The organism is Methylorubrum thiocyanatum (assembly GCA_014138645.1).
GTDB lineage: Bacteria > Pseudomonadota > Alphaproteobacteria > Rhizobiales > Beijerinckiaceae > Methylobacterium > Methylobacterium thiocyanatum.
The window spans coordinates 54,645-169,987 of the sequence record JACJIB010000003.1 but is presented as its reverse complement, the minus strand read 5'-3'; the positions used below and the strand labels follow the sequence as shown (position 1 = coordinate 169,987).

94 protein-coding genes, 1 tRNA gene and 1 pseudogene (1 of these 96 only partly in view) are annotated in these 115,343 nt (G+C 69.0%); 31 read left to right on the top strand and 65 right to left on the bottom strand.

The window, feature by feature from the left end; translation table 11 throughout:
- Nucleotides 1-32: 32 nt before the first annotated feature.
- Entirely contained in the window at nt 33-284 is a 252-nt protein-coding gene (locus HNR51_RS08255) for a hypothetical protein (protein WP_012454776.1), read from the bottom strand.
- An 88-nt stretch (nt 285-372) separates the two neighbouring features.
- On the opposite strand from HNR51_RS08255, the gene HNR51_RS08250 reads away from it, so the two are divergent.
- Nucleotides 373-1,044, top strand: a complete 672-nt coding sequence (locus HNR51_RS08250; RefSeq protein WP_182554634.1) for a polyamine aminopropyltransferase — start codon at nt 373-375, stop codon at nt 1,042-1,044.
- 84 nt (nt 1,045-1,128) lie between these two features.
- Here HNR51_RS08250 and HNR51_RS08245 read toward each other — a convergent pair whose 3' ends face one another.
- The 3 genes from HNR51_RS08245 to HNR51_RS08235 all read right to left on the bottom strand — a co-directional run bounded on the left by HNR51_RS08245 (nt 1,129) and on the right by HNR51_RS08235 (nt 5,662).
- Complete coding sequence (locus tag HNR51_RS08245) at nt 1,129-1,638, bottom strand: ferritin-like domain-containing protein (protein ID WP_182554633.1); 510 nt, start codon at nt 1,636-1,638, stop codon at nt 1,129-1,131.
- Between the two features lie 81 nt (nt 1,639-1,719).
- Nucleotides 1,720-2,577, bottom strand: a complete 858-nt coding sequence (locus HNR51_RS08240; protein ID WP_012454773.1) for a manganese catalase family protein — start codon at nt 2,575-2,577, stop codon at nt 1,720-1,722.
- A 232-nt stretch (nt 2,578-2,809) separates the two neighbouring features.
- Nucleotides 2,810-5,662, bottom strand: a complete 2,853-nt coding sequence (locus tag HNR51_RS08235) for an EAL domain-containing protein (protein WP_182554632.1) — start codon at nt 5,660-5,662, stop codon at nt 2,810-2,812.
- A 186-nt stretch (nt 5,663-5,848) separates the two neighbouring features.
- On the opposite strand from HNR51_RS08235, the gene HNR51_RS08230 reads away from it, so the two are divergent.
- Together HNR51_RS08230 and HNR51_RS08225 are read left to right on the top strand one after the other, a co-directional pair.
- The gene (locus HNR51_RS08230; RefSeq protein WP_182554631.1) at nt 5,849-6,226 is read left to right on the top strand and encodes a cupredoxin domain-containing protein; all 378 of its coding nucleotides are present in this window, start codon (nt 5,849-5,851) and stop codon (nt 6,224-6,226) included.
- A gap of 168 nt (nt 6,227-6,394) precedes the next feature.
- Nucleotides 6,395-7,453: a cytochrome-c peroxidase gene (locus HNR51_RS08225; protein WP_182554630.1), complete on the top strand. Its 1,059-nt coding sequence runs from the start codon at nt 6,395-6,397 to the stop codon at nt 7,451-7,453.
- A gap of 25 nt (nt 7,454-7,478) precedes the next feature.
- Here the strand turns inward: HNR51_RS08225 and HNR51_RS08220 are convergent, their stop codons facing one another.
- Together HNR51_RS08220 and HNR51_RS08215 are read right to left on the bottom strand one after the other, a co-directional pair.
- Nucleotides 7,479-9,008: a carbohydrate porin gene (locus tag HNR51_RS08220; protein WP_182554629.1), complete on the bottom strand. Its 1,530-nt coding sequence runs from the start codon at nt 9,006-9,008 to the stop codon at nt 7,479-7,481.
- A 166-nt stretch (nt 9,009-9,174) separates the two neighbouring features.
- Nucleotides 9,175-11,055 (bottom strand): sigma 54-interacting transcriptional regulator, encoded by a 1,881-nt coding sequence (locus HNR51_RS08215; protein WP_283215061.1) that lies wholly within the window; start codon nt 11,053-11,055, stop codon nt 9,175-9,177.
- A 300-nt stretch (nt 11,056-11,355) separates the two neighbouring features.
- Here HNR51_RS08215 and cynS point away from each other — a divergent pair, with 300 nt between their 5' ends.
- Nucleotides 11,356-11,844, top strand: coding sequence for a cyanase (cynS, locus tag HNR51_RS08210; protein ID WP_012454767.1), 489 nt, complete (start codon nt 11,356-11,358; stop codon nt 11,842-11,844).
- 98 nt (nt 11,845-11,942) lie between these two features.
- Here the strand turns inward: cynS and HNR51_RS08205 are convergent, their stop codons facing one another.
- The 16 genes and pseudogenes from HNR51_RS08205 to HNR51_RS08130 form a co-directional block, all read right to left on the bottom strand.
- The gene (locus tag HNR51_RS08205; protein ID WP_182554627.1) at nt 11,943-12,212 is read right to left on the bottom strand and encodes a hypothetical protein; all 270 of its coding nucleotides are present in this window, start codon (nt 12,210-12,212) and stop codon (nt 11,943-11,945) included.
- Between the two features lie 187 nt (nt 12,213-12,399).
- Complete coding sequence (locus tag HNR51_RS08200) at nt 12,400-12,660, bottom strand: hypothetical protein (protein ID WP_152277298.1); 261 nt, start codon at nt 12,658-12,660, stop codon at nt 12,400-12,402.
- Nucleotides 12,661-13,123: 463 nt separating this feature from the next.
- Nucleotides 13,124-17,449 carry a translocation/assembly module TamB domain-containing protein gene (locus tag HNR51_RS08195; protein ID WP_239681479.1) on the bottom strand — a complete coding sequence of 1,442 codons (4,326 nt, stop codon included), beginning with the start codon at nt 17,447-17,449 and terminating at the stop codon, nt 13,124-13,126.
- Between the two features lie 81 nt (nt 17,450-17,530).
- Nucleotides 17,531-19,516 carry an autotransporter assembly complex protein TamA gene (locus tag HNR51_RS08190; protein WP_182554625.1) on the bottom strand — a complete coding sequence of 662 codons (1,986 nt, stop codon included), beginning with the start codon at nt 19,514-19,516 and terminating at the stop codon, nt 17,531-17,533.
- A gap of 185 nt (nt 19,517-19,701) precedes the next feature.
- On the bottom strand, nt 19,702-20,403 hold the full coding sequence (locus HNR51_RS08185) for a sensor histidine kinase (RefSeq protein WP_182554624.1): 702 nt from the start codon (nt 20,401-20,403) through the stop codon (nt 19,702-19,704).
- Between the two features lie 52 nt (nt 20,404-20,455).
- The gene (locus HNR51_RS08180) at nt 20,456-21,190 is read right to left on the bottom strand and encodes a Crp/Fnr family transcriptional regulator (RefSeq protein ID WP_012454761.1); all 735 of its coding nucleotides are present in this window, start codon (nt 21,188-21,190) and stop codon (nt 20,456-20,458) included.
- Nucleotides 21,191-21,415: 225 nt separating this feature from the next.
- A tRNA-Tyr gene (locus HNR51_RS08175) sits at nt 21,416-21,499 on the bottom strand.
- Between the two features lie 89 nt (nt 21,500-21,588).
- Nucleotides 21,589-23,424: a single-stranded-DNA-specific exonuclease RecJ gene (recJ, locus tag HNR51_RS08170; protein WP_182554623.1), complete on the bottom strand. Its 1,836-nt coding sequence runs from the start codon at nt 23,422-23,424 to the stop codon at nt 21,589-21,591.
- A gap of 93 nt (nt 23,425-23,517) precedes the next feature.
- The gene (locus HNR51_RS08165) at nt 23,518-24,918 is read right to left on the bottom strand and encodes an NAD(P)(+) transhydrogenase (Re/Si-specific) subunit beta (protein WP_182554622.1); all 1,401 of its coding nucleotides are present in this window, start codon (nt 24,916-24,918) and stop codon (nt 23,518-23,520) included.
- Between the two features lie 4 nt (nt 24,919-24,922).
- On the bottom strand, nt 24,923-25,375 hold the full coding sequence (locus HNR51_RS08160) for a proton-translocating transhydrogenase family protein (RefSeq protein ID WP_012454758.1): 453 nt from the start codon (nt 25,373-25,375) through the stop codon (nt 24,923-24,925).
- Between the two features lie 21 nt (nt 25,376-25,396).
- Complete coding sequence (locus HNR51_RS08155; protein ID WP_012454757.1) at nt 25,397-26,536, bottom strand: Re/Si-specific NAD(P)(+) transhydrogenase subunit alpha; 1,140 nt, start codon at nt 26,534-26,536, stop codon at nt 25,397-25,399.
- A 111-nt stretch (nt 26,537-26,647) separates the two neighbouring features.
- Nucleotides 26,648-26,941: an aa3-type cytochrome c oxidase subunit IV gene (locus tag HNR51_RS08150; protein ID WP_141951697.1), complete on the bottom strand. Its 294-nt coding sequence runs from the start codon at nt 26,939-26,941 to the stop codon at nt 26,648-26,650.
- Nucleotides 26,942-27,053: 112 nt separating this feature from the next.
- Nucleotides 27,054-28,424, bottom strand: a pseudogene (locus tag HNR51_RS08145) (ABC1 kinase family protein).
- Nucleotides 28,425-28,516: 92 nt separating this feature from the next.
- Nucleotides 28,517-28,903: a type II toxin-antitoxin system death-on-curing family toxin gene (locus HNR51_RS08140; RefSeq protein WP_182554621.1), complete on the bottom strand. Its 387-nt coding sequence runs from the start codon at nt 28,901-28,903 to the stop codon at nt 28,517-28,519.
- Nucleotides 28,900-29,124, bottom strand: coding sequence for an AbrB/MazE/SpoVT family DNA-binding domain-containing protein (locus tag HNR51_RS08135; protein WP_141951694.1), 225 nt, complete (start codon nt 29,122-29,124; stop codon nt 28,900-28,902). The genes HNR51_RS08140 and HNR51_RS08135 overlap by 4 nt, the downstream gene beginning before the upstream one ends.
- A gap of 66 nt (nt 29,125-29,190) precedes the next feature.
- The gene (locus HNR51_RS08130) at nt 29,191-31,068 is read right to left on the bottom strand and encodes a M3 family oligoendopeptidase (protein WP_182554620.1); all 1,878 of its coding nucleotides are present in this window, start codon (nt 31,066-31,068) and stop codon (nt 29,191-29,193) included.
- A 316-nt stretch (nt 31,069-31,384) separates the two neighbouring features.
- Between HNR51_RS08130 and HNR51_RS08125 the strand changes: the two genes are divergently transcribed.
- The 4 genes from HNR51_RS08125 (at nt 31,385) to HNR51_RS08110 (ending at nt 37,577) form a co-directional block, all read left to right on the top strand.
- The gene (locus HNR51_RS08125; RefSeq protein ID WP_012454751.1) at nt 31,385-32,875 is read left to right on the top strand and encodes a sigma-54-dependent transcriptional regulator; all 1,491 of its coding nucleotides are present in this window, start codon (nt 31,385-31,387) and stop codon (nt 32,873-32,875) included.
- A 159-nt stretch (nt 32,876-33,034) separates the two neighbouring features.
- Nucleotides 33,035-35,011 carry a L,D-transpeptidase family protein gene (locus tag HNR51_RS08120; RefSeq protein WP_182554619.1) on the top strand — a complete coding sequence of 659 codons (1,977 nt, stop codon included), beginning with the start codon at nt 33,035-33,037 and terminating at the stop codon, nt 35,009-35,011.
- A 225-nt stretch (nt 35,012-35,236) separates the two neighbouring features.
- Nucleotides 35,237-36,745, top strand: coding sequence for a peptidoglycan L,D-endopeptidase MepK (mepK, locus tag HNR51_RS08115; RefSeq protein WP_182554618.1), 1,509 nt, complete (start codon nt 35,237-35,239; stop codon nt 36,743-36,745).
- A gap of 49 nt (nt 36,746-36,794) precedes the next feature.
- Complete coding sequence (locus HNR51_RS08110) at nt 36,795-37,577, top strand: glutathione S-transferase family protein (protein WP_182554617.1); 783 nt, start codon at nt 36,795-36,797, stop codon at nt 37,575-37,577.
- A 103-nt stretch (nt 37,578-37,680) separates the two neighbouring features.
- On the opposite strand, the gene HNR51_RS08105 is transcribed toward HNR51_RS08110, so the two are convergent.
- The 3 genes from HNR51_RS08105 to HNR51_RS08095 form a co-directional block, all read right to left on the bottom strand.
- Nucleotides 37,681-37,947, bottom strand: coding sequence for a DUF2312 domain-containing protein (locus HNR51_RS08105; RefSeq protein ID WP_003601858.1), 267 nt, complete (start codon nt 37,945-37,947; stop codon nt 37,681-37,683).
- A 105-nt stretch (nt 37,948-38,052) separates the two neighbouring features.
- Complete coding sequence (locus tag HNR51_RS08100) at nt 38,053-38,361, bottom strand: DUF1244 domain-containing protein (RefSeq protein WP_182554616.1); 309 nt, start codon at nt 38,359-38,361, stop codon at nt 38,053-38,055.
- A 55-nt stretch (nt 38,362-38,416) separates the two neighbouring features.
- Nucleotides 38,417-39,190 (bottom strand): N-formylglutamate amidohydrolase, encoded by a 774-nt coding sequence (locus HNR51_RS08095; RefSeq protein WP_182554615.1) that lies wholly within the window; start codon nt 39,188-39,190, stop codon nt 38,417-38,419.
- A gap of 194 nt (nt 39,191-39,384) precedes the next feature.
- Between HNR51_RS08095 and HNR51_RS08090 the strand changes: the two genes are divergently transcribed.
- Nucleotides 39,385-40,698 (top strand): glycerate kinase type-2 family protein, encoded by a 1,314-nt coding sequence (locus HNR51_RS08090; RefSeq protein ID WP_182554614.1) that lies wholly within the window; start codon nt 39,385-39,387, stop codon nt 40,696-40,698.
- Nucleotides 40,664-41,155 carry a DUF1036 domain-containing protein gene (locus tag HNR51_RS08085; RefSeq protein WP_239681480.1) on the top strand — a complete coding sequence of 164 codons (492 nt, stop codon included), beginning with the start codon at nt 40,664-40,666 and terminating at the stop codon, nt 41,153-41,155. Before HNR51_RS08090 ends, HNR51_RS08085 begins: the two co-directional genes overlap by 35 nt.
- A gap of 270 nt (nt 41,156-41,425) precedes the next feature.
- Here HNR51_RS08085 and HNR51_RS08080 read toward each other — a convergent pair whose 3' ends face one another.
- On the bottom strand, nt 41,426-42,283 hold the full coding sequence (locus HNR51_RS08080) for an outer membrane protein (RefSeq protein WP_012454743.1): 858 nt from the start codon (nt 42,281-42,283) through the stop codon (nt 41,426-41,428).
- 369 nt (nt 42,284-42,652) lie between these two features.
- Between HNR51_RS08080 and pyk the strand changes: the two genes are divergently transcribed.
- The gene (pyk, locus tag HNR51_RS08075; RefSeq protein ID WP_012454742.1) at nt 42,653-44,089 is read left to right on the top strand and encodes a pyruvate kinase; all 1,437 of its coding nucleotides are present in this window, start codon (nt 42,653-42,655) and stop codon (nt 44,087-44,089) included.
- A gap of 106 nt (nt 44,090-44,195) precedes the next feature.
- Here pyk and HNR51_RS08070 read toward each other — a convergent pair whose 3' ends face one another.
- The 17 genes from HNR51_RS08070 to HNR51_RS07990 all read right to left on the bottom strand — a co-directional run bounded on the left by HNR51_RS08070 (nt 44,196) and on the right by HNR51_RS07990 (nt 60,731).
- Nucleotides 44,196-45,191: an alpha/beta fold hydrolase gene (locus HNR51_RS08070; protein ID WP_182554613.1), complete on the bottom strand. Its 996-nt coding sequence runs from the start codon at nt 45,189-45,191 to the stop codon at nt 44,196-44,198.
- Nucleotides 45,192-45,201: 10 nt separating this feature from the next.
- Nucleotides 45,202-45,807: a tetratricopeptide repeat protein gene (locus HNR51_RS08065; protein WP_012454740.1), complete on the bottom strand. Its 606-nt coding sequence runs from the start codon at nt 45,805-45,807 to the stop codon at nt 45,202-45,204.
- Between the two features lie 76 nt (nt 45,808-45,883).
- Nucleotides 45,884-46,009 (bottom strand): type B 50S ribosomal protein L36, encoded by a 126-nt coding sequence (gene ykgO, locus HNR51_RS08060; protein ID WP_003601867.1) that lies wholly within the window; start codon nt 46,007-46,009, stop codon nt 45,884-45,886.
- 153 nt (nt 46,010-46,162) lie between these two features.
- Nucleotides 46,163-47,530 carry an HlyD family type I secretion periplasmic adaptor subunit gene (locus tag HNR51_RS08055; protein ID WP_012454739.1) on the bottom strand — a complete coding sequence of 456 codons (1,368 nt, stop codon included), beginning with the start codon at nt 47,528-47,530 and terminating at the stop codon, nt 46,163-46,165.
- A complete protein-coding gene (locus HNR51_RS08050) occupies nt 47,530-49,263 on the bottom strand; it encodes a type I secretion system permease/ATPase (RefSeq protein WP_182554612.1) in 1,734 nt (577 codons plus the stop codon). Before HNR51_RS08050 ends, HNR51_RS08055 begins: the two co-directional genes overlap by 1 nt.
- 422 nt (nt 49,264-49,685) lie before the next feature.
- Nucleotides 49,686-50,786 carry a photosynthetic reaction center cytochrome PufC gene (gene pufC, locus HNR51_RS08045; protein WP_152277277.1) on the bottom strand — a complete coding sequence of 367 codons (1,101 nt, stop codon included), beginning with the start codon at nt 50,784-50,786 and terminating at the stop codon, nt 49,686-49,688.
- Nucleotides 50,783-51,760, bottom strand: a complete 978-nt coding sequence (pufM, locus tag HNR51_RS08040; RefSeq protein WP_012454736.1) for a photosynthetic reaction center subunit M — start codon at nt 51,758-51,760, stop codon at nt 50,783-50,785. Before pufM ends, pufC begins: the two co-directional genes overlap by 4 nt.
- Before the next feature lie 139 nt (nt 51,761-51,899).
- Entirely contained in the window at nt 51,900-52,724 is an 825-nt protein-coding gene (gene pufL, locus HNR51_RS08035; protein ID WP_182554611.1) for a photosynthetic reaction center subunit L, read from the bottom strand.
- A 79-nt stretch (nt 52,725-52,803) separates the two neighbouring features.
- Nucleotides 52,804-52,992 carry a light-harvesting antenna LH1, alpha subunit gene (gene pufA, locus HNR51_RS08030; protein ID WP_012454734.1) on the bottom strand — a complete coding sequence of 63 codons (189 nt, stop codon included), beginning with the start codon at nt 52,990-52,992 and terminating at the stop codon, nt 52,804-52,806.
- An 11-nt stretch (nt 52,993-53,003) separates the two neighbouring features.
- Nucleotides 53,004-53,234 carry a light-harvesting antenna LH1, beta subunit gene (gene pufB, locus HNR51_RS08025; protein WP_012454733.1) on the bottom strand — a complete coding sequence of 77 codons (231 nt, stop codon included), beginning with the start codon at nt 53,232-53,234 and terminating at the stop codon, nt 53,004-53,006.
- Nucleotides 53,235-53,351: 117 nt separating this feature from the next.
- Complete coding sequence (locus tag HNR51_RS08020) at nt 53,352-53,585, bottom strand: hypothetical protein (RefSeq protein ID WP_182554610.1); 234 nt, start codon at nt 53,583-53,585, stop codon at nt 53,352-53,354.
- A 71-nt stretch (nt 53,586-53,656) separates the two neighbouring features.
- Nucleotides 53,657-55,123, bottom strand: coding sequence for a chlorophyllide a reductase subunit Z (gene bchZ, locus HNR51_RS08015; protein WP_182554609.1), 1,467 nt, complete (start codon nt 55,121-55,123; stop codon nt 53,657-53,659).
- Nucleotides 55,123-56,649 (bottom strand): chlorophyllide a reductase subunit Y, encoded by a 1,527-nt coding sequence (gene bchY, locus HNR51_RS08010; protein ID WP_182554608.1) that lies wholly within the window; start codon nt 56,647-56,649, stop codon nt 55,123-55,125. The genes bchZ and bchY overlap by 1 nt, the downstream gene beginning before the upstream one ends.
- A gap of 3 nt (nt 56,650-56,652) precedes the next feature.
- Nucleotides 56,653-57,657, bottom strand: a complete 1,005-nt coding sequence (locus HNR51_RS08005) for a chlorophyllide a reductase iron protein subunit X (protein WP_182554607.1) — start codon at nt 57,655-57,657, stop codon at nt 56,653-56,655.
- Complete coding sequence (gene bchC, locus HNR51_RS08000; RefSeq protein WP_182554606.1) at nt 57,654-58,592, bottom strand: chlorophyll synthesis pathway protein BchC; 939 nt, start codon at nt 58,590-58,592, stop codon at nt 57,654-57,656. Before bchC ends, HNR51_RS08005 begins: the two co-directional genes overlap by 4 nt.
- Nucleotides 58,593-58,696: 104 nt before the next feature.
- Nucleotides 58,697-59,842, bottom strand: coding sequence for a methyltransferase (locus tag HNR51_RS07995; RefSeq protein ID WP_182554980.1), 1,146 nt, complete (start codon nt 59,840-59,842; stop codon nt 58,697-58,699).
- Between the two features lie 22 nt (nt 59,843-59,864).
- Complete coding sequence (locus HNR51_RS07990; protein ID WP_182554605.1) at nt 59,865-60,731, bottom strand: polyprenyl synthetase family protein; 867 nt, start codon at nt 60,729-60,731, stop codon at nt 59,865-59,867.
- 106 nt (nt 60,732-60,837) lie between these two features.
- Here HNR51_RS07990 and crtD point away from each other — a divergent pair, with 106 nt between their 5' ends.
- Together crtD and HNR51_RS07980 are read left to right on the top strand one after the other, a co-directional pair.
- The gene (gene crtD / locus HNR51_RS07985; protein WP_182554604.1) at nt 60,838-62,376 is read left to right on the top strand and encodes a 1-hydroxycarotenoid 3,4-desaturase CrtD; all 1,539 of its coding nucleotides are present in this window, start codon (nt 60,838-60,840) and stop codon (nt 62,374-62,376) included.
- The gene (locus HNR51_RS07980) at nt 62,373-63,233 is read left to right on the top strand and encodes a carotenoid 1,2-hydratase (protein WP_182554603.1); all 861 of its coding nucleotides are present in this window, start codon (nt 62,373-62,375) and stop codon (nt 63,231-63,233) included. The genes crtD and HNR51_RS07980 overlap by 4 nt, the downstream gene beginning before the upstream one ends.
- 108 nt (nt 63,234-63,341) lie before the next feature.
- On the opposite strand, the gene HNR51_RS07975 is transcribed toward HNR51_RS07980, so the two are convergent.
- Together HNR51_RS07975 and ftsY are read right to left on the bottom strand one after the other, a co-directional pair.
- Entirely contained in the window at nt 63,342-63,962 is a 621-nt protein-coding gene (locus HNR51_RS07975) for a septation protein A (RefSeq protein ID WP_182554602.1), read from the bottom strand.
- A 39-nt stretch (nt 63,963-64,001) separates the two neighbouring features.
- Nucleotides 64,002-65,483, bottom strand: a complete 1,482-nt coding sequence (gene ftsY / locus HNR51_RS07970) for a signal recognition particle-docking protein FtsY (protein ID WP_182554601.1) — start codon at nt 65,481-65,483, stop codon at nt 64,002-64,004.
- 57 nt (nt 65,484-65,540) lie between these two features.
- On the opposite strand from ftsY, the gene HNR51_RS07965 reads away from it, so the two are divergent.
- Nucleotides 65,541-66,290, top strand: a complete 750-nt coding sequence (locus HNR51_RS07965) for an RluA family pseudouridine synthase (RefSeq protein ID WP_182554600.1) — start codon at nt 65,541-65,543, stop codon at nt 66,288-66,290.
- Between the two features lie 44 nt (nt 66,291-66,334).
- On the opposite strand, the gene mtaB is transcribed toward HNR51_RS07965, so the two are convergent.
- Both mtaB and dapF read right to left on the bottom strand, forming a co-directional pair.
- Entirely contained in the window at nt 66,335-67,567 is a 1,233-nt protein-coding gene (mtaB, locus tag HNR51_RS07960; protein WP_182554599.1) for a tRNA (N(6)-L-threonylcarbamoyladenosine(37)-C(2))-methylthiotransferase MtaB, read from the bottom strand.
- Entirely contained in the window at nt 67,564-68,454 is an 891-nt protein-coding gene (gene dapF, locus HNR51_RS07955) for a diaminopimelate epimerase (RefSeq protein WP_182554598.1), read from the bottom strand. Before dapF ends, mtaB begins: the two co-directional genes overlap by 4 nt.
- Nucleotides 68,455-68,628: 174 nt before the next feature.
- On the opposite strand from dapF, the gene HNR51_RS07950 reads away from it, so the two are divergent.
- Complete coding sequence (locus HNR51_RS07950) at nt 68,629-69,378, top strand: GyrI-like domain-containing protein (protein WP_182554597.1); 750 nt, start codon at nt 68,629-68,631, stop codon at nt 69,376-69,378.
- A 63-nt stretch (nt 69,379-69,441) separates the two neighbouring features.
- Complete coding sequence (locus HNR51_RS07945) at nt 69,442-70,215, top strand: endonuclease III domain-containing protein (protein ID WP_182554596.1); 774 nt, start codon at nt 69,442-69,444, stop codon at nt 70,213-70,215.
- Here the strand turns inward: HNR51_RS07945 and HNR51_RS26935 are convergent.
- The gene (locus tag HNR51_RS26935; protein WP_182554595.1) at nt 70,212-71,324 is read right to left on the bottom strand and encodes an SPL family radical SAM protein; all 1,113 of its coding nucleotides are present in this window, start codon (nt 71,322-71,324) and stop codon (nt 70,212-70,214) included. The genes HNR51_RS07945 and HNR51_RS26935 overlap by 4 nt on opposite strands.
- Nucleotides 71,325-71,429: 105 nt before the next feature.
- Here HNR51_RS26935 and HNR51_RS07935 point away from each other — a divergent pair, with 105 nt between their 5' ends.
- Complete coding sequence (locus tag HNR51_RS07935; RefSeq protein ID WP_012454715.1) at nt 71,430-71,702, top strand: hypothetical protein; 273 nt, start codon at nt 71,430-71,432, stop codon at nt 71,700-71,702.
- Nucleotides 71,703-71,755: 53 nt separating this feature from the next.
- Nucleotides 71,756-72,085 (top strand): YnfA family protein, encoded by a 330-nt coding sequence (locus HNR51_RS07930; RefSeq protein WP_182554594.1) that lies wholly within the window; start codon nt 71,756-71,758, stop codon nt 72,083-72,085.
- A gap of 16 nt (nt 72,086-72,101) precedes the next feature.
- On the opposite strand, the gene glgB is transcribed toward HNR51_RS07930, so the two are convergent.
- The 7 genes from glgB to HNR51_RS07895 form a co-directional block, all read right to left on the bottom strand.
- Nucleotides 72,102-74,459 carry a 1,4-alpha-glucan branching protein GlgB gene (gene glgB, locus HNR51_RS07925; protein WP_182554593.1) on the bottom strand — a complete coding sequence of 786 codons (2,358 nt, stop codon included), beginning with the start codon at nt 74,457-74,459 and terminating at the stop codon, nt 72,102-72,104.
- Nucleotides 74,460-74,528: 69 nt separating this feature from the next.
- Nucleotides 74,529-77,795, bottom strand: a complete 3,267-nt coding sequence (gene treS, locus HNR51_RS07920; RefSeq protein WP_012454712.1) for a maltose alpha-D-glucosyltransferase — start codon at nt 77,793-77,795, stop codon at nt 74,529-74,531.
- Nucleotides 77,796-77,965: 170 nt separating this feature from the next.
- Entirely contained in the window at nt 77,966-81,340 is a 3,375-nt protein-coding gene (locus HNR51_RS07915) for a maltotransferase domain-containing protein (protein ID WP_182554592.1), read from the bottom strand.
- Between the two features lie 139 nt (nt 81,341-81,479).
- A complete protein-coding gene (locus HNR51_RS07910; protein ID WP_182554591.1) occupies nt 81,480-86,420 on the bottom strand; it encodes a malto-oligosyltrehalose synthase in 4,941 nt (1,646 codons plus the stop codon).
- Nucleotides 86,421-86,428: 8 nt separating this feature from the next.
- Nucleotides 86,429-88,234, bottom strand: a complete 1,806-nt coding sequence (gene treZ / locus HNR51_RS07905; RefSeq protein ID WP_182554590.1) for a malto-oligosyltrehalose trehalohydrolase — start codon at nt 88,232-88,234, stop codon at nt 86,429-86,431.
- A gap of 255 nt (nt 88,235-88,489) precedes the next feature.
- Nucleotides 88,490-88,969 carry a DUF2852 domain-containing protein gene (locus HNR51_RS07900; RefSeq protein WP_041371442.1) on the bottom strand — a complete coding sequence of 160 codons (480 nt, stop codon included), beginning with the start codon at nt 88,967-88,969 and terminating at the stop codon, nt 88,490-88,492.
- A 75-nt stretch (nt 88,970-89,044) separates the two neighbouring features.
- Nucleotides 89,045-89,671: a TetR/AcrR family transcriptional regulator gene (locus tag HNR51_RS07895; protein WP_182554589.1), complete on the bottom strand. Its 627-nt coding sequence runs from the start codon at nt 89,669-89,671 to the stop codon at nt 89,045-89,047.
- Nucleotides 89,672-89,893: 222 nt separating this feature from the next.
- Between HNR51_RS07895 and zigA the strand changes: the two genes are divergently transcribed.
- From zigA to speG, 3 genes are all read left to right on the top strand, one after another.
- A complete protein-coding gene (zigA, locus tag HNR51_RS07890; RefSeq protein ID WP_182554588.1) occupies nt 89,894-91,114 on the top strand; it encodes a zinc metallochaperone GTPase ZigA in 1,221 nt (406 codons plus the stop codon).
- Nucleotides 91,115-91,119: 5 nt separating this feature from the next.
- Nucleotides 91,120-91,413: a hypothetical protein gene (locus tag HNR51_RS07885; RefSeq protein WP_182554587.1), complete on the top strand. Its 294-nt coding sequence runs from the start codon at nt 91,120-91,122 to the stop codon at nt 91,411-91,413.
- Nucleotides 91,414-91,496: 83 nt separating this feature from the next.
- Complete coding sequence (speG, locus tag HNR51_RS07880; protein ID WP_141951658.1) at nt 91,497-92,045, top strand: spermidine N1-acetyltransferase; 549 nt, start codon at nt 91,497-91,499, stop codon at nt 92,043-92,045.
- Nucleotides 92,046-92,110: 65 nt separating this feature from the next.
- Here the strand turns inward: speG and HNR51_RS07875 are convergent, their stop codons facing one another.
- Nucleotides 92,111-92,524: a hypothetical protein gene (locus HNR51_RS07875; protein WP_141951657.1), complete on the bottom strand. Its 414-nt coding sequence runs from the start codon at nt 92,522-92,524 to the stop codon at nt 92,111-92,113.
- 113 nt (nt 92,525-92,637) lie between these two features.
- Nucleotides 92,638-93,507 (bottom strand): hypothetical protein, encoded by an 870-nt coding sequence (locus HNR51_RS07870; RefSeq protein ID WP_182554586.1) that lies wholly within the window; start codon nt 93,505-93,507, stop codon nt 92,638-92,640.
- 369 nt (nt 93,508-93,876) lie between these two features.
- On the opposite strand from HNR51_RS07870, the gene HNR51_RS07865 reads away from it, so the two are divergent.
- From HNR51_RS07865 to HNR51_RS07855, 3 genes are all read left to right on the top strand, one after another.
- Nucleotides 93,877-94,911 carry an aspartate-semialdehyde dehydrogenase gene (locus HNR51_RS07865; protein WP_141951655.1) on the top strand — a complete coding sequence of 345 codons (1,035 nt, stop codon included), beginning with the start codon at nt 93,877-93,879 and terminating at the stop codon, nt 94,909-94,911.
- Between the two features lie 187 nt (nt 94,912-95,098).
- Nucleotides 95,099-95,572, top strand: coding sequence for a hypothetical protein (locus HNR51_RS07860; RefSeq protein ID WP_182554585.1), 474 nt, complete (start codon nt 95,099-95,101; stop codon nt 95,570-95,572).
- Between the two features lie 554 nt (nt 95,573-96,126).
- Nucleotides 96,127-96,822, top strand: coding sequence for a hypothetical protein (locus HNR51_RS07855; protein WP_182554584.1), 696 nt, complete (start codon nt 96,127-96,129; stop codon nt 96,820-96,822).
- 247 nt (nt 96,823-97,069) lie between these two features.
- Here the strand turns inward: HNR51_RS07855 and HNR51_RS07850 are convergent, their stop codons facing one another.
- Entirely contained in the window at nt 97,070-97,723 is a 654-nt protein-coding gene (locus HNR51_RS07850; RefSeq protein WP_182554583.1) for a CatB-related O-acetyltransferase, read from the bottom strand.
- A gap of 278 nt (nt 97,724-98,001) precedes the next feature.
- Between HNR51_RS07850 and rimP the strand changes: the two genes are divergently transcribed.
- From rimP to HNR51_RS07815, 7 genes are all read left to right on the top strand, one after another.
- On the top strand, nt 98,002-98,757 hold the full coding sequence (gene rimP, locus HNR51_RS07845; protein WP_182554582.1) for a ribosome maturation factor RimP: 756 nt from the start codon (nt 98,002-98,004) through the stop codon (nt 98,755-98,757).
- Nucleotides 98,758-98,831: 74 nt separating this feature from the next.
- Entirely contained in the window at nt 98,832-100,514 is a 1,683-nt protein-coding gene (nusA, locus tag HNR51_RS07840; protein WP_182554581.1) for a transcription termination factor NusA, read from the top strand.
- Nucleotides 100,515-100,543: 29 nt separating this feature from the next.
- Complete coding sequence (locus HNR51_RS07835) at nt 100,544-101,275, top strand: RNA-binding protein (protein ID WP_182554580.1); 732 nt, start codon at nt 100,544-100,546, stop codon at nt 101,273-101,275.
- Nucleotides 101,276-101,339: 64 nt separating this feature from the next.
- Entirely contained in the window at nt 101,340-104,312 is a 2,973-nt protein-coding gene (gene infB / locus HNR51_RS07830) for a translation initiation factor IF-2 (RefSeq protein ID WP_182554579.1), read from the top strand.
- Nucleotides 104,313-104,415: 103 nt separating this feature from the next.
- Nucleotides 104,416-104,853 (top strand): 30S ribosome-binding factor RbfA, encoded by a 438-nt coding sequence (gene rbfA / locus HNR51_RS07825; protein ID WP_012454695.1) that lies wholly within the window; start codon nt 104,416-104,418, stop codon nt 104,851-104,853.
- A gap of 108 nt (nt 104,854-104,961) precedes the next feature.
- Nucleotides 104,962-105,987: a tRNA pseudouridine(55) synthase TruB gene (truB, locus tag HNR51_RS07820; protein WP_182554578.1), complete on the top strand. Its 1,026-nt coding sequence runs from the start codon at nt 104,962-104,964 to the stop codon at nt 105,985-105,987.
- A gap of 159 nt (nt 105,988-106,146) precedes the next feature.
- A complete protein-coding gene (locus HNR51_RS07815) occupies nt 106,147-107,826 on the top strand; it encodes a methyl-accepting chemotaxis protein (protein ID WP_182554577.1) in 1,680 nt (559 codons plus the stop codon).
- 88 nt (nt 107,827-107,914) lie between these two features.
- On the opposite strand, the gene HNR51_RS07810 is transcribed toward HNR51_RS07815, so the two are convergent.
- The 7 genes from HNR51_RS07810 to HNR51_RS07780 form a co-directional block, all read right to left on the bottom strand.
- Entirely contained in the window at nt 107,915-109,087 is a 1,173-nt protein-coding gene (locus tag HNR51_RS07810) for a M20 aminoacylase family protein (protein ID WP_182554576.1), read from the bottom strand.
- Nucleotides 109,088-109,176: 89 nt separating this feature from the next.
- Nucleotides 109,177-109,593: a Cu(I)-responsive transcriptional regulator gene (gene cueR / locus HNR51_RS07805; RefSeq protein ID WP_012454691.1), complete on the bottom strand. Its 417-nt coding sequence runs from the start codon at nt 109,591-109,593 to the stop codon at nt 109,177-109,179.
- Nucleotides 109,590-112,082, bottom strand: coding sequence for a heavy metal translocating P-type ATPase (locus HNR51_RS07800; RefSeq protein WP_182554575.1), 2,493 nt, complete (start codon nt 112,080-112,082; stop codon nt 109,590-109,592). Before HNR51_RS07800 ends, cueR begins: the two co-directional genes overlap by 4 nt.
- A 57-nt stretch (nt 112,083-112,139) precedes the next feature.
- Nucleotides 112,140-112,472, bottom strand: a complete 333-nt coding sequence (locus HNR51_RS07795) for a four-helix bundle copper-binding protein (protein ID WP_182554574.1) — start codon at nt 112,470-112,472, stop codon at nt 112,140-112,142.
- Between the two features lie 105 nt (nt 112,473-112,577).
- A complete protein-coding gene (locus HNR51_RS07790; RefSeq protein ID WP_182554573.1) occupies nt 112,578-113,870 on the bottom strand; it encodes an ATP-binding protein in 1,293 nt (430 codons plus the stop codon).
- Nucleotides 113,871-113,893: 23 nt separating this feature from the next.
- Nucleotides 113,894-114,949, bottom strand: coding sequence for a lysylphosphatidylglycerol synthase domain-containing protein (locus HNR51_RS07785; protein ID WP_012454687.1), 1,056 nt, complete (start codon nt 114,947-114,949; stop codon nt 113,894-113,896).
- A 198-nt stretch (nt 114,950-115,147) separates the two neighbouring features.
- Nucleotides 115,148-115,343 carry the 3' portion of a uracil-DNA glycosylase gene (locus tag HNR51_RS07780; protein ID WP_182554572.1) on the bottom strand. The gene runs 431 nt beyond the window's last position, so only the last 196 of its 627 coding nucleotides appear in the window; its start codon lies beyond the right edge, outside the window — the gene reads right to left on this strand; the stop codon is at nt 115,148-115,150.

Genomic DNA, 115,343 nt, shown 5'->3' with positions numbered 1-115,343 from the left:
GGCTTCAAGTGCGCAGGGGACGGCCCTTGGCCTCAGGTGGCCGGCACCGGCTTCGGGATCGGCGAGCGGGTGAGTTGCTGGATCTCGCGCGGGGGCCGGCCGGCCTTCTGCGCGATTTCCGCCTCCTGCTCCGCGATCAGCTGGCGGGCGGGCTCGTCGCCGTCGAGCCCGCCGAGGATCTCCATCGGGACGCGCCGGTTCGAGGCGCGTGTGCCGTCCGCGTAGACGACATCGAAGAGGACGAAGCCGCGCTGCTGCGGCAGAGATTTGGTGCGCTTGGACATGCGCGCTGATAGGCGGCCTTCAGCAGAAAGAGCAATGGCGGCGGATGCAGACGGGGTCGCACCCGGCATCGGCCCGGGAAAGGCAGCGATGAACGACTGGGTGCATCTCGACACCGCCGAAGTGCCCGGCGGCGGCAAAAGCCTCGGCCTGATGCGGCGGGGCAGCGAGTTCTCGATCGTCGTCGGCAACATCGAGTTGATGAACAGCACGCGCGGCCATTCGGAGGAGGCGCTGGCCTCGCTGACCTGCGCCCGGCTGGCGGACCGCCCGGCGCCCCGCGTCCTGATCGGCGGCCTCGGCATGGGCTTCACCCTCCGCGCGGCGTTGCGCGAGCTCGGCCCGGAGGCTCGCATCGTCGTCGCCGAACTGGTGCCCGCCGTCGCTGCCTGGGCCCGCGGACCGCTTGCTCCGGTTTTCGGCGATTGCCTCAACGATCCGCGCGTCGATCTGCGCGAGACGGACGTGACCCGCCTGATCCAATCCGAACCCGCCGGGTGGGATGCCGTCCTGTTGGATGTGGATAACGGCCCGGAAGGTCTGATGCGGCGGGCCAACGACCGCCTCTACGACGTCTGGGGCCTGAAGCGGGCGCAATGGGCGCTCAAGCCCGGCGGGACGCTGGGGGTCTGGTCGGGGACGCCGGACCGCAAGTTCAAGGCGCGGCTTCAGCGCCTGGGCTTCGCCGTCGAGGAGGTTCGCCTGCCCGCGAGCGGCTCAAGCGGGCCGCGCCACGTGATCTGGCTCGCGGCTCAGCCCTGACGCTACATGCGGATCCGCGTTCGATCCGCGCGACATCCGGCGCTGCGTGTCGCGCCTTGCCGGATGCCGAGGGTCTGGGACGGCTCAGCGGTCCGCCTTTTCGCCGGCGACCGTGAGGTCGATGTAGCGCTTCGTCGTCGGGCCGATCAGTTCGCGCACCCGGCGCGCCATCGCCTCCTCCTCTTGGAGCGACTGACGGAACCCCGTCAGGCTGCCGCCCTGCCCTGCGGCCTCACCGATGCTGAGCAACGACTCGTAGGCCGCGATCTCGAAATTCTCGAAGGCGTGGTTGGCGTAGGTGTTCTTCAGGATCTCGTCCTGCGCCGGCGTGTGGCCCAGGGCCATCATGTTGCCGACGAAGCCGAGAATGCCCTCCTTGATCCTCGAGGGGCTGTCACCGAGCGACTGTAGCGCCTCTTCCAGCCGGGCGCGCTGGCCATGCGTCTCCTGGATATGGCGGCGCAAGGCCTCCTCCATCTCGGGGTAGCGGGTGAGCCGCTCCACCTGACGCTCCATGATCTGCAGGGCCTGCATCTCGAGGGCGTGGGTGTTCTTGAGGGCGGTGACGTAGATCTCGCGCGTGTCGAGCGCCATCGTCGGCTTCTCCTGTTCGAACGGTGTGGGGTCGATCGAGGTCGGCCGCCCGGATGCGTGTGGATCCGGGCGGCCGCGAAATCAGCCGATCTGCTGGGATTCGGCGCCGCTATCGGGACGGGCCGGGCCGAGCACCGGCTCCTGCCCCATGGGCTCGTTCTGGAAGACGTTGAAGTTGCCCTTGCCGTCGAGGGAGGGGCCGGCGGTCCAGCGGCCCTCGGGCGGCGGCGCGCCGTCGCGGTTCGTGGCGAAGAAGCTGTAGTTGAACTTCTGGTTCTCTTCCGATTGCGGGAAGCTGTTCGGAATCGGAAGCGCGCCCTCGACTCCGCCGAGTTCCTCGATCACCGCGAGCCATTGCTGCTGGTGCATCGTGTCGCGGGCGATGAGGAAGGACCACATGTCCTTCATGCCCGGATCGTTGGTGGCGTTCGACAGGCGCACCGCCAGCGTCCTGCCCGTCGCCTCGGCGGCGACGTTGCAATACATGTCCGCCGCGATGTTTCCGCTGGCGTAGATGTGGTTCATGTCGAAGGGAACGCCGTCGGAATTGCCGGGGAAAGCGGCCATGCCCGAGGAGAGCAGGTGCTTGTGCAGCATGCCCTCGGCGATGTGGCGCGGGTTCTCGCCGCCCATCACCGCGCCGACGATGGCATCGGCCGCGCCCGCTTCCTGAACCTTGGTGGGCGCGTTCTCCAAGTTCATCGCGACGGCGGTCGCGAGCATCTCAATATGGCCGAGCTCCTCCGTTGCCGTATGGAGCAGCATGTCGCGATACTTGGTGTTCGGCGCGCGATTACCCCAGGCCTGAAAGAAGTACTGCATACAGACCCGGATCTCGCCCTCGACGCCGCCGATCGCCTGCTGCAGCATCCGCGCGTAGATCGGATCCGGGCTGTCGACCCGCACCGCATATTGGAGACGCTTGTCGAAATAATACATAAGTTCACTTTCCGAACGATAAACCACACGGGCGGGCACGGCCAAGTCTTTCGACGCGGCTGTGCCTCGGCTCCTGTGTCGGGGAAATCGCCGGATGCGAGCTTTGTTCAGTAAAAACTAACGCCAATCTGGTGCGATCATATGTTGTGCTGATATAGCACAATGCATACTTTCGGAGGCGTCGATCAATATGCCTTGAGGATCCGAGCGGTGCCTTGCCCGCCGCCGCGCCTCAGGCCGCATTCCGTCCCAGCGTCGAGACCAGTTCGCGGATCGTCGCGGAGGGGACGGGACGGCTGAACAGGTAGCCCTGGCCTTCCTCACAGCCTTCGAGACGAAGCTGTTCGAGCTGTGCCTCGGTCTCGATGCCCTCCGCCGTGGTCGTGATGCCGAGACTGCGGCCGAGGCCGACCACCGAGCGCACGATCAGCCGTGCATTGCCGGTCTCGCCGAGGTTGCGCACGAAGGACTGGTCGATCTTGATCTTGTCGAAGGGGAAGCTCTGCAGGTAGCTCAGGGATGAGAAGCCGGTACCGAAATCGTCCATGGCCACCCGCACGCCAAGGCGCTTGAGGGTGTGGAGCGTCGCCAGCGTCGTCACGCTGTCGTTCAGCAGGACCGACTCGGTGATCTCCAGTTCGAGCCGGTGCGCCGGCAGCCCGCTCGCGGTAAGCGCCTCCATCACCGCCCGTACGACCGCCGCGTTCTTGAACTGAACCGCGGAGACGTTGACCGCCACGCCGATGCCGCCGGGCCATTTCGCGGCCTCGCTGCAGGCCTTGCGCAGGACCCATTCGCCGATCTCGCAGATGCTGCCGGTCTCCTCGGCCAGCGGGATGAACTCGGCGGGGGAGACGTAGCCGCGCTCGGGATGGCGCCAGCGCAGCAGCGCCTCGCAGGTGGCGATCCGCTGCCGGTCGAGCTTCACGATCGGCTGGAAGACCAACTCGAATTCGCCGTTGCCGACCGCCGTTCTCAGGTCGCTCTCCATCGCCCGGCGCTTGCGCAACTCCAGGTCCATCTCCTCCTCGAAGAACGACCAGCAGCCCCGGCCGGTCGCCTTGGCCCGGTAGAGGGCGAGGTCGGCGCTCTTGAGGAGCTTTTCCGGGCTCGTCCCGTGTTCCGGCGCGAGCGAGATGCCGATGCTGAGGCCGACGGTGACGGTATGGCCGTCGAGCAGGAACGGCTGTTGGAAGGCGGCGATCAGGCGCTTGGCCAGGGCGCTCGCGTCCCGGCGTGCATGCGTGCCGGCCTGGACGATGGCGAACTCGTCACCGCCCAGGCGCGCGACGAGATCCGTCTCCCGCAGGCAGCTCTGCAGCCGCTCCGCGACGCTGCGCAGCAGGCCGTCGCCGACCGGATGGCCGAGGGTATCGTTGACCTCCTTGAAGCGATCGAGATCGAGACAGAGGGTGGCGAAGCCGGCGCCGGACCCGTCCTCGAGACGGGCGGCCGCCTCTTCCAGGCGTTCGCCGAACACCATGCGGTTGGCCAGCCCCGTCAGCGCGTCCCGGCGCGCCATGGTGATGATCCGTGCCTCCGCCTCATAGCGCTGGGTCACGTCCTCGTAGGTGGCGATCCAGCCGCCCTCCGCGGTCGGCTGCTGCTTGAGCGAGACGATGCAGTCCTTCCGGATCGGGCAGCACAGCGATCCGCTCACGCCGCGGTGGAGCAGGGCCTGCTGCTCCATCAGGAGGCCGAACGCGCTTCCGTCATTGGACGTGGTTTCGACGAGGCGGGCCACCTCGCGGAGGCTCATCCCCGTCCGAAGTTCGCCGGCATCGAGACCGAGCATGTCGCAGAAGCGGCGGTTGTAGACGAGCAGGCCGCCCGCGGCATCGTAGAGGCACAGCCCCTGCAGCATGTTGCTGAGGGCCGCGTCGAGCTGGGAATTGCTGCGCTTGAGCTGCTCCTCCTGCTCCTTGAGCAGGGACACATCGCTGCAGACGGCGACAAAGCCGCCCTCCCGCGTCGGGCTGCGGCTGATGCGCAGCCAACGCCCGTCAGCGGACTGCGCCTCCGCCGTCAGGGTGCCGCTGCCAGGCATGGCCAGCAGGGTGTCGGCGACGGCCGATCCCCTCGCCTCCGACAGTGGACGGTGGCCGGTCTCGGCCGGATCGAACCCGAGCATGGCCGCGGCCCGCTCGTTGGCCAGAACGATACGCCCTTGCGGATCGACGACGACAATGCCCTCGATCGAGCCCTGAACCGAATCCGCGAGCAGGCTCTGGGCCGAGCGACGCTGCGCGACCTCCTCCTGCATCATCGCGGCGATGTTGTCGCGCATCACCGCCATCGCCCGCAGCAAGGCGCCGAACTCGTCAGCACCGCCTTCGGGCACCGTCACGCTCAACTCGCCCGCGGCGATTCGGCTCGCGACCGTCGACGCGTCGGCCACCGGGCGCATGATCTGCCGCAAGAGCAGGAGCGAGACGATTCCCGAGAGAATGATGGCGAGGGCCGTCGCGAAGACGCTGAACCGCACATCGCGGGCGACGACGGCCCGGGCGGTCTGGCGGTAGGCGAAGCCGTCACCGGCGGTGAAGTTGATGAGCAGGTCGATATGCTGCTCGGCCACCGCCGCATGGGCGTCGAGCGCCTGCCAGACATCCACCGTCTGCCGATCGGGACCGAACTCGCGCCGAGCGGCGAGCCAGTGGGTGACGGCGTCCTTGGCGGCAGCGGCCTCCCGCGTCGCACGCTCCGACTGAGCGCGGTCGGCGGCGATCTCCAGATCCTCCCCGAAGGATTGCGTCAGTTGCTCGATCCGCGTCTCGAGCGTGCGCCGCTCCTCGGCGTCACCCGCGAGGCGCGCGCGGGCGACGGTGGCCTGCAGCGCCGCGAGGTCGGAGGCGGCGGCGCGGGCATAATTGATCGACATCAGCGAGCGATCGTAGGTTTTGTCGACCAGCTCGCCGGTCGTCATGATGCCGAGGGCAGCATAGCCGCCGAGCCCCGCGGTGATCGCGCTCAGCATCAGGAAGGCGAGGAAGATGCGGCCGCGAATCGTGCGGGTGCCGCGCAGAACCGCATCAAGGGCCACGCGCCACCGCAAAATGCCTGCCGATCGGCGTGAAGGATTCATCGGGCACACGCTCGCTGGTCGCGGCCAGTCTGACGGTCAAATCGTTAAGGTAACGTGCCGCGCCGATGAATTCGGAAGCATACCCCATGAAACTGGCGATGACGTTAAGGCGAATGCAATCTCATCGATGTTTCCCTTCGCCGAGCGAGTGCGCGGAGGCGTCCTCGGGAGAACGAGGAGTAGGGCATGAGCGACGCCTGCCACCTGGGACGGACGGCCGGAGGGCGGCGGACGGGGGCTGTGTTGTTACTCAGCACCATCACCTTCGTCGCGTCCGGCGCAGCCCTCTCGCTGTCGGGTGATGCGGCCTCCCACCGGGTGACACAGAAGGGCCGGGCCTTCGCGCCGGGGGCGATCACGCTGCGGGCCGGCGAGTCCATCGCCATCGTCAACGACGACGGGGAACTCGTCCATCACGCCTATCTCGAGGGCCCCGACTTCAGTTTCGACACCGGCGAGCAACTGCCGGGAAGCAAGACGGTCGTCACCTTCCCGAAATCTGGACAATTCACGATCCTTTGCGGGATCCACCCCAAAATGAAGCTTGCCGTCTCGGTAAAGTAAAAAATCATTATACGCATCCGGGTTGGGAGATCTACGCTGACGCACTAAAATATCTGCGCCTGATGACCTTCGAAGACGATTCGATGAACGTCATTGCTGGGCCTCTTGCGTAAATTTTTAACTGAAATTTAAGCCAACGCCTCCAGGATCGATCCGGTCGAGGTTCGAATGGCTTGGAAATTCATGGGGGGCAAGGCCGCCCTCCTGACGATCCTACTGGGAGGCTTGGCGTTCGCCACGCACGGCGAACCCGATCGCTCGCTCGCTCTGGCCGAGTACCGCCGGCCGGCCGCGATCCCGTTCCCCGACGACAACCCCTATCGCGCCGCCAAGGCCGAACTCGGCCGCACCCTGTTCTTCGAACCCGCGCTCTCCCGCGACGGCGACCGGACCTGCGCCACCTGCCACATACCGGGGCAGGACTGGACCGATTCCCAGCCGCGCGCACCGCGGAGCGACGGCGGGTTCATGGATTTTCGCACGCCGACGCTGCTCAACGTCGCCTGGACGGAGGAGATCTACGGCTGGGACGGCAAGTTCCGCCGCCTGGAGACGGTGGCCCGCACGCCGCTGACCGCGCCCGGCAATATGAACATGCCGCCGGAGGAGATGGTCCGGCGCCTCGCCGCAGACCCGAACTACGTCAAGGCGTTCGCCGGGGCGTTCCCCGAGACGGCCGTGGGCGATGGCGGGGTGACCGCGGAGCGCATCGAACAGGCGCTCGCCACCTTTCAGCGATTGATCGTCTCCGGCCCGGCTCCGTTCGACCGCTGGGTCGAGGGCGATTCGACCGCCGTCGGTCCGGCGGCCAAGCGTGGCTTCGACGTGTTCACCGGCAAGGCGAACTGCGCCGCCTGCCATTCCGGCTGGAATTTCACCGACGGTTCCTTCCACGATATCGGCGTTGCCACCGAGGGCGCGATCGGCAGGGGCCGGTTCTTCCCGGGCTCGACGGCCCTGCGCCACGCCTTCAAGACGCCGACCCTGCGCAACGTCGCCCGGCGTCCCCCCTACATGCATGACGGCTCGATCACGAACCTGTCCGCCGTCATCGATCTGTACGACCGCGGCGGCATCGATCGGCCGAGCCGCTCCCGCGACATCCGGCCGCTCCACCTCACGGCGCGGGAGAAGGCCGACCTGATCGCCTTCTTGGAAACCCTCAACGACGCCGGGGCCGACGGACCGGCCTATCGGGTGATCGGGCCCGTCGCGCCGCGGCCATGAGGGGCGCCGCCCGCGGGACCGTCCCTCAGTAGTTGACCGTGGCGCGCAGGCCGAGGACCGTGGCGTTGCGGAGCCGGCGGCCGCGGTCGTCGGCCAGCCCGCCGCCGGGCCGCATGACGTATTGAAGGTCGGGTTGGACAGTGAGGCCGGGGACCACCTCCGCCTGATAGGTCGCCTCGAACACGGTCTCGCTGCTGCGCACCGGCCCCGGCCCGGTGCCGAAGAGCAGGGCGTCGCGGTCGAAGGCCCGGGCGGCCGGGCTGATGCGGGAATGGATCAGGCCGAGGCCCAGCGTGTCGTTGGGGCGGCCGGCGAAGAGGCCGCGATAGGCGATTCCGGCATCGACGTAGAGATCGACCAGGTTGCGGTTGCTCGGAACCGCCGAGATCCGCAGGAAGGCCGAGGCGCCCGCCTCGTCGCGGCCCGGCTCCCGGTAGACCGTCTGGTCGATCATCGCATAGAGGCCCGCATTGCCGCGGAAGCGCCGGGCAAGGCCGCTCGCCTCGGGATCGGCGAGCAGACGCCCGCCGACGGCGTCGAGGCGAGGGCTCTCGAACCGGCCGAAATGATGCCATCCGCCCAGGGTCGCGGTGCCGGGCAGCCGTTCCGTACCGGGCAGGCTGTGATAGGCATAGGCCACCTCCCCGATCAGCAGCGCCGAATCGTTGACGCGGAAATTCGTACCGGTGCGGTTGCGCCGCTGCGGGTCGGTCTCGTCGCCGGTGGGCGGCGTCCCCGCCGGGTCGCCGTTGAACAGGCCGCCTTGAAACGAGAGTTCGGCGGTCGGCTCGTATTTCAGACGGAGGGCGGGGGTGGCCAGCGGGTAGATCGGCCCGCCGCTTGGCAGCACCACGGCACCGATATTCGGCCAGCCGAAGCCGGCATTGAGGAACACCACCGCCGATTGTGCGATGGCGAACTCGGTATCCGCCGAGACCTGCCCGATCTTTACCGAGAAGCGATCGTCGAAGAAGCGCTGCTCAATCCAAAGCTCGAACAGCCGCGTGGAGGGCAACGCCTCGATGCCGCTCACCGTCGTCAGGTTGTTGACGAAGCGCCGCGACAGGCCGTGACCGTGAATCTGGAAGACGTCGGTGTGGAAGCGGGCGCCGCTCCAGCCGGCGAGCTTATCGAGGTCGATGTCGAGGGCGGCATCGAGGCGGCCGCCGAAGGTCGTGCCGCGCCGCAGCCCGCCGGACGTGTTGGCAAAGCCCTCGCCGATATAGGTGAGGACGTAGGTGATGCCCCGTGCCGCGAGCGCCGCGCGCAGGCCGAACGGATCGCCGTAGGGCCCGAGCGCCTCTTGGATCGAGCCCTCGTTCGTCACGGAGAGCTGATCCGACGTCCGCGATTGCGCGATCGCGGTCTGCGGGTCGCCGCCCGCGCCCGTCGGCAGAAAGGCCAGCGGCTGGGGCAAGGTCAAGGCTGGGGGCGATTGGGCCTCGGCCAAGCCGGACGCGGCGCAGAGCAGGGCGGAGAGGGCAAGGAGCCGGATGCCGCCTCCGAAGGGACGGGTCGCTCTCGCCCCGCGGCTGACTGTCGGTTCCGCTCTCAAGGCATCGTCCGGCTCGGCTCACCGCAGCTGTTCCGCGCGCGGCGTTCCGCCTCGAAGGCCGGCGGCAGGGTCGGGTTGTATCAGATGAACTCCAAGCAGATGCAAATGACAGGCTTGCGAAGAACGAGCCCTCGACGCCACCCTCCTCAGGGAGAAACGCGGGCCGTCAGGTCGGTCCGATCCCCAACACCTTCATGCGGGAGCGCAACGTTGTCGGCTTGAGGCCGAGCAACTCGGCCGCGCCACCGGCGCCGAACACCCGGCCGCCGCTGAGGTGCAGGGCCGCCTCGATCTCGCTGCGGGCACGGGCGCGGCGCTCCTCCTCCGTGAGCGGGCGGCCGAGATCCGCAGGCCGCTCCGGCGCCGGCTGCGGCAGACCGGACCCGCGGCTTTCCGGCAGATCGAAGCGCAAGCGCCCCCGCTCGGCGAGGATCGCGGCGCGCTCGATCACGTTCTCCAACTCGCGCACATTGCCCGGCCAGTCGTAGCGAGCGAGGCGGCGGGCATCGGCCTCGGTCAGGCGCAGGTCGCTCCGGTTCAGGCGACGCGCCGCCGCCCTCAGGAAGTGCTGAGCGATCAGCGGCACGTCCTCGCGGCGCTCGCGCAACGGCGCGGAGGCGACGGGGAAGACATTCAGGCGGAAATACAGATCCTCGCGAAACCGCCCGCGGCGCACCTCCTCCTTGAGGTCGCGGTTGGTCGCCGCGATCAGCCTGACATCGACGGCGCGGGTGCGCTCCTCGCCGACCCGCTCGAACTGACGCTCCTGCAACACGCGCAGGAGTTTGCCCTGGAGATCGAGCGGAATCTCGCCGACCTCGTCGAGGAACAGCGTGCCGCCGTCCGCGAGCTCGAAGCGACCGACCCGGTCGCGCAGTGCTCCGGTGAAGGCGCCCTTGGCATGTCCGAAGAACTCGCTCTCGAACAGGTCGCGGGGGATCGCCGCGCAGTTCACGCGGATCAGCGGCCGGTCGCGGCGGCGGCTCGCCTCATGGATCGCCCGGGCGATCAGTTCCTTGCCGGTCCCGGATTCTCCGGTGACGAGCACTGTGGCATCGGTCCCGGCCACCACGTCGATCTGGCGCAGCAAGGCCTCGATCGCGGGACTGCGGCCGATGATGCCCTGGTGATGGCTCTCGGAGCGGATTTCCTCCTTGAGGTAGGCGTTTTCCTGTTCCAGGCGCTCGCGCAGCGAATCCACCTCGGCGAGTGCCGAACGCAGCCGGTCCTCGGCCTCGCGGCGCTGGCTGACGTCGCGGAACACGATCACCGCGCCGAGCAACTGCCCGCCCTCGCGGATCGGCGTCGAGGTGTACTCGACGGGAAAGCAGCTACCGTCCTTCCGCCAGAACACCTCGCCATCGACCTGATGGACGGCGCCGTCGCGGAAGGCCGCATAGATCGGGCAATCGTGGTGGGGATAATGCGTCCCGCCCGCATGGGTGTGGTGGACGGTGGCGTGCATGTCCTTCCCAACGAGATCGGCAGAGCGCCAGCCCAGCATCCGCTCGGCGGCCGGGTTGACGAATGTCGTGACCCCTTCGGCGTTGACGCCGTAGATCCCCTCCCCCGCCGCCCGCAGGATCAGGCGGTTGCCGCGCTCGATGTCGCGGAAGATGCGTTCCATGCGCTGCCACTCGGGCAGGCCGGCACGCATATGCTCTTCGGCTTCCCGGTCGACGCGGCGGCGCTCGCGCTCGTCGAGGTCGTAGAGGGTGACGAGGAGGCGCGCGGGCTCACCCGCCAGCGTGCAGGCGGCATATTCGAGCCGCAGCGTCCGGCCCTCGCCGTGGCGAGGGGTGAGGGCGTGCGTCCACCACTGCCCCTTGGCGAGAACCGCCTGGGTGAACACCACGAGCGCGGGCCGCTGATCCGGATGCAAGGCGCTCACCGGCATGGCCCGCAGGGCAGCGCGGCTGTAGCCGAGCAGGCGGGCGGCGGCCGAATTGGCCTCATCGATGCGGTCGACCAGGGGCTCGAACACCAGCATCGCCTCGCGATTCTCGTCGAAGGCGGGACCGTAGACCGAGGACTCTTCCTGAGTGATGGCAAACACCACGAAATCTCGCAGTCGCTCTACGAGATCTCGTCATAAACGAAATTTCGTAGATAGGCTATTGACCGGCAAATCGTTGAAAAGTTTGACCAAATTTCTCAAGTGAGGGTTGGCACACCGCTTGCGGTCTCCATACGCAGAGGCGGATCCAGTTTTACGGCTCCGTCATCGGAGTGCCGTCCGGTCCGCGCGAGCGGGTCGCGACGGTCGGGCCGTTCGGAGGCTGCGCCCCCAGGCATCCGAACGGCCCACCCCGTTCACGGCCGGCCGATGGCCGGCAGGGAGACGAGCATGAAGCGCGAAGACCTCACCGAGAAGCTCCTCGACATCAAGCGCGAGAAGGGATGGACCTGGAAGTACATCCAGGATGAGATCGGCGGCATCTCGCCGATCCTCATCACCGCCGCTTGCATGGGCCAGATGAAGCTGCCGAAGGCGCAGGCCAAGAAGGCCGCCGAGCTGTTCGGTCTGAGCCAGGCCGAGGAGCGGATGCTGAACGAGGCGCCCTACCGCGGCTCGATTCCGCAGATGCCGCCGACCGACCCGCTGATCTACCGCTTCTACGAGCTGGTGATGGTCTACGGCACCACCTGGAAGGAGCTGATCCAGGAGGAGTTCGGCGACGGCATCATGTCGGCGATCGACTTCAACATGACGATGGAACGTGAGCCCAACAACAAGGGCGACCGGGTGAAGCTCGCCATGTCGGGCAAGTTCCTGCCCTACAAGTATTACGGCAACGAGGACGGCGTGCCGGAATACGGCTTCAAGGAGCCGTAGGCGTCGTCAGGCAGCGCGAAGCCCGGCGCCGTCAGGGCGCCGGGCCTGTTCGTTTCGATCGATCGGCCGCCGGTCGACAGCGTTCCCACCGGACCGGCTCAGCAGCCGACGCAGATGTCCTTCATGAGGAAGCTGTCCTTGACCGGCGGTTCGGGCTGCTGCCCGGCCTCGCCGGCTGCTGGCAAAGTCGAGCTTTGCGGACGCGGAATGACCCGGCCGGTCGGCGCGACATGCGGGGCTGTGATCGTCGTCTCCGGGCCGCCGCCCGTTCCGGTTCGCGCGGGATGATTCATCGCAACCGCGGTCGTGTGCGAGATCAGGTAGATCATTCCGACAAGCACGAGTTTCAAAGGCGTCGTTCCGGTCACGCTTCATCTCCCTTTCGATCGTGGATCCTTCTCGATTTTCGGTGATCCCTTTTCGCAGATTCATGCCTGATCTAACGATGCGGAGCCGCACTCGGCATTGTCCTCCGTCAGACAAGCATCGCAGGTGATTCCGCCGTTATGCGGGTCGCTTTACTCGACGTCCCGCTCACTATCGCATCGCGATGCTTCAGCGTGTTCCGGGAAGATAGCAGATCAGCGGGTTCGCTCGGCCGCCGCCGCTTTGATAGCTCTTTGCGTGGCCGATCGAACCGGTCATGTCCTGCGTCGGATTTCCGCCGGGACGCTTCACGACGATGTCGCAATGGACCCGATTGGGATCGGTAGGGCCCTGGAGATCCATCGTGCGCCGTGCCAGCGCCGACGCTGGCAAGACGATGAGGGCAGCGGCAACAAGAAGACCGAAGGCGCGGTTTAATCCACCAAACAACAAATTTCTCCTGTCTTGCGGAGCTCGGCCCAAACAAGAGGCACATTGCTTGAATATAAATCTGGTCCTGCAAGCCAAGTGCGCAAGAACACATCGTGACTAATGCAAATAAATTGCACAGAGCCCGCATTTTAATCAGGATTAAATCTTATACTTGAACGTAATGCGCTCGCAGCAGCGTCCCGACGGCCGACCGATATGGTCGCCGCAACTCGGCCGGGCTTCGGCCTCAGACGCGAGACGGGGGGCGGTTCGGATCACGTCCGGCGGCTTCCGGTCTGCGACGACGGTCCGCGCGTCGGCGCTGGTCAGGACAGGCAGGAGTGTGCGGACCGCGCTTCAATCCAGCGCGTCCGTGCCGTCAAAGAGACGCGATCCGCCATCTGCTTCCGGCGGACCGCTTCACCGTACCCAGTCTCTGGACGTTGCTAGGGCGCTGCCCGGCTCGGCGCCCGTCAGCGCCTTACCATTCCCACTCGGCACCGACGCCGACTGAGGTCCGTCCATCGCTGCCGGCCTCGCCGTTGAGCTTGATCCGGCGGGTCACGTCGTAGTTGATCGTCGCGGCGGTATCGGCGGGCTTGGCGCCGGCCTTCACGCCGACGCTGATGCGGTCGTTGATGTAGCGCGAGGCGCCGACCGCCGGCCCGCCGCTCGCGCCCGTCGAGACGTCGAGGCTGTCGAGGCCGAGGCCCTTTCGGGCGGCTTCGAACACGTCCGGTCCCCCGGCTCCGCCGGAGAGCTGGGCCACGGCCTGGGCGAGTTGCAACGCCTGGAACGGCGAGAGCCCGGCCGCCGCCTTCTTGAACAGGATGCGCGACAGAATCTCGTCCTGCGGCAGGCTCGGGTCCGAGGAGAGCGCGAAGACGGGCTGCGCCGCCGGGCCGGTGACCGCGATGCGGGCAGTGACGTCGGCGGCCTTGGTTTCGGCGGCGAAGTCCAGGTCGGGCTGGGCGAGATCGCCGGCGAAGAACACCCGGCCACGGGTGAAGTCGAGGCGCTGGCCGCCGAGGCTGAACACCCCGCGGCGGAGCGCGAAATCGCCGTTCGCCCGCGGATCGCGCGACGAGCCGGTCAGGTGCAGCTCGCCACCGAGCTCCGCATCGATGCCGCGCCCGCGCACGAAGATGCGGCTCGGCGCACTCACGATCAGGTCGAGGCTGGCGTCGAACGGCGGCGCCGCCTTCTGCCGCCGGCTTGCCGCCTCGATCTGCGCCTTGCGCTCGGCCCGCTTGGCGAGGCGCTCGCGCACCTGGGGCGTCACGTTGACCCGGCGGATGCCCGGAAGCGGCTGTACCGTCGCGGGCAGGCGGTCGGGAACCGAGACGTCGATGGAGACGACGTCGATCCGGCCCTTGATCGTCGGCTTGCGGGCGAGAGGCCCCGACAGGGCGAGGTTGAGGCTGGATACCGCCGTCATCAGCGGGCTCGATACCAGCTCGGCCCGGTCGGCCGTGATGCGCAGGGTGCCGGGAAAGCCCGAAGCCGGCTCGACGGCGACGCGCCCGTCGGCGGAGAGGCGTCCACCGTTGCGGGTCGCAGCCGTCAGCCGTTCGATGACGATGGTGTCGCCGCGGCCCGTCACGCGGCCCTGGATGTCGGTAAGACGGATGCCGTTGAGCGGATCGGTCAGGCTGCCGCCGGAGAGCGTCGCCGACCCCTCCACCTTCGGCACGGCGACCGTGCCGGTCACCCCGGCATCGAGAACGACGCGGCCGGCAACCCGCTGGCCTCCGGTGCTCAGCATGGAGTTGGCCAGAGCGACATCGAGGTTGCCGCGGGCGCGCAGGTTCAAGCCGCCACCGGCCTCGACGGGAACCGAACCGGTCACGGTCACGTCGGCGCCGCGGCCGGCGGAGACCCGACCGTCGATGCTCGCCTCGCCGTCGGCGAGCCGGCCGCTCGCCCGCGCGGTGATCGGCGGCAGGCCGGCCCGACGGGTCTCGGGGGTGACGAGGCCGGCGACGGAGAGGGCATAGCGGCCCTCCGGTCGCGCGGCGGTCCCGCGGAGGTCGGCCTCGCCTTCCAGCGTGCCCGACAGGGCGAGGCTGGGGCTGGCGATGCGTGCGAGCGACAGCGGCAGGGCGCGGATGCCGAGCTTGAGGTCGAGGTCGGACCCTGCCCTCCCCTGCACGCTGATCCGGCCCGAGCCGGCGGCAACGACGAGTCCCTCGATCAGGGCCGACCCGTCATCGAGCGTGATCGCGGCGGGTCCGGCGAGCGCCAGGCGGTCGCCGCCGCGCTGGGCCGTGAAGCGGGCGATCTCGATCCGGGTCCGCTCGGCCGGAATCAGCCGCGCCGCCCCATCGAGGGCAAAGCCGCGGGCCTGGGCGGTGAGCGTGATGTCGCTCGCCGCCGACGTGCCATTGGCGGTGAGACGGACCGTATCGACGCTTTGGCCAGCGGCGACGAGACGGTCGATGGCGGCATGGCCGTCGAGGACCGGATGCGCGCGCAGGTCGCGGCCGGTGAGGTCGGCATCGAGTTTTGCCAGGCCGAAGGCGCCGTAGCGCAGGCTCGTGCCCGTAGCGCGCAGGGTCGCATCCTGGCGCCCGCCCGCGCGGGACAGCGTGACCGCCGCGTCGAGGCTGCCGCCCAGGGGGGCGAGGGCGAGCGGCGACAGGTCGCTTAGATCGCCCGCGCGGATCGTCAGCGCGCCTTCCGTGAGGAGGCTGGCGGTATCGACGACGGCCCGTCCGTCGGCTGCGACGGAGCCGAGGGCGAAGGCGAGCCGGTCGAGCGCGTAGTCGGTCCGACCCGGCCGGGCGAGATGGGCTTCGGCCCGCAGCGGCTTGCCGGCGATGTCTCCGGTCAAGCGTACCGTACCGTCGAGGGCGTCGCGCAGGTCGTTCAGCACGGCGTCCAGGCGCAGATCGCGGATCGGACGTCCGTTGGCGCTGACATCGGGCGCACGAAGTGCGGCGGTGAGGGCGGGCTTCAGGAGCGAGCCCGTCAACCGCGCATCGGCGCTGGCCGGGCCGGCCAGCCGCTCGTCGAGGGCGGACAGGTTCTTGAGATCGACGCGGGCGGCGACGTCGGCCGTCTTGGCGTTGGCCAGTCCCTGGAGGGTGGCGACGAGCCCCGCGCCCTCGAAGCGCAGACGCTCGAAACCGTAGCCGTCATAGGTCTGCGATACACGCCCGGTCAGGTTCGGCGCGCGGCCGACGAGCCTGTCGGTCGCCGGCTCGCCGAGGACGAGGCCGCCGCCGCGCAGGTCGAGGTCGGCGGAAAGCGCCTTGCGCGCCGGGTCGCCGCTCAGCGTCGCCTTGGCATCGAGGCGTCCGGCCAGCGTCCGGCCCGCCATCCCCGAGAAGGCGCCGAGATCGGGAAGCATCGCCTCGACGGCCCCGGTCAGCGTATTCTGCCCGAGCCGTCCGGCATAGGCCGCGCGGGCGGTATCGGACTCGACGGTCAGGGTCTCTACGTCGAGGACGCCGTCCGCGCCGGCGGCGGCGCGCAGGACCAGCTTGGCGCGGCCGCCCACGGCGCGGCGCAGGGCAGGATCGGCGAGGCGCAGGCCGTCCATCGCCGCGTCGGCAGTGATGGCGAAGCGTTGCGTCTTCGGCGCGCCGCCTGTCCGGCCGGCATTCTGAGGCTCGACGCTCAACACCGCATCGACGCGCTCCAGCGACGACTCCTTGGTGCGCAGCCCAGCGGCCTTGAGGTTGCCCTTGACCCGCGGCGATGCGAGCGGTCCCTTCAGGCTACCGTCGAAGACCAGGGTTTCGAGTTCCGCCTCGGCCGCCTTAGTAACGCCGCCCTCGGTCGGGACGGCGCGTGCCGTAATCGTGAAATCCGCGACCCTGTCGGCGGTCAGGGTGCCGCCGATGCCGAGCCGCGCGGTGCGGGAGGCGAGGTCGAGCCGGTCGATGCGAAAGGCACCCGTATCGGAGAAGGCCATGCCGCCGTCGAGCTTGGTCTCGCCGGAAAAAATCGCCGCCGCCGGCCCCGGTACGAGGCCCTCGATCCGCGAGGCAAGATCGAGGCTCAGGCGCCGGTCCGTGCCGATGCGCGAGAGGCGCGCGCCGCCCTTGGCACCGATCTCCGGGCCGGCATCGAAATCGAGCCGGGCGTTGAAGGCATCGAGGGTGCCGCTGCCATCGAGATCGAAATTGATCGGCGGTGTGCCGGGGAGGTTTGCCGCCTTCGAGAGCAGGCCGCCCTGGGGCTCGACCAGGTTCGCCTTCACTTCCAGGCGCTCGCCCTTGGGCACGAACAGGAGCCGCGCGACGAAGCGCCCGGCCGCGTCGAGCCGGCGGAAATCCGCGTTGACGTCGAGCCCCTCGGACGGATTGCCGAGCTTAGCCTTGCCCTCGCCCGCGAGCCGCGCCGGCTGGCCCGCAACGCTCTCGCCGAGCACGAGTTCGGCCAGGGTGAATGCCTTGATCTCCACCTTCACGGGAAGGTCGGGCAGCAGGCTGCCGTCGGGCTCCGCCTCGGCCGGCGTCGGGCCGGGCACCGGCTTGCGCAGCACTTCGAGCCGGCCGATCTCAAGGCTGTCGACTTCGAGCCGGCCGGACAGCAGCGCGAGGCGGCGCCAGACGAGGCGGGCACGGTCGAGCTTCAGCCAGGGGCCGTCGGAATCGCTGATGACGACGCCGCGGATGGTGGCGTCCGAGGACAGGGCGCCGTCGACGGCGCCGATCGTGACCTGGGACGACGGCGTGGAGAGCGCCTTCGACAGGAGGCCGCCGAGCACCGTCTTCTCGCCTTCGGCGGCGCGGGTGTCGTCGGTCGGAAAGACGGCGGCAAACAGCAGCGCGACCGACAGGAACGCGGCTGCCAGCATCCATTGCCCACCCGCCCGGCGGCTTCCCTCAGCCGCGGTGCGGGACGGGTTCCAATGAGGCAGGCGACGCGGAAGAACCATTCAGAACGCCTGTCCGAGACTGATGTACAGGGCGACCGGCAGCTCGCGATTTCCCTTGATCCGATCGAGCGGGAAGGCGAGGTCGGCGCGGATCGGACCGATGCCGGTGTAGTAGCGCAGGCCGATGCCCGCCGCCTTGCGGATACGCTCATCGAAATCCGGCAGCGTCGAGGCGAAGGCCGTGCCCGCATCGAAGAACGGTACGATGCCGATCGTGTCGGTGACCTTGATGCGGGCCTCGATCGAGGCCTCCAGCAGGCTGCGACCGCCGATCGGCAGATTGAACGGTCCGCGCGGCCCGAGGGTGCGGAAGGCGAAGCCGCGGACCGAACCGCCGCCGCCCGCGAAGAAACGGAAATTGTCCGGGATCTCGTCGAGCCGCGCCCCCGAGACCGAACCGAAGCCGAGACGGCCGGCCAGCACGTATTTCCGCTCGTCGTCCAGAGCGTAGTAGGTCGAGCCCTGCGCCTTGGCGACGAAGATGCCGGGATCCGAGCCGAGGAAGCCGGGATAGGGTGCCGCCGAGGCGATGACGCGGAAGCCTTCGGTCGGATCGAGCAGGCTGTCCGTGGAATCGTAGGTGACGGAGAGCGGCACGCCGATCAGCCGGTAATCGACGGTGCCGATGGCGTCCTTCGAGCGGCCCACCTGCCCGTCCAGGCCGATCTGGGCCGAGAAGGTGTCGGAGAAGCGGTGGCGGACCGCCACCGAGGCGCCGGCCGCGTCCACGAAATAGCTCTGCTGCACCTCGCGGGTGACGAAGGCGTTGGCCAGGAGGTCGTTGCGGGTGCCGCCGAGCGCCGGCTTCACGAAGGTGGCGGAGAGGCGCCCGCCCAGCCCCGTGGTGTCGATGCCGGCGAGCTTGCGCTGGGTCGCGAACGGATCGTAGCCGAGGCCGAGATAGTAGATGTCCGCGTCGAGCCGCAGGGTCTCGCCGCCGCCCCACAGGTTGCGGTTGGCGTAGTAGGCGCGCACGCCCGGCCCATCGACGGTGGAGTAGCGCGCCGCCACACCGATCAGGTTGCGCTCGCGCTCGCTCACCTCGACGAAGATCGGCAGGTTGCCCTGCGCGTCGAGCGTCTCGCCCTCGCGCACGCGGACGGCGCCGAGGCCCTCGATCCGGGCGACCGAGCGGCGGATGTCGGCGACCGCCTTCGGCGAGTAGGGATCGCCCGGCTCGGAATAGATGAAGGAGCGGATCACCGCCGGATCGATCCCGTCCGTCGCCTTCACCGCCACCTCGCCGAGCCCGGCCATCGGTCCGGGATCGATGGTGAAGGTGACGTCCATGACATGGGCCGCATCGTCCACAACGGGGTCGCGCGTCACCACCTTGGCGAAGGGATGCCCGAGGGCGCGGAAGCGATCGACGATCTTCGCCTCGCGGGCGAGTACGGTGGCCGAGCGGGCCGGCACGTCGTCGCCGGTGCGGGTGAAGCGTTCGGGCAGCACCTCCTCCGAGAACGGCCGGCCGCGGGGATCGAGCACGCGCACGGTCCGCAGGGTATAGAGGGGGCCGAGATCGACCGCGATCTTCACCGGTACCAGCGCACGGGCCCGCGAACCCTCCGCGGCGCGGGCGGCGGCGACGAGCGAGGCCTCGCCCGTCACCGGCACGCCGTCGATCCGGATCGAGACCGTGCCCTGATAGTAGCCGTAGCCCGAGAGCACGTCGGTCAGGCGGCGGAGGTCGGCCTTGGCGCGGCGCACCAGCCCCTCGCCGTCCGGTGGCGCGTCCTGGCGCAGGCGGTAGAGCGTCGAGGTGTCCTGAAGCGCCCGCAGGACGTCGGAATCGTCGGTGCCGGTGATGCGCAGGCTGTAGGGCAGCGCCGAGGCGCTCGGAGCGGGCGGCTCCTCCTCGCTGTTGAAGAGCCCGAACAGGTCGAAGGCTTCCGCCGGCTGCGGCAGGACGAGCAGGGCCGCGACACTGAGAAGAACGCCACCCAAAGCCGGCGAACGCAGCAGGCAGTTCATCCGGACATGCATACGCGAGGCGGGTTCCCTGGCTCGTGACGGGCGATGCCTCCAGGAAAGCATCCAGATGTTAAGTACCCGTCGATGACCCCCGCGGCTACCCCGGCCACGCTTGGCACACCGCTCGATCGTGAAATGGTGACGGGACAACAGCCCGGTGTGCCCGATCCGCCGCGATGGGACGGGCGTCGTGCGGACTACTCCTCGTCCTCGACCAGCGTAAACTGGGACGTGAGCGGCAGGCTGATCGTGCAGCGCAGGCCGTGCGGCTCGAAGGCGAGCACCGTGTCCGCCTTCAGTTCGTAGCGAAGGCTGCGTTCGAGGACCTCCATGCCGAAGCCGCGATGCGGCGGCTCGGGTGCGAGGTCTTCGAGACCGCTCTCCGTCCAGATGAAGTTCAACCGCGGCGGCGATCCGGCCGCTTTCGGCGGCAAGACCGCCCATTCGATACGGATGCGGCCCTGCGGCACGGTCAGCGCCCCGTGCTCGACGGCGTTCACGGCCAGTTCGTGGATCGCCATCGCGAGCACCTCCGCCGCGCCGGGGCGTAGGTGCAGGCTCGGCCCCGAAATCGCGACCTGCTCGCCTTCCCGCGCGAGATGCACCAGCAACTCATCGGCGACGAGAGAATGCAGGCCGATCCCCTCGGGCACGCTGCGCATCAGCGCGTTGAGCACACGGGCGAGCGCATCGAGGCGTCCGTCGAGATGGGCGACGTAGGTCTCGAGCGAGTCACTCGTCTCCGCGGACCGGCGGATGATCGCCCGCAGCATCGAGAGCGTGTTGCGCACCTTGTGGCGCAGTTCGGCGGGCAGGCCGGTCTCGTCGAGGAAGCGGCGGAGGCGCCGGTTCTCGGCCTCGAGCTCCTCGATACGTGCGTCCCGCGGATCCTGGTTCATGGCTTAGCCGTTCGTTGACCTCAACAGGATTGAAACGGCTAGCGGCCGCTCATCAATCGGCGTCCGATACCGAGGGATCACGTTCGTAGTGGAGATAGGCCGGATCGAAGAGCGAGGCCGCCCGGAGTGCCGGGAAGTCTGGTATCGTCAACTGCCGGCCGCGCAGTCGGATCAATCCCTCGGCACGTAATTCTTTGAGCGTGCGGTTGATGTGGACGGTGGAGAGGCCCATCGCGTCGCCGAGGTCGGCCTGCGTGATCGGAAATTCGCAGCTCGTCTCGCTGGTCATGCCGACGGCGCGCAGCCGCAGGAACAGCTCGCAGAACAGATGCCCCAGGCGCTCCGTCGCCAGCCGCTGCCCGAGGCTGACGGTCCATTCGCGCTGGATCGCGGCCGTCATGAGCATTTCCCACCACAGCGCCTCGGCGAGGCGCGGGTATTCCTGGGCGACGTCCCGGATGGCGGTCTCGGGGATTTCGGCAAGAACCACCGGCGTCAGCGTGCCGAGCGAGTGGTCCATGTTCCGCAGCACGAAGACGTGCGGATCGCACAGATCGCCGGGGAGGAAGATCGAGATCACCTGCCGGCGACCGTCCTCCAGCTGCTTGTAGCGGCAGGCCCATCCCTCGAGGACGACGTTGACGTGACGCGGCCGTTCGCCATCGCGGATGACGTCCTCGCGCGCGCCGAGCCGTCGCGTCGGCTGAGCGATCCTCTCCAGCGCCTGCTTCTCCTCCGGAGACAGGCGGACGAAGTTTTCCAGCTTGCGGACGAGCGGGTTTGGCACTGGGTTTCCTTGGCCGAGTCGCCACAACCTAGCGCTCTCAAAACGGCACTGAACTAACCCAAGTTAAGTTTGAGCGCCAGGGCATCCGGCTGTGAACAGATTCCTGACCTCGCCGCTGGACGCGACGCAGACGAAGAAGGTTATGCTCTATGCCGAGGACCGACAACCGAGACTGTGGCAGGGTCGAGCCGCCTTGAGCGGCCACCTGTCGTCATCGGATGAGTTTGGTGGGGGAAGTAGGACTCGAACCTACGAAGCTTACGCAGCGGATTTACAGTCCGCCCCCTTTGCCGCTCGGGACATTCCCCCAAACCGGGTCACCGCGTTCTGTTCGCGGCGGGCGAGGCCCTTATGGTGAGGGTCTGATCGGGTGTCAACCGATCCGTTTCGTCCGATTTCTATCCACAGGGCGCCACGTCGCAGATTCGGATCTGGGCCCGCTCCGCGCCGCGCCAGCGGTCGCAGGAGAGCGTTCCGGCGACGTGGAAGCTGCGTCCGATCCCGCCGAGCAAGGCGACACCGAGCGGTCCCTGCGCGGCGCGGAAGGCGATGGCGCCGACGGCCTGACCGTCGCCGCTGACGAGGCGGGCACGGACATGGCCGTTGCCGACGACCCCCGCATCGACGATGCGGTGCCGGGGCAGCGCCATGACCGGCTCGGGCGCCCCCTGCCCGAAAGGACCCGCCCGCTGGATCAGGCGGACCAGCTCCGCGGTCGCGCCTCCGGCGCTCACCGTGCCGTCGATCAGCAGCGCCTCGGCCGCACGGGCTTGGCCTACCGCTTCGGTGAGGTCGCGGGCCAGGCTTTCGCCGAAGGCCGCGAGGCCGCCGGGTGGAAGCGTCACGCCCGCGGCCATCGCGTGCCCGCCGCCCTTGACCGCGAGGCCCGCCGCGACGGCATCGCGCACGGCCCCGCCGAGATCCGCTCCGACGACCGAGCGGCCGGAGCCGACGGCACTTCCGTCGGGTTTGACCGCGAAGGCGAAGGCCGGGCGACCGAACCGCTCCTTGAGCCGGGCGGCGATGAGGCCGACGATCCCGGGATGCCATTCGGGCGAAGCGGCGATGAGCACGGGGCGATCGGGGTCGCCCGCGAGGCGCGCATCCATGTCGGCCTCGGCCTCGGCGACGGCCTGCGCCTCGATCGCCTGACGCTCACGGTTGAGCCGGTCCAGTTCGTCGGCGATCCGCCGGGCTTCCATCGGGTCGGTGGTGGTGAGCAGGCGCGCGCCGAGCCCGGCATCGCCGATCCGCCCGCCGGCATTGATGCGCGGCCCCACGAGAAAGCCGAGATGCCACGCCTCCGGCGGCTCACTGAGCCCGGCGGCGTCGAGGAGAGCCGCGAGCCCCGGCCGCCCGCGCCCGCGCATCACCGCGAGACCCTGCATGACGAAGGCGCGGTTGAGGCCGACGAGCGGGACCACGTCGGCGACGGTGGCGAGCGCCACGAGGTCGAGGAAGTCGGTCAGCCGCGGCTCGGCGGCGGATGCGAAAACGCCCTCCCCCCGCAACCGCCGGGCGAGGGCGACGAGGGTCATGAACACGACGCCCGCCGCGCAGAGATGGCCGAGGCCGGACAGGTCGTCGAGCCGGTTCGGATTGACCAGGGCCCGCGTCGCCGGAAGCTCTTCCGGGGCGCCGTGATGATCGAGCACGATCACGTCGAGGCCGAGCGCCGCGGCGGCGGCCAGCGGTTCGTGGCCGGCGGTCCCGCAATCGACGCAGACGAGCAGGCCCGCCCCCTCCCCGCGCAGGGCCGTGACGGCCCCGACATTGGGACCGTAGCCCTCGGTGATGCGGTCGGGGATGTGGATGCGCACCGGCACGCCGAGCGCCCGCAGGTAATCGGCGAGCAGAGCCGCGCTCGACGCGCCATCGACATCGTAGTCACCGAAGATCGCCACCGCCTCGCGGCTCCGCACGGCGTGAGCGAGGCGATCCACCGCCGCCTCCATGTCCACGAGGACGGAGGGATCCGGCATCAGGTCGCGCAGGCGTGGGGACAGATAGGCCTCGGCCTCCGCCGGCCCGACGCCGCGCCCAACGAGAACGCGGGCGAGCAGGTCCGGCAGGCCGTAGGCCTGGGTCATCGTTGTCGCGAGGGCTTGCTGGCCTGGATCGCCGCAGCGCTCGCGCCACGGTCGCCCGAGCACAGAGGCGGTGACATCGAGGAACGGCCGCGGCCGATCGAGGGGGGGAGCGAGGGACATGGCGGCGGACACGAGGGCGACCATAGCCGCTTCCGCCGGCAAAAACTGCGCCCCGCAAACGACAGCGGGGCGGACGATTGCTCGCCCGCCCCGCCATGATGACCGCTGATGGGTCGATCAGAGGTTCTTCAGGATGTTGTCGACGACCTTCTTGGCGTCGCCGAACAGCATCATGGTGTTGTCGCGGAAGAACACCTCGTTCTCGACGCCGGCATAGCCGGAGCCCATGCCGCGCTTGATGAAGAGAACGGTCTTGGCCTTCTCCACGTCGAGGATCGGCATGCCGTAGATCGGCGAGGCCTTGTCGGTCTTGGCGGCCGGGTTGGTGACGTCGTTGGCGCCGATCACGAAGGCCACGTCGGCCTGCGGGAACTCGCCGTTGATGTCCTCCAGCTCGAACACCTCGTCATAGGGGACGTTGGCTTCGGCCAGGAGCACGTTCATGTGCCCCGGCATGCGGCCCGCCACCGGGTGGATGGCGTACTTCACGTCCACGCCTTCCTTCTTCAGCAGGTCGGCCATCTCGCGCAGCGAGTGCTGCGCCTGGGCGACCGCCATGCCGTAGCCCGGCACGATGATGACCTTCTCGGCGTTCTTCATGATGTAGGCCGCATCGTCCGGCGAGCCCTGCTTGACGGGGCGCGTCTCGACCTGGCCGCCGCCGGCCGCCGCGGCGGAGTCGCCACCGAAGCCGCCGAGGATCACCGAGATGAACGACCGGTTCATCGCGTGGCACATGATGTAGGACAGGATGGCGCCCGACGAGCCGACCAGCGAGCCGGTGATGATGAGCGCGAGGTTGCCCAGGGTGAAGCCGATGCCGGCGGCCGCCCAGCCCGAGTAGGAGTTGAGCATCGACACGACGACGGGCATGTCGGCGCCGCCGATCGGGATGATGATCAGGCCGCCGAGGATCAGCGACACGATCACGATCAGCCAGAACACCACCTTCGACTCAGTGCCGATGAAGATGGCGATCAGCACCACCAGACCGATGGCCATGGCGAGGTTGATGATGTGCCGGCCCGGCAGCATGATCGGCTTGCCGGACATGCGGCCGTCGAGCTTGGCGAAGGCGATGACCGAACCGGTGAAGGTGATCGCGCCGATCGCCACGCCGAGACCCATCTCGAACAGCGACTGCTTGTGGAAGTGGCCGTTCTCGAGGATGCCGAAGGCCTGCGGCGCGTAGAGCGCACCGGCCGCCACCGCGACCGCCGCGAGGCCGACCAGCGAGTGGAAGGCGGCGACGAGCTGCGGCATGGCCGTCATCGGCACCCGCTTGGCGATCACCGCACCCGCACCGCCGCCGATGGCGAGGCCGAGGAGAACGAGGATCCAGGCGCCGAGACCGGACGGCGGATGGCCGACCAGCGTGGTGAGGATGGCGAGCCCCATGCCCACCATGCCGTAAAGGTTGCCCTGACGAGCGGTCGTCGGGTGCGAGAGCCCCCGCAGCGCCATGATGAACAGGACGCCGGAGACGATGTAGAGAAGGGAAGAGACGTTTTCCGACATCGCCTCAGGCCTTCTTCTTGTACATGCCGAGCATGCGCTGCGTGACGAGGAAGCCGCCGAAGATGTTCACGGAGGCGAGAACGATACCGATGAAGCCGAAGAAGCGGGCCCAGCCGGTGCCCTTCTCGATCAGCGGGACGCCGACGGCGAGGAGCGCGCCGACGATGATGACGGAGGAGATCGCGTTGGTGACGGACATCAGCGGCGTGTGCAGCGCGGGCGTCACCGACCAGACGACGTAGTAGCCGACGAAGATCGCGAGCACGAAGATCGCGAGGCGGAACACGGTCGGATCGACCGCGCCGTGGGTGGCGGCGGCCACGCCGTGGCCGAGCGCGTCGGCGATGGACTGGGCGTGGGCGGCGTTCTGCTGGGCGATGTCGGCCGCGGCGCGAGCGGCGGCCGCGGCAGCGTTGGCCTGGTCAGCAGGCGAGACGGGCGGAAGGGGGGTTGCCATGGTGAGATCCTCCGCGACCGATCAGGCTTTGGGCTGAAAGTTGGGGTGGACCACCTGACCGTCGCGGGTGAGGTTGGTGGCCTTGACGAGCTCGTCGTCCCACTTCACCGCCAGCGCCTTCGCTTCCTTGTCGATCATCGTCTCGACGAAGGCGTAGAGGTTGCGGGCGTAGAGGCTCGAAGCGGTCGCCGCGAGGCGGCCCGGCACGTTGACGTGGCCGACGATCTTCACGCCGTTGCCGACGGTGACGATCTCACCGGCCTTGGCGCCGGCGACGTTGCCGCCGCGCTCGACCGCGAGGTCGACGAGCACCGAACCCGGCTTCATCGAAGCGACCATCTCCTCGGAGACGAGCTTCGGCGCGGGGCGCCCCGGGATCAGGGCCGTGGTGATGACGATGTCCTGCTTGGCGATGTGGCCCTTGACCAGCTCGGCCTGCTTCTTCTGGTACTCGGCCGACATCTCCTTGGCGTAGCCGCCGGACGTCTCGGCCTGTTTGAACTCGTCGTCCTCGACGGCGACGAACTTGGCGCCGAGCGATTCGACCTGTTCCTTGGTGGCGGGGCGCACGTCGGTGGCGGTCACCACGGCGCCCATGCGGCGGGCGGTGGCGATAGCCTGGAGGCCGGCGACGCCGACACCCATGATGAAGATGCGCGCGGCCGGAACGGTACCGGCGGCGGTCATCATCATCGGCAGGGAGCGGCCGTACTCGGCGGCACCGTCGACCACGGCGCGGTAGCCGGCGAGGTTGGCCTGCGAGGAGAGCACGTCCATCACCTGCGCACGGGTGATGCGGGGCATCAGCTCCATGGCGAAGGTGTCCACGCCGGCCTCGGCCGCGGCCTTCAGCGCGTCCTCGTGGCCGTAGGGGTCCATGATCGCGACGACCACGGCGCCCTTCTGGATCTTGGCCAGCTCGTCCGCGTTCGGGCGGCGGACCTTCAGGACGAGATCGGCGCCGGACAGGGCGTCCTCGGCGCTTCCGGCGATCTTGGCGCCGGCGGCCTCATACTCCGAATCGGGAACACCGGCCTTGGCGCCGGCCCCCGATTGCACCACGACCTCACTGCCCAGACCAATGAACTTCTTGACCGTTTCTGGGACGGCCGCGACCCGCGGTTCTATCGGGTCCGTCTCCGTCAAGACGGCAATACGCATCATTTGCTCCCGTTCTTACAGCCGCCCTTCGGCGTGCCGGTATCCGAGCCTTCTTGGAAGTTCAGATTTGGAAAAGGCCGACCCGATGGGCCGGCCCGGTAGAGGCGATCCTCAGCTCAGGAAGAGGATCGCGAGAAGAGCGGCGAGGACGAAGGCTTGGGCCTTCCAGCCGATGGCGGGGACGAAGGCGCCGACGGCCGCGGCCGCCCAGGACACCAGCACGCCGATGATCGCGGTCAGCCACGCCTCGTGAACGCCGCCGATGGCGAGGGACACGACCCAGCACAGAACCGTGACGGTGCCGATCTCGACGAAACGGACGAAGCCCCGGTAGGTCTGCTCGTGGGTCTTCTCGTCCATCGCCGGGCTGTAGTTCAGGCCGGTGAGGGTCTTCGTGTCCGCCATTGCGCGCCCGTTCCCTGGTATCGTTTTGATTGTCACGCGCGGATTTAGCGCAAGGCATCTCCGCTCGCAATCAGCTTGACGGTCAGGTCGGGGCGTCTTGAGCCGGCTTTTGTCAGACCGGAGCGGGGAGACCGGCCTCGGCGAGCGACGTCTGCTGCCGCTCGGCGAGGGTTTCGAGAGAGAACCGCTCGATCTCGGCCTCGAACAGGCGATGGTAGTTCAGTTCGGAGCGCAGGTGGAGGAAGACGGCGCCGAGGCCCACCGCCGCCCGGTCCATGAACACGAATTCCTATGGGATGGTGACCGGCCCCCGCTCCTTGAGCGCCTGGTGCACGGAAAACGCTTCCCGCCGGCCGTAGGCCCCCGGTTCGATTCCATCGGCGACGGTGCGCGTGCGGTCCTCGAGCAGCGGGCCATAGATGAACCGGGCCCAGATGTTGAGGATGTCGACGGTCTCCTTGTCGAGCTGCTTGAATCCCCAGACTTCGTAGGCGTGGACCACGCGATCCCGGTCATTCTCCAGCAGACCGCGATACAGGTCGACCACGCCGCCGACGAAGCGCGGGTGGAAGATGCGCACGCAGCCGTAATCGAGCAGGTTGATGCCCTGCGCCTCGCCGCCCTCGGAGAAGACGGTGTAGTTGCCCAGATGCGGGTCGCCGTGGATCACCGCCGCGCGGCTGAACGGGTGCCACCACGCCCGGAACATGGCCTGGGCGATGCGGTTGCGGGTCTCGATCGGGGCATCGGCGAAGTTCAGGATCTTCTCGCCGTCGAGCCAGCCGAGGGTAAGGAGGCGCTTCGTCGAGAGGTCGGGATGCACCGTCGGCACCCGCACCGAATCGATGTCCTTGAGCACGCTGCCGTAGAGGGCGGCGTGCTTCGCCTCGCGGCCGTAATCCAGCTCCTCGCGCACCCGGGCGCCGATCTCCTTGGCGATCTCGGTCGTATCGAGCCAGGAATTCATCCGCCGATGCAGGGCGAAGACGACCTGAAGCTGCTTGAGATCGGCCTCCACGGCCGATTGCATGTCGGGATACTGGAGCTTGCAGGCGAGCGGCTTGCCGTCGAGCGATTCGGCACGGTGGACCTGTCCCAGCGAGGCCGCGGCGGCCGGCCGGAGATCGAAGCTGCCGAAGCGGCTCTGCCAGTCGGCACCGAGTTCGGCCATCATCCGGCGCTTGACGAAGGCCGCGCCCATCGGCGGCGCGTCGGCCTGGAGCTTCTGGAGTTCCGCGGCGTATTCGGGCGGCAGCAAGTCGGGGACGGTGGCGAGCAGTTGCGCCACCTTCATGATCGGGCCCTTAAGGCCGCCCAGCGCCTGCGCGAGCGCTGCTGCGTTGTTCAGGCTCGCGCCGTCCTTGCCGCCGAAGAGACGCGCCGCGGCCATCCGCGCGGCCACGCCCCCGACATTGGCGCCGACGCTGGCGTAGCGGCTCGCGCGGGCGGTGAAGCGGTTGGCTTCGCGGTCGGTCTCGGCCATGGACGCGGATCGATTCCTATCGGGACTCGTGCCGAGATAGGAACCACGAGCGCCCGCGCCCAGGGCGATGGGACGGCGCGCCGCGGGCCGCGCTACGTCTTCGGCCAGTTGTCGCGGATCCAGCGGGTCAGGCCGGATTCGTCGATCTCGCCCGCGGCGAGGCCGCGAATCATCACCACTGCTTCCGCTTCATCGACGACGAAGTCGATGTCGTTCAGGCCGAGGAAGGTGACGAGCGCCAGCAGGGCGGCGCGCTTGTTGCCGTCGATGAAGGGATGATTCTTGGCAATTCCGAAAGCGCAGGCAGCCGCCAGCTCTGCGAGATCAGGCTCACCGTAGCCGGCCCGATTGATCGGGCGACCTAAGGCCGATTCCAGTGCCCCTTCGTCGCGTATGTCGGGCGGACCGCCGAAAAGCTTGATTTGATGAGCGTGAATGGCCTGGACGAGATCGCTCGTCAGCCAAATGACGTCACTCACTTCGCCAGCTCGGCTAGAGCATTCCGGTAGGTTTTCATAGCCCGCTCGGCGATCTTCATCCCCTTCTCAAAGGTCGGATCGTAGGGCGATAGGCGCACTGTGCCGTCAGCGTTCTCGGTCACATAGAGCCAATCGCCCTGCTCGAGCTTGAGCCGGCTGACGAGTTCCTTCGGCAGGATGAGGCCGGTCGAATTCCCGACGCGCTTGACCTCGAGCTTCATGGGCACCCCGCATGCGTTATACTGACCGTATAACACGCGCGGGGCACTCTGCCTATATCAGGTCGGCTAGGCGCCCTCCATCGCCTCCAGTTCGGCGATCATCCCCTCGATCATTCCGAGACCGATCTGCCAGAAACCCGGATCGCGGGCATCGAGCCCGAACGGCTTGAGCAATTCGCCGTAGGGCTTCGAGCCGCCGGCCGAGAGCAGGGCGAAGTAGCGCTCGACGAAGCCGGGCTCGGCGCGGGCGTAGACGCCGTAGAGCGAGTTCACGAGGCAGTCGCCGAACGCGTAGGCGTAGACGTAGAAGGGCGAGTGGATGAAGTGCGGGATGTAGGCCCAGAACGGCTCATACCCCTTATCGAGGGTGATGGCCGGGCCGAGGCTCTCCGCCTGCACCGACATCCAGAGTTCGTTGATCTGCTCAGCCGTCAGCTCGCCCTGGGCGCGGGCGAGGTGAACCTTTCGCTCGAACGAGTAGAACGCGATCTGGCGCACCACCGTGTTGATCATGTCCTCGACCTTGGCCGCCAGCATCGCCCGGCGCTGGATCGGGTCGGTGGTCTGGCCGAGAAGCCGGCGGAAGGTCAGCATCTCGCCGAACACGCTGGCTGTCTCGGCCAGCGTCAGCGGGGTCGGGGCCATCAGCGCACCGTTGGAGGCGGCGAGCACCTGATGCACGCCGTGGCCGAGTTCGTGCGCCAGCGTCATCACGTCCCGCGGCTTGCCCTGGTAGTTCACCAGCACGTAGGGGTGGGCCGAGGGCACGGTCGGGTGGGCGAAGGCGCCGGGCGCCTTGCCGGGCCGGGTCGGCGCATCGATCCAGCCGCCGTCGAAGAACTTTCTCGCGATGCCCGCCATGTCCGGCGAGAAGGCGTTGTAAGCCTCCAGCACGGTATCCCGCGCCTGAGCCCAGGGGATCGTGCGCTGCTCGACCTTCGGCAGCGGCGCGTTGCGGTCCCAGTAGGGCAGCGCCTCGACGCCGAACCACTTGGCCTTCAGCCGGTAGTAGCGGTGCGACAGGCGCGGATAGGCCGCCCGCACCGCCTCGACCATGGCAGCGACGACCTCGGGCTCGACCCGGTTCGAGAGGTGGCGGGCATCGGCCACGTCCTTGAAGCCGCGCCAGCGGTCGGAAATCTCCTTGTCCTTGGCGAGCGTGTTGGTGATCAGCGTGAAGATGCGCAGGTTCGCCTGAAGCGTGTCACCGATGGCGAGCGCCGCTTCCTTGCGCACCGCGCCGTCCGGATCCTGAAGCTTGTTCAGGGTCGGCTCCAGCGTCAGGCGCTCGCCCTGCACGGGGAAGCGCAGCGAGGCGATGGTCTCGTTGAACAGCCGGTCCCAGGCGGCGCTCGAGGTCACCGACTTTTCGAGGAACAGCTTTTCCGTACGGTCGTCGAGCTGGTGCGGCTTCTCGCGGCGCAGATCCTCGATCCAGGGCCGGTAGCGGGCGAGCGGCCCATCGGCCATCGCCGCATCGAGCACGGCGTCCTCGACCCGGTTCAGCTCCAGCCCGAAGAACAGCAGGTCGCCCGAGGCCGTGGTCAGCCGCTCGCGGGTATCGCCGTAGAACTTGGCGCGGATCTCGTCGGTGGTGTCGCCGGAATAGACGAGACCGGCATAGGACATCAGCCGGCCCATCAGATCCTCGATCCGCTCGTAGGTCTCGACCGCCTCACCGAGGACGGTCGAAGCGTCCGGCGCGGCGGCGATCCCGGCGATGCGGCCGGCATAGCGCTCGGCGAAAGTCCGGCTCTCGGCCTCGGCCCGGTCGAGGTCGTCGCGGAAGGCGGGCGCGTCCATGCTGGGATAGAGGTCGGTGAGATCCCATTCGGGCAGCGCGCCGAGATCGGCCGCCTGCAGCGCCCCGCGCACGGCCGAAAGCTCCTCGGCTCCCCTGGGCAACTCCGTGGACAGGGCAGCGAAAACGGCTCGTCTCGACATGATGTGCGGTTTCCTCGACGTGTCGGACCGCGGATTCGGCGTCGGGAGCGCCGGCACGGCCAGGCTCAGATATCGAGCGCGAGGCCCACGCGATCAACCGCGTCCTGCAATCCCAGGGCGCTGAAGCGCCTACGGATCGGGCGCAATGTCCGTCGGACGGGCGCAAGCGCCAAATTCGAGCGTCGTTAAGCGGCGCTTTACGCTCTTGGGCGACCCTGTGCCTCGAAACGAAACAGCCGCCGCCCTGCGTTCGCCGGGCCTCCTTCGAGGCCGCGTCCGCGCGCGGTCGGCTCGAGCGGAAAGCGAGGCGCCCCGCATGTCGACCACCGTTCTCATCATCGACGACGATCCCGTCCAGCGCCGCCTCGCCGAAGCGATGGTGCGCCGCCTCGGCTTCGAGCCGCGGATCGCGGAGAACGGCCATGACGGGCTCAACCTCCTGCGCGGCGGCGGGAATGTCGATGTCGTGCTGCTCGATCTCGTCATGCCCGGCGGCATGGACGGGCTGAGCGTGCTGTCCGAGATGCGCAAGAGCGGCATCGACACGCCGGTCATCGTGCAGACCTCGAACGGCTCGATCGATGCCGTGGTCAACGCCATGCGGGCGGGCGCCGTTGATTTCGTGGTCAAGCCGGCGGGCGCCGAGCGGCTCCAGGTCTCGATCAAGAACGCCCTGCGCGTCGATCAACTGGAGGAGGAGGTGCGCCGCATGCGCCGCCGCGCCTCCGGGGCGCTCGGCTTCAAGGATCTCGCCTCGAAGAGCCCGGACATGGAACGGGTGATCCGGCTGGCCGAGCGGGCGGCCAAATCGAACATCCCCGTCCTGATCGAGGGCGAATCGGGGGTCGGCAAGGAGGTGCTGGCCCGGGCGATCCAGGGTTCGGGCGACCGGCGTGGCAAGCCGTTCGTGACGGTCAATTGCGGGGCGATCCCCGAGAACCTCGTCGAATCCACCCTGTTCGGCCACGAGAAGGGCGCTTTCACCGGCGCCACCGAAAAGCATGTCGGCAAGTTCGTCGAGGCCTCGGGGGGGACGCTGTTCCTCGACGAGATCGGCGAACTCCCCCTCGATGCGCAGGTGAAGCTCCTGCGGGCGTTGCAGGAGGGCGAGGTCGATCCCGTCGGCGGCAAGCGCGCGGTGCGCGTCGATATCCGCCTGATCTCGGCGACCAACCGCTCGCTGCTCGACCTCGTGAAGCAGGGCAAGTTCCGCGAGGATCTCTATTACCGCCTCAACGTCTTCCCCATGACGCTGCCGCCGCTGCGGGCGCGGCGCGAGGACATCCCGGATCTCGTTCGCTCGTTCTGCGCCCGCTTCGCGGCGGAGGAAGGCAAGCGCCTGCGCGGAATCACGGCGGAGGCGATGGCGCTGCTCTCGCGCTATCCCTGGCCCGGCAACGTGCGCCAGTTGGAGAACGCGCTGTTCCGTGCGGTCGTGCTCGCCGACGGCGACGAACTGACGGTGGCGGAATTCCCGCAGATCGCCGCCCAGGTCGAGGGCTTCGACGTGCGCATCCCGCCGCTGCCGGTCCAGGCGGCGATGCCGGCCGGCGGCCTCGAGCCGGTGCGGGAGATCGTGCGCGTCGAGGTGCGCGACCCCCACGCCATGTCCCTCGTGGTCGAGGAGACCGGCGACATGAAGACGATGGAGGCGGTCGAGGCGGAGGTGATCCGCTTTGCCCTGCAATTCTACCGCGGCCGAATGTCCGAAGTGTCCCGCCGCCTCGGAATCGGCCGATCGACCCTCTACCGCAAGCTCAAGGAACTCGGCCTCGACGAGGACGAGCGCTCCGAAGACGCCGCCTGAGACGGAGGGCGGCGGAACAGCCGCCGGGGCTCGGCTGTTCGACCTCAGGATCCGGCTTGGCCGTAAAACGTGACCGTGTGGTTGCGCACGGCCATGGTCGGGTCAATGATCTTTAAGCGGGGCTGCGGCAGTCTCGGCCGTATTCAGGGAGTTGCCGACATGCGCGCTGCATCGGAAGCCGGAACGGGCGTCGCGCGGACCCTGTCCGTCGGAACGCTCTCCGTCGCCTTGGCCACCCTCCTCGCCTTCGGTCACGCCCCGGCCGGCGCCGAGGAACGCGCCGCGACGGAGTCCGGGATCGTCATCCGCAAGGCAGCCGTCGATCCCGCGGACGGGCCGGCGGTGACGCCGGAGGCGACCCAGGGCGCGGCACCGGCTGCCGAGGCGCCCGCTGCCGAGGCCCCGTCCCCGCCCGAGGAACCCGCCCCCAACCCTGCCCCTGCCGCAGAGGGGCCGCCGGCTCCGGTCGCGCCGAGCGAGCCGCTGCCGGCCGCCGTCTATGCCCGCCTCAACGATTCGACGCCGCTTCTGCAGCGGCTGACCGGCAAGGACCGCGAGGCGATCCAGGCCTTCTACGCGCTCGGCAACTTCAAGCCGGTCTGGATCGAGAACGGCGCCTTCAGCGCCGCCGCCAATGCGGCGATCGCCCGCCTGCGCGAGGCGGGCGAGGACGGGCTCGACCCGAACGCCTATCCGGTGCCGGTGGTGGGCAAGCTCAGCCGGCCGGACACGGATGCAGAGATCGCCGAGGCCGACCTGAAGCTTTCGGCCTCGCTCGCCCTCTACGCCCGCGATGCCCGCGGCGGGCGGGTGAATCCGGCGGCGATCTCGAAACTCCTCACCCCCACCCTCGACCTGCCTTCCGCCGACGCGGTGCTGACTCGCCTCGTCGCGGCCGGCGCCGGGGCCGGCGACGCGCTGCAGAGCTACAATCCGCGCCAGCCGGGCTACCTCGCCCTGAAGAAGCGCCTCACCGGGCTGCGGGCGGGACGCACGCAGGGAACGCCGAGCGTGAAGCTGCCCGACGGGCCGCTGCTCAAGCTCGGGATGAGCGACCCGCGGGTGCCGCTGCTGCGCAGCCGATTCGGCCTCGAGAAGCAGGCCGCCGGTACCCTCGATGCCGCCCCCGGCAAGGCCGACGCTTACGACGGCGCCGTCGCCGATGCGGTGAAGAGCTTCCAGCGCAGCCGCGGCCTGCCGGCAAGCGGGACGCTCACCCGCGCCACCGTCGCGGCGCTCGCCAATCCGAGCGTGCCGAAGACGGCGGCGAGCGAGGCCGACCTCCTCGTCAACATGGAGCGCTGGCGCTGGCTCCCGGCGGAGCTCGGGCCGGACTACGTCTTCGTGAACGTGCCCGAATTCAAGCTGAAGGTGTTCCGTGACGGTCACCTGCGCGACGAGACGCGGGTGATCGTCGGCAAGCCGACGAGCCCGACCCCGATCTTCTCGGGGATGATGGAATACGCCGTCGTCAACCCGTCGTGGTACGTGCCGCCCTCGATCCTCAAGCAGATGCTGGCCTCGGGCCGCACCGCCGGGTTCGAGGTGGTGCGCCGGGGCAAGACGATCTCCCTGCGCCAGCCCCCGGGCGAGCGCAACGCGCTCGGCTTCATCAAGTTCATGTTCCCGAACCAGCACTCGGTGTATCTCCACGACACGCCGAACCGCTCGCTGTTCTCCGCCTCGACCCGCGCCTTCAGCCACGGCTGCGTGCGCGTCGACGATCCCTTCCGCTTCGCCGATGCGGTGCTGCCGACCTGGACCGAAGAGCGCCTGAAGAAGCTGATCGGCAAGGGTGAGCGGACGCTGCGCCTGCCCGAGAAGCTGCCGGTACATCTCGCCTACTTCACGGCCGAAGTGGACGATCTCGGTTCCTACCGCACCCTGACGGATCTCTACGGCTATGACGGGCCGATGAAGGCGGCTCTGGGCCTTGCCCCTCGCTCGGAGGCGGTGGCGAAGGGCCCCGCGACCGCCAAGCGGGCGGCCGAGGCCACCCGCACCCCGCCGCGCCGGGCCGCGTCCCGCGAGGCCTCGCGCAGCGAGCGCCGTGCCGCGCCGCGGCGCGCGCCCGACATGTTCGGCGAGCCGGAGGGCGGCCCTGTCTACGCCTATCCGCAGCGCAGCTTCTGGTAGGTTGGTGACGCCGCCTTTTCCCGCGCAGGTCGGCACCCGCGTCACCTTGCGCGGGACAGCGTGCGCCGCGCCGCTTGCGAGGCTCTTTTTTGCCACGGTTGGCCCGTAGCCGTCGCGAAAGACGGCAAGCAGCACGGGCCCCGACGACCCGCCTTTCCGGTCCTCGGCCACCTTTGCGCCCTCGCGACATCGCCGATGTCGCGGCCGTCCCGCGAGGTGAGGACCATGCTGCGCACGATCCGGGACCGCCTGACCTCGATCCGCACGTCGCCGTCCCCGCGCCTGAAGCGCTCCCTGTCGGCCGCGGGGGTCATGACCGCGCTGCTCGTCGCGGGCACCGCCGAGACCCAGGACGCGATCGCCAACGGCGACACCCGAACCCTCTCGATGGTGCACCAGCACACCGGTGAGAGCCTGACCGTCACCTTCAAGCGCGACGGACGCTACGACCGCGCCGCCCTCGACCAGATCAACTGGCTCATGCGCGACTGGCGCGAGAACGAATCGGTCAAGATGGACCCGCGCCTGTTCGACGTGGTGTGGGAGGCGCAGCGCTCCGTCGGCTCGTCGGCGCCGCTGCGCATCGTCTGCGGCTACCGCAGCCCGAAGACCAACGGCATGCTGCGCCGCCGCTCCTCCGGCGTCGCCGAGACCAGCCAGCACATGCTCGGCAAGGCCATGGACTTCTTCATGACCGACGCCTCGATCGACCAGATCCGCGCGGTCGGAATGCGGATGCAGCGCGGCGGCGTCGGCTGGTATCCCCGCTCCGGCTCGCCCTTCGTCCATCTCGATGTCGGCTCGGTGCGCTCCTGGCCGCGCATGAGCCACGATCAGCTCGCCCGGCTGTTCCCGGACGGCAAGACCGTCCACCTCCCGGCCGACGGCAAGCCGCTGGCCCGCTACGAGGAGGCACGCGCCGAGATCCTGTCCCGCGGCGGCACGGTGCTCGGCTACACCGCGGTCGCGAGCGCCGACGAGATCGACGACGGACCCGGCCTCAAGGGCTTCTTCGCCTCGCTCTTCGGCGGCAGCGGCACGGATGCGCCGCCGGCCGCGCTCGCCAGCGCAGCGACGCCGTCGAAGGCACGGGCGAAGCCGAGCATCGCCGTCGCCAGCGCCGACCCGGCCGACACCACCGCGGCGATGGCCTACGCCGCGCCGAACGCCTCGGAGGCCCTGCGCGCCACGAGCCTGCGCCGGGACGGCAGGTCATCCAACGAACTTTCGGTCAAGGAGCTGCTGACCGGCGAGACCGAGCAGGCGATCGTCGCGCCGCTGCCGCCGCGGCGTCCCTCCGAATTCGCCGTCGTCGCCACCGCGCTCACCATTCCGCTGCCGCCACAGCGACCGACCCAGCTCGCCTCCCTCAACGGCGAAGGTCTCGGCGGCATGGTGCACGTGGCCGACGCCACCGAGGCGCAAGCCGACATGGCTTTGGAATCCTCGGCGCCGGCAGCGGCCGAGGTCCGGCTGGTGCCGGCGGATGCCGACCCGCGCGAGCAGGTCCGTGGGCTGCTGTTTGCGGCGGTACGGGGCATCTCCGAGCCCGCCGCACCGAGCGTGCCGGTCCACGTCGCCCTGGCGCGACCGCGGCCGGACGAGGCGCTGCCCGCCGAGGCGCTCCACCGGTCGTCGGCGGCGCCGGCGAGCCGCTTCTCGACGGAGCCGGCCGTGCTGTCCGCGGCCCGCTTCACCGGCTCCGCGACGCAGGCGCCCGCCGTCGACCGTTGACGGCCGAGGCGCCCGCGCCACCTCGGGGGATATCCAGCCGAGGTTGCCGATGCGGCTCTACGAGCACCCGCTCTCGTCCTACGCCCAGAAGATCAAGATCGCGCTGCGCGAGAAGGGCGTCACCTTCACGGCGGAGGTACCCGACAGCTTCGGCACCGGCCGCAGCGACACCCCCTTCGCCGACGCGAACCCGCGCACCGAGGTACCGGTCCTCATCGACGGCGACGTCACGATCTTCGAATCGACCGTAATCCTCGAATACATCGAGGAGCGCTGGCCCGAGCCGCCGCTGCTGCCCCGCGATCCCGCCGCGCGGGCCTTCGCCCGGCAGACCGAAGACGTCTGCGATACGCAGTACGAGGCGGTGAACTGGGGCTTCGGCGAGGTGCTGTGGTTCCGCCGCGCCACGGACGCCCTGGCGGATCAGCTTCGGACGCGGGCTGCCGGGCAGACGCGCACGCTGCAGGCTTGGCTCGAAAAGCGCCTCGGAGAGGCCGTGTGGTTCGGCGGCGACGATTTCGGTTGGGCGGACGCCGCGGCGGCGCCGATGGTCAACCGCTCGGTGCATTACGGCCTGGGGCCGGAGCCCGGGACGCCGCTGGCGCGCTGGCATGACCGCGTCCGGGAACGGCCTTCCGTCGCCGCGACCTTCGCGGAGTTCGACGTCGCTGCGGCGGAGATGGCCGCGGCCTCGGATCTCTACACGAGCGGCGGGCGGCGCCGGGAATATCGCGACCACCGGCTCGAATGGATGGTGAAGTCCGGCGGGATCGAGGTGGTTCTGGCAGGTCTCCGGGACGGCAACATCCGCTTTCCGTGGCCGGAAGGATGACGCGGCGCCCGTCAGCGCGTGGCGGAGCCGTCCGGCGGCCGGACCATCCCGAGGGAGGGCGCGTCAGACCGGTTCGGCTCCGCCGCACGAGGGCGTCTGACGGCTACGCCATCCCGAGCGCCTGGAGGTAGAGTTCGAGGATCGCCTCCTCCTCCTGGCGCTCGTCGTGGTCGCGCTTGCGCAGGGAGATGATCTTGCGCAGCACCTTCACGTCGAAGCCGTTGGCCTTGGCTTCGGCGTAGACGTCCTTGATGTCGCCCGCGATACCGGCTTTCTCCTCTTCGAGGCGCTCGATGCGCTCGATGATGCTCTTGAGCTGGTCGGCGGCGACCGAGGACGGATCGACGGCGGGGGCAGGCGAGGCGGCCATGGCGGCGCTCCTTCACGCGAGGGATGGCGTGCGCTGGGAGGCGCACGCCGGATGCCCCGGGATTACGGCATCAACCTTACCCGCTCGTTGATGACGGCGCTCCCGTCAGTGGCCGCCGGCTTGGCTGGAGGAGAAGCGCGCCTGCTGCTCGGGACTGGCGTCGGTCTGGTGCTTCTGCTTCCACTCTTCGTAGGGCATGCCGTAGACGTGCTCGCGGCTCTGGTCCTTCGAGAGGTCGAGCCCGCGCTCGTCGGCGGCGTCCTTGAGCCAGTTCGACAGGCAGTTGCGGCAGAACCCGGCCAGATTCATCAGGTCGATGTTCTGAACGTCGGTGCGATTGCGCAGGTGCGAGACGAGGCGGCGGAACACGGCCGCCTCCAGTTCGGTCTGCGTGGCAGGATCGATTCCGGTCATGGCGTCTCTCTCGGATCTTGGGATGCCGGAGAGGTCGCCCTGCGCTGCCCCGCCGTCAAGCCGCCGGGCGCAGCATCGGCTTCAGGATGCGGGCGAAACGCTGTGCCCATTCCTCTTGACCCTCGGGGCCGCCGATCAGGTCCTGCCTGATCTCGACCAGGGCGTTGGGCAGGCCACGGGCGGTGGCGTGACGATCGATCGTATCGCCGGGCAGGCCGCCGCCGTAAGGCTGGTTGTCGCCGACGCACAGCCCCGCCGGATCGGCCTTGAGCGCCTCGATCAGCAGACGGCTCATCCCCGCGTCGCGGTCGTAGAGGACGCCGACCTGCCAGGGGCGGGCGATGGTGCGCCAGAACGGCGTGAAGCTGTGCATCGTCAGGAACATCGGGCGCACGCCCGCTGCCTCGGCCTGTGCCACCGCCTCGTCCACGGCGCGGTCGAAGGGCACGTAGAAGCGACGGATCCGCTCGGCGATGCCGGCCGCGTCGATGCGGGCATTGCCGGGCACGATGGCGCCGTCGGAGAGCCGCATCACCAGGGTCGGGTCGAGGCGCCCCCGGTTCGGGTCGATGATGAGCCGCGAGAATTGCGTCAGCACCGCCGGAACGCCGAGCCGGGCGGCGAGGCGGCGCGTGACCTCGGCCGCGCCGATGTCGTAGGCGATGTGGCGTGAAAATTCCGGTTCCGGCACCCCGAGCCGGCCGAGATCCTCCGGCACCGCGTTCGAGGCGTGCTCGCAGACCAGCAGGAGCCCGCGGGCCGGATCGCCCGCGATGCGCTCCACAGGATGTTCGGGAAGGATTTCGGTCTCGGGTTCGATGGACAGCATGAGCGATTATCTGGGCCGGTGCGGCAGGATCGGAAGGGGCGCGGTCCGCAGGGCCGGTCCGCGATGGGGAAGGATCGTGCCGGGGTCAAAAAGATTGCTCCGCGGCACGAAAGTTTTGTGAAACCGCGAAGGCTTGCCGACACGGCAGCGCTCGGGCAAGCAAACGCTCAAACAAGAACCGTGCGAGGACGCCCATGACCGCCCCTGCCCCGACCGATCCGGCCCACGCGGAGCGTCGCGCCCTGCTCTCGTCGATCCTCGACGAGGCGATCGCCGCCGCCCATCCGCGCAAGTGCCTCGTCGGGCACCTGCCGGCACCGACGCCGGGGCGGCTCATCATCCTCGGCGCGGGCAAGGCCGGCGGCAGCATGGCGGCGGTGGCGAGCCGTTTCTACCGCCAGGAGCACGGCGTGCCGGAGGACCGGATCGTCGGTCTCGCGGTGGCGCGGCATGGCTACGGCGAGGATGCACCGGGCATCCGCATGGTCGAGGCGGGTCATCCGGTTCCCGACGCGGCCGGCATCGAGGCGACCAAGGAGGCGCTCGCCATCGCCGCCAGCGCCGGCCCGGAGGACGAGGTTCTGGTACTGCTCTCCGGCGGCGGCTCGGCGAACTGGATCGCGCCGGCCGGCAACCTGACGCTCGCCGAGAAGCAGGCGATCACCAAGGCGCTGTTGCGCTCGGGCGCGCCGATCAACGAGATCAACGCCGTGCGCAAGCACCTCTCACGCATCAAGGGCGGGCGCCTCGCCGTCGCCGCGCGCAACGCGAAGTCGATCCTGACGCTGGCGATCTCCGACGTGCCGCACGACGACCCCTCGGTGATCGCCTCCGGCCCGACCGTGCCCGATCCCTCCACCCTCGCCGATGCGCGGGCGATCTGCGAGCGGCGCGGGATCACCCTGCCCGACTCGGCCATCGCCCTGCTCAACGATCCGGCCAACGAGACCCCGAAGGCGGGCGATCCGGCCTTCGCCCGCGCCGAGTACCGCATCATCGCCCGGCCGATCGACGCTCTGGAGGCGGCAGCCGAGGCCGCGCGCCGCGCCGGTTACGAGCCGGTGATGCTGGGCTCCGACCTCGAAGGCGAGGCCCGCGAGGTCGCCGCCGAGCATGCGCGGCTGGCGCTGGAGGCCAAGCAGGCGGGCCGGCGCGTCGCGCTGATCTCGGGCGGCGAACTCACCGTCACCATCCGCGGCGAGGGCGACGGCGGGCCGAACCAGGAATACGCCCTCGCGCTGGCTCTGGCACTCGACGGCGCCGAGGGCATCGCCGGGATCGCCGCCGACACCGACGGCACCGATGGCGGGCGCGGCGCCGCGACCGACCCGGCGGGCGGTCTCGTCGATGCGACTACCCTGGCACGGGCGCGGGCCGCCGGGCTCGATCCTCAGGCGATGCTGACGGACAACGATTCGACGCGATTCTTCGCGACAATCGGTGATCTCGTTCAGCCGGGTCCCACCCGAACCAATGTCAACGACTGCCGCGTCATCCTTGTGGGCTGAGTTTCGGGCTCTGTCCCGTTCCGCCGGTTGCCGGACCCTGCTGCGGCTCGGCCTCGCGGCGGGGCTCGCCGCCCTGCCCTTGCCCGCTTTGGCAGACCTGCGCCTCTGCAACCAGACCGCCAGCAAGGTCGGCGTTACGCTGGGCTACCGCGACGCGCAGGGCTGGGTGACGGAAGGGTGGTGGGATCTGAAGCCGCGCAGTTGCGAGACCCTGCTACGCGGCTCGCTCGCGGCCCAATTCTATTATGTCTACGCGGTGGACTATACGCGCGGTGGCGAGTGGAGTGGCCGTGCGATGATGTGCACCCGTGATACGGCCTTCACCATCCGCGGCGTCGAGGATTGTCTGGCCCGCGGCTTCGACCGTAACGGCTTCATCGAAGTCGATACCGGCCAGCAGCGCAACTGGACGATCCAGCTGTCCGATCCCGGCCAGCCGCTGGCCGGCGGCCCGTAAGGCGGATCCGCCCCTCGCGGCAGGGAAGCAGCGGAGCATCCGGTGCGGGTGGATTCGCACCACCGATCATGGTCGCACGCCCGGCGCTGCCGGATGCTCGCTCTCGTGCACAGCGCCGTGCTGCGTGCCGCAGCACCAACTCACCGGATCGAAAAAGCGTCGCTGAGGCTCCGCGTTTCCGCGGCAGCGCTCGCCAGTTCCAGCCTGCTCAAACGAAAACGGGCGCCTCATCGAGGCGCCCGCTCAATCAGCTTCGAGGCTGTCGGTGACTCAGAGGCCGCCGAACTTGTAGTTGAAGCCGGCGCGGATCAGGCTGCCCTCGGTGGAGAAGCGCGAGGTGTAGGAGCCGGGCGGGGTCGGCGCAGTCTGATTGATCAGCACGTTGCGGCTGCCGAGATCGTAGCGGATGTACTCCACCTTGACCGTCACGTCGGACTGAATGCCGAGCCAGCGGCCGACGGAGAAGTAGTTCAGGAAGCTGTCGGGCGTGATCGCGTACTCGATACCGCCACCGTAGTTGTAGCCGGTCTCGAAGATCTTGCGACCGCCGCCGGTGTACTGCAGGACCGTGGCGCCCGGGTTGAAGAAGTCGGCGCCGTAGCTGACATGGCCGAAGGCGAGACCGCCGGTGCCGTAGACGAAGAACCGGTCGAAGGCGTAGCCGAGCTTGCCGTTGACGGTGCCGAGGAAGTCGAGGTCCTGCGTGTAGACGCTGGCATTGCCGACGACCGGGTTCGGCGTGCCGTAGAAGCCGATCCGCTTGTCGAGGTCGAGCCAGGTGGCGTCGAACGCCAGACCGGCCACGAAGCCGGAGCCCGGCGTGAACTGATAGTTATAGCCGAAGCCGCCGCCGATGCGGGAGAAGCCGTCGACTTCGCTCTTGAGGGAGGCGGGGCGGCGGGCGAGCTGCACGTTGGTGGCCGTGAAGGCGTCGTTGCCGCGGGTCTGGATGTTCGGGTTGTCGGTGAACGCGTAACCCGTGTGCAGGCCGGCATAGAAGCCGGTCCAGGTGAAGACGGGGACCGGCGTGAAGGCGACCGGCGGAGCCTCGCGGCGGGGCAGGTCGGCGGCGAAGGCCGCGGTGGTCGCGAGCGCTGCGGCGCTGCCCAGAAGGAGAGCTCTGATCACGGTGGGATGGCCTTCGAAAAGTGCTGAATTTCGAAGCGTAAGCTATCAGCGTTGCGGCCAAGCTGCCTATGACTTTCCAGCAACACGCAGCGAAGATGCCGAGAGAGTTGCGTTCACGAAAAGTTATAACTGCAGGTTCCGTGGAGTTGAGCGGCGTAGAGAACAGGACTTCGCAGAGAAAGTTCCCCTTGTCGGAAAATTCCCGACGTGCCTCCGGGGTGCGGCCTTGACCTCGGGGTCCGAGGGATGCTTGTGGCCCGCAAGCCCCCGTCCGGCCATCGGCACCGTCTCGAACGTGCCGCCCATCTGCCGGGCCGTTCCCGCGCGCGATGTCCGCGACCGGCGGGTCCAGCGGGTGTTGGAGGCTCCATGAAGCGCTCGCGCCGCACCAAGATCGTCGCCACCCTCGGCCCGGCATCCGACACGCCGGAGATGATCGAGAAACTGTTCCATGCCGGAGCGGACGTGTTCCGCATCAACATGAGCCACTTGGCCCGTGAAAAGCTGCCGGAGCGGATCGAGGTGATCCGCACCATCGAGCGCGAGGCCAAGCGCCCCATCGGCATCCTCGTCGATCTCCAGGGGCCGAAGCTGCGGCTCGGCACCTTCGTCGGTGACGCCGCCGAGCTGGAGAACGGCCAGACCTTCGTGCTCGATTCGGACCCGACGCCGGGCGACGCGGATCGCGTCTACCTGCCCCATCCGGAGATCCTGTCGGCGCTGGAGCCCGATCATGGAATCCTGATCGACGACGGCAAGCTCCGCCTCGTCGTCACCGAGGTGAGCGAGGGCCGCGCGGTCACCCGCGTCGAGGTCGGCGGGCGCATCTCGAATCGCAAGGGCGTGTCGCTGCCCCATACGGTGCTGCCGCTGCCGGCGATGACCGAGAAGGACCGCGGCGATCTCGAAGCCGGACTGGCCGCCGGTGCCGACTGGATCGCCGTCTCCTTCGTGCAGCGCCCCGAGGACGTGGCCGAGGTGAAGAAGGTCGCGGCCGGGCGCGCCCTCGTGATGGCCAAGATCGAGAAGCCGCAGGCGCTCACCCGCCTCGACGAGATCATCGAGATTTCCGACGGCATCATGGTCGCCCGCGGCGATCTCGGCGTCGAGATGCCGCTCGAGCAGGTGCCGGGCGTGCAGAAACGCATCACCCGCGGCGCCCGCCGGCTCGGCAAGCCGGTCGTGGTGGCCACGCAGATGCTCGAATCGATGATCACCGCCCCGGTGCCGACCCGCGCCGAGGTGTCGGACGTGGCCACCGCCGTCTACGAGGGCGCCGATGCGGTGATGCTCTCGGCCGAGAGTGCCGCCGGCCAGTTCCCGGTCGAGGCGATCAGCACCATGAGCCGGATCGCCGAACAGGTGGAGCGGGACGCACTCTACTGGTCGATCCTGATGGCGCAGCGCTCCGAACCCGAGCCGACCGCCTCCGACGCCATCGCGGCGGCGGCGCACCAGATCGTCGAGGCGCTCGGCCTGCGCTCAATCATGGCCTGGACTCATTCGGGTTCGACGGTGCTGCGGCTCGCCCGGGCGCGGCCCAATGCCAGCGTCATCGCCTTGACGCCGAAGCGCGAGACGGCACGGCGGCTCACCATGGCCTGGGGCGTGCACCCCATCGTCACCAAGGATGCCAGCGACGTGGACGACATGGCGTTCCGCGCCGCCAAGTTCGCGGTGCGCGAGCGCTTCGCCGAGATCGGCGATCGGGTGATCGTCGTGGCCGGCGTGCCGTTCGGCATCCCGGGGGCGACGAACATGGTGCGCATCGCCTTCGTGACCCGCGAGCACGCCGAGCGGGCGTGACGCGCTAGCGCATCGTGCTGGATATCGGATCCAGCACGATGCTCTAGGCTCTTGTTTTCGCATCGTCTTTTTCCGAAAGCCGGCAGCCACCTTTCGGGACAATGCTCTACCGCGCGAGGGACGCCGACAGCGCCTCGACTTCGCGCACCAATGTGTCGGGCGCGGTGTAGGTCAGCATGTGTCCCACGCCCGGCAGAACCACGCGCCGGGCCTGGGGCATCGCTTGGACCAACGGGTCGGTTTGCAAGCGTGTCTGGACGACCGGATCGGCATCGCCGGCTACGATCACGCTCGGTACGCGCAGGGTTTCGTAGCGCGGCGCCTGCTCGACGAGCGCGGCGGGAAGTCCCGCAAGATCCTGGATGTTGGCGAGCGCCGGGCCCGGCCGGAGGATCAGCGGCGCGCGGCTCGCCGCGACATAGTTTTCGACCGGTGGTTCCGGTCGGAACACGCTCCGGGCGACCGACGGCAGGTAGGCGAGGCCGACCGGGATCGCGACGGTCCGGGTCAGCAGCCACGTCACCGGCGGCGTCAAGGCGAGCCCTGCCCACCAGGGCAGCGGACGGGCCGGGAACGGCATCGCCACCGGCGCGACGAGGACCAGCCCGGAGACCTGTTCCGGCCGGTCGAGCGCCATCCGCAGAGCGAGCGCGCCGGACCAGGAATGGCCGAGCAGGATCACCGGTCCGGTCGCGAGCCGATCCAGGGCCTGCCCCAACGCCCTTCCCTGGAAAGCCGGGGACGCCGCCGCCGCACCGGCGAGACGGTCGCTGTTGCCGTAACCCGGCCTGTCGAAGGCGATGACCCGGAAGCCCGCGCGGGCCAGGTGGCGCCCGACGCCCTCCATGGGGTCGTAGGCGTTCGCCGAGGCGCCGTGGAGCAGGACGATCGTGGCCCGCGCTCCCTCCGCCGGCCCGTCTTCGAGATAGGCGATTCGGCCGCCCTCGAGAGCGACGTTTCGGTCGGCCGCCGGATAACGCGCCTCGACGCGCCACGCGATCAGCCGCGTCGCGATGGCGGCGCAGGCGAGCGCCAGAACCACGAGCCCGATCGTCGCCGCCAGGAAGCCCGCGGCGAAGCGCAGGAGATCGAAGAGGCTCACGGCGCGCGGCTCAGAGGTCGCGGCCCTCGACCTCGGGCGTCAGCCGCTCGATCGCCTTCTTGAGCATGTCCCATTGCGGGTAGAGCGCCTCCGCCCGGCGGAAGGCATCGAGGGCGCGGCCCTTGTCGTCCCGAGCGAGGTAGAGCTTGCCGAGGGCGGCCCAGGCCTCGAAATGGCGCGGCTCCAGAACCAGGGCGCGCTGGAGGTCGGCGACCGCGGTCGCCGAATCGGACAGGCGCCAGAACAGGGTCGCGCGCCGGCTCCAGCCCTCGGACCAGTTCGGCTCCAGGGCGACGGCGCGATCCATCAGTTCGACGGCGAGCGGCAGGTCGTTGCCGCTCATCGCCTGCCGGGCGCGGTCGGAGAGAAGGTCGGCTGTCGCGCTGCCGGAGCGGCCGAGACGGCGCTCGATCAGCGTGGCGATCGCCTTGGCCTCGGTCTCGTCGCCGGCCTGCTTGAGGCGGGTGTAGAGATCCTCGAGGCTGACCGGCGGATGCGCCTTGCGCTCCTTCTCCGGCGCGGCCTTGCCCGCTGCCGCGTGGCCGGCTCCCGCCAGACCAGCGACCGCAAGGCCGAGGCAGAAGACGGTCAGAAGTGGGGTGCGTCGCGCGTCCATGGGTCCGGAGCTTCCACCCCGAACCCGGCTCCCGTCAACGCGCTCCGGTGCCGCGTGCGATTCGCGGCACGGGCCATCAGCCCTGGCGGGCCTTGAAGCGCTTCTGGGTCTTGTTGATGACGTAGACGCGGCCCTTGCGGCGCACGAGCTGGTTGTCGCGGTGACGGCCGCGCAGCGACTTGAGCGAGTTGCGAATCTTCATCGGTCTCACATCGGCACGGATTCGAGACCGGCCGCCTGTTGTTCAAGGTGTCTCGAAGGAACGGAGCGTCACGAGGACGCTCCGGCGATGACGTCAGCGACATCGCGGGGAGGCGGTCGCCTTATCAGACAACCCGCCCCCGAGGCAAGGTTGTCAGCGCTCGCGCCACGCTTTGGCGATCTGATCGGTGAGCGGCTTGGTGAGATAGGACAGGACCGAGCGTTCGCCGATCTGGGTGAACGACTCGACCGGCATGCCCGGAACCAGCCGCAGGCCCTTCAGGCGCTCCTTCTGGTCCTCCCGGATGCGGATGCGCGCCGTGTAGTAGCTCTGCCCGGTCTTGGGATCCTGGGTCACGTCCGCGGACACCCGCACCACCTCGCCGTCGATCTCCGGCGTCGTGCGCGTGTTGAAGGCGGCAAACCGCAGAACCGCTTTCTGGCCGACCCGCACGTTGTCGATGTCCTGCGGCTGCACCCGCACCTCGACGAGGAGCTGGTCGGAGGCCGGCACGATCAGCATCGCCGGTTCGCTCGGCACGACGAGGCCGCCCACCGTGTGCACGCTCATCTGGTGCACGAAGCCGTCCTGCGGCGCGCGTAGCTCGACCCGCTTGAGCTGGTCCTCGGCCGCCACGCGCTTCTCACGCAGCTCCGACCACTTGCCGCGGATCTCGGCGAGATCCTTGCCGACCTCGGTGCGCATCTCGCCGTCGATCTGGATGATCTGCAGCTCGGTCTCGGCGATCTTGCCGCGCGCCGAAGCGGTGGAGGCGACGAGCTGGCCGCGCTCGCCCTCGAGCCGGGCGGCGTCGCGCTCCAGCGCCGTGACCCGCGAGAGCGGCACGAGGTTCTTGGCATAGAGGTCGCGCACGCCCGTCAGTTCGTGGCCGATCAGGTTGATCTCGCGGTCCTTGGCCGCCGCCTGCTTGGTCAGGCCGGCGATCTCCTGGCGGAGCTGGTCGACCCGCTCGCGCAGCTGCGCCTTCTGCCCCTCGCGCCCGGCGACGCGGGCGGCGAACAGCCGCGACTCGCCGTCGATCAGCCGGGCGACGGTCGGGTCGGTGTCGATGCGGGCGACGAGGTCGGGCGGGAAGGTGATGGTTTTCAGCCCATCGCGCTCGGCCTCGTCGCGGGCACGGCGGGCGGAGAGCTCGTCCATGGCCTTGAGCACGATGTCGAGGTTGGCCCGGGTCTGGGTCTCGTCGAGGCGGATCAGCACGTCGCCGGCGGCGACCCGCTGGCCCTCGCGCGCCAGCAACTCGCCGACGACACCGCCGGTGGGGTGCTGGACCTTCTTCACGTCGGTCTCGACGACGAGCTGGCCCGGCGCGATCACCGCGGCGGAGATGTCGGTAAAGGTGGCCCAGCCGCCGACGCCGAAGACCAGGGCAACCGAGAGGCCGAGCGCGACGGCGAGATGACGCCGGATCGAGCCGTGCGCGGCGGGCCGCGGCAGCGCCGGGGCGAAGCCGCTCAGGGGTGCGGGGGCAAGGGGTGCGGGGGCAAGTGTCGAGGACATCAGGCACTCTCTCGGATCGTGGGCGCGGCGACCGGCGCGGGCGCCGGCGTCGGGCGCAGGACGCGCTTGAGGATCTCATCCTTCGGCCCGAAGGCCTGGGCGCGGCCGTCGGCCATCATCAGGATCAGGTCGAGGGCGGCGAGCGCGCTCGGCCGGTGGGCGACGACGACGCAGATGCCGCCGCGCTGGCGCACGCCGAGGATCGCCTGCGTCAGGGCGTTCTCGCCTTCGCTGTCGAGGTTGGCGTTGGGCTCGTCGAGCACCACGAGGAAGGGATCGCGGTAGAGCGCCCGCGCCAGCCCGACCCGCTGGCGCTGCCCGGCGGAGAGGCCCGAGCCGCCCTCGCCGATCCGGGTGTCGTAGCCGTCGGGCAGCCGCAGGATCAGCTCGTGCACGCCCCCCGCCTTGGCTGCGGCGATGACGGCCTCGGACGGTGCACCGGGCTCGAAGCGGGCGATGTTCTCGGCGACGGTGCCGGCAAACAGCTCCACCTCCTGCGGCAGGAAGCCGATATGGGGTCCGAGGTCGCCGCTCGACCATTGATCGAGCGCCGCGCCGTCGAAGCGGACCTTTCCGCGCACGGGCGGCCAGACGCCGACGAGCGCGCGGACCAGCGAGGACTTGCCCGAGGCCGAGGGGCCGATGATGCCGAGCCCCTGCCCGGCCCGCAGGCCGAAGCTGACATCCTGCACCACGAGGCGCGGCGTGCCGGGCGGGGCGATGCTGGCGGCCTCGACGGTGATGGTCTCGGCGGGCGCCGGCAGCGCGTGCGGCCGCTCGCCCTGCGGCATCCGGGCGAGCAGCTCGGACAGCCGGTGCCAGCTCTGGCGCGCGGCCACGAACCCCTTCCAGTTGGCGATGGTGAGTTCCGCCGGAGCGAGCGCACGGGAGACGAGGATCGAGCTGGCGATGATGATGCCGGCGCTGGCCTCATTGTGGATGACGAGCCAGGCACCCAGCGCCAGCACGCCCGATTGCAGCGCCATGCGGAACACCTTGGAACCGGCACCGAAGCCGCTTCCGGCATCCGAGACGGCCTGATGCGCGTCCATGTATTCGCGGTTGGCCAGGGCCCAGCGGGCGGCCAGACGCTCCTGCATGCCCATGGCGGCCAGCACCTCGGCGTTGCGGCGCCCGGACTCAGCGAGCGCGTTGCGCCGCATGCCGTGGCCGGTGGCCTCCCGCGTCGGGCCCTTGCTGGCGCGATCGGTCAGGACCGTGATCGCGGCGAGGATCGCCATGCCGACCAGCGCCGCGACGCCGATCAGCGGATGGAACAGGAAGCAGATCAGCAGGTAGACCGGCATCCAGGGCAGGTCGAAGAAGGCGGAGGGGCCTGAACCGGACAGGAAGGCGCGGATCTGGTCGAGGTCGCGCAGCGGCAGGAGGCCGTCGCCCTGGTTCGCCCCTTTGAGCGGGGCGCGCACGACGAGATCGAACACGCGCCCGCTCAGGGCTTCGTCGAGCGCGGCGCCGATGCGGGCCAGGATGCGGCCGCGGATGGTCTCGAGCACGCCTTGGAAGGCGTAGAGCGCCAGCGCGAGCGCGGCGAGCCCGATCAGGGTCGGCACCGAGCGGCTCGGGATCACCCGGTCGTAGACTTCGAGCATGAAGAACGAGCCGGTGAGATAGAGGATGTTCACCAGCCCGCTCATCACGGCGACGCCCACGAAGGCCGTCTTGCACTTGCCGAGTGCCGCGGCGATCTCGTTCTTGTCGCGCTTCTCGCTCACGGTCCTGTCCCCCGATTGACGATGCCCTGGATGGGCTGCCGCTCTGACCGCCCAGCGGCCTATGCCGAATGAGCGTCTTGATAACGGAAAATGCGACTAAATTTCAGCATACGGCCCGTACTTAGATGGAGTTACGCCTTTCGATCTAGGAGCATATTGAACATATCATTAAATCGCACCAGCACCGCTCGCCGATAGATAAATATCTCCCCCGCATGGAGACTCGGGAAATCTTGAGGATTGTCTTGGTGCGTATTTGATGGATTTCGAAGTAGAACGGTACGCAATCAGAGTGCGTAACCGCTCCTCAGGGCCCCGATATCCAGGTTGCACCCGAAGAACTAAAAAAATACCGCCGGTCCGTTGGACCGGCGGCACCTCGTTTTCCGCTTCGCTTGAACTCTGATCCGTCGGCCAGCCGGCTATGGCGGCGCTGCCGGGGCCGGCGACACCGGCTCCGCAGCCGGCTGCGGCGTCGCTCCCGTCTCTGCCGTCGCCTGCGTCAGTTCGGGATAGCTCTCGACCACGTGCGCCCCCGCCAGCGGCTTGCTCTGGCCGTTGTGGCAGGTGGCGCAGTTCAGCTTCGGGGCGTCGCCGGTGGGACCGAGGCGGTTGGCCGGAAAGGTCGAGGTCAGCGGCTCGATGTAATTGCCGTTCAGGTCCCTCACCATCCGGATCGCGTGCCAAGCGAGCGTGCGCTGCGGCGTGCTCTGCGACCAGTTCGAGATCGCCCGGGTGTTGTGGCAGTAGGTGCAGTTCACGCCGAGCGACGACGACATGTGCATCATCAGGCCATAGGTTCGCTCGGCGGCCTGGATCGGCTTGCCCTTGCTCTCCGGCAGCGCCGTCGTCGCGTTGACGCGGATCAGGTTCTCGTCGACGTCCTTCTTGCCGAAGAACTCGCTCAGCGTGTCGTAGGGCAGCGAGGCGAGGCCGACGGAGGGCGAAGCGAGATTCTGGCCGTTGTTGCGGGCGATGAAGCCGGTCTTGTAGTTCGGCCCCGGATTCTGGAACCAAATGTTCGTCGGCACCGGCTGACCGCGGTGGCAGGTGTAGCAGTTCACCCCGGCCTCGCCGACATGCTTCTCCTTCCAAGTGGTGTTAATGTGCTGCACCATCTGGATCATCCGCCGGGCGACCTGCTTCTGGTAGAGGCTGTCGTCGGCCATGTTCTCGGTGTTGTGGCAGTAGGTGCAGCCCTGCTCCGGGCTAACCCACTCGGTCATCGAGACCATGAGACGGTTGAATTCCTCGACGCTGAGATCCTTGAGCACCTTCACGTTCTCGTAGACCGCGCCGGCCTTGTCGGTGCCGGGCTCGACCGGATCGGCCGGGGCCGGCGGCCGGTTGGCGGCTTTCAGCGCCGCCGCGCCGGCCTTGGTCTGGATCTGATCCATGCCCGTGCCGCGGAAGCCGTGCTGCTGGGCGAGGATCGGCGGCCGGGTCCAGCCGGCGGTGCCGAACTGGGCGATGGTAAGGAACAGGGCGACGACCGCGCCCGCGACGACGAGCAGAGTCTTCATTGTGCCCCCCCTGGCGCCGCGAGCGGGTCCGTGATCGGTCCGTAGATCTGCGGATAGGATGGGGCGACGCCGTGCTTGACCGCCCAGAGATACCAGTTGTCGACGACCGTGCCGGTCAGCAGGATGCCGATGCCGCCGGTGAGCGTGGTCAGCACCGCGAACCACCACGCCCAGCGGTGGATCGATTCCATCGTGGCGTTGAAGCCCATGGTCCAGCGCCAAAACAGGGCGGCGCGCTCGGTGGCGGTGCCGCGATCGACGATCTGGTCGATCTCACGCTCGGCACCGTAGCGGCTGGTGGCCAGGATCGTGCCCCCATGCATCGCGAATAGCAGCGTCGACCCGTAGAGGAAGACGATCGAGAGCATGTGGAACGGGTTGTAGAACAGGTTGCCGTAGCGCAGCGAGAACGCCGCCGTCCAATCGAGGTGCGGGAAGATGCCGAAGGGCACCGCCTCGCTCCACGAGCCCATCAGCAGCGGGCGGATGAAGCCCAGCACGAGGTAGAGCCAGATCGCCGAGGCGAAGGCCCAGGGCACGTGCGTGCCCATGCCGAGCGCACGGGCGCGGCGGTACATCCGCACCCACCACAGCAGGATCGAGGCGGTGAGGAAGAAGCCCGCGATCAGCCACCAGCCGCCCTCGTTAAGCGGCGGCAGCACCTTGAGGCCGTATTTCGGCAGCGGCGGCTCGAGCGCCAGCCAGGGAAGCTGGCGCACGAACTGGATCGGATCCCAGTTCACGCTGGCCCACATGTTGAGGCCGATGATCTCGAAGGCGATCAACCCGCAGGCGAAGGACAGAGCCCCGAGATAGCCGCCGTAGATCGGCCCGACCTGGGAATTGCCGATCAGCCCGAACAGGTAGCTGTTGAACGGCCGGCCGATGCGGGCGTCGGAGGAGATCGGGATGCCGTGTTCCGGCTCGACCGGGCGCACCTGCACCTGGGTGAAGATGTTTTGGTAATAGGCCACGGCGTTTTCCTCCATGGACCTGCGGCCGTTCGGGCCTCACGCCATCGGCGGAGATCCCTGCGCCCGAAGATCGGATTTGCGCCTCAGATCGGATGTGCGCCTCAGGCCGACCGGCGCGGATGCCGGCCGGCGATCCATTTCACCGCCACACCGGCAGGTTGAGCCACCAGCCCCACCATTCCGGCCACCCTTGCGTCCAGAACGGGCCGGAGATGACGATGCAGACCGCGCTCCAGAAGCCTGCGGAGAGCGCGAGGAACAGGCCGAGCCGGTGAATGCCGAGCGTGCCGATCGAGTAGCCGATCGTGTCGCGAAAATAGGTGTCCTCGTGCTCGGGCGTCTTCACCGTCTCTCCCTTGGCCGGGTTGGTCGAGGACAGGATCAACGAGCCGTGCAGCGCCAGCGCGAAGGTCGTCGTGAAGAAGAACGTCACGGCGAGCATGTGCGCGGGATTGTAGTGAAAGTGCAGATACTGGTAGCCCGTGTTCGACACCCAATCGAGATGGGAGAGGATGCCGTAGGGGAAGCCGTAGCCCCAGGCGCCCATCAGGAACGGGCGGATCACCACCAGCGAGACGTAGGCGAAGATTGCCACCGAGAAGGCGAAGGGCACGTGGTAGCCGATCCCGAGCTTGCGGCAGATCTCGACCTCGCGCAGGGCCCAGGACGAGAACGCCCCGATCGCGCAGAAGGTGATGATCTGCCACAGGCCCCCTTCCTTCAGGGGTGCCAGCGCCAGCCCGTATTTCAGGTCGGGCGGTGCGATGTTGATCTGCCAGATGTTCCAGGTCGGGCCGATCGCGGCGCCGTAGAGGATCAGGGCGGTGCCGAGCACCGAGAAGAAGATCGTCGTGACGCCGAAGAAGCCGACGTAGAACGGGCCGACCCAGAAATCGAACAGGTCTCCGCCCAGCAGGGTGCCGCCGCGGACCCGGTATTTGCGCTCGAAGCTCAGCATCGCCATGGCGGAGATCCCCGAAAATGAGGATGGAAGGTGCCGGGGCAGGCGCGCCCGCCCGCGGCAGGACCGGCGGTGAGGCCGGTCAGCCCGGCATCGTCGGAAGGACGAGGCTGTGGGCGGCGGCCGCCTTCGCGTCCTTCGGGCCTTCCAGCCAGTTGAACCGGTCGGTGCTGAGCAGAATGAAGTGGATCAGCAGCGCCAGGACGAACAGGAAGGTGAAGAGCGCGACGAGGGTGCGCCGCGGATCGAACAGAAGCCAGATCTTGTGCATCGCGCGTCTCCTCAGCCGATCATCGACACGAGGCCGTGGGCGGCGTTGGTCACGCCGTCGAGCAGGGCGTAGCCCTTCGGCCCGGGCAACCAGGGACGCCACAGCCAGACGAGGATGTGGGCGACCACCGCGATCGCCGTGAAGATGATGAAGCTCGTCAGGAAGATCGCGTGAAATTCCTTGGCTTCGGGTTCCGTCAGCCCGGACAGGCTGCTCGGTCTTTCAGTGACACCGTTGGCCATCGATCGAACCTCCGCTGGTTAGGCCGCGCGCTGACAGGCGTGGCGGGTGTCGCCGTGACTCGATGACATCACGGCGCAGGGTCCCCCGTGGCACCGCACGGAAGCGTCTGGGGCGCGTCAGCCCATGAATGCGAAGGGAATTGCCGAGACCGCCATGGCCTTGGCCTCGCCGAACACGGAGCGCCGGACCGCCGGCAGGCCGCGACGCGGCGCCTGTCCCGGCCGGACGCGCTGCACCAACGCCGCGGCGAGGAAGAAGGGGTAGGTCGCGGCCAGGATGATCCGGAACTGGATCGCCTCGCTGTGCAGGCGCGACGCGGCGGGCATCGATCGTTGCATGACGGCTCCCATGGCAAGTCTCTCCGCAGGCTGTCCGGCGCCGTGCGGCCCCGGTGGGTGAAGGGCGTGGAGAAGGCCCGCGCTCATGCCGCGGCCCCCATTTCGAGGTCGGTCTTCGCCCGCTCGACATGGTCGGGCGCGACCCGTGTCGCGGCGGCCCTACGGGCGGCGCGCTCCGCGGCGTCGCGCAGGCGCTTGGCGGCGGAGATCCGGGTGAGAACGGGATGCGCCTCGACGAGCGTGTCGAGCCGGGCGCGGGCGGCCTCGTCCCAGGGCAGCTCGCGGTGCGCCCGCGCGGGGGTCGCCTCCACCGCATCCATGTCGCGGGCGAGCGGCAGGATGTGGAAGAGCATGTCGAACAGGGCGTTGCAGACCTCCTGCACGAGGTAGGTCGCACCGGCGTAGCCCATGAACGGCGTGCCGGTGTGCCGCCGGATGATGGCGCCGGGGAATGAGGCCGGCACGTAGGCCGCCCGCCCGCCGGTCTCGGCGAGGTACATGCGCTCGTTGAAGGAGCCGAACAGGACGAGCGGCGGGCTGGCCTTGATCGCCGCGCGGACCGCGGCGTTGTCCGGCTTCGTGCCGGCGCTGCGTCCGATCGCGAAGTGGCAGGGAAGTCCCATCTCGTCTTCGAGGAAGTGCCGGACACCCCGTGCGTAGGTTTCAGTGGCCACGATGCCGAAGCTCGCGGTCCCGAAAAAATCCTGCGTCACCGAGCGCCACAGGTCCCAGACCGGCTTGATCGTGGTGTGGCGCTCGCGCTCGATGAAGGGCTCCGGGTCGAGCCCCAGGATCGCGCCGAGCGAGCGCAGGAACTTGGTGGTCGAGAGGATCCCGATCGGCGCCTGGAGATAGGGCCGCTCCAGGCTCTCGCAGAGCAGGCGGCCGAACTCGCGATAGAGGCAGATATTGGCATCCGCATTGACGAGCTTGGGCACGTCGGCGAGGTGCGCGCCGAGCGGAAAGGTGAGGTTCACCTCGGCACCGATGCCTTCCACGAGGCGGCGGATCTCGGCGAGATCGGACGCCATGTTGAAGCTGCCGTAGGCCGGGCCGACGATGTTGACCCGCGGCTTCTCTCCGGGCCTGCGCTCGGGCCGGGCCGGGATGCCCTTCTTGGCAAAGCGCCGGGCGCCGTATTCCTGCCAGAGCCAGCTCATCGCCCGGTCGGCGGATTGCCACTGGTCCTCGTCGATGGTGCGCGGCAGGAAGCGCTGCAGCCCGGTGCCCTCGGGCGTGACGCCGCCGCCGATCATCTCGGCGATGGAGCCCGTCACGACGACGCTCGGCTGACCGGGATCGAGCGTGGCATGCGCCCGCTTCATCGCCCCTTCCGTGCCGTGGCGGCCGAGTTCCTCTTCCGCGAGCCCGGTGACGACGATCGGCAATTCGTGCGGCGGCAGCGCGTCGGTGTAGTGCAGCACCGAGGTGACCGGCAGGTTCTCGCAGCCCACCGGGCCGTCGATGACCACCTGCAAGCCCTTGATCGCCGTGAAGACGTAGACGGCGCCCCAGTAGCCGCCGGCTCGGTCGTGATCGAGGATCAGCATCAAACCATCTCCCCGACTGGTTTCTCGGGCGCCCTCGCCTTCGGCACGGCCTTGGCCTGCGGCACCTCTTGCCAGATGCCGGCGGCGTGGCCGGTGCCGACGCCTTCGAAAAAGTCGCGCATGGCGTCGAAGCGCGGGCGGTTGGCCAGAGCCGCGTTGACGACCTTGGCGAGCGAGCCGGCGCCGGCCGCACCCATCAGCGGGCGCGCCGAGATCAGGTTGGTGAAGTAGAGGGCCGGCGTGCCGGCCTCTTTGGCCTTCTGCACCACCGGGGTCGTGCCGATGGCGAGATCCGGCCGGAATTCTGCGAACGCCCCGAGGTCGTCTTCCAGCGAGGCGCGGTAGCGGATGATGACGCCGCGCTCCTCCAGCCAGATCCGATCGGGCTCCGACCAGGGCGTGCGCGGGCAGGCCGTGCCGACATAGGGCACCTCGGCGCCGCTCTCGACGAGGAGACGCGCGACCAGAAGCTCCGAGCCCTCGTAGCCGGACAGCGTGATCCGCCCGCGGATCGGCGCGGCGGAAAGCGCACCGCGGATCGCCGGCAGCAATCGGTTCTGGGCGGCGGCCACCGTCTCGCGCGGCACATCGCAGACGTTGCCGATGGCCTCGAGCCAATCGGCTGTGCCGTCATGGCCGACGGGCGCGGAGCCCACCACCGGGCGCCCGGCCGCCTCGAACTCGCGCACGCTCGCGGTGTAGAACGGGTGGATCGCCGCCACGGCCGCCGCGTCGAGCGCGCCGTAGAGTTCGCGCCATTCCCGCGTCGGCACGACCGGGCCGGCGCTGAGACCGAGGGGTTCGAGCAGCCCGCCGATCACCACCGGATCGGCCGGGAACATCTCTCCGAGGAGCGCCACCGCCGGGCGCTCCGAACGTCCGCCGCGCGGCGCCTGGACCGGGCCGCTCTCCGCCTCGGTGCGGGCGAATTTCAGCATCGCGCCGGCCAGCACGTCCTTGGCCTCGGCATGGGTCGGCACGCCGAAGCCCGGCACGTCGATGCCGATGACGCGCACGCCGTCGATCTGCTTCGGCAGCAGCCGCAGCGGCACGCCGGACGCGGTGGGGACGCAGAGATTGATGACGACGATCGCGTCGTAATCCTCGGGCTTGGCCGAGGCGTGGACGGCGTCGCGGATGTCCTCGAACAGCTTGCCGGTGACGAGCGTCTCGGAGTTGAACGGCACGTAGCCGACGCTGCGGCGCGCGCCGTAGAAATGCGAGGTGAAGGTGAGCCCGTAGACGCAGCAGGCCGAACCCGAGAGGATCGTCATCGTGCGCCGCATGCGCAGTCCGACGCGCAGGGAGCCGAAGGCCGGGCACATGCTCTGCGGCTGGTCGTGCGGGCCGGCCGGGTAGTCCTGCCGGTACTGTTCCAGCGTCTCGGACATCCCGGCAGCTTGCGCGGCCGCGCGCATCGCATCCTTGCCGGCGTGGCAGCCGAGGCCGTCGCCCTGCGTCGCGGTAAGGTCGATGCCGTCCGGGCGGGGGGCGCGGAGCGCGGCGATGTCGAGGCTGACCGCCATGGCTCAGACCTCGTCGTAGACGACTTCGAGGGACGGCTTGGCGAGCGTGGTGCGCCCGCACATGTCCTCGATAGTGGCGGGCTCCAGAACCACGTCGCGTCCGGTGGCTTCGCCGGAGAACAGGCCGAGTAGCGCGTCCTGGCTCAGCGGCGTCGGCTGATGCGGCGCGGCCTCCGCCACGTTCTGCGAGAGGTCGGCGAAGAGTGAGCCCCAGCGCCCCTCGGGCTTGCCGATGATCTCGTAATTCGCGCTCTTGCGGCGGATGTCGTCGTCGGCTGGGATCGAGGCCAGCACCGGAATGCCCGCCGCCTCGGCGAAGGCCTGCGCCTCGCCGGTGCCGTCATCCTTGTTGATGACGAGGCCGCCGACGCCGACATTGCCGCCGAGCTTGCGGAAATACTCCACCGCCGAGCAGACGTTGTTGGCGACGTAGAGCGATTGCAGATCGTTGGAGCCGACGACGATGACCTTCTGGCACATGTCGCGGGCGATCGGCAGGCCGAAGCCGCCGCAGACCACGTCGCCCAGAAAGTCGAGCAGGACGTAGTCGAAGCCCCATTCGTGGAAGCCGAGCTTTTCGAGCAGTTCGAAGCCATGGATGATGCCGCGCCCGCCGCAGCCGCGGCCGACTTCCGGCCCGCCGAGCTCCATCGCGTAAACGCCGTCGCGCTTGAAGCAGACATCGCCGATGGCGACCGCCTCACCCGCGAGCTTCTTCTTGGTCGAGGTCTCGATGATGGTCGGGCAGGCGCGCCCGCCGAACAGGAGCGAGGTCGTGTCGCTCTTCGGGTCGCAGCCGATCAGCAGGACCTTACGTCCCTGCTGGGCCATCATGTAGCTGAGGTTGGCCAGGGTGAACGACTTGCCGATGCCGCCCTTGCCGTAGATCGCGATGATCTGCGTCTCGCGCTTGACCTCGCCGGTGACGACGGGATCCGGCTCGATCGCGGCCTCGTCCCGCAGCGTCGTCGCGGCAGCCAGCGCCGCCTTGTTGAGCTGTAGGTTCATGAGCAGGTCCTCCAATCGAGGATCATCTTCAGGCAGGAGGGATCGGCGAAGGCCGTGCGGTAGGCGCCCTCCGCCTGCGTCGCCAGCCGACGGTGGGTGATCAGCCCGTCGAGCGAGAGACGCCCCGTCTCGATCAGCGCGCGAACCGCCGCGAGATCGCCCGGCCGCCACTCCGCCGAGACCCGGATGCGGGCCTCGCGCATGAAGGCGGGTGGAAAGGCGAAGGCGAGTGGCGCCTCGTAGAAGCCGGCAAGCACGATCTCGCCGCCGGGGGCGAGGCGGCCTATCAGCGTGTCGAGCAGGCCCGAATCGCCGCTGACGTCGGTGATGACCGGATAGTCGCGCGTCGGATCGTCCTCGGGCGCGAGCACAGGATAGCCGAAATCGCCTGCGGCGCGGACCGGCTCGCGCTCCCACACCACCGGTTCGCCGCCCGCGATCCGCGTCAGCCGCGCGAGCAGCCGGCCGAGCACGCCGTGGCCGACGATCAGATTGCGCTCGCCGGGCACGATGCCGGACAGGGCATGATACGCCGTCGCCGCAAGGGCGATCAGGCAGGCACGGTCACCGAGTGCGGCATCGACCGGAACGAGCCGCGCGGCCGGGGCGATGAGGTGCGAAGCCGCGCCGCCGAACAATCCGTTGACCTCGCCGAAGCAACGGGCGCCGGGAACGAACACGGTCTGGCCGATCTTCAGGCCGCTGCCGGAGGCGGCCTCGACCACGGTCCCGACCGATTCGTAGCCGGGCACGAGCGGGTAGCCCATTCCGGGAAAGGGCGGCATCCGGCCGGACCAGAGCAGGCGCTCGGTGCCCGTGCTGATCCCACTCCAGGAGACGGCGACGACCGCATCGCCCTCGGCGGCGGGGGTCAGAGCGAGGCGGCTCAGCGCCAAGTGCTCTGGTCGCTCAAGGACGACGGCCAATGCCTCCATGTCCCTGTCTCCGCCCGTTGCCGAGTGCGACTCTACGGAGTGCAGGTCGCCTTATGTCATCCTAGATAGACACATCGTTACGTCAAGCAGTGATTACATAACGATCACCGCGAGGCGGTGAGAAGCCGTGCGAGAAGCGGGCGTCGCGTGCGCCTCTCACGGATGCCAGTGAAGCCCGCCTGCTTCAGCATCGCGGTCAGTTCCTCGACCGTGCGCGGCCGGCCGCTGCCCATGGCGAGGAGATAGAATCCGAAATAGGCATCGCCGATCGGCTCGGCTCCGGCGGTACCAGCCATGGGTTCGGCGATGGCAAGGAGGCCGCCGGGCGGCAGGGCCGTGTAGGCCGCACGCAGGATCGCCATCGCCTCGGCGTCGTCGTGATCGTGAAGCACTCTCACCAGTGTGATCGCATCGGCCCCCGCCGGGAGCGGCTCGCCGAGGAAGGTCCCGCCGACGCAGTTCACGCGGTCGCCCAGCCCTTCGGCGGTGAGGCGTGCCCCGGCCCTCTCGGCGACGGGCGGCAGATCGAGCAGGCGAAGCGCGAGGCCCGGATGGCGGCGTGCGACGTGGGCCAGGAAGACGCCCTCCCCGCCCCCGACATCCATGAGGCAGGTTCGGCCCGCGAGCGGCAGCGCGTCGAGGACATCGCCCGCAATCAGCGCCTGCGACGACGCCATCAGTCCGCTATAGGCCGCCACCGCGTCCGGGCCGACGCGCGCGGCGTCGGAACGCGGATCGGCGTAGGGCCAGTAGCGCGCAAGGCGCGTCGCGCCGCTCTCGCCCCGCAGCAGGGCGATGGGGTCGGCGAGATCGGCGTAGAGCATCGCGTGATGCTCGATCATTCGCCCGACCGAAGGATTGCCGATCAGCGCCGCGCCGAGATCGGCCAGGGCGAACCGGCCATCGCGCAGCCTCGACAGCAGGCCGAGCGACGCCGCGGCCTTCAGGAGCGTCAGACTTCGCTCCAACGGGAGGTCCACACGACGGGCGATCGTCTCCGGGGCGAGCGGGCCGTCCTGCAGCAGCTTGAAGAGATCGAGCCGGATGCAGGCGAACAGCACCTGCGCGTAGACGAAGCCGGCGCAGAGATCGAACAGGGCGCGCGTGTTGCGTTGCGCGGTCCGGCGGGTGAGCGGAAAGCCCGCCGCCCAGCGCTGGAATCCGGGCGAGGCGACAAGGCCGTTGCGGAGCGCCAACCAGCGCTCGCGCCAGCCGCGATGCGGTTTCGGCGGATGCCCGGCCTCGGTCATCGTGGCAGGGGGCACGGCGGGCTCAGGCCGGCTGACGCAGGGAGGCCGGCAGGAACAGACGCGTCTGCGCCTCGATCTCGGCGCGGATCCTGGCCTGCCCGGGACACGGCGGGATCACCTCGATCGCCTCTTCCGTCAGCCGCTTGAGCCGGTCGAGGGCGCCCCCCATCCCGAGCAGAGCGGCGGCGTTCGGGCGCCCGAGGGTGGCGTCGCGGCCGGCGGGCTTACCGATCTCTTCCTGGCGGCAGGCGACGTCGCGCAGGTCGTCGGCGACTTGGTAGGCCTCGCCGAGGCACTCGCCGAGCAGACGCCAAGGCAGGGGCGGCGCTCCCGCCGCGGCCGCGCCCGCGACGGTGGCGGCGGCAAACAACGCGCCGGTCTTGGCCTGCTGATACTCGACGAGATCGACATGCGGCTCGGATTCCCAGGCCTGCCCGGCAACGATGCCCGACGGGGAGCCGACGGCACGAGCGACCAATCCGACGAGAGCGGCCAGCCGAGCGGGCGATCGGGCCGCGCCCCGCGCCAGCGTCTCGAAAGCGGCGACGATCAGCGCATCCCCGGTCAGCACCGCGAGCGGCACGCCGAAGGCGGCGTGGACCGAAGGCTTCTGGCGGCGCGTCGCCGCATCGTCGAAGCAGGGAAGGTCATCGTGGACCAGGGAGGCGCAGTGCAGCAGCTCGATCGCCCCGGCGGCGGCATCGGACGCGGCGGGGTCGTCGTCGCCACAAGCCAGCGCCACGGCAACGCAGAGGCGGGGACGGATGCGGTGCCCGCCGGGAAAGACGGCATAGCGGATCGCCTCGGCGAGCCGCGGCGGTGCGCCCGGCGCCTCCGCATGCGCGACTGCCCCATCGAGAACCGTCTCGATCCGCCTGCCGACATCCATGGCGCTCTCCCGCGTCAATTCATGTTGTCTTACTCATGTGTCAACTATGATTGACACTGATGGCGCTGCGGATCAACGCTGATACGGTGGGAAAAGCGAGCGAGCTGTGACGGACAAGCGCGTCATCGTGATCGGCGCTGGCATCGGTGGGCTCGCCGCTGCGCTGATCCTCGCGGCCGCCGGCCTCGATGTGACGGTGTTGGAGCGTGCGGACCGGGTCGGCGGCAAAATGCGCTCGGTGCCGGTTGGCGGGTCCGCGATCGAGGCCGGCCCAACCGTCTTCACCATGCGGTGGGTGTTCGACGAACTGTTCGAGGAAGCCGGCACCAGCCTGGAGGCGGAAATCGGGTTGCGGCCCACTTCGATTCTCGCCCGGCATGCCTGGAGCGGACGCGAACGCCTCGACCTGTTCGCCGACGTCACGGCCTCGGCAGATGCCATCGCCGCCTTCGCGGGCGCGCGCGAGGCGGAGGGCTATCGCCGCTTCTGCGCCCGCGCGGCGGAGGTCTACCGCACGTTGGAGGGACCCTTCATCCGCGCCGACCGGCCGAGCCCGGTCGATCTCGCCCAGCGCGTCGGCCTTGCGGGGATCGGCAGCCTCTGGCGCATCCAGCCCTTCGCGACGCTGTGGTCGGCGCTCGGCGAGTATTTTCGCGATCCGCGCCTGCGTCAGCTGTTCGGGCGCTACGCCACCTATTGCGGAGCCTCGCCGTTCGAGGCGCCGGCCACGCTGATGCTGGTCGCTCATGTCGAGCAGGCGGGTGTCTGGACCGTCGAGGGGGGATTGAGCCGACTGGCCGGCGCCGTCGCCGATCTGGCGAAGCGCCGCGGTGCCCGGATTCGCACCGGCGCGCATGTGGCGCAGATCCTGACTGACGGACACCGCGTGGCCGGGGTCGAACTCGCGGACGGCGAGCGCATCGCCGCCGACGCGGTGATCGCCAACGCGGACGTCTCGGCCCTCGGCACAGGCCTGCTCGGCGCCGACGTGATCCCCGCTGGAGACCGGATCCCGCCGCGCGAGCGCTCGCTCTCGGCGGTGACCTTCTGCATGACGGCACGGGCGCAGGGCTTCGGCCTCGCCCATCACAGCGTGTTCTTCTCCGCCGACTACCGGTCAGAGTTCGACGCGATCCTGCGCGGACGCCGCCTGCCGCCGGACCCGACCGTCTACGTCTGCGCACAGGACCGGGACGGCGACAGCGACACTGCGCCGGGCGGGCCGGAACGCCTGCTGCTCCTCGTCAACGCCCCGGCCGATGGCGGGGAACGTCCCCTCACTCCTCGGGAGATCGCCGCATGCGAGACGAACATTTTTCGCAAGCTCTCGGACTGCGGCCTGACCCTGGAGCCGACGGAGCGAGCGACGATCACGACGCCGGACGGCTTCGCGGGACTGTTTCCGGGGACGGGGGGCGCCCTCTACGGCCGGGCCTCGCACGGTTGGACGGCAACCTTCAAGCGGCCGGGGGCCCGGACGCGGGTGCCGGGCCTCTACCTCGCGGGGGGGAGCGTGCATCCGGGGCCGGGGGTGCCGATGGCGGCGCAATCGGGCCGGCTCGCGGCGGCGGCACTGCGCGCGGACCTCGATTCGACGGCGCGGTCGCACAAGGCGGCTATGTCTGGTGGTACGTCGATGCGGTGAGCGCGGACGGGCGCCAGGGGCTCACCATCATCGCCTTCATCGGCAGCGTGTTCTCGCCCTACTACGCCTGGGACGCCAAGCGCGATCCGTTCGCCCATTGCGCCGTCAACGTCGTGCTCTACGGCGAGCGCGCCAACCGCTTCGCCATGACCGAGCGCAGCGCCCGCGCGCTTGCGCGGGACGCGGCGAGCTTCAGCCTCGGCCCGTCCTCGCTCGAATGGGACGGAAGCGTGCTCACCATCCGCCTGGATGAGCGCAGTGCGCCGATCCCGCAGGCGGTGCGCGGCACGGTGCGGGTACGACCGCGGGCGCTGACGGCGCAGCCCTTCACCCTCGACGCGCACGGCCTGCACCGCTGGTGGCCGATGGCGCCGGATTGCGAGGTCGAGGCGGATTTCTCCGCGCCCGCGATGTCGTGGCGCGGCAGCGGCTATCACGACACCAACGACGGCGACGGCGCCCTGGAGGATGCGTTCACGGATTGGACGTGGTGCCGGGCGCCGCTCCAGCGCGGCTCGGCCATCCTCTACGACGTGCGTCGCACCGACGGCAGCGGGCAGAACCTGACGCTGCGCTTCGACGCCGACGGCACGCGCCGCGAGATGCGCCCGCCGCTCGCCGCCGGCCTGCCGCCGACCGGCCTGTGGCGCATGCCGCGGACGACGCGCAGCGACGACGGGCGGGCGCAGGTGGTGCGCACCTTCGAGGACACGCCGTTCTACGCCCGTTCGCTGCTCGCCTCGACGCTGGACGGCGAGGCGGTGCAGCCTGTGCACGAGAGCCTGTCGCTCAGCCGGTTCCGCAATCCGCTCGTGCGGCTGATGCTGCCGTTCCGGATGCCGCGGCGGATCGGCTAAAGCATCATCCCGAAAGGTGGTTTCCGGCTTTCGGAAAAAGATGATGCGAAAACAGATGCCGAGCGCATCGTGCTGGATCCGATATCCAGTGCGATGCGCTCGGGCCGGTCAGCCGATCTTCGCGCCGGCCTCGTCCTTGCGCTCGTGGCGAAGCAGCAGCGGCGTCTGGGCGAGCGCGAAGGCGATGGTGAGCGGCATGATGCCGAACACCTTGAAGTTCACCCAGAAATCTTCGGTCTGCGTACGCCAGACGACCTCGTTGAGGACGGCGAGCGCCAGGAAGAACAGGCCCCAGCGGAAGGTGAGCTTGCGCCAGCCCTCGTCGGTGAGCGCGAACATGCTGTCGAGCACCACCGAAAGCAGCGACTTGTTGAAGGCAAGCCCGCCGAGCAGGACGAGACCGAACAGCGTGTTCACGATGGTCGGCTTCATCATGATGAAGGTCTTGTCCTGAAGCGCCAGCGTTAGGCCGCCGAACACCAGCACGACGACGCCCGACACGAGCGGCATGATCGGCAGGCGCCTCAGCAGGGCGAAATGCACGGCAAGCGCGATCATCGTGGCGACGATGAACACGCCGGTGGCTACGAACAGCTTGCTCTCCGCCGCCACGCCGAAGCGCTCGGCATAGGCGTTGCCGAGGAAAAAGACCGTGAGCGGGCCGACTTCCAGCGCCAGCTTGAGGAGCGGCGGCAGATGCCGGCGCGGCGGGACGCTCTCGACCTTCATGCTGGGACTCTCACGATGCTCGAAGGGACGGGCAATCGGCTACTCCTTGGGAAGGCCGGTGATCGCCCGGGCGAAATCCCGCGCGGCGAACGGCTCCAGGTCTTCCACGCCCTCGCCGACGCCGATGAAATGCACGGGCAGACCGAACTTCGCGGCGAGTGCCACCAGAATACCGCCGCGCGCGGTCCCGTCGAGCTTCGTCATCACGAGGCCGGAGACGGGGGCGGCCTGCGAGAACAGCTCGACTTGGCTCAGGGCGTTCTGACCGACGGTGGCGTCGAGCACGAGCAGGGTGGCATGGGGCGCCTCCGGGTCGAGCTTGCGGATGACGCGGACGATCTTTTCCAGCTCCGCCATCAACCCAGCCTTGTTCTGCAGGCGGCCGGCGGTGTCGATCAGCAGCACGTCGGTGCCGTTCTCCCGCGCCTCCTTGAAAGCGTCGAAGGCGAGCCCCGCCGCGTCCGATCCTTGCGCGCGGCTGATGACCGGCGTGCCGGTGCGCTCGCCCCAGACCCGCAATTGCTCGATCGCCGCCGCGCGGAACGTGTCGCCCGCCGCCAGCATGACGCTGCGGCCCTCCGCCTTGAACTTCAACGAAAGCTTGCCGATCGTCGTCGTCTTGCCGGCGCCGTTCACGCCGACCGTCAGGATCACGTAGGGCTTCTTGGCCGAATCGATCGCGATCGGCGTCGCCACCGGCTCCAGTGCGCGCTCGATCTCGGTGGCGAGGATGGCGCGCACCTCGTCGGGCGAGATGCCCTTCTCATAGCGGCCCTTGCCGACCGCCTCCGACATCCGCATCGCCGTCTCGACACCGAAATCGGCTTGGATCAGCGCGTCCTCGAGATCCTCCAGGGTGGTGGCGTCGAGCTTGCGCTTCGTGAACAGGCCCGTCACCCGATCCGACAGGGCCGACGATGTGCGCCGCATGCCCGCCGTGAGCCGCGACCACCAGCCCTGCTTCTCCGTGCCCTCCACGGCACCCGCGATCGCGTCGCTCGCGAGCGCGGCGGCGGCATCGACGGGCTGGATGTCGGTTTCCGCGGGCGGTTCCGCTTCGGTCGCGAGCGCGGCGACCTCCGTCTCGCTGCCGGTCAGGCGCGACCACCAGTTCCGCTTTTCCACCGGTTCGGCGGTCACGGCCAGGGTCGCGCTCCCGTCCGGCGTCTCGTCCGGCTGCGGCGCCTCGCCCGACGGCGGCTGCGGCTCGGGCTGAAGGTCGGCACCCTCCAGCTCGTCAGGGATCTGATTCTTGTCCGGATCGTCCGGTGCGGGCTCGCTGACCGGCGGCGGCACGTGGGACACGTCGTCGGCGGCCGTGGCGAAATCCGGCTGGCCCTCGGATTCGGAGGCCGGCGACAGCGGATCCGGCGTCACCGCTTCCGACGCGAACGGCTCCGGCGCCGGCGGGTCCTCGGGCGCAGTCTGGTCAGCGGGGGTCGGCTCGGCAGGCTTGGCCTCCGGCGCGCCCTTCCGCCCGAACAGGCGTCCGAACCAGCCGGGCTTCTCGTCGTCGCTCATCCTCGTTCCTTAGCTCAAGCCTTGCCCGCGACGATCCGGCATTCTAGCCCGTGGAGCATGAACCCGCGTGTTTCAGTGCCGGATCGCACCGTCGGACCGGACATAGGTCTTCCCATCCTCTACCGCGATGCCCTGATGCTCGTCATCGACAAGCCGGCGGGTTTGCCGGTGCATCCCGGACCGAAGGGCGGGCCGACGCTGACCGACCATCTCGACGCCCTGCGCTTCGGCCTGCCGCGCCGGCCGGAGGCCGCGCACCGGCTCGACCGCGACACCTCGGGCTGTCTCGTGCTGGGCCGCCACGCCAAGGCACTCGCGCGTTTGAACCGCCTGTTCGCCGACGGCAAGGCCGACAAGACCTATTGGGCGCTCGTCGAGGGCGGCCCCGACGAGGCGGAGGGCCGCATCGACCTGCCGCTGGCCAAGCGCTCGGACGATCCGCGCAGCTGGTGGATGAAGACGGACCCGGCCGGAGCCCCTTCGCTCACGCTCTACCGCGTGCTCGGGCGGGCGGATGGCCTGTCCTGGCTCGAACTGAAGCCGGTCACAGGCCGGACGCATCAGCTGCGCGTCCACTGCGCGGCGATGGGCTGGCCGATCCGCGGCGACGCGATCTATGGCAGTGCCGGGCGGGCCGGGCCGGGGCTGCAGCTGCATGCACGGGCCTTGAGCCTGCCGCTCTATCCGAAGCGGGACGCGATCCGGGTCGAGGCGCCCGCCCCGACGCATATGCGGGCGGGACTGGAGGCCTGCGGGATGGCGGCCGTCGCCGAAGCGCCTGCCCTCACCCGTCCCTCGGCGACCTGAAGGACAGCCCTCCCGGCACAAGCGAAATTGTCGCGAGATCTCGCTCACGCCGCGAGAAGTGCCTGCCCGTCATGCCCGCTCACGGTGACCTCGCGGATTTCGCCCGGCGGCACCGGCTCCGCGAACCGCACCAGCGAGAACGCTTCCGTCCGGCCCGTATCACCGCGCTCGGTCAGCACCCGCCGGCGCGTGCCGACCTCGCCGTCGAGATGGCGGGCCAGCGCCGCCGCCCCAGCCGCGCGCAACCGCGCGGCGCGGGCGCGGACCACGTCGCCCGGCACCGCCGGCATCCGTGCGGCGGGCGTGCCAGGGCGCGGCGAGTAGGGGAAGACGTGTAGATGCGTCAGTTCGCACTCCTCGACGAGGTCGAGGGAGCGGGCGAACTGCGCCTCCGTCTCGGTCGGGAATCCGGCGATCAGGTCGGCGCCGAAAACGAGGCCGGGGCGCAGATCCCGCAGTGTCCGACAGAGGCGGATCGCATCGGCGCGGGCGTGGCGCCGCTTCATCCGCTTGAGGATCAGATCGTCCCCTGCCTGGAGCGAGAGATGCACGTGCGGCATCAGCCGCGGCTCCTCGGCGAAGGCGGCGATCAGCTCAGGATCGGCCTCCACGGAATCGATGGAGGACAGACGAAGCCGCGCGAGATCCGGCACCTCCGACAGGATCGTCCGCACGAGGCGCCCGAGACTGAGGTCCGATGCGAGGTCGCGACCGTAGGCGGTGAGATCGACCCCGGTGAGCACCACCTCGCGGCCGCCATGCTCGACGATGCGGCGCACCTGCGCCACCGCCTCGGCGACGGGCACCGAGCGGGAATGGCCGCGGCCGAACGGAATGACACAGAAGGTGCAGCGATGGTCGCAGCCGTTCTGCACCGGCACGAAGGCGCGGGTATGCCCGTTCATGCCGAGGATGCGGGTCGGCTCGGCGGTTCGCACCGCCATGATGTCCTCCGGCGGAGGGACGGCGCCGCTGCGCCAGCTCTCGGGCCGGAGCTTCGCCGCGTTGCCGACGAGGCGGGCCACCTCGGGCATGTCGGCATAATGCGCGCGCTCGACCTCGGCGCCGCAGCCGGTCACGACAATCTCGGCGCCCGGCCGCTCGCGAGCGAGCCGGCGGATCGCCTTGCGGGCCTGTCGCCCGGCCTCCGCGGTGACGGCGCAGGTGTTGACGACCACGAGGTCGCGGCCCCCGGCGCCGGCTTCGGCATGGCCGCGCACGACCTCCGACTCGACGGTGTTGAGCCGGCAGCCGAAGGTGAGCGTCTCGACGCTCACCCGTCGAGCCCGGCGAAGAGGTCGGGAGAGAAGCTGCCCTCGCCTTCAAGGAAGACGGGGCCCGTCATCAGCACATGGTCGTCGGCGCGCCACTCGATCGAGAGTTCGCCGCCGGGCAAGGTTACGCGGGCGGCCCGGCCGATCATGCGCAGGCGCGCGGCCGCCACCACCGTGGCGCAAGCGGCGGTGCCGCAGGCGAGCGTCAGCCCGGCGCCGCGTTCCCAGACGCGCAGCTTGATCGTGTCGCGGCTCGTCACCTGGGCGATGGAGATGTTGGCCCGCTCCGGGAAGATCGGATGCGCTTCGAGCAGCGGCCCGATCCGGCCGAGGTCGAACGTGTCGGGATCGCGCTCGACGAAGAAGATCGCGTGCGGGTTGCCCATGCTGACGGCGGCGGGGGAGTGCAGGATCGGATCGTCGATCGGCCCGACCTGCAGCTCGATGCGGCGGGTATCGGGAAACGGCTCAGCCAGGGGGATCTCGTCCCAGCGCAGCCGCGGCTGGCCCATATCGACGGTGAAGGAACGATCGGTGACGCGCTTCACCGCCACCAGACCGGCCTTGGTTTCCAGCGTCAGGCAGCCGTTCTCGGCCGGTCGCGCCATGGCCGGGTCGTCGAGCAGGGCGTAGCCGACGCAGCGTGTGCCGTTACCGCAGGCGCCGGATTCCGAGCCGTCGGTGTTGTAGATGCGCATGAAGGCGTCGGTGCCGGGCGTGACGGGATCGTGCACGACCATGAGCTGATCGAAGCGTGAATGCGCGTCGGCGGCGATGGCACGGGCCTCCGCCGAGGCGACGCGGATCGAAGTGCCCCGTAGGTCGAGCACGACGATGGCGTTGCCGGCACCGTGCATCTTCAGGAAGCGGCGATTGGCGAGCGGGCTCATCGGACCTCTGACGAGCTTGTCAGCAAGGATGTGGGGGTTGGCGCGGCGTATATGGCAAAAGCGGGCCGCCCGCGAGTCGGGAGCCGGAGACTGCAACGTCGCGCCGCAACGGTCTCGCGCGGGGCGCAATTCACCCCTACCCTGTCCGGATCGGCCAATCGGAGCCACGCCACCTTGACCCGTCTCGCCTCCCTCGCCGCGGGCCTGTTCGCTCTCGCCCCGCTCCTCTCCAATGCGGCCTTCGCCCAGGGTGCGCCGCCGCCCACCAACGCCCCCTCCCCCGCCGAGACGAACCCGCTGCCGACGACGACCGTGCCGGACACGTCGAAATCGGGCCCCGATCCGGCTGCACCCGCGCCGCAGCAGGTGCCGATCCCGCGCCCGGCGCAGTCCGGCGCGGCGCGATCGGCCACGCCGCCGCCCTCGACCCTGCCGACCCTGGTGACGACGCCGGGCGAGCCCAACGACGTCGACGAAGTGACGCTGCCGGCCAAGCCCGTGGCGATCCTCTCGGGCGCGACCAAGTGGGACGAGGCGCGGGCGAACCTGCGGAAGGCGTTCAAGACGATCGGAGACGCGCTGGCGAAGCAGAACCTCAAGCCGGCGGGCCGACCGATCGCGCTCTTCACCAAGACCGAGGATGACGGCTTCCAGTACGAGGCGATGATTCCGATCGAGGCCGCGCCCGCGCAGGGCAGCGAGAGCGACGGCGTGACGTTCGGCTCAAGTCCGAGCGGCAAGGCGCTGCGGTTCAAGCACAGCGGTACCTACGAGGAAATCGACGGCACCTACGAGACGCTGATCGCCTATCTCGACGCCAAGGAAATCGGGGTTCAGGACCGCTTCCTCGAAGAATACGTGACAGATCTCGGCGAGGGTGCCGACGACAAGCTCGACATCAACATCTACGCCCTGGCGAAATAGGGTCGCCGACGTAGGGTTGTCGCAGGATGGGAACCGCCGAATCCGTTCGCGGATTCGGCTCCCATGCCGCTTTTCCCCGATACCGCTCTCCCGGCCGCCCCGCGCCAAAAGCGTCGAGAGACGCCGACGACGGACTCCGCGCCGCTCAAGGACAAGGCGTTGGAGATCCACCGCCGGCTCTGCGGCGTCTACGAATGCCCGATCCCCTACTTCCACAGCCTCGATCCGCTCTCGGAGCTAATTTCCTCGCTGCTCTCGCACCGGACCCGCAACGCCGATTCCGGCCGCGCCTTCAAGGCGCTTCGGGCGCGCTGGCCCGATTGGGCGGATATCGAGCAAGCCTCGGTCGAAGACATCGAGGCGACGATCCGCGGCGTGACATGGCCGGAATTGAAAGCGCCACGCATCAAGGCGGTCCTCGCGGCCGTGCGGGAGCGGGTGGGTGCGCTCAGCCTCGACTTCTTGGGAGACATGAGCGTCGATGAGGCGCGGGGCTGGCTCGAAGCCATTCCCGGCATCGGGCCGAAGACGAGCGCCGCCGTCCTCTCCTTCTCGACGCTGCGGATGCCGGCCCTGCCGGTGGACAGCCATCATCACCGCGTCGCCCAGCGCACCGGGCTGATCGGCTCGAAGGTCGATGTCGGGCCGAGCCACGCGGTGCTGCGTGCGCAACTCCCCGACGATTGGTCGGCGCAGAAGCTCTACGACAACCACGAGGTGCTGATGCTGCACGGCCAGCGCGTTTGCTTCCACCGCTCCCCGGCCTGCGGACGCTGCGTCCTGCTCGACATCTGCCCGACTGGACAGGCGCGCACGCCGGCCGCCGAGCGCCCTTAAGTCCAGTAGAGGATCCGTGCCGCGGGGAGGCGAAGTGCGATCCGCTCCGTGAGATGCGCGCGCATCGCTTTCATCAGATCGCTCGGAAACACGTACTTCACCGAACCGAACTTGGTGAGCTTGCGGGTCCGCTCGGCCTCGCGCATCGGCAGGTCGGAACCCGGATACCAGCCCTCCAGAACGGTCTTCGAGCCCGGCGTGAAGCGGTGGGTGATGAGCTCGACCGTCAGGTCGGGCCGCGCCACATCGGCCAGCGCTTCGGCCGCGTCGCGCAGGAGGGCGTCGTAGGCGTCCGGCCAGTCCTCGACCGGAAGGATCGGCGCGATGGTGAGCCCGACTGGATAGCCGGCCCGGGCGACCGCGCCCATGGCGGTGAGGCGCTCAGCGAGCGGGGCCGTTCCACCCTCGTAACGCGCTGCCGCGGCGGCGTTGACCGAGAAGCGGATGCGCGTGCGCCCGCGATGCGGCAGGTCGAGGAGCGGACCGACTGCGGCGAACTTCGTGGTGAAACGCAATTGCACCGGCGCATCCCAGGCGCCGAAATGGCGGATCACCGCCGAGAGTGAGCCGGTCAGATGCTCGATCCCGAGCGGATCGGTGTAGCAGGAGGCTTCGAACGTGGTGCCCTCCCCGGCCCGCGTTTCCGAGGCGCTGGTGACGCCACCCTGGCCGAGATAGCCTCCGAGGTTTCCGAGGATCGCGTCGAGATTGGCGTAGGCGCGGGTGACCGGCGGGCCTGACAGCGAGCCGGCGAGGTAGCAGTACTGGCAATGTGCCGGGCAGCCCTCGGCGAGATCAAAGCGCCAGTCGGCGCTCGGCGGGATCGGCTGCAGTTTCAACTTCGTCGGCGGGGCCGTGACGACGGCGAGCGTCGCCTTGGCCTCCGCATAGGCCCGGCGTGGATTTTCGTCGCGCAGGCCGGTGAGCCGGTTGCTCTTCAGCCGCTCGACCGGAAGCCCGAGATGTTCGGCCCGCGCAACGATCTGCCGGCCATGCGCATGATCGAGAGCGGCCGGCGTCACCAACACTCGGCGCGGGCGCCAGAGGCGCGCGGAACGAGGCTTCGCCGCAGGCCGGGTCTCGGCTTCCTCGGTCAGGACAAGGGTCATGCCGCACCAACCCTCCGGCTCCTCGGAAGGTCCGGGGGTGCGTCCCTGAGGAACCGCGGGGGCATTCGAGCGCTGTCCTCGCGCGAAACCTTTGCGGGGCGGCCGATGTCGGAGTTGGAGACGAAGCGCGCGGCGATCGCCGACCTTCTCGCGCGGATCGAAGGGCTCGACCCGCAGAACCGTGCGGCCCTCGACCAGCGGGTCGAGACGGTCGTGGAGGGCTTCGATCCTGGCGCACCCGAGCCGTCCGAGCCGGCGCGCGCGGATCTGCATCGCATGATACGCGACTACCGCGACTTGCGGGATCTGCCTGGCGATCGGGCGAACGTTCGGCTGGCCGAGAAGGGCGAGGTGTTCGCTCCGGAGGACGACGCGTAGGCACGGGGCCGGCAAGGCTTGGCAAAGCGGGGAGCCCGCGCCAAGCGTTGCCGATGAGCAAGACCCTTCTCGCCTATTCCGGCGCCGCGCTGGCGGAGATCGCCGGCTGCTTCGCCTTCTGGGCGTGGCTCCGGCTCGGCCGGTCGGTTTGGTGGGTCGCGCCGGGCATGGTCTCGCTGGCGCTGTTCGCGTGGCTGCTCACCCTGGTCGAGAGCGAGGCTGCGGGCCGCGCCTATGCTGCCTATGGCGGCATCTACATCGTCGCCTCGATCCTCTGGCTCTGGAGCGTGGAGGGGCACCGGCCGGATCGATGGGACATAACCGGCGGAGCGATCTGCCTCGCCGGCATGGCGGTCATCCTGTTCGGTCCGCGGGGCGGCTGAGCCGCCCCGCTCGCGATCAGCCTTCGCGGATCAGGATCAGCGTCGACAGCGGCGGCAGGATCAGGCTCAGGGAGTGCGGCTGGCCGTGACTCTGCTCAGATTGGCTGTGAACGCCGCCCATATTGCCGACGTTCGAGCCGCCGTAGCGCTCGGCGTCGGAGTTGATCGCCTCGCGGTAATAGCCGGCCGTCGGCACGCCGACGCGATAGCCTTCCCGCGGCACCGGCGTGAAGTTCGAGACGACGATGGCGACTTCGCCCTCCGCCTTGCCCTTGCGAGCCCAGGCGATGACCGAGTTGTCGGAATCGTCCGCCACCAGCCACTGGAAGCCGCCCGGTTCCACGTCCCGCGTGTAGAGCGCCGGGGTCGAGGTGTAGACGTGGTTGAGGTCGCGAATCAGATCCTTGACGCCGCCATGCAGCGGATCGTCGAGCAGGTGCCAGTCGAGGGACTGGTTGTGGTTCCACTCGCGCTCCTGGCCGAACTCGCCGCCCATGAACAGCAGCTTCTTGCCGGGATGGCCCCACATGAAGCCGAAATAAGCGCGCAGATTCGCGAATTTCTGCCAGCGGTCGCCCGGCATCTTGCCGAGCAGCGAGCCCTTCCCGTGCACGACTTCGTCGTGGGAGAGCGGCAGGACGAAGTTTTCCGAGAAGGCGTAGAGCAGGCCGAAGGTCAGGTTGTGGTGGTGGTAGCGCCGGTGGATCGGATCCTCCGACATATATTTCAGGGTGTCGTGCATCCACCCCATGTTCCACTTGAAGCCGAAGCCGAGGCCGCCGGTATAGGTCGGGTGCGAGACGCCCGGCCATGAGGTCGATTCCTCCGCCACCGTGATCGTGCCCGGCGCGTGGCTGTAGGTCGCCTCGTTGGTCTTGCGCAGGAAGTTGATGGCATCGAGATTCTCGTTGCCACCGTACTGGTTCGGGATCCACTCGCCCGCCCGGCGCGAATAGTCGAGGTAGAGCATCGAGGCCACCGCATCCACGCGCAGGCCGTCGAGATGATAGTGCTCCAGCCAGAACCGGGCGTTGGCGGTGAGGAAGGCCGACACTTCCGTGCGGCCGAAATTGTAGATGTAGGTTCCCCAATCCTGGTGGAAGCCCTGGCGCGGATCGGCGTGCTCGTAGAGATGCGTGCCGTCGAACAGTCCGAGCCCGTGCGCGTCGAGGGGGAAGTGCCCCGGCACCCAATCGAGCAGCACGCCGATGCCGGCCTCGTGGGCGGCGTTGACGAAGGCGACGAAGTCGTCGGGCGTACCGAAACGGCTCGTCGGGGCGAACAGCGAGACCGGCTGATAACCCCAGGAGCCGTCGAACGGGTACTCGGTGATCGGCAGAAGCTCGATATGGGTGAAGCCGAGTTCCTTGACGTAGGGGATCAGGCGATCGGACAATTCCTTGTAGGTCAGATAGCGGTTGCCTTCGCCCGGCACCCGAGCCCACGAGCCGAGATGCACCTCGTAGACCGACATGGCAGCGTGGCGGGGGTCCTTCTCGCCGCGGCTGTCCATCCAGGCGTTATCGTGCCATTCCGGCTCGTTGAGGCCCTGGAGTACGGACGCCGTCTGCGGCGGGTGCTGGCCACGAAACGCGACCGGATCGGCCTTGAGCGGCAGCAGCGCGCCATCGGGCCCACGGATCTCGAACTTGTAGTTCTGCCCGGCCTTGAGCCCCGGCACGAACAGTTCCCAGACGCCGCCGTTCAGCCACAGCCGCATCGGGTGGCGCCGGCCGTCCCAGTCGTTGAAGTCGCCGACCACACTGACACGGCGGGCGTTCGGCGCCCAGACCGCGAAGCGGAAGCCGGGGATGCCGTCGAGTTCGCCGGCATGGGCGCCGAGGACGCGGTAGACGAGATTGCTGCCGATCTGGCGCAGGCCCTCGATCTCGCTCTGTTCGAGGGAGGGGCCGAACCCGTAGGGATCGTGGCGGCGGGTGCTGCTGCCGTCCCAGGCCTCGACCTCGATCTCGTAGAGAGGGCGCCCCTCGCTCTTCACGCTCGCGACATAGAACCCATCCGGGTGGACACGCTCGAACGGGACGGTCTGCCCGCCGGTGAGCAGGCGGGCGGCCTTGGCCTCGGGCAGGACCGCGCGGACCTCCCAGGTGCCGGGCGCGACCTGATGCGGTCCCAGCACGCCGAAGGCGTCGCCGTGGTCGGCCGCCATGATGGCGGCGACCGCATCGGGATGGAGGTGGCCGTCGCGGGGCTGCGACGTGGGGCGGCCCACCCGGGGCGCTCCACCATCGCCGCCCAGCGAATCCGCCGGCCGGGGCGCGCGGGGCGCCTCGGTCGAGCCTGACCTGTTCGGGACGTTGGCGGCCGCCTGCCCCTCGTTTCGAGCCGCGGCCTTCTCGTCCAGAGCCGTCATCCAGTCACCTCTTCCAGGGATTCGCTGTCGGGCCGGGGCGGGTATCAGCCCGGCGCGAGAGCGCGATCGTCACACCGAAGCGCGGTCGCGCTTGGCTTCATCCAGTATGTTGAGAACACCCCGTGCCGGGATTTCGATCCAGTCGGGGCGGTTGTTGACCTCGTAATCAACCTCGTAGAGCGCCTTGGTGAGCAGGCTCAGACGCAGCAGGCCGCGATGCGTCTCCGCATCCTCCACCGCCGCCCGGCTGCCGGCCACCGCCTGCCCATAGCCGTCGAGGAACGCTGCATCGATCATGCCGCGCCACGCGATCGCCGCGTTGCGCGCCCGCTCCTCGCTGTCGCCGAAGCGGGCGGCGATCTCGCGCACCACCGTTTCGGCGCCGTAAGCGAAGGAGCGCAGCATGCCGGCCACGTCCCGCAGCGGCGTCGATTTCGACCGGCGCTGCTCCACCGGCCGCGAGGGCTCGCCCTCGAAATCGACGATGACGAGATCGCCCTCGGAGGCGAGAACCTGGCCGAGGTGGTAGTCGCCGTGGATGCGGGTCTTGGTGGCGCCCCGCAGCGGGCCGGCGGCCAACTCGTCGATGAGCGCCTCGACCTCACCGCGGCGGGCGGCGAGCGCCTCGCTCGCCGAGCCGGGCGACCATGCGGTGATCGCATCGAGCCCCTTGAAGGCGCGCGCTGCCTGATAGCGGGCGTCGTCCGCCAGGGCGGCGAGATCCGCCTCACCGAACGGCTCGACCGCGAAGGCCGGATCGTCGGTGTCGATGGCGAACGCCCGGTGCAGCTCGGCCGTGCGCTGGCCGAGCAGGATCGCCCAACGCAGATGCGCGTTGAAGGCGTCCTCCGGCGTCGGCGCCTCGCTCTCGGGGGCCAGCACCACGGTCTCGAAGTCGCGCCGCAGGCCCTCCAGCATCAGCGTCCAGGCATCGCCCTGGTTGAGGACGAACTTCTGCAGCAGCGCCAGCGCCGTGCGGGTGCCATCCTCGGCCACGTGCTCGACCACGCCGAGGAGCGCGGGCGTGTTGGCGAAATGCGCCTGCTCGGTGAGGAAGCGGCCGATCTCGATCTCCGGATGCGTGCCGGGCTGGAGACGGCGCAGGAGCTTGAGCATCATCCGCGCGCCGATGGCGATGGAGGTGTTGCTCTGCTCGGCCGAGAGGCGACGCACGTCGGCGGCCTCGAACGGCACTTCCGGATCGTAGGCCGAGGTGGTCGAGAAGACGATGCTGCCGCGCTCCGACGGGATCGTCACGCCGTCGCGCATGGCCTCGATCAGAGCGACGGTGAAGGGCGCGGCGGCGGCGGCCTCGTAGAGCAGGCCGGTGCGGGGGCCGCGGCGCACGCGGGCCACCGCGTGGTCCATCAGCGTCTCGTCCTCGCGGCCCTCCTCGACGGCGAGCGGCACGAAGTAGTCCTGGCGTTCGCCGTTGGCGAGCGTCACCGCCACTCGCGGCAGCAGGAACTTGCCCTCGCCGGTGGCGTCCTTGACGATGGCGCTGTCATCGACCTGGACCGACTTGATGCGCGAGCCCTTGGCACCGAACCAGCGCCGCGAGCCGATGAAGGGCGGCGCCACGGTGCGCTCGAAGGCCGTGCGTTCGCGGCCCTTGATCAGGGTCTCGACGCCGCCGGTCAGCACGAGGGTGAAGAGTTCGGGGCTCTGCGGCTGCGGGCCGATCTCGCCGGTATTCGCGACCGAGAGCGAGAACCAGTAGAAGCCGTAGGCCGGGAGCGTGAGCAGATAAGGCAGCTCGCCGATCGCCGGGAAGGCGGTGCCGCCCGTCAGCTCGATCGGAATCGCGCCGCGCAGGTCGGACAGGTCAAGCTGCACCGCCTGCGGTGCCCGCGACAGGTTGGCGACGCAGAGGATGCGCTCGTTGTCGTGCTCGCGGATCCAGGCGAGCACCTTGCGGTTCGTCGGATAGAGGAACTGGATCGCGCCGCGCCCCAGCGCGACCGAATTGTTGCGGATCGCGATCATGCGCCGCGTCCAGTTCAGCAGGGAGGTCTGCGCCTGGATCTGCGCCTCGACGTTGATCGCGTCGTAGCCGTAGATCGGATCCTGGATCGACGGCAGGAACAGCTTCTGCGGGTTGGCCCGCGAGAAGCCGCCGTTGCGGTCCGGCGACCACTGCATCGGCGTGCGCACACCGTCGCGATCACCGAGATAAATGTTGTCGCCCATGCCGATTTCGTCGCCGTAGTAGAGCACCGGTGTTCCGGGCATCGACAGGACGAGGGACTTCATCAGCTCGATCTTGCGCCGGTCGTTCTCCAGCAACGGCGCGAGGCGGCGGCGGATGCCGAGATTGATGCGGGCGCGGCGCTCGGCGGCGTAGAACGACCACAGGTAGTCGCGCTCCTCCGCCGTGACCATCTCGAGCGTCAGCTCGTCGTGGTTGCGCAGGAAGATCGCCCACTGGCAGCCCTCGGGAATCTCCGGGGTCTGGCGCATGATGTCGGTGATCGGATGCCGGTCTTCCCGGGCGATCGCCATGTACATCCGCGGCATCAGCGGGAAGTGGAATGCCATGTGGCACTCGTCGCCGTCGCCGAAGTACTGCGCCGTCTCCTCCGGCCACTGGTTGGCCTCGGCCAGCAGCATCCGGTCAGGATAGCTCACGTCGAGCGCCGCGCGGATCGCCTTGATGACGTCGTGGGTCTCGGACAGGTTCTCGCAGTTCGTGCCGTCACGCTCGATCAGGTAGGGAATCGCGTCGAGCCGCAGCCCGTCCACGCCCATGTCGAGCCAGTAGCGCATCACCTCGATGACGGCTTCCAGCACGGCCGGATTGTCGAAGTTCAGGTCGGGCTGGTGGCTGTAGAAACGGTGCCAGAAATACTGTTTCGCGACCGGATCCCAGGTCCAGTTCGACACTTCCGTGTCGAGGAAGATGATACGCGTGTCGCTATACTTGTCGTCCGTGTCCGACCAGACGTAGAAATCGCGCTCGGGCGAGCCGGCCGGCGCCTCGCGGGCGCGCTGGAACCAGGGGTGCTGGTCGGAGGTGTGGTTGATCACCAGCTCGGTGATGACGCGCAGGCCCCGCTCGTGGGCGGCGTCCACGAAGCGGCGGAAATCCTCCATCGTCCCGTAGGACGGGTTGATGTCCCGGTAGTCGGCGATGTCGTAGCCGTCGTCGCGCAGCGGCGAGGGATAGAACGGCATCAGCCAGATCGCCGTGACCCCGAGGTCGCGGACGTAATCGAGCTTCTGCGTCAGGCCCTCGAAGTCCCCGATCCCATCGTTCGACGAGTCGAAGAACGACTTGACGTGGATCTGGTAGATGATGGCGTCACGGTACCACTGCGGATCGCTGCGATCGATCATCCCGTCGCTGCCTCACGTCACTTTCGAGAGCGGAACCGGGCCCTGCGGCGCCGGACTGCGAGCTTCCTCGGCTCGCTTCTTGGCGAGAACACGACGGTGACCGCCGTATTCCGCCCGATCTAGAGCGCCCCGCGCCGAAAGTGGAGGCCGCTTCGGCGCGGGGCGGGTCGTCAGGAGCGCCGGGGCCGGAGTCGCCAGACGATGGCCGAGCGGTCGGCGGGATCGAGGGCGATCCGGTGGTTCTTGCCGTAGAGCTCGAACTTGTAGCCCAGCAGCAGATCCTCGACCTCGACCGCCCCGTCGTCGGGTAGGCCGAGCAGCCAGAGCGGCACCTCGTAGGTGCATTCCTGGCGGTTCTTCGGGTCGAGGTTGACCATCACGAAGACGCAGTTGTCGCGCTCCGGCGTCACCTTCGCGTAGGCGATGATGTTGTCGTTGCCCGCACCCGTGAAGTGGATGTTCCGGAAGTCCCACAGGGCCGGATTGTCCCGGCGCGCCTGATTGAGCTTGATGATGTGCTCGCGGATGTTGCCGGGGCGGTGATAGTCCCAGGCCTTCAGCTCGTACTTCTCCGAATCGAGATACTCTTCCTTGCCTGGATAGGGCGCGGCCTCGCACAGCTCGAAGCCGTTATAGATGCCGTAGATCGAGGAGAGCGTCGCGGCCAGTGTCGCGCGCACGATGAAGCCCGGTCGCCCGCTCGTTTGCAGGTAGTAGGGATTGATGTCCGGCGTGTTGGCAAAGAAGTTCGGGCGGTAGTACTCGCCCATCTCACCGGCCAACTCCAGCGCGTACTCGGTCAGTTCCTGCTTCGTGTTGCGCCACGTGAAGTAGGTATAGCTCTGCTGGTAGCCGGCCTTGGCGAGCTTCTTCATCATCTTCGGCCGGGTGAAGGCCTCGGCCAGGAAGATCGCGTCGGGATACTCCGCGTTCACCTCGCGCAGCATCCATTCCCAGAACGGAATCGGCTTGGTGTGCGGGTTGTCGACCCGGAAGATGCGGGCCCCATGGGCGCACCATCCGAGGACGATGTCGCGCAGCTCGATCCAGAGGGAGGGCAGCGCCCCGCCGTAGAAGTGGACGTTGGAGATGTCCTCGTACTTCTTCGGCGGATTCTCGGCGAATTTCAGCGTGCCGTCGGGGCGCCACTCGAACCATTCGGGGTGGTTCTTGATCCAGGGATGATCGGGGGAGCACTGGATCGCGAAGTCGATGGCGACTTCCATGCCGTGGGCATGGCTCGCGGCGACGAGCTGGCGGAAATCCTCCAGCGTCCCGAGTTCGGGATGCACGGCCTCGTGGCCGCCGTCCTCCGAGCCCACCGCGTAGACCGAGCCAACATCGCCGGGCAGGGCTTTCAGCGTGTTGTTCTTGCCCTTGCGGTTCGTCTTCCCGATCGGGTGGATCGGCGTGAAGTAGAGCACGTCGAAGCCGAGCTCGCGGATCTCGCGCAGCCGACGGATCACATCCTTGAAGGTGCCGTGGCGGTTCGGATCGCCCGATTGCGAGCGCGGGAAGATCTCGTACCAAGCCGAGAACCGGGCCGCGAGCCGGTCGGCGATGACCGGGATGTTGACGGGATAGCGCGACAGGTTCACCCGCTCGGCATTGCGCCGGATCAGCGACATCGCCTCGGGCGCCAGGATCTTTTCGAGGATGACGGGTGAGCCTCCGGGCTCGGCACCGAGCGAGCGGATCAGCGCGTCGAGCCGCTGCTTGTCGGCGCCCGTCGCCAGATCCTCCGCGATCTGGATCAGCTCGACGCCCTCGATGGTCTCGAGGCGCACATCCACGCCGGCATCGCGCTTCTTCAGGGTGTCGCGAACCCAGGAGGAAAAGCCGTCGCGCCACGCCTCGACCGTGAACTCGTAGCGGGCGTTCCTTTCGAGCGGGAAGTGGCCGGCCCAGCGGTCATTGTCGACGAACACCATCGGGTCGCGCCGCCACGTCTCCTCGCCGACGACGCGCGAGAGGATGGCGGCGTTGATGATCTCGTGCCCGTCCGAGAAGATGTCGGCCTCGACGCGCACCTGCTCGCCGACGATGCGCTTCACCGCCGAGCGACCGCCATCGATCTCCGGCGTCACCGCCTCGATGACGACGCGGCCCTTCCCCTCCGGCGTCGTCGGCGGCGGCGGGGCGGCGACCTTGGCACGCTCGGCCACGAGAATGCGCAACTCACCCGGCTGAAGGTCGATGCTGGCGCCCGGATGGAAGGCGATCGGCTCGGCATCGGGCGTGCGGTCGTTGAAGGTGCCGAGCTGTCCGCCGGTGCGCTCGATGAGGCGCCCGGCATCGACCGGCGCGGGCGTGTCGCCCGGATTGTACAGGATCAGGGTCGCCGAATGCGCCGAGGCCGAATGGCCGGTGTCGGTGCGGAACAGAGCGGTGAAGGGCGCGTCCGGCGCGGAAAGACGCATCTGCGCGCCTTCGACATTGGCGGCCGGGATCTCGGCCTTCAGCGCGTTGATCGCCGTGACGTAGGCAGAAATGTCGATGCCGGTGTCGTGCTCGCGCGAGCCGGGCGTGGTCTCGACCACGTGCAGCGCGCGGCGATAGCCCCACTCGTACCCGATCGGCATCAGCACGCCGGCCGAGAAGAAAGCCGAGAGGGCGTAGCGCGTCTTCAGCCGCCGGGCGATGGACTCGGCTCCGCCGGGGATGTCGGCGGCGAGGCGCGCCATGTCGTGGTTCTCGGGGAAGGCGATCGAGGGCGCGACCACCCGCAGACGATCGTACTGTTCCAGGGCCCAAGGCGCCTTGAGATTCCACCACGCGAACGAGTTGAACAGGTAGTCGAAGCCGGCGCCGGCGGTCGCCTGCGCCTCCTCGAAGGTGCAGCCCAACGTCTCCGCCGCGAACAGCGTCTCCGGCTCGCGCGCCTTGGCCGCTTGGATCAGCGCGCGCCAAACCTCCGGCGGCACCTTGTAGGCGGCGTCGCACCGGAATCCGCGCACGCCGAGGTGCTGGAGCTTGCCGATATAGCCGTCGAAGATGCGGATCAGTTCGCCCCGGGCGTGCTCGGAATGATAGTCGAGCTCGATCAGGTCGCCCCAGACCGTACGCTTGGACGGATCATCGGGGTCGATCGCCGCCGGGCTCACCGGCTTGCCGTCTGCGTCGCGCACGAACAGATCGGGCCGCTCGTGGAACAGGCGGGCGTTGTCGGCGGTGTGGTTGATGACGAGATCGCTCATCACCGAAACGCCGTGCGACTCTGCCGCCCGACAGAAGAGGGCGATCTGCTCGTCATCCGACGTGCCGTCGCTGTCGCGGAACCGCTCGTCCAAGCGATCAAGATCGGCCACGGCGTAGAGGCTGCGCGAGCCGCCGGTCTGATGGAAGGGGTTGAGATAGACCCAGTTGAAGCCGAGTTCGGCGATACGCGGCAGCTCCGCCGTCCAGGCCGAAACCGTCCCGACCAGCAGCGGGAACAGGTTGTAGATGCGCGGGCCCTCCGCGCGGGGGGCGAAGGCGGCGGGCAAGGCCACTGTCTCCGCGCCGGTCCGGGTCGCGGGCGCCATCGCGGTGTTCGGTGCGTTCATGGATCGCCTCCGTCTTGTCGCTACTCGCCGAGCGCGTTCTGATGGGTCGAGGCCGCGGGGTGCCTCTCGTGAAACCCCCGCCGACCCGGTGAGGTCACGGCCTGGACGGCCGATCGACGGGCATCTCGTGCGGGCCGCCTCAGGCAGCCCGCCGCAGCACCACATAGGGCAGCGTTGCGAAGAGCCGACCGAGATCGAGCCGGTCGCCCTCGGCGGCGACTTCGCCACCGCCGATTACGTCCACCCAGCGGCTGCCGTCCGGCACCGTCAGGGTCGTGCCGGCGAAGGCCTCGCCCGACCAACCCGATTCGGGCGTCAGCCGTGCGACGAGGCGGGGCACCGCCACCAAAAGGTCGTCCTCGCCGGAGGTCGCCGCCGAGCGGGTGAAGGCGATGACGTGGTCGGCGCGCGCGCCTTCCGCGGCGAGCGGCCGGTAGTCGGCGTCCGCGTAGAAGGCCGGTCGCGCCGCGCGGTCGGCGAGCAGGCGCGCCAGCGTCGCCTGCTTCACCCGTCCATCCGGCCAGGCGCCGATCAGCTCGGAGGGCGCACCGCCGGCCTCCAAGGCCCGAGCCCTCTCCTCGTAATCGACCGGCCGACGATTGTCGGGATCGACGAAGGAGAAGTCCCAGAACTCGGTGCCCTGGTAGGTGTCGGGAATGCCCGGCAGGGTGCATTTGAGGACGGTGCGGCCGAGCCCGGCGATCATGCCGAGGAAGGCGAGCCGCCGCACCAGCGGACGCAGCCGGTTCAGGCAATCCGAGCCGGGAGTGACGAGGGCCGCGAAGAGCGCGTGCACCGCGCCCTCGTAGCCCTCGTCGACATTGACCCAGCTCGACCGGCGCTTGCTCTCGCGCAAAGCCTTCTCGGCATAGGCGTCGAGGCGCTTGCGGAACGTCTCGATCTCGCCCGCGTCGTCACCTTCCAGAAGTTCCAGCGGCCACGCGCCCAGGATGGCCTGGAGGAACATCCACTGGTCATTCGGGTCCGGCGCCGGTTCGCCTTCGACTTGCTTGATGTGCGGCTCGGACGCCCGGCGCCACGTATCCCAGGCCCGCGCCCATTCCTCCGGCAACTCGGACAGGGCGAGCTGGCGCGAGCGGGCATCCTCGCCGCGCTTGGTGTCGTGAGTGGCCGTGGTGATCATCGCGTTCGGCCAGTCGCGGGCGCGCGCGGCCTGAAGCGCGTGGAAGTGCTCGGCGTCGATGCCGTACTCGCCGGGATCGCCGCCGACCTCGTTGAGGGCGAGCAGTTCGACGAAGCGGTAGAACAGGGTGTCTTCCAAGCTCTTGGCCATGACCGGGCCGGTGAGCTGCTGGAAGCGGCGGCGGAAGCGCAGGACCACTTGCTGGTCCGGATGTCCGGCGCCGCCGAGATCGATGCGGCCGAGCAGGGCGTCGGCGGCGAAATCGTGCACCGAGCGATCCGGCAGGGCGCTCCAGCGCTTGGCCTTGCGCACGGCCCCCTCGATCAACCGCACGTCCTCGGCCTCGATCTCGGTCTCGTCGAGATCGCCCGGGAGGTAGGAGCGGTAGACGGGAAACCGCGCCACGATCTCGATCAGCGCCCGGCGGATAGCGTTGGTAGAGAAGTCGCGGTTGCGCCGGTCGGAATCAGCGATCTGCTTGAGGTCGCCGGTCATCACCTCGAGTTCCGAGGCGAAGCTGATCTCCAGGATCTCCGCCTTCGCGGCGCGGAACTGGAAGCCGTAAGGCTCGTCCATATCGGTAGCCCACCGATAGAACTTCTCGATACGCGGCTTCAGCGCCTGATCGACTAGGATGCCGTCGAGCTGGTTCAGAACGTCGTAGCCGGTGGTCCCGGCCACCGGCCAGTCGCGCAGTTTCTCGCCGGGCTCCAGGATCTTCTCGACCACGATGTAGAAGCCGGGTCCGACCGCCGCCTGGAGCGCGCGGGCATATCCGAGCGGATCGGCCAGGCCGTCGATATGGTCGATGCGCAAACCGTCGATCCGGCCCTCGCCGATCAGGCGGAAGAGCAGGTCGTGCGACTTGGTGAACACGTCCGACAGCTCGACGCGCAGGCCGGCGAGCGAATTCACATCGAAGAAGCGGCGGTAGTTGATGTCGCTCGACGCGATGCGCCAGTGAGCGAGCCGGTAGGATTGCTGTTCCAGCAGCCGGTGCAGCGGCCCGAAGCTGTCGGGATAGTCGCGGTTGCCGTTGAGCAGGTGCAGCGCCCGGTAGATCGAGGCGGCGATCTGCGGCGAGGCGCGAACGGCGCCCGCAAGCTGACGCTTCAGCTCCTCGGCGGCCTCGGGCATGGCCCGACGGCGCTCGAAATTCGTCTCCTCCCCCATCGCCCGCAGGCGCTCGGTGATCGAGAGCACTTCGGCCGACATGTCGTCGCCGATCTCGCCCAAGGCCGCGAGCGCCCGGTTCAGAATCGTCGGGTATTGCAGCGGGCAGATCGGAAACTGATGCTCGTAGTGCCAGACGCTGAAGGCGCCGGCGGACTCGTCGAACTTCAGTTCCAGCGTGCCCTTCTCCAGCGCCTCGCCGTAGCGCTCGCCGAGGAAGGGAATGACGAGCTTGCCGTTGGCGCCGAGCCGCTCCCAGTCGATGTCGAAGGCATTGGCCGCAGGCGACAGGCCGCCCCATTCGAGCACCGAGAGCCACCACGGATTGTCGGCGCCGCCGACGCCCATATGGTTGGGCACGATGTCGAGCAGAAGCTTCAGTCCGTGCGCGTGAAGCGCGTCGGTGAAGCTGCGAAAGCCCTCCTCGCCGCCGATCTCCGGGTTGATCTGCGAGTGATCGACGATGTCGTAGCCGTGGGTCGATCCAGGCCGCGCCCGCTGCAGCGGCGAGGCGTAGACGTGGCTGATCCCGAGCTTGGCGAGGTACGGGACGATCTTCTCGGCATCCGCGAAGGTGAACCCCTCGTGGAATTGCAGGCGGTAGGTAGCCCGCGGCGGGGCCGAGGCGAGGCGCGCGGCACCCGAGCGGGGCCCGCGCTCCTCCGCCGACAGGGCGGCGGCGAGTTTCGCCAGCGGGCCGCCCGGGGCGGCAATGGCTTCCAGGTTCCGGTCGAGCTTGCGCCGCCAATTCGGATAGCCCTCGGTCGAGCCCGGCACGTTGGCCTGAGAGAGTTCGCCGACAACGTCCTCGTACTGGACCGCGGTGAGGATGGAGGGCGCGCGAGCGAGGTAGCGGGCCGCGGCCTCGAACGGGGCGTGCTCCGGCGGCTCGGAGCTCGGCAGCAATTGCTGCGCGGCCAGAGCCTCCGACAGGCGCCAGCGCTCGGCGACGCGCTCGGTGCGCTCGGCTTCGGCCCGGTCGGCATCGTAGAGGCCCAGGGATTGCCGGGTGTCGGTATCGACGCCGCGCCACCAGCCGACGAAGGTCGGCAGGTCATGCGTCGTGATCGCGGTCAGCGCGTCCTTCGGATAGGCGTCGGGGGACTTGAAGGCGCCGCCCTGCTCACGCTCGAAGGCGAGGATGCGGTAGCTGAGGATGCCGGAGTGCATCAGCGCGTCGGAGAAGCCCTCCGGCGCGGTACCGAGATCCTCGGCGATGACGAGGCATTTGGCGCGGTGGCTCTCCAGCCGCAGCACCGCCAGCATCGGCTCGAACGGCATCGCCACATAGGCGCCTTCGCGGGCGGACCTGCCGAGCGGGATCAGGAACAGGCGCGCGAGCTGGAATGCGTGATCGATGCGGATCGCGCCAGCATGGCGCATGTTCGCTTTGACGAGAGCGCGGAAGGCCTTGAGGCCGTCGCGCTCCATCTCCAACGGATCGAAGGCCGGCAGGCCCCAATCCTGGCCCTTCGGCGCGAGCAGGTCCGGCGGCGCGCCGATGGAGACGCCATTGGCGAAGCGCTCCGGGTGAGACCAGATCTCCGAGCCGCCCCGGTCGGCGCCGACCGCGAGATCGCGGTAGAGCCCAAGCCGCATGCCGGCCTTCAGGGCCAGATCGGACGAGGCCTTGAGCTGGCTGTCGGCGAGGTGTTGCAGGAAGACGTGATAGGCGATGCGCTCGGCCTGTTCCCGGGCGAAGGCGCGCACGGCATCGGTACCGGCCCGGCGGTACTCCTCGGGCCAGTCGCCGAGCCAATGCGCGCCTTGCTTCCGGAAATGCTCGGAGAGCGCGTCGAAGGTGGCGTGCGATTCGAGGTTCTCACCTCCCTCCGCGCGGAACGCGGCGAAGCCGGCATCCGTGCCGGCCCGCGCCCCCGATCCCTGCCAATAGGCTTCGAGGATCGGAGACAGCACCTCCCAGACACCGGCATGATCGACGAGGGAGGTGTCACGCAGGGCCTCGATCCGAGGGCCGTACTGCTCCAGAAGCGCGGCGGCGGGGCTGTCGGCGAAGCCGGGCAATGCGCCGGGTTCGATGTAGAGGGTTTCGAGAAACAGCCGCGAGGACGGCGAGTAGGGCGAGATCTTGGCCCGATCGGTCGGAAACAGGGCGTGGGCCGGGCTGAGGCCGAGGAACGACGCGCCGCGCAGGGCCGCATCGCGAGCGGCGCGGCCGGCATCGGCGTAGGTGCCGATGCCGAGGTTAGCGGGCGAGCGCAGGCCGTAGAGCTGGGCGGCGAGGCCCCAGTCGCGGGCGCCGTCCTCGGCGTAGGCGCGCGGGCGCCAGCACTTCTGCGGCGCGGACACGATCCAGGCCATGGCTCGGCGGTCGCCGACGGTGATGGTGAGCTGGTGATAGCCCGGCGTCAGCGGCGGCAAGTCGAAGCCGGCGCCGTCCTCGGAGGCGGTCAGGGTGGCACGGCCCTCGCGGGAGCGGTCGTGCTCGTCGACGAGCCGCCACGCCACGGCACCGGAGGTCACGCCCATCCGCACCGGCACACGGAGGCCGCGCCGCGCTTCGGCCGCCAGCAGCGGCGGTATCACGTTGGCGCGCACCGTCTCGACGGCGGCGAGGCTGCGTCGGATCGCGTCGTCGTCGCCCGCGGAAAAGCCGAGAGCTTCGAGCATACCGCGACGGACCTCGAGCGAGGTATCGACCCGCTGCCCGAAGGCATCGGTGAATCCGTCGGCGATGCCGACGAGGTCGGCAAGGCGTTCGAGGGCAGTCACGTCGGAAGCACTCACGTCTGAAGAGGTCACGTCGGAGTTCACTGGGCGCCCCCGATCAGGAACACGCCGGTCCAGGACGGCAGCTGCAGAGCCTGCCGCGAGCCACTGTTCGACCAGATCACCTGACCGCCGTCCGCAGCCGCGGAGAATTCTTCGTCGCCGACATTGACGACGAAGCGCAGCCAACCGTCCTCGTAGCGCCAGATGCAATCCACCACGCCCGGCGCCGGAATTTCGGCCTTGGCGCCGAGGAAGCGGCTCTTGCTCAGCGGTACGACGCTCTGCCGGCGGATCTGAAGCAGGTTGCGGGTATCGGCCCAGATGGCGCGATGCGGCTCGGTCTCGGCCTCGTCCCAGTCGATCTTCGAATCCTCGAAGGTCTTGGCCTCGGTCGGATCCGGGATCACCGAGGTGTCGTCGGCAAAGGCCGCGAAGCTCTTGAACTCGCGGCGGCGCCCCTCGCGCACCGCCTTGTTCAGCTCCTCGTCCGGCGCGAAATCCACGAAGAACAGGAACGGTGCGGAGGCCGACCACTCCTCGCCCATCCACAGCATCGGGATCTGCGGGGCGAGAAGAAGTCCCGCTCGGGCGAGCGCGAGCTTCTTCGGGTCGGCGAGGTGGCTCAGCCGCTCGCCGAGCGCCCGGTTGCCGACCTGATCGTGGTTCTGGAGGAACGTGACGAAGGCCGAAGGCGGCAAGTGGGCCGAGGGCTCGCCGCGGGGATGGTTGTCGAGGGTCGGGAACGGCTCGCCCTGATAGGCGAAACCCTCGGCGAGGCAGCGGGCGAGATGCTCCACGGGCTTGTCGGCGAAGCTCGCGTAATAGCCGGCATCCTCGCCGGTCAGCAGCACGTGCCAGCAATGGTGCAGGTCGTCCGCCCATTGCGCATTGTGGAGGATCGGCTGACTCTTCTCGTCGCGCTCCAGCCAGCGGGCCTGGTTGGCCTCGTTCTCCAAGATCAGATGGACGTGCCGATCCGGAAAGGTCTTGCGGATCGTGTCGCCGAGTTCGGCCAGGAAATGCGTCTCGGAATCGTCGAGGATCGCGTGGACCGCGTCGAAGCGGATGCCGTCGAAGTGGTATTCCTTGAGCCAGTAGAGCGCGTTCTCGATGAAGTAGTCACGCACGACCGGGCCTGATTCCGCCCCGTCGAAGTTGATGCCGGCCCCCCAGGGCGTCTGGTGACGCTCGGTGAAGAAGGTCTTGGCGTAGGCGTGGAGGTAGTTCCCGGCCGGGCCGAAGTGGTTGTAGACGCAGTCGATCAGCACCATCAGGCCCTTGGAGTGGGCGGTGTCGATCAGGTGCTTGAGCTCGTCCGGGCGCCCGTAGGCGGCATCCGGCGCGTAGGGGAGCACGCCGTCGTAGCCCCAGTTGCGGGTGCCCTTGAAGTCGGCGAGCGGCAGGAGTTCGATGGCGGTGACGCCGAGATCGACCAGATCGTCCAGCCGCCTCTCGAGGGCGGCATAGGTGCCCTCGGGCGTCGCGGTGCCGACATGCAGTTCGTAGACGACGGCCTCTTCCCAGGGCCGCCCCGTCCACTCGCCGTCCGACCACGGATAAGCATTGGGGTCGATCACCTCGGAGGGTGCCGAGACGTCATCGGGCTGAAAGCGCGAGGCGGGATCCGGCACCACCAGATCGCCGTCGATGCGGAAGCCGTAGCGCGCGCCGGCCTTCACGCCCGGGACCACGGTCCGGCGCCAGCCCTCGCCGACATCGGGAATGGGATGATCGGTCCCATCCACGACCAGGGTCACATCCGCGGCGGTCGGAGCCCAAAGGGCAAACCGCACACCGTCCTCGGCAAACTCGCTGCCGAACCGCATCGCATGGGCGCGCCGCATCAGGCCACCGGTCTCCGCTGGAGAAAAGGAATCGATCGTCGTTCTGGCTGGCGGGCGTTTCCTGTGTCTCACAAGGCGCCCGGGCTTCGCTTGTTCCCGGTGCCGGCAGTTATGGCGGCTCGGCACGGCGACAACCGCTCAGTGTGATGGAATCGCTGCACTGCACGCACTTTGTTCTCCAACACACAAAAGGGCCCCCCACCTGCCGGCGGGGAGCCCTTCATCAGATCAGATCGCGCTCGGGTTTTTAGACGATCAGGCGTTGATCGTCGGACCACCGCCCTCCGAGCGCCGCTTGGCCATGAAGGCGTCGAACTGCTCGCGGTCCTTGGCGCGCTTCAGCTCCTCCACGAATTCGGCGAAGGCGCGGCTCTCCTCCTGAAGGGCGCGGCGGCGCGCTTCGAGGCGTTCCAGCTCGGCCCGGCGATACTCCTCGAAGGCCCAGTTGCCGGAGGTGGCACCGGTGCCGGACGAGCCCGTGGCCGCCTCGAAGGCGCGGGCAAACCGCGACCGGCCGGAGCCGCCCGCGAAGCTGAAGCCGCCGCTGTTGGCGAACTCCTTCATCTGGCTGAGCGCGGGATAGCCCGCGATCTTCCAGGCAACGTAGGCGACCGCCACCGGCCACCAGTAGACAAAGGCGACGACGATGGCGCCGATTTCGAGCGAACGCTTGGGGAAAGGACCGCTGCGGTGAGACGCGCCGCAGGACCAGGGAGAGGTGGAGGACGTGTTCACGGCTGAGGACTCCGGGGTGTGAATGTGAACAACATTCACATGCGGGTCCGCCTCGGCCGTTTCAAGGGCCGGGGCTCAGGGCTTTTCCTTGACCCGGCCGCCGGCCCCATGAACGAGGGCGAGGACGCCGGCACGCAGCAACTCGTACCTGTCCGGGCCGGGCTTCGGGAGTTGGCCCGCGGCCGAGAGCGTGGCGATGCCGTGGGAGAGCGCCCAGACCTCCAGCGCGAGAAAGCGGGGATCGACGCCGTCGAAGCCGTCGGGAAAAGTCGAGCGCAGGGCCTCGACGAGGAGGTCGAACGGGTTCGGCCTGTCCGAGGCGGGCGCGGGGACCGCGTGGCCGCGCACCTCGAAGATCGCCGCGTAATAGCCCGGCTCCTCCTCGGCGAAGGCGAGATAGGCTTCACCCATGCGGGTGAAACGCTCCAGCGGCGTGCCGCGGCCGGCCAGCGCCCGCGCCAGCCGGTCAGCGAGGTCGGCAAAGCCCCGTCCCGCCACCTCCTCCAGCAACGCCTCGCGACCGCGAAAATGGCGGTAGAGTGCGGCCGGCGTCACACCCACCAAGCGCGCCGCGTCGACGAGCGTGAAGCCACCGATGCCGCGCTCGGCGATGAAGCGGCGTGCCGCCTCGATCAGCGCCTCCTTGAGGTTGCCGTGATGGTAGCTGCGCCGGTCGCCCGGTCCCTCCCGCCAGGGTCGCACCCGTCCCCTCCTCCACGCTGGCCGCACGCCTGCGGTGGTAACCGGCGCAGCCCCGCATCGGTCACGCGCCGCACCGGCCCTTCGTTCAGGCTGATCTCGCTCCCGGCCTTTTCTCCCGAGTCGGTCTACGAGTCGACCATCTTTTCCGTTGGCACGGCTTGACGGCAGCCTGCGAATGCAACGTTATAAAATAACACTGCCACGACCACCCTGTGGATGCCGATGTCTCACACCGATCGCCGCCTTCCCGTCACCGTCCTCTCCGGCTTCCTCGGCGCCGGCAAGACGACGCTGCTCAACCATGTGCTCAACAACCGCGAGGGCCGGCGCGTCGCGGTGATCGTCAACGACATGAGCGAGGTGAATATCGATGCCGACCTCGTGCGCGAGGGCGGCGCGGGCCTGTCGCGCACCGACGAGCGGCTGGTGGAGATGACCAACGGCTGCATCTGCTGCACCCTGCGGGACGACCTGCTCGCGGAAGTGCGCCGCCTCGCCGCCGAGGGCCGCTTCGACTACCTGCTGATCGAGGGCACCGGCATCGCCGAGCCGCTGCCGGTGGCGAGCACCTTTTCGTTCCGTGACGAGGCCGGCGATGCGCTCAGCGACGTGGCGCGGCTCGACACCATGGTGACCGTGGTCGACGCGGTGAACCTCCTGAAGGATTACGGTTCGAACGACTTCCTGCGCCAGCGCGGCGAGACGGCGGGCGCCGACGACAGCCGTACCCTGGTCGATCTTCTCGTGGAGCAGATCGAGTTCGCCGACGTGGTGGTGATCAACAAGGCCCGCGACGTCGCGCCGGAGAAGCTCGACCTCGTGCGCTCGGTGGTTCGCGGCCTCAACGGGGATGCACGCATCGTCGAGGCGTCGCACGGTCAGGTGCCGCCGGAGGCCATCCTCGATACGGGCCTGTTCGACGAGGAGAAGGCCCAGGAGCACCCGCTCTGGTTCAAGGAACTCTATGGCGCGCATGAGCACGTGCCAGAGACCGAGGAATACGGCATTACTTCCTTCGTCTACCGCTCGCGGCGGCCGTTCGATCCCCGGAAATTCCAGGCCTTCGCGAACACGACCTGGCCGGGGCTGATCCGGGCGAAGGGCCACTTCTGGCTCGCGACCCGGCCGGACTGGGTCGGCGAGTTCTCGCTCGCCGGCGCGGTCGCGCATATCGGGGCGATGGGGTTCTGGTGGGCGGCGGTGCCGCGCCAGCGCTGGCCCGAGGAGGCGGTGTTTCGCGAGCGCCTTCACACGGTCTGGAGCGAGGTGTGGGGCGACCGGCGCCAGGAACTCGTCTTCATCGGCCGCGGCATGGACCGGGCGGCGATCACCGCCGCGCTGGATGCCTGCCTCGTTGGCTCGGCCGAGACCCCACGCTTCGATCCCGACGCCTACCGCCACCTGCCCGACCCGTTCCCGGCTTGGCGCCGGGCGGCCGCCTGATCGCGATGGGCTTCATCAGCCTGAAGGATTGGCGCGCCCGCTCCGCCGGACTGGCGCAGGCGGCCTCGCGGGCGAAGGCGCTCTTGCGGCCTGCGCTCGCCTTGAGCGAGGCCGACGCCCTCTCCGTCAACGAGATCGCCTGCACCGATCCCGGATGCCCGGATGTCGAGACGGTGGTGCTGGTGATGCGGGCGGGCGAGCCGACGCGGGCCCTGCGCTTCCGCGGCCCGCTCGACGCCCTCGACGAGGCCGCAGCCCGCCTCCTGGCCCAAGAGGAAACCGGGCTTCGCGGGATTTGAGAGCCGGCTTTCATCATTCCGTCTTGGTCGGCATGGGAGTAGGCCTCGCGAGAGACCTCTCTCAGCCCTGGCCGAGACCGGACATGAGTATCAAACTGCGACCCCTGGAGCGCGAAGACCTGCTCTTCGTGCACCAGCTCAACAACAACGACAGCATCATGCGCTACTGGTTCGAGGAGGCCTACGAGTCCTTCGCCGAACTGGCGCAGCTCTACGAGCGCAACATCCACAACCAGACCGAGCGGCGCTTCATCATCGCCACGGACCGGAGCGAGCCCGCGGGCATGGTCGAGCTGGTGGAGATCAACCACCTGCATCGGCGCTGCGAATTCCAGATCGCGATCCATCCCGATCATCAGGGGAAAGGCTACGCCAAGCGCGCCACCCGCATCGCCATCGACTACGCGTTCAAGGTGCTCAACATCCACAAGCTCTATCTGCACGTGGACAAGGACAACAAGCGCGCGGCCGGCATCTACGAGAGCTGCGGCTTCCGCCCCGAAGGCATCCTCAGGGACGAGTTCTTCGTCAACGGCCGTTACCGCGACGCGGTACGCATGTGCCTGTTCCAGCCGCACTATCTCGCCGAGCGCGGTGCGGGCGACGTGGCCGAGCCGGTGCTCAAGACCTGAGGCTCTCAGCAAACGAAAACGGACCCCGAAGGGGCCCGCTTCCACCGCCGCAAGGGCGAAAAATCTTACCGGTACGGATTGCCGTAGCGCGCCACGTAGGAGGTCGGGTCGATCGCGTCGACGAACGACAGGTCCACGTTGCGGATCGCCGTCGAGCGCGCACCGATGAACGGGCCGTTGGTGATCGGATCGGGGAGAACACCGCGGCCGTAGCGGTCGGTGGGACCGTAGGCCGGCAGGAGCGCGTTCGACTGGGCGATGAAGGCCGGATTGGTGGCCGGGTTCGACACGGCGCCGCTGCCCGGCTCGACCACGTTGCCGGCATCGAGCCAGGAGCGCGGGCGGATGCGGATCGGCAGCGGCTGGCTCACGCGCACGTAACCGGGATTTCCGTAGGGGCCCTGCGCCTCCGCACTGGTTCCGAAGCCGATCGCGGTGAAGGTCATGGCGCCCAACAGGGCGAGCTTGGAAAAGCGCATGGCGTACCTTGTCGTGTGAGAGGCGACTGTATGGGCCGTTCGTTAAGAATCCCGCTTGTTGCAGAGTAGACGTTCTGGCGTGGCCGTTGTTCCCGAAATATGGCCGCGCTTCGTCATTTTCGCCGTGTTTTTGCCGCATTGTTTTTCGCGGGCACCGCCGCCTCCGCAACCGCGATCGAGCCGGTGCTGTCACCCGGCTCCGCCATCGCCGTTTCCTCGGCCCGGCACGCGCTCCGATCGGGGAAAGCTTCGGCGCCGAGCGTCGCCGTCACGCGGCCGGCGAGCGCGATCCGGTCGATGGCGCAGGCGACCGCGCGCGGTTCCGGCGTCTGGCCGAGGATGCCGCACAGCCAGCCGTCGATGCTCACCGCCTTCAGGTCGAGGCTGCGAAAGCCGGTGCAGCCGCGCTTGCCCGCAGCCGAGAGCGTGGTCTCGACGGTCTCGAAGCTGCCGAGGCGGGTCGCCACCACGCCGCGCATGCCGGTACGCAGGACCGAGAGGCCGCGCCCGTCCGCCGCCCGGCGCACCAGCGTGACGAACAGGCTCTGACCGGAATCGCTCGGGACCCCCGCATCGGTGGCGGTCACGAGGAGATAAGGCGCCTCGATCGTGTCGAACGTGCCCTGGCTCACGCTGTCCTCGCGCTGCCCATTGCCGGAATTCCAGCGCGTCGGTTCGGGCTGCGGCGCCAGTTCGGCGGCGTCCCCGCGCAAGGTCAGAAGCGGTTCGGTGGCGGCGATGGCGCGCCGCGCGCCCTCGGCCGCCCGCGGCGGCTCGCTCCAGGCGAGGGGCGGCTCGGGAGCGTTCACGCGGTCGCGGGCGAAGAGGGAAAGGCCGGCGATCAGCGCGGCGCTCGCCGCGAGCTTGGCCGCGAGCGGCAGCAGACGGACCGGCGGGGAGCGCGGCGCGTCCTTGCGATCATCGAAGCGGTCATCAAAGCGGTTATCGAAGCGGTCTTGGGCGTCGTCCGGATCGGGGAGCATGCGCAGGCCTCCATCGGGTCCGCGGGGCTGCGGGAGCCCTCGCCGTTGCCCGATCTCTGCCGCGCCGCCGGCCACCAGAGGGTTGCACGGGTGCCGTCTGTCCTCGGCTTTCTCGACCGATGGTGAATCGCCGGTTGTCTTTTGCGCGTCCTGTCATGCCGGCGGCGCGTCCGCCCGCGCACGCCTCTTGACAGGCCGGCGCCCGAGGCATCTTGCTCCCGGCGCCTGGCGAGCCCACCTCGACGACGAATCGGGGCGGGTTCTTCAGCCTATGGAATCTTCCCGAATGACGGTCTCGCGCGGTGCGTCCGCCGGCCATGGGAAGAGGCGGGCCGGTGTCATCCCGCCCGCGCAGCGGAGTTTGGTGAGATGGGTTACAAGGTCGCCGTCGTCGGAGCCACGGGCAATGTGGGCCGCGAGATGCTCGACATCCTGGCCGAGCGCGCCTTCCCGGCCGACGAGGTCGTGGCGCTGGCCTCCAGCCGCAGCCTGGGCCAGGAAGTCTCCTTCGGCGACAAGATTCTCAAGGTCAAAGCGCTCGACACCTACGACTTCTCCGACACCGACATCTGCCTGATGTCGGCGGGCGGCGACGCGTCGAAGGAGTGGAGCCCGCGCATCGGCCAGCAGGGCTGCGTGGTGATCGATAACTCGTCCGCCTTCCGCTACGACGCCGACGTCCCGCTGATCGTGCCCGAGGTGAATGCCGACGCGGTGGTCGGTTTTACCAAGCGCAACATCATCGCCAACCCGAACTGCTCGACCGCCCAGCTCGTCGTCGCGCTCAAGCCGCTGCACGAGGCGGCGACCATCAAGCGCGTCGTGGTCTCGACCTACCAGTCCGTTTCCGGCGCCGGCAAGGACGCCATGGACGAGCTGTTCAGCCAGACCCGCGCCGTCTTCACGGCCGGCGAGGTCGTCACGAAGAAGTTCACCAAGCGCATCGCCTTCAACGTCATCCCGCACATCGATGTGTTCATGGAGGACGGCTACACGAAGGAAGAGTGGAAGATGGTCGCCGAGACCAAGAAGATGCTCGATCCCAAGATCAAGCTCACGGCGACCGCGGTGCGCGTGCCGGTCTTCATCGGCCATGCCGAGGCGGTCAACGTCGAGTTCGAGCGCCCGCTCTCGCCCGAAGAGGCCACCGAGATCCTGCGCTCGGCCCCCGGCGTGCTGGTGATCGATAAGCGCGAGAACGGCGGCTACATGACCCCGCACGAGGCGGCGGGCGAGGATGCCACCTACATCTCCCGCATCCGCGAGGATGCCACGGTCGAGAACGGCCTGAACTTCTGGTGCGTCTCGGACAACCTGCGGAAGGGCGCCGCGCTCAACGCCGTGCAGATCGCCGAGGTGCTGGTGAACCGCAAGCTCCTCAACAAGGCGAAGGCCGCGGCCTGACGCATTCCTAGAGACGAAGGTCCGTCAAGCGCCGCCCCATCCGGGGCGGCGCTTTTCATTTGTGACGTCGCCATCCCACTTTGAAAGGGAGGGGCCGCGCTGTCGGGCAAAATAGGATTAAAAACTTGTAAAATGCGTTAAATCCTATTATGCATATATTCCTTCTGCCGAGCGGGAGGACCAGGACATGAGGCAGCGTGATAGCCTTCATCCCGATGTTGCGGCCGTAAAGGGACTGCTGGCGCGAGCGGCGATCGATCTCGAGGCGCTCCGCCTCGAACGGACTCTCCGACGCAAATTCTCACCTGACCAGCCGCGCGCGCCAGCGGGGCAGCCGGATGGCGGACAGTGGATCCCGTCGGGCGGCGGAGAGTCGGGCAGTTCCGAGAGCGACGTCGCCAGCCGCGAACAGATCATTCTGGACGATGGGACGCGCGTTCTCTCGCTGCGCATACGGTCCGGGCGCCGGGATTACGAGAGGCAAGATATCGTCACGGCTCCGGATGGTCAGAGCCGAATCTTCGAGACCTCGGGCCTGACGCAGACGATTCGTGATGGCGAGACCGGGGCTGTGCTCGGGCGCAGCACCTTCACGTCAACAGGTGCGGAGCCGGAGGCATTTGCACAGCCCGCATTCGCTCCCCCTGCGGTGACCGCCTGAGCAGCCATCGTCGAATTCGCTCTCGGACTTTATACGTTCTACGCGCAACGGAGCGATCCATACAACCGAACCGTGCTTGGCCTCTCAGCGCAAGAGTTCGTACCGAACCCTCAGAACGCTGCGAACCCGGCGATCTGGGTTGGCCCCGTCACTCAAACGATGCTCGACGCGGCATGCAAGCGAAACGGTCAAGTCGAAAAGATCACGAACCAAGTCACGCGGCGCGTTCGCGCCAGCGGCCGATATCGTACAGCTCAAGATCTCGCAAATAGAGTTCATTTTGAAATTCATCAGATCGTCAAAGGCATGTATGACCCAAATTTCAAGTCAAAAATATCATTTGATGCGGCGCAAAATCTAACACGATATGGCGCGCCCGGCTCGGTTCGATTGGATCTGCTTGAGCGAAGCGTTCCTGGGACGACGTGCATTTACGACTATAAGACAGGCAATTCCAAGCTCACTCTGAGGCGCGCACGCACTCTTGCGACTATGGCAAACATGTATTTTCCTGGAACTGTACGAATCATTGTGACGCAAGTGAAACCTCGCTGATGACCACCGCGCGACAGGTCCGGAAACTCGTCCGCCCTCTCCTTGAACGTCACGCGGATCTCACGCTCGTCACCGGCCATATGCTGTGGCTGACACCGGTGACGCATGTTACGCGGGAAATCTGGATCGATCGGACTTCGTCAGCTCTCGACTTCAATCCGCAGTGGACGTTGAACCCTCTCTTCCTGCCCAACGTGAGAGCCGCCGCTCACGCAGGTTTCTGCTGGGATTTCATTCGCCGACCCTTCGAGCCTTCGGAGGCCGCCAGAGGGTGGTGCTGGGATGACCCATCGATGCCAGAGGATCTTTTTGCCAGCATAGAGAAGACGTTGCGCTTCTTTCGCACGCTCGATACGTTGCAAGCTTGCCGTTCATTTACCGAAGCACATATGGACTATACGTGGGGGAAAGATTTTTTTGAGAACTTAGTCTTCGATATTGCGCTGGGAAATTTGAATCTAGCCCGTTGCTGGTGGCAAAAAGTCGAGGCATCACCTACATTCCAATATCCCCATCAAGAGGAGCCCTGGCGAACGTGGAGGCTGCGTATCCGCTCCCTGCGCGAGCCATTGATGGATGACGACCGCGCAGCGCTCGCTACGCTGCTGCATCGGTGGGAGCGTGAGAACGTCGCCGGGACCAAGGCCGAAGCGATCTGGCAGCCATCCCCCTTTCCCCTTGAGACGATGGATTAAACAGGCCCCTCCGAATGAGCGTGTGATAATTTCCCACATGATCCGGAAACAATCGTTCGGCAGGAACAGCGCACCGACACACGGGGTGCCTTTCCTTGCAAAGACAACACGAGAGACCATCGTGGTTCACGATTGTCGGAGAGGGCGCCCTTCTCACGCTTCTCCTGTTCTGGGTCGCGGCAGTGCTCTTCACTGAGCGCGGGCCAGTGAAACTGACGCCACCCCTGGTTCCTTACGGCGCGAGCGATCAGCCTTCCCGCGCCGTCATCTCCAGCGCGGCGATGTCGCCGCCGCTGATCAGGGGCAGGTGAGCGGTGATCCGCTCGATCGGCCAGTCCCACCACGCCACCGCCTGCAGCCGCGCGGCGTCCTCCCCCGAGAAGCGGCGGCGGACAACCTTCGCGGGGTTGCCGGCCACGATCGCGTAGGGCGGGACGTCCGCCGCCACGACCGAATGCGCCGCGACCACCGCCCCGTCGCCGATCGTGACACCCGGCATGACGGTGCTTCGGTAGCCGAGCCAGACATCGTTGCCGATGCGCGTGTCGCCGCGATTCGGGAAGCTCAGCTCGCCCTCGAAACGGCCGATCCAGTCGCCGCCGAAGATCGGGAAGGGGTAGGTCGAGAGCCCGTCGAGGCGATGGTTGCCGCCGTTCATCAGGAAGCGCGTCTCCGCGGCGATGGCGCAGAACTTCCCGATCACCAGCCGGTCGCCGATGAAGGGGAAGTGGTAGAGGATCGCGTCGAGAAAGGCCTGCGGGCCGGCCGGATCGTCGTAGTAGCTGTAGGCGCCGACGTCGACATTCTCCGGCAGGTCGAGATTGCGGATGAAGGTGACGCGCCGGTGCCCGGGCATCGGATGCAGCGCATCCGGATCCGGTCCGATCGTGGTGGCCGGCATGCTCCCCTCCCCGTTCGCGTGCCTTTCGCGTGCGCACGGGGCGGTGTTGACAGCCGGGCATGGCCGGATCGCGGCACCGGAGGGCGGGGATCGCGCGTCGAAGCGCTTGAATTCGTGTCCCGCCGGGGTTAAGTCACGGCTCAACATTTCTGGTGCAGTCGATAGGCTGCTTGCGGGAGTGGGCCCCCCGGGGTCCGCTCTTTTTTATTTCCGCAAGCACCTCCTGCACCGGAATTGCCAAGCTCAAACCCCGATCGAGACTTCCGGAAAACCACAGCATGGCGGAGCCCACCGAGAAACGTCTTGTCAGCGAGACCGGCGTCGCCGCGCGCGTCGCCCAGATCGTCGAGGGACCGATCGAGGGCCTCGGCTTCCGGCTGGTGCGGGTGAAGATCTCGAACACCAACGGCTGCACCGTCCAGATCATGGCCGAGCGGCCCGACGGGACGATGGGCGTCGACGAGTGCGAGACGGTGAGCCGGGCGATCTCGCCGATCCTCGATCTGGAGGATCCGGTCGGCGGCGCCTACTACCTCGAGATCTCCTCGCCCGGGATCGACCGCCCGCTGGTGCGCGTCTCCGATTTCGAGCGCTGGGCCGGCTACGAGGCCAAGGTGGAGCTTGCCGTGCCGATGGACGGGCGCAAGCGCTTCCGCGGCATCCTCGGCGTGCCGAGCGCCGACGGCGCCACTGTGCCGATCGACCTGCCCGACGTGAAGCCCGGACTTCCGAGCCGCATCGACCTGCCGCTGCGTGATCTCGGCGAGGCGCATCTCGTCCTCACCGACGATCTGATCCGCGAATCGCTGCGCCGCGGCTCGGCCCCGCCGCAGGACGGCGAGGATGTGGACGAGGAGGAGGGTGAGGCGCCGGAGGATGAGGTGCCGCAGGTGCGCTTCATCCCGCAGCCGAAGCGGCCCAAGCCCAAGACGGACAAGAAGTCGGACAAGCCGGTGAAGGCGAAGAAGCCGAAGCCCGGCGGCGGCATCGTCACCAAGGCCGCCCGCCTCAAGAACCGCGACACCCTGCACTGATCGTTTCGCGTTCGCCCGTCCCGAGTGACGGCACGCAAGACTGCAAGCACGACCTGAAGGAAGGACCAGGAACCATGGCCGTCGTCAGCGCCAACCGGCTCGAACTCCTGCAGATCGCCGACGCGGTGGCCCGCGAGAAGGTGATCGACCGCCAGATCGTCATCGAGGCGATGGAGGAGGCGATCGCCAAGGCGGCCCGCTCCCGCTACGGCGCCGAGACCGACGTTCACGCCGAGATCGATCCGAAGAGCGGCGCTCTGCGCCTATCGCGCCACCTGCTCGTGGTCGATCAGGTCGAGAACGACGCCCGCGAGATCACCCTCGATCAGGCCCGCCGCTACAATCCCGGCGCGCTGGTCGGCGACGTGATCTCCGATACCCTGCCGCCCTTCGATTTCGGCCGCGTCGCCGCGCAATCGGCCAAGCAGGTCATCGTGCAGAAGGTGCGCGATGCCGAGCGCGCCCGCCAGTACGACGAGTACAAGGATCGGATCGGCGAGATCCTCAACGGCGTCGTCAAGCGCGTCGAGTACGGCAACGTCATCGTCGATCTCGGCCGCGGCGAGGGCATCGTGCGGCGCGACGAGATGATTCCGCGCGAGACCTTCCGCCCCGGCGACCGCATCCGCGCCTACCTGTTCGACGTGCGCTCGGAAGTCCGCGGGCCGCAGATCTTCCTCTCGCGCTCGCACCCGCAATTCATGGCCAAGCTCTTCGGCCAGGAAGTGCCGGAGATCTACGACGGCATCGTCGAGGTGAAGGCGGTCGCCCGCGATCCGGGCTCACGCGCCAAGATCGCCGTTATCTCCCGCGATTCCTCGATCGACCCGGTCGGCGCCTGCGTCGGCATGCGCGGCTCCCGCGTCCAGGCGGTGGTCGGCGAGCTCCAGGGCGAGAAGATCGACATCATCCCGTGGTCGGAAGATCAGGCGACCTTCATCGTCAACGCGCTCCAGCCGGCCGAGGTCGTGAAGGTGGTGCTCGACGAGGAGGCCGACCGCATCGAGGTCGTGGTGCCCGACGACCAGCTCTCGCTCGCCATCGGCCGCCGCGGCCAGAACGTGCGTCTGGCCTCGCAGCTCACCGGCTGGGACATCGACATCCTGACCGAGGCCGAAGAGTCGGAGCGTCGCCAGAAGGAATTCGCCGAGCGTACTCAAGTCTTCATGGAGGCGCTCGACGTGGACGAGACCGTCGGCCAGCTTCTGGCGGCGGAAGGCTTCCGTAACGTCGAGGAAATCGCCTTCGTCGACGTGGCGGAACTCTCCAACATCCAAGGCCTCGACGAAGAAACCGGTGCCGAGATCCAGGCGCGTGCGCAGGACTACCTCGCCCGTATCGAGCAGGAGCAGGACGACCGGCGCCGCGAGCTCGGCGTCGAGGACGAACTGCGCGAGATCGACGGCGTGACCACGGCGATGATGGTGGCGTTGGGCGAGAACGAGGTGAAGACCGTCGAGGATCTCGCCGGCTGCGCCACGGATGATCTCGTCGGCTACACCGAGGGCCGCGGCCCCGAGGCCGTGCGCCACGCCGGCTACCTCGACGGCTTCGAGCTGTCGCGGGCCGAGGCGGAGGCGCTGATCATGGCCGCGCGCCTGCATGCCGGCTGGATCGAGGCGCTGCCCGAGCCGGAGGGCGAGGCCGCCGACGGCGACGTCACCGAGGCCGACTCGGCCGAGGGTGAAGAGGCCGAGGGTGGCTCGGCCGACGGCGAGGCGACCGAGAAGAGCGCGGCCGAGCCTCAGCAGGCCTGAGCCGGGAGCACGGCGAAACGGTGCCGGACATGAACGCACAGGAAGAGCCGGCCGGGGCCGGCCCGGATCTCGACCGCGGCCCCGGCCGCGGGCGGGAGCCCGTGCGCACCTGCATCGTCACCCGGACCGCGCAGTCGCCCGCGGCGATGGTCCGCTTCGTGCTGGGCCCCGACGGCGCCGTGGTGCCGGATCTGCGGGCCCGGCTCCCGGGCCGCGGCGCCTGGGTCACGGCCACCCGTGCGACGATCGATGCGGCGGTGAAGCGCCGCGCCTTCAACCGCGCCTTCAAGAGCAGCGAGGCCAGGGTCGCGCCCGACCTCGCCGATCAGGTTGCCGAAGGCCTGCGGACCGACCTGCGGCAGGCGCTGGCGCTTGCCAACAAGGCCGGCTGCGTGGTCACCGGCTTCGGTAAGGTCGAGTCGGCGATCCTCGGTGCCGAGGGGGTTGCGGCTCTGATTCACGCCAGCGACGCCGCTGCCGACGGACGCCGCAAGCTCGCTGCCGCCTTGCGGCGGCGCTACGGCGATGCCATATCGGTTATTCCCGTTGTCGATGACCTGTCCAACAACGAATTGGACATGGCATTGGGCCGGGATCATGTGATACACGCTGCCCTCATCGCGGGAGCCGGCACCACCGGCTATCTCGCGCGTTGGCGTCGGTTCCGCACCTTCGAGGGTATGGCGTCGGCGTCCGAGGAGGACGCCCCGCCCTCGGCTGGCGCGACCGCCTTTGTTTCGCACGACGACGACATGAAATGACAATCGGCCGGGCATGCCCGCCGCCGGCCGATGGGACGATGGAAGCCCTCAGGGTTCAGACTGAATGAGCGATACGAACAATCCGGGTGACAAGACGCAGACCAGAGCCCCCTCGAAGCCGTTGACGCTGAAGCGCCCGGTCGAGCAGGGGACGGTCCGTCAGAGCTTCTCCCACGGGCGGTCGAAGTCCGTCGTGGTCGAGACGGTGAAGCGGCGCACGATCGGCGCCGCCCCCGGAACGGTCGCGCCCCGTGAGCCCGTTGCCGCGCCCCCGCCGCGTCCTGCCTCCGTGGCGCCCGCACCGGCCGCGCCGGCGCGGCCGGCCGGTCGCAGCGCCTCCGGCGTCGTGCTGCGCACCCTGAGCGAGCAGGAGCGGGACGCCCGCGCCGCCGCTCTGGCCGATGCGCAGCGCCGCGAGGCCGAGGCTCGTGCCCGCGCCGAGGCCGAGGTGAAGGCCCGCCGCGACCGCGAGGAAGCCGAGCGCCGCGAGCGCGAAGCCGCCGAGGCCCGCCGCCGCGAGGAGGAGGAGCGCCGCCGTCAGGAGGACGAACTCCGCCGCAAGGCCGCTGAAGACTCGCGTCGCCGCGCCGAGGAAGAGGCCGCACGCGCCGCTGCCGCCGCCCCGGTTGACGAAGCACCGGCCGAAGCGCCCGCCCCCTCGGCTCCGGTTGCGGAGGCTGCGCCGACGGTCGCGCCGACGCCCGCCCCCGCACCGCGTCCGGCACCGGCTCCGGCACGCCCGGCCGCAGCGGCTCCCGCTGCACGGCCGGGTGCAGCTCCGCAGCGCCCCGCAGCGTCCGGCGCTCGTCCGGGTGTCGCCGGCGCACGCCCGGCGCCGACGGCCGCCCGTCCGGCCGCCCCCCAGGCACCGGCCGAGCCGCGCCGCACCATCACTGCGGACGTGAAGAAGCCGCGCGATCTCAACTTCATGGCCCGGCCGGCCCCCGCGCCGGAGCCGGAAAAGGCGCCGAGCCCGACCACCGCCGCCCGCCCTGCGGGTACCGCGGCGCGTCCGGCCGCCCGCCCCGGTGCGGCCGCAGCCGAGGACGAGTCGGACACCAAGCGGGTGATCCGCCGCCCCGGCATGCCGCTGAAGATCATCACGCCGCCCAAGACGCCGAAATCGCCGGGCGGCGACCGTAACCGCGGCCGCCTCACCATCGCCAACGCTACGGCGGGCGAGGATGAGCGCACCCGCTCCGTTGCCTCCTTCCGTCGCCGCCAGCAGCGCATGAGCGGCCACCGGCACGAGGAGCCCAAGGAGAAGATCGCCCGCGACGTGACAATTCCTGAGACGATCACCATCCAAGAACTCGCCAACCGCATGTCCGAACGTGCGGTCGACGTGATCCGTCTGCTGATGAAGCAGGGTCAGATCCACAAGATCACCGACGTGATCGACTCGGATACCGCCCAGCTCATCGCCGAGGAGATGGGCCACACGGTGCGCCGCGTCGCCGAGTCGGACGTCGAGGAGGGTCTGACCTCCGACGAGCCGGATCTGGAGGAGGATCTCGAGCCGCGTCCGCCGGTCGTCACGATCATGGGTCACGTCGATCACGGCAAGACCTCGCTGCTCGACGCCATCCGCCGGGCGAACGTGGTCGAGGGTGAGGCCGGTGGCATCACCCAGCATATCGGCGCCTATCAGGTGGCGGCGCCCTCGGGCGACCTCATCACCTTCATCGACACCCCCGGCCACGCGGCCTTCACCTCCATGCGTGCCCGCGGCGCCAAGGTGACGGACATCGTGGTGATCGTGGTGGCGGCCGATGACGGCGTGATGCCCCAGACCATCGAGGCGATTCAGCACGCCAAGGCGGCCGGCGTCCCGATGATCATCGCGATCAACAAGATCGACAAGGCGGATGCGAACCCGCAGCGGGTCCGCACCGAGCTGCTGCAGCACGACATCCAAGTGGAGTCGATGGGCGGCGAGACCCTCGAATTCGAGGTGTCCGCCAAGACCGGCGACGGTCTGCCGGAGCTTCTCGAGGGTCTGCAGCTCCAGGCCGAGATCATGAACCTGCGCGCCAATGAGAAGCGCGACGGCGAGGGCACTGTGATCGAGGCCCAGCTCGACCGCGGCCGCGGCCCCGTGGCCACGGTTCTGGTCCAGCGCGGCACGCTGTTCACCGGCGACATCATCGTGGCCGGCGCCGAGTGGGGCCGCATCCGCGCCCTCATCGACGACACCGGCAAGCACATCCCCTATGCCGGCCCGTCGGTGCCGGTGGAGGTGCTGGGCTTCAACGGGACGCCGGATGCCGGCGACCGCGTGATCGTGGTGCCGAACGAGGCCCGCGCCCGCGAGGTTACCGAGTACCGCGCCCGTATCAAGCGCGAGCGCCTGAACGCCCGCACCGGCGGCGCCAACCGCTCGCTCGTCGACATGATGCGTGAGGCCAAGGAAGGCGCGAACCGCAAGGAACTGCCGATCATCATCAAGGGTGACGTGCAGGGTTCGGTCGAAGCCATCAACGGCGCGCTCACGGCGCTCGGCAACGACGAGGTCGGTGTGCGCATCCTGCTCTCGGGCGTGGGCGGTATCACCGAGTCGGACATCACGCTCGCCAACGCTTCGAAGGCGGTGGTGATCGGCTTCAACGTGCGCGCTCACAAGGAAGCGCGCAACGCGGCCGAGCGGGACGGCACCGAGATCCGCTACTACAGCATCATCTACGACCTCGTGGACGACATCAAAGCCACGCTGTCGGGCATGCTGCCGCCGACGCTCCGCGAGGAGCGCCTGGGCGAGGCGCAGATCCTGCAGATCTTCGACGTGTCGAAGGTCGGCAAGATCGCCGGTTGCCGCGTCATGGAGGGCGTGGTCCAGCGCGGCGCCCATGTCCGCCTGCTGCGCAACGACGTGGTGATCCACGAGGGCAAGCTGGCTCAGCTCAAGCGCCTCAAGGACGACGCTAAGGAAGTCACCGCCGGCTACGAGTGCGGTATGTCCTTCCAGAACTACCAGGACATGCGCGTGGGCGATTTCATCGAGTGCTTCAACGTCGAGGAAATCAAGCGCACGCTCTGAGCGGCCTTCCCCCTACCGCTCTTCTCAAGCGGGGCCGCGGCGAAAGCTGCGGCCCCCTTTGTTTCCAGGCACCAGCCTGACGGTTCAGCGACGTCGATAGCCGATGGCCCAAAAGCAGACTCCCTCCGGTCCCTCGCAGCGCCAGCAGCGCGTGGCCGAACTCGTGCGCCACGCGCTTGCCGAGGTGCTCCAGCGCGGCGACATCCAGGATCCGGTGCTCGGCTCGCATGTCGTCACCGTGCCCGAGGTGCGCATGTCGCCGGACCTCAAGCTCGCCACCGCCTACGTCATGCCGCTCGGCGGACAGGACGAGGCGCCGGTGATTGCCGCGCTCGAGCGGCACAAGAAGATCCTCCGCCAGGAGGTGGCCCGGCGGGTGAACCTGAAATACGCTCCCGAGCTGCGCTTCCGCCGCGACGAGACCTTCGACGAGGCTGCCCGCATCGACCAGCTCCTGCGGAGCGAGAAGGTCCAGCGGGATCTGGAGAGTGCGCCCCGCGAGGACGACGAGGCCGAACCGGATTCGGCCTCGCGCGATTGATCCCAATCCGGGCGGCCGTTTTCGGGCCGCCCCATCACCCATGGGCCCCGAGTCGTGGCCCCATGACGGGACGAGTCCCTCAAAAAAACCCCGTCGATCGAGGACAGGATGCAGGACGAGATTTCTTCCGAACGCGCCGCCGAGGCTCCGCAGGGACCGCGCGGCGACGTGCGCCGGGATGGACCGCCGCGGGGCGGACGCCGCCCTCAGCGCGGCCGGCCGCGGCATGACCGCCCGAAGAAGAACGACGTGAGCGGCTGGGTCGTGCTCGACAAGGGCGTCGGCATCACCTCGACCCAGGCCGTCGCGGTGGTGAAGCGCCTGTTCAACGCCAAGAAGGCGGGCCATGCTGGTACCCTCGATCCGCTGGCCTCCGGCATCCTGCCGATCGCGCTGGGCGAGGCGACCAAGACCGTCCCCTTCGTGATGGACGGCCGCAAGGCCTACCGCTTCGAGGTGACCTGGGGCGTCGAGACCGACACGGACGATGCCGAGGGCCGGCCGGTCGAGACCTCCGAGAACCGCCCGATCCGCGAGGCGATCGAGGCGGCTTTGCCCGCCTTCGTCGGCGAGATCGAGCAGGTGCCGCCGCGCTACTCCGCCATCAAGATCCAGGGCGAGCGCGCCTACGATCTCGCCCGGGACGGTGAGGTGGTGGAGCTGGTGGCCCGCGCCGTGCGCATCGACCACCTCTCCGTCATCGAGCACCACGGCGACCGCACGGTGATCGCCGCCGAGTGCGGCAAGGGCACCTATGTCCGCGCTTTGGCCCGCGACCTCGGGCGCGTGCTCGGCTGCTACGGCCACGTCTCGGCCCTGCGCCGAACCCGCGTCGGCCCCTTCGAGGAGGCGACCGCCTGCAGCGTCGCCGCCCTGGAAGAGAGCACCGAGATGCACCTCCACGCGGTCGAGACCGCCCTCGACGAAATTCCGTCGGTCGCCGTCAGCCGCGACATGGGGCTTCGCCTGATGCGGGGCCAGCCGGTGATCCTGCGCGGGCATGATGCGCCGCTGGGCGGCAAGGCCTACGCCACCTGCGGCGGCGTGCTCGTCGCCGTCGGCGATGTGGAACGCGGCGAATTGGTGCCGCATCGCGTGTTCCATCTCGGTGGAACGGCACCTCAAAAAAACTGAGCGGAAGCTAAGCCGGTATCTTCGAGCGGAGAATTCAGGTTCAACATGAATCACGGTGTGTTCATCGGATATGCTCAAGAATAGCCGGCTTCATTTAACCTGAGGTCAAGCCTCCGCATCCTAGAAGCCCGTCGACTCTTCGGATCGGCGGGCTTTTCCATGCGGGTGTCTCTCGGCTTCAAGCTGGCCACGGTCGTCGCCCTCCTGGGGCTCGTCGGCGCCGGCATCTCGGCTTTCGCTCTGCGGCAGGCGTCGCAGGCGCAGGCACGGGCGGTGCTCACCGAATCGTTCTGGGAGGCGGGGCTCCAGGCACGGGGTCTCGCCCAGGCGATCGAGCACGCGGTCGTTCAGGCGACCGCCGTCTACACCGCCTCCGATACGGAGGAGGCCAAGCAGCGGCTCGCCGCACTTCAGACGGCGCTCGGCGATGTCGAGGCCTCGCGCGGGCCGTTCCTCGCGGCCATGGAAGGCCACCTGCCGCCGGAGAAGCGGCGGCGGCTGGACCTCGCGGTGAAGGAGTTCGTCGCCTATCAAACGGAGACCGCCGATCTCGGCCTCTCGGTCTCGCCCCGCGCCGCCCTGATCCAGGCGAGCGACGAAGCGACGGTGAAGAACCGCGAACGCATGGTGGCGGAGATCGGCGCGCTCGGCCGCGATGTGCTCGCGCGCCTCGACGGACAGCGTGAAGCGGCAGCGCAGGCGGAGCGCACCGGGTTCATCACCCTGATCGCCGCGCCGGCTGCGGCGCTGATCATCGCGCTCGCCACCGCCTTCTGGATCATCCGCACACAGATCCAGCGCCCGCTGCACCGGCTGAAGGCGACGATGCAGGCGCTTGCCGATGATCGCCTCGATGTGACGGTGCCGTTCACAGCCCGCCGCGACGAGGTCGGCGAGATGGCCGGCACCATCGCGCGCTTTCAGGCCGCGCTGATCGAGAAGCGGGGGCTCGACCACGCCGCCCGCCAGCGACTGGCGGCGGACGGCGCCCGCGGCGCGCGGCTCGACGCTGCGACGCAGGCCTTCGAGGACGAGACCCGGCGGGCGGTGGCCGATCTCGCCGACTCGGCGCTGGCGATGCGCGACGCCGCCGACCGGCTACGCGAGACCGCAGGCGACACGACGTTGCGCGCCGGAGAGGTCGCGGGCGCCTCGGAGCAGTCGGCCGGCGTCGTGGACAGCATCGCGGGCGCCGCCGAAGAGCTGTCGGGTTCCGCCCAGAGCATCGGCGAGCGGGTTCGCCACGCCAGCCGCATTGCCGAAGCCGCGATGCGCGATGCAAGCGGGCTCGAGACGACGGTGAGCGCCCTCGCGCGGGCGGCCGAAGAGGTCGGCGCGGTCGTGACGCTGATCCGCAATGTCGCCGAGCAGACCAACCTTCTGGCCCTCAACGCCACCATCGAAGCCGCCCGCGCGGGCGAGGCCGGGCGCGGCTTCGCCGTGGTCGCGGGCGAAGTGAAGGCGCTCGCCGGCCAAACCGCTGCGGCAACCGACCGGATCGCGGCCCAGGTCGCAGCGATCCAGCAGGCCGCCGGCAGCACCAGCGGCGCCATCGGCGAGATCGGACAGACGATCGCGCAGCTCAGCCTCATCGCCGCCGAGGTCGCGGCGGCGGCCGAGCAGCAGGGTCAGGCCAGCCACGAGATCGCCCGTTCCATTGCAGGGGCGGCGGCGGATGCCCGCACGGTCTCGGAGAGCATCGGAGGCGTCCGCGCCGCCGCCGCCTCCAACGAAGCGCGCTCCGACGAGGTCCGCTCCGGCGCCGGACGCGTCGGCGAGGGCAGCGCGGCGCTGCAGGCCGCGATCGCGACATTCCTGGAGCGGGTGCACGCGGCGTGAGGAGCGGAACGCGCGCCGCCCTCCGACGACCGCTTCTTCCTCCTGGATGCCACGGCGGCGAGGCGGATCAGCGACGGCTTCGTCGCTGTCACTCGCGGGCCGGCAAACCCGTCTCGATGATCCTTGCCCAAAGAGAGGCGCCGTAGGGGATGGCGGCGTCGTTGAAGTCGTATTCCGGGTGATGGAGGCCGGCGGAGGGGCCGTTGCCCATGAAGATGTAGGCGCCGGGCCGGTGGGCGAGCATGTAGGAGAAATCCTCGGCCGCCATCATCGGCGCCACGCCCCGATCCACCTGCGCTTCGCCGACGACCTGCGCGGCGATGCCGGCCATGAAATCGGTCTCGGCCGGATGGTTCTCGGTGGCCGGGTAGCCGCTAGCGAAATCGACGCTTGCCCGGGCACCGAAGGCGGCGGCGATGTTCTCGGCGATCGCGGCGAGCCGCTCGCGCATCCGGTCGCGGACGGCCGGTGTCAGCGCCCGCATGGTGCCGCGCAATTCCGCCGTCTGCGGCAGCACGTTGAAAGCCTCGCCCGCGTCCACGGCACAGACCGAGACGACCGCCGAATCGAGCGGGTCGATGTTGCGGGCGACGATCGATTGCAGCGCCACCACGATATGGCTTCCCACCAAGACCGTATCGACCGCCGCCTGCGGCAGGGCCGCATGCCCGCCCTGGCCTTCGATGAGGATCGTGAAGCGGTCGGTGGAAGCCATGATCGGGCCGGGGCGGATGGCGAAGGTGCCCAGCGGCTGACCGGGAATGTTGTGCAGGCCGTAGACCGCCTCGACGCCGAAGCGCTCCATCATCCCGTCCTGCACCATCGCTTCGCCGCCGCCGCCGCCCTCCTCGGCCGGCTGGAAGATCAGCACTGCGCGACCGTCGAAGTCGCGGGTTTCGGCGAGATACTTGGCGGCGCCGAGCAGCATGGCGGTGTGTCCGTCATGGCCGCAGGCGTGCATCTTGCCCGGCACCGTCGAGCGGTAGGGCAGGTCGCGGACCTCCTGAATCGGCAGGGCGTCCATGTCGGCACGCAGGCCGATTGCCCGGTTCGAGCCATGCGCCCGCCCCCGGATCACCCCGACGACGCCCGTGCGGCCGATGCCGGTCACGACCTCGTCGCAGCCGAAGGCGCGCAGCTTCTCCGCCACGAAATCCGCCGTGCGGTGCACGTCGTATTGAAGCTCCGGATGGGCGTGGAGATCGTGCCGCCAAGTGGTGATCTCCTCCGAGAGATCGGCGATGCGGTCGATGACGGGCATGGATCCAACCTTTCCGGAGGGTCCCAGCAAGCAGAAGGCCAGCAGCGGGTCAACGGCCAAGCTTCAACGCCATCGCTCAGGGCCGAGGATCAGCCTGTGTTCGGCCCGCCCGCCAGATCGTCGAGGATCGGGCAGTCCGGCCGCTCGTCGCCGCAGCAGCGCTCGGCCAGGTGTTCGAGGGTGCGGGCCATCGCCTCCAGCTCGCCGATGCGGCGGCGCAGATCCGCGACGTGGTCGAGGGCCACCGCCTTGACCGCGGCGCTGGCGCGGGAGCGATCCTGCCACAGCGCCAGCAGATCGGCGATCTCCCGCATCGAGAAGCCGAGGTCGCGCGCGCGGCGCACGAAGCGCAGGGCGTGCAGGTCGCCCTCGCTGTAGACGCGGTAGCCGGCGGCGGTCCGCCCGGCGGGGCCGAGCAGACCGGTCTCCTCGTAGTAGCGGATCATCTTGGCCGAGACGCCGGTGGCGCGGGCCGCCTCGCCGATTGTGACGGAGGCGGCACTCATGCCCCGGCCCGACGCAGGCGCAGGGCGTTGCCGACGACGAAGACGCTGGAGAGCGCCATCGCCCCGGCCGCCAGGACCGGCGAGAGTTGCGGCCCGCCGAAGATCGTCAGCACGCCGGCGGCCACCGGGATCAGCGCCACGTTGTAGGCGAAGGCCCAGAACAGGTTCTGGCGGATGTTGGCCAGCGTCGCCCGCGACAGGGCCACGGCCTCGACCAGGCCGCCGAGGGCGCCGGACATCAGCACCACATCGGCGCTCTCCACCGCGATGTCGGTGCCCGTGCCGATGGCGATGCCGATATCGGCCTCCGCCAGGGCCGGCGCGTCGTTGATGCCGTCGCCGACGAAGGCGATCGGCCCGTGGGCCTCGCGCAGGCGGCGCAACGCTGCCACCTTGCCCTCGGGCAGCACCTCAGCCTCGACCTCGGTGATGCCGAGGGAGCGGGCGACCGCCTCCGCCGTGGCGCGGGTATCCCCGGTCAGCATCGCGACGGTGAGGCCGCGGGTGCGCAGGGCGTCGAGGGCCGTCCGCGCCTCGGGCTTGACCGGGTCAGCCACCGCGAGGAGGGCGGCAAGCCGGCCATCCACGGCGGCGAAGATCGGGCTCTTGCCCTCCCCCGCAAGGCGGGCCGCGTCGGCCTCCAGCGTGTCGGTGGCGACGCCGAGCCGTCCCATGAAGCGGCGGTTGCCGAGCGCCACCGGCCGCCCCTCGATTCGGGCCGAGACGCCGTGGCCCGGCACCGCCTCGAACGCTTCGGTCTCGGGAACGGCGCCCGCCTCCCGCGCCGCCTCGGCGATGGCGCGGGCGACCGGATGCTCGGACCGCGCCTCGACAGCACCCGCCAGCGCCAGCACCTCCTCCCGGGTGAATCCGGGGACGGTGACGAGGTCGGTCAGGCGCGGGCGCCCTTCCGTGAGCGTGCCGGTCTTGTCGAGGGCGATGACACGGGCTTCCCGAAGCGCCTGGAGTGCGGCGCCCTGCCGGAACAGCACGCCGCGCTCCGCGGCGCGGCCTGTGCCGACCATGATCGAGACCGGCGTCGCGAGCCCCATGGCGCAGGGGCAGGCGATGATCAGCACCGAGATTGCCGCCACCAGCGCGTGACCGAAGGCCGGCGCCGGCGCGAAGACGAGCCAGGCCAGGAAGGTGAGAACGGCGACGGCGATGACGGCGGGGACGAACCACAGGGTCACCCGGTCCACCAGCGCCTGGATCGGAAGCTTGCCGCCCTGCGCCTCCTCGACCATCCGCACGATCCGCGCCAGCGCCGTGTCGGCGCCGGTGCGGTCCACGGTGAGGTCGAAGCTGCCGGTGGTGTTGAGGGTGCCGCCGACGACACGGGTGCCCATGCCCTTCTCCACCGGCACCGGCTCGCCCGTGATCATGCTCTCGTCGACGAAGGAGGATCCTGCGGTGACGGTGCCGTCCGCCGGCACGCGCTCGCCGGGGCGCACCCGCACCCGGTCGCCGATACGCAGGTCGGAGGCCGGCACCTCACGCTCACTCCCCTCTTCCACCAGCCGGGCAGTCTTGGGCGAGAGATCGATCAGCCGGGCGATCGCCGCACCAGCCCGGCCCTTGGCGCGGGCCTCCAGGGTGCGCCCGAGCAGAATCAGCGTCACGATCAGGACGCTCGCCTCGAAATAGAGATGCGCCGCCCCCTCCGGCAGAAGCCGCGGAGCCGCGGTCGAGACGAGGGAAAAGAGATAGGCCGCGCCCGCCCCGAGGGCGACGAGCGCGTTCATGTCGGGATGGCCGCGCAGCAGGTTCGGCACGCCGATGCGGAAGAAGCGGCGGCCGGGCCCGGCCAGGACCGCGGTCGCGAGCACCGCCTGCAGCCAAGCGAGCCCGCTCGCGCCGAGTACGCCCGTCACCGCATGATGGAACCCAGGCAGCAGGTGCCCCCCCATGTCGAGCACGACGACGGGGCTGGTGAGAATCGCCGCGATGGTAAGGTCGCGGCGCAAGGCTGCCGCCTCCCGCTCCTGCCGCTCTTCGTGCGAGGTGTCCGGCGCGGCATCGAGCGGGCGGGGCTCGTATCCCGCCCGCCGCACCGCCGCCTCGACGTCGCTCACGGAGACGATTCCGGCGGCGTGGCGCAATTCGGCCCGGCCGGTGGCGAGGTTGACGCTCGCCGCGACCGCACCGGGCAGGGCCAGAAGCGCGCGCTCGACGCGACCGACGCAGGAGGCGCAACTCATTCCCTCGACGGCGACGGCGGTGACGGACTCCGGCACATCGTAGCCGGCCTCGTGGATGGCCTCGACCGCGCGCGAGGCGGGAACGCTCTCGGGAAGGACGAGGCTGGCGCGGCCGGTGGCGAGGTTGACGGACACGTCCACTGCGCCGGGCAGAGCGGCAAGCGCCCGCTCGACACGGCCAACGCAGGAGGCGCAGCTCATCCCCTCGACGGGCAAGGTGAGGCGGGTGCCGGCGGACCCGCTGACGGGTGTGGACGGCCGGGTGGAAGGGTCGAGAACGGTATCCATGCCGCCTCAGTTGGGGCTTCCCATCATGGGAAGGTCAAGGGAGCGCGGCCCCCGATGTCATGCCGCCATCGCACGGCAGGCCGTCTCGCAAGTACGGCAGGCGGTGACGCACGCCTCCATGTCGCCGATCTCGTCGCAGGAGCGGGCACAGGCGGCGCAGATCTCGGCGCAGGCGCGGCATTGGTGGCGGTGGACCGGGCTGCCGATCAGCATCAGTTGGGCGGAGGCCCGACACGCCTCGGCGCAGGAGAGCATTAACCGGAAGTGCTCCGGCTCGACATGCCGGCCGCCGACTTCGAGACAATGGCTGGAAGCCATGCCGAGGCAGGTTCGGTAGCAGGACAGGCAAGCCTCGATACAGTCCTGCATCTGCGAAGACGTTGCATCCATGGGCGCTTCTCGCTCTGGCTGGAAAGACGGGCCGTCCGACGGCCCTTCTTCCATGCAACCGAACCGAGAGATCAGCGTTCCCACGCCTGCTCGTGGCAGAGCGAGCTAGTCCTGCGGTGGCAGTTCGGCCGGCGTCGTCTCAGACCCGTCCGGGCGATGCTCGGGCAGGCTGACCCGGACCGTTGTTCCGTGGCCGGGCTCGCTCTCGATGATGAGCTTGCCCCGATGGCGGTTGAGGGTGTGCTTGACGATGGCGAGGCCGAGGCCGGTCCCGCCCTGTTGCCGGCTCGACGCCGTATCGACGCGGTAGAAGCGTTCGGTCAGCCGCGGGATGTGCTCGGCGGCGATCCCCGGCCCCTCGTCGCGCACGCGCAGTTCGATCTGCGCCCCGCGGCCGGCGGCCCCCTCGATGCGGTGGAGCGACACGACGACCACGCCGCCGCTGTTGCCGTACTTCACCGCGTTCTCGACGAGGTTCTCGACGACGCGCAACAGCTCGTCCCGGTCGCCGAGCACGGGGAGCGGAATGTCGGGTCGTTCGACGGTCAGCGCGACGCCGCGCTCGCGGGCGAGCGGCGCCTGCATCTCGACCATCTGGCGGGCGATGCGGCCGAGATCGACGATTCGCGTCGGCGCGACATGCTCGTGCAGCTCGATGCGCGAGAGCGAGAGCAGGTCGTCGATGAGCCCGGTCATGCGCTGCGCCTGGGTGCGCATGATGCCGAGGAACTGCTCGCGCGCGCGGGCATCCTCCTTCGCCGGGCCCTGAAGGGTCTCGATGAAGCCGAGCAGGGCCGCGAGCGGGGTGCGCAGCTCGTGGCTGGCATTGGCGACGAAATCGACCCGCATCGCCTCCAGGCGGCGCGCCTCGGTGAGATCGCGCAGGAACAGGACGACGTTGGCCTCGCCGCCGCCGGGGGCGTCCGGAATCGGCAGAGCGCCGATCTGCACCTCGAAGGCGCGCTCGGTCGGCACGCGGGTGGCGTACTCGGTCCGCACCGCCGAGCCCGTGCGCAGAACCTCCTCGATGCCGTCGAGGACATCGGGCGCGCGCAGGGAGAAGGACAGAGGGTGGCGCAGCTTCAGACCCGGCAGGAGGCGCCGGGCGGCCGGGTTGGCCTCGATCACGACGACCCGCCGATCGACCAGGATCACGGGATCGGGGATATTGGCGAGCAGCGCTTCGGCGATGGTGTGGCGACGCGGCGGCCCCGCCTCGGGCCGCTGCTCGATCAGCACCCGCCCGCCGCGCCCGAGCAAGCCGCCGACGAGGAGCGCGAGGCTTGCCGAGATCATCAGCGCCGCATCGACCGTACCGCCCACCGCCTCCGCGAAGACGATGACCGCCACGGCGAGAGTCACGCCGAGCCACATCGGGCGGGCCGGAATCGTCGACATGCGGCGCTACGGGACCGGCCGGCTCATGGGTCGTTTGCCGCCCGGTGCCGCCGCAGCCGCTGAGCCCCCTCGTAGATGCCGAGCATCAGCAGGGCGACGATGAAGGGCACGAGATAGTAGCAGACCCGGAACAGCAGCAGCGAACCCAGCACCGACTCGCGCGGCAGGTAGGACAGGGCGAGAAGGATGGTGGCCTCGAACACGCCGATTCCGCCCGGCGCGTTGGAGGCGATGCCGAGCATCGCCGCCAGCACGTAGATCGCGAGGAAGGTGGTGAAGGCGAGGTTCATGCCCTCCGGCATCAGCATGTAGAGCACGGCCGCCGCCGCGCAGACATCGCCGATGCCGACGATCATCTGGCTGAACGACACCGTGGCGCCGGGCAGTTCGAGCTGCCAATGGCGCACCTTGATGTAGCGCCGCTTCACCGAGACCCAGGCAAGATAGCCGAGCACGAGGCCGAGGGTGCCGAAGCCCAGGATCTGGTTGAGGCGTGCGGTCGTGTTGACGCCGATGCTCTGGAAGGTGAGGCTCGCGAGCTGGCCCGCCTCGATGATGAGGCTGAAACCCAGCACCACGCCCATGCCGAGCCAGAAGGTGAAGCCGGCAATAACCGTCAAGGCGGCGATCTTGGCCGCGGAAAGCCCGCGCTTCGAATAGATCCAGTAGCGGATGGTCGCCGCGGTGATGAGCGGGAAGCCGAGGGTGAAGCTCACCGCGTAGCTCGTGAACGAGGCGAGCGCGGTGATGCGATAGGGCATCTTGAGCCGGAGCTGGCGCAGGGCGAGCGCGTCGTAGCAAGTCAGGAACAGATAGCTGACGGCCACGAACAGGAAGGCTTCGCCGAGTTGCGCGGCCGCGACGGCGGTGAACGCCTTCTGCAGCTCGGCCCAACTGATCTCTTCCGAGAGCTTCCACAACACGCCGAGCGAGGCGACGATGAGGACGAGGCTCGCAACCGTACCGATCCAGGCGTAGCGCCCACGCATCGAGGCCGGCTTCGATCCGGCGTCAGCCGCGCGGCCCGCATCGGCCGGCTCGGCCTCCGCGACCGTTCTGTGCTTCCCGGCAGATGTCATGTGAGAACGGCGTCCGCCTCCGCTGGTCGATCGCAGGGTGCATTCGGCGCGGGTCGTCCCGGGCGGTGCCGATCCCGAACCGCCCCGCGAACTGCGCACCGGCATTTAGGATCTCCGATCGCCAAAGACCAGCGACGGACGAGAGCCACAGGGCTGCCCTGCACCGGGAATGCGGCCGAAATCACGCACGCTCGGCCGTTACGGCGCGGCCGCGAGATGCACGGCCGCGTGGTTGAGACCCGCGAGGATGCGCTCACGCACCGCGGGCGAGGTGCAGACATAGGTCGGACTCGGATGCGGAATCGGGATCACCGGCAGGTCGGGCCGCAGCCGGCTCAGCGGCGCGGCCGCCGCTTGCGCGAAGCGTCCGGCCGGAACCACGACGGCGAGCCGC

Excerpts from the sequence above, each read along its gene's own strand:
- HNR51_RS08255 (WP_012454776.1), bottom strand. The coding sequence starts at position 284 with ATGTCCAAGCGCACCAAATCTCTGCCGCAGCAGCGCGGCTTCGTCCTC.
- HNR51_RS08250 (WP_182554634.1), top strand. The coding sequence starts at position 373 with ATGAACGACTGGGTGCATCTCGACACCGCCGAAGTGCCCGGCGGCGGC.
- HNR51_RS08245 (WP_182554633.1), bottom strand. The coding sequence starts at position 1,638 with ATGGCGCTCGACACGCGCGAGATCTACGTCACCGCCCTCAAGAACACC.
- HNR51_RS08240 (WP_012454773.1), bottom strand. The coding sequence starts at position 2,577 with ATGTATTATTTCGACAAGCGTCTCCAATATGCGGTGCGGGTCGACAGC.
- HNR51_RS08235 (WP_182554632.1), bottom strand. The coding sequence starts at position 5,662 with ATGAATCCTTCACGCCGATCGGCAGGCATTTTGCGGTGGCGCGTGGCC.
- HNR51_RS08230 (WP_182554631.1), top strand. The coding sequence starts at position 5,849 with ATGAGCGACGCCTGCCACCTGGGACGGACGGCCGGAGGGCGGCGGACG.
- HNR51_RS08225 (WP_182554630.1), top strand. The coding sequence starts at position 6,395 with ATGGCTTGGAAATTCATGGGGGGCAAGGCCGCCCTCCTGACGATCCTA.
- cynS (WP_012454767.1), top strand. The coding sequence starts at position 11,356 with ATGAAGCGCGAAGACCTCACCGAGAAGCTCCTCGACATCAAGCGCGAG.
- HNR51_RS08195 (WP_239681479.1), bottom strand. The coding sequence starts at position 17,449 with ATGCTGGCAGCCGCGTTCCTGTCGGTCGCGCTGCTGTTTGCCGCCGTC.
- HNR51_RS08190 (WP_182554625.1), bottom strand. The coding sequence starts at position 19,516 with ATGCATGTCCGGATGAACTGCCTGCTGCGTTCGCCGGCTTTGGGTGGC.
- HNR51_RS08185 (WP_182554624.1), bottom strand. The coding sequence starts at position 20,403 with ATGAACCAGGATCCGCGGGACGCACGTATCGAGGAGCTCGAGGCCGAG.
- recJ (WP_182554623.1), bottom strand. The coding sequence starts at position 23,424 with ATGGTCGCCCTCGTGTCCGCCGCCATGTCCCTCGCTCCCCCCCTCGAT.
- HNR51_RS08165 (WP_182554622.1), bottom strand. The coding sequence starts at position 24,918 with ATGTCGGAAAACGTCTCTTCCCTTCTCTACATCGTCTCCGGCGTCCTG.
- HNR51_RS08160 (WP_012454758.1), bottom strand. The coding sequence starts at position 25,375 with ATGGCAACCCCCCTTCCGCCCGTCTCGCCTGCTGACCAGGCCAACGCT.
- HNR51_RS08155 (WP_012454757.1), bottom strand. The coding sequence starts at position 26,536 with ATGCGTATTGCCGTCTTGACGGAGACGGACCCGATAGAACCGCGGGTC.
- HNR51_RS08150 (WP_141951697.1), bottom strand. The coding sequence starts at position 26,941 with ATGGCGGACACGAAGACCCTCACCGGCCTGAACTACAGCCCGGCGATG.
- HNR51_RS08135 (WP_141951694.1), bottom strand. The coding sequence starts at position 29,124 with ATGAAGCTCGAGGTCAAGCGCGTCGGGAATTCGACCGGCCTCATCCTG.
- HNR51_RS08130 (WP_182554620.1), bottom strand. The coding sequence starts at position 31,068 with ATGTCGAGACGAGCCGTTTTCGCTGCCCTGTCCACGGAGTTGCCCAGG.
- HNR51_RS08125 (WP_012454751.1), top strand. The coding sequence starts at position 31,385 with ATGTCGACCACCGTTCTCATCATCGACGACGATCCCGTCCAGCGCCGC.
- HNR51_RS08120 (WP_182554619.1), top strand. The coding sequence starts at position 33,035 with ATGCGCGCTGCATCGGAAGCCGGAACGGGCGTCGCGCGGACCCTGTCC.
- mepK (WP_182554618.1), top strand. The coding sequence starts at position 35,237 with ATGCTGCGCACGATCCGGGACCGCCTGACCTCGATCCGCACGTCGCCG.
- HNR51_RS08110 (WP_182554617.1), top strand. The coding sequence starts at position 36,795 with ATGCGGCTCTACGAGCACCCGCTCTCGTCCTACGCCCAGAAGATCAAG.
- HNR51_RS08105 (WP_003601858.1), bottom strand. The coding sequence starts at position 37,947 with ATGGCCGCCTCGCCTGCCCCCGCCGTCGATCCGTCCTCGGTCGCCGCC.
- HNR51_RS08100 (WP_182554616.1), bottom strand. The coding sequence starts at position 38,361 with ATGACCGGAATCGATCCTGCCACGCAGACCGAACTGGAGGCGGCCGTG.
- HNR51_RS08095 (WP_182554615.1), bottom strand. The coding sequence starts at position 39,190 with ATGCTGTCCATCGAACCCGAGACCGAAATCCTTCCCGAACATCCTGTG.
- HNR51_RS08090 (WP_182554614.1), top strand. The coding sequence starts at position 39,385 with ATGACCGCCCCTGCCCCGACCGATCCGGCCCACGCGGAGCGTCGCGCC.
- HNR51_RS08085 (WP_239681480.1), top strand. The coding sequence starts at position 40,664 with ATGTCAACGACTGCCGCGTCATCCTTGTGGGCTGAGTTTCGGGCTCTG.
- pyk (WP_012454742.1), top strand. The coding sequence starts at position 42,653 with ATGAAGCGCTCGCGCCGCACCAAGATCGTCGCCACCCTCGGCCCGGCA.
- HNR51_RS08065 (WP_012454740.1), bottom strand. The coding sequence starts at position 45,807 with ATGGACGCGCGACGCACCCCACTTCTGACCGTCTTCTGCCTCGGCCTT.
- ykgO (WP_003601867.1), bottom strand. The coding sequence starts at position 46,009 with ATGAAGATTCGCAACTCGCTCAAGTCGCTGCGCGGCCGTCACCGCGAC.
- HNR51_RS08055 (WP_012454739.1), bottom strand. The coding sequence starts at position 47,530 with ATGTCCTCGACACTTGCCCCCGCACCCCTTGCCCCCGCACCCCTGAGC.
- pufC (WP_152277277.1), bottom strand. The coding sequence starts at position 50,786 with ATGAAGACTCTGCTCGTCGTCGCGGGCGCGGTCGTCGCCCTGTTCCTT.
- pufL (WP_182554611.1), bottom strand. The coding sequence starts at position 52,724 with ATGGCGATGCTGAGCTTCGAGCGCAAATACCGGGTCCGCGGCGGCACC.
- pufA (WP_012454734.1), bottom strand. The coding sequence starts at position 52,992 with ATGCACAAGATCTGGCTTCTGTTCGATCCGCGGCGCACCCTCGTCGCG.
- pufB (WP_012454733.1), bottom strand. The coding sequence starts at position 53,234 with ATGGCCAACGGTGTCACTGAAAGACCGAGCAGCCTGTCCGGGCTGACG.
- HNR51_RS08020 (WP_182554610.1), bottom strand. The coding sequence starts at position 53,585 with ATGGGAGCCGTCATGCAACGATCGATGCCCGCCGCGTCGCGCCTGCAC.
- bchZ (WP_182554609.1), bottom strand. The coding sequence starts at position 55,123 with ATGCTGATCCTCGATCACGACCGAGCCGGCGGCTACTGGGGCGCCGTC.
- bchY (WP_182554608.1), bottom strand. The coding sequence starts at position 56,649 with ATGGCGGTCAGCCTCGACATCGCCGCGCTCCGCGCCCCCCGCCCGGAC.
- HNR51_RS08005 (WP_182554607.1), bottom strand. The coding sequence starts at position 57,657 with ATGAACCTACAGCTCAACAAGGCGGCGCTGGCTGCCGCGACGACGCTG.
- bchC (WP_182554606.1), bottom strand. The coding sequence starts at position 58,592 with ATGGAGGCATTGGCCGTCGTCCTTGAGCGACCAGAGCACTTGGCGCTG.
- HNR51_RS07995 (WP_182554980.1), bottom strand. The coding sequence starts at position 59,842 with ATGACCGAGGCCGGGCATCCGCCGAAACCGCATCGCGGCTGGCGCGAG.
- HNR51_RS07990 (WP_182554605.1), bottom strand. The coding sequence starts at position 60,731 with ATGGATGTCGGCAGGCGGATCGAGACGGTTCTCGATGGGGCAGTCGCG.
- HNR51_RS07975 (WP_182554602.1), bottom strand. The coding sequence starts at position 63,962 with ATGAAGGTCGAGAGCGTCCCGCCGCGCCGGCATCTGCCGCCGCTCCTC.
- ftsY (WP_182554601.1), bottom strand. The coding sequence starts at position 65,483 with ATGAGCGACGACGAGAAGCCCGGCTGGTTCGGACGCCTGTTCGGGCGG.
- HNR51_RS07965 (WP_182554600.1), top strand. The coding sequence starts at position 65,541 with ATGAACCCGCGTGTTTCAGTGCCGGATCGCACCGTCGGACCGGACATA.
- dapF (WP_182554598.1), bottom strand. The coding sequence starts at position 68,454 with ATGAGCCCGCTCGCCAATCGCCGCTTCCTGAAGATGCACGGTGCCGGC.
- HNR51_RS07945 (WP_182554596.1), top strand. The coding sequence starts at position 69,442 with ATGCCGCTTTTCCCCGATACCGCTCTCCCGGCCGCCCCGCGCCAAAAG.
- HNR51_RS26935 (WP_182554595.1), bottom strand. The coding sequence starts at position 71,324 with ATGACCCTTGTCCTGACCGAGGAAGCCGAGACCCGGCCTGCGGCGAAG.
- HNR51_RS07935 (WP_012454715.1), top strand. The coding sequence starts at position 71,430 with ATGTCGGAGTTGGAGACGAAGCGCGCGGCGATCGCCGACCTTCTCGCG.
- HNR51_RS07930 (WP_182554594.1), top strand. The coding sequence starts at position 71,756 with ATGAGCAAGACCCTTCTCGCCTATTCCGGCGCCGCGCTGGCGGAGATC.
- glgB (WP_182554593.1), bottom strand. The coding sequence starts at position 74,459 with ATGACGGCTCTGGACGAGAAGGCCGCGGCTCGAAACGAGGGGCAGGCG.
- treS (WP_012454712.1), bottom strand. The coding sequence starts at position 77,795 with ATGATCGATCGCAGCGATCCGCAGTGGTACCGTGACGCCATCATCTAC.
- HNR51_RS07915 (WP_182554592.1), bottom strand. The coding sequence starts at position 81,340 with ATGAACGCACCGAACACCGCGATGGCGCCCGCGACCCGGACCGGCGCG.
- treZ (WP_182554590.1), bottom strand. The coding sequence starts at position 88,234 with ATGCGGCGCGCCCATGCGATGCGGTTCGGCAGCGAGTTTGCCGAGGAC.
- zigA (WP_182554588.1), top strand. The coding sequence starts at position 89,894 with ATGTCTCACACCGATCGCCGCCTTCCCGTCACCGTCCTCTCCGGCTTC.
- HNR51_RS07885 (WP_182554587.1), top strand. The coding sequence starts at position 91,120 with ATGGGCTTCATCAGCCTGAAGGATTGGCGCGCCCGCTCCGCCGGACTG.
- speG (WP_141951658.1), top strand. The coding sequence starts at position 91,497 with ATGAGTATCAAACTGCGACCCCTGGAGCGCGAAGACCTGCTCTTCGTG.
- HNR51_RS07875 (WP_141951657.1), bottom strand. The coding sequence starts at position 92,524 with ATGCGCTTTTCCAAGCTCGCCCTGTTGGGCGCCATGACCTTCACCGCG.
- HNR51_RS07870 (WP_182554586.1), bottom strand. The coding sequence starts at position 93,507 with ATGCTCCCCGATCCGGACGACGCCCAAGACCGCTTCGATAACCGCTTT.
- HNR51_RS07865 (WP_141951655.1), top strand. The coding sequence starts at position 93,877 with ATGGGTTACAAGGTCGCCGTCGTCGGAGCCACGGGCAATGTGGGCCGC.
- HNR51_RS07860 (WP_182554585.1), top strand. The coding sequence starts at position 95,099 with ATGAGGCAGCGTGATAGCCTTCATCCCGATGTTGCGGCCGTAAAGGGA.
- HNR51_RS07855 (WP_182554584.1), top strand. The coding sequence starts at position 96,127 with ATGACCACCGCGCGACAGGTCCGGAAACTCGTCCGCCCTCTCCTTGAA.
- HNR51_RS07850 (WP_182554583.1), bottom strand. The coding sequence starts at position 97,723 with ATGCCGGCCACCACGATCGGACCGGATCCGGATGCGCTGCATCCGATG.
- rimP (WP_182554582.1), top strand. The coding sequence starts at position 98,002 with ATGGCGGAGCCCACCGAGAAACGTCTTGTCAGCGAGACCGGCGTCGCC.
- nusA (WP_182554581.1), top strand. The coding sequence starts at position 98,832 with ATGGCCGTCGTCAGCGCCAACCGGCTCGAACTCCTGCAGATCGCCGAC.
- HNR51_RS07835 (WP_182554580.1), top strand. The coding sequence starts at position 100,544 with ATGAACGCACAGGAAGAGCCGGCCGGGGCCGGCCCGGATCTCGACCGC.
- infB (WP_182554579.1), top strand. The coding sequence starts at position 101,340 with ATGAGCGATACGAACAATCCGGGTGACAAGACGCAGACCAGAGCCCCC.
- rbfA (WP_012454695.1), top strand. The coding sequence starts at position 104,416 with ATGGCCCAAAAGCAGACTCCCTCCGGTCCCTCGCAGCGCCAGCAGCGC.
- truB (WP_182554578.1), top strand. The coding sequence starts at position 104,962 with ATGCAGGACGAGATTTCTTCCGAACGCGCCGCCGAGGCTCCGCAGGGA.
- HNR51_RS07815 (WP_182554577.1), top strand. The coding sequence starts at position 106,147 with ATGCGGGTGTCTCTCGGCTTCAAGCTGGCCACGGTCGTCGCCCTCCTG.
- HNR51_RS07810 (WP_182554576.1), bottom strand. The coding sequence starts at position 109,087 with ATGCCCGTCATCGACCGCATCGCCGATCTCTCGGAGGAGATCACCACT.
- cueR (WP_012454691.1), bottom strand. The coding sequence starts at position 109,593 with ATGAGTGCCGCCTCCGTCACAATCGGCGAGGCGGCCCGCGCCACCGGC.
- HNR51_RS07800 (WP_182554575.1), bottom strand. The coding sequence starts at position 112,082 with ATGGATACCGTTCTCGACCCTTCCACCCGGCCGTCCACACCCGTCAGC.
- HNR51_RS07795 (WP_182554574.1), bottom strand. The coding sequence starts at position 112,472 with ATGGATGCAACGTCTTCGCAGATGCAGGACTGTATCGAGGCTTGCCTG.
- HNR51_RS07790 (WP_182554573.1), bottom strand. The coding sequence starts at position 113,870 with ATGTCGACGATTCCGGCCCGCCCGATGTGGCTCGGCGTGACTCTCGCC.
- HNR51_RS07785 (WP_012454687.1), bottom strand. The coding sequence starts at position 114,949 with ATGACATCTGCCGGGAAGCACAGAACGGTCGCGGAGGCCGAGCCGGCC.